At 60.5% G+C, this 115,343-nt stretch carries 96 protein-coding genes, 3 tRNA genes, 1 pseudogene and 2 riboswitches (2 of these 102 only partly in view); of the genes and pseudogenes, 41 read left to right on the top strand and 59 right to left on the bottom strand.

The genetic code is table 11. The annotated features are described in order from the left end of the window. A protein-coding gene (locus M0814_RS00865) for a DUF6543 domain-containing protein (protein ID WP_103484764.1) crosses the window boundary here: on the top strand, positions 1-2,007 show its end. 2,823 nt of this gene lie to the left of the window's left edge; only the last 2,007 of its 4,830 coding nucleotides appear in the window; its start codon lies beyond the left edge, outside the window; the stop codon is at positions 2,005-2,007. 57 nt (positions 2,008-2,064) lie between these two features. Here M0814_RS00865 and M0814_RS00860 read toward each other — a convergent pair whose 3' ends face one another. After that, a complete protein-coding gene (locus M0814_RS00860) occupies positions 2,065-2,559 on the bottom strand; it encodes a DUF934 domain-containing protein (protein WP_103484763.1) in 495 nt (164 codons plus the stop codon). Then, entirely contained in the window at positions 2,543-4,201 is a 1,659-nt protein-coding gene (locus M0814_RS00855) for a nitrite/sulfite reductase (RefSeq protein WP_103484762.1), read from the bottom strand. Before M0814_RS00855 ends, M0814_RS00860 begins: the two co-directional genes overlap by 17 nt. 524 nt (positions 4,202-4,725) lie before the next feature. Here M0814_RS00855 and M0814_RS00850 point away from each other — a divergent pair. Further along, on the top strand, positions 4,726-5,799 hold the full coding sequence (locus M0814_RS00850; RefSeq protein WP_103484761.1) for an ABC transporter substrate-binding protein: 1,074 nt from the start codon (positions 4,726-4,728) through the stop codon (positions 5,797-5,799). A 6-nt stretch (positions 5,800-5,805) separates the two neighbouring features. Here M0814_RS00850 and M0814_RS00845 read toward each other — a convergent pair whose 3' ends face one another. Further along, positions 5,806-6,024, bottom strand: coding sequence for a DUF2970 domain-containing protein (locus tag M0814_RS00845; protein WP_003225504.1), 219 nt, complete (start codon positions 6,022-6,024; stop codon positions 5,806-5,808). Between the two features lie 165 nt (positions 6,025-6,189). Between M0814_RS00845 and M0814_RS00840 the strand changes: the two genes are divergently transcribed. After that, the gene (locus M0814_RS00840; RefSeq protein WP_103484760.1) at positions 6,190-13,245 is read left to right on the top strand and encodes an NEL-type E3 ubiquitin ligase domain-containing protein; all 7,056 of its coding nucleotides are present in this window, start codon (positions 6,190-6,192) and stop codon (positions 13,243-13,245) included. Positions 13,246-13,292: 47 nt separating this feature from the next. Here M0814_RS00840 and metH read toward each other — a convergent pair whose 3' ends face one another. Further along, positions 13,293-17,003, bottom strand: coding sequence for a methionine synthase (gene metH / locus M0814_RS00835; protein WP_103484759.1), 3,711 nt, complete (start codon positions 17,001-17,003; stop codon positions 13,293-13,295). Positions 17,004-17,158: 155 nt separating this feature from the next. Here metH and M0814_RS00830 point away from each other — a divergent pair, with 155 nt between their 5' ends. The 3 genes from M0814_RS00830 (at position 17,159) to nfuA (ending at position 21,290) form a co-directional block, all read left to right on the top strand. Further along, complete coding sequence (locus M0814_RS00830; protein WP_103484779.1) at positions 17,159-19,441, top strand: fatty acid cis/trans isomerase; 2,283 nt, start codon at positions 17,159-17,161, stop codon at positions 19,439-19,441. A gap of 181 nt (positions 19,442-19,622) precedes the next feature. After that, positions 19,623-20,648, top strand: a complete 1,026-nt coding sequence (locus tag M0814_RS00825; protein WP_103484758.1) for an acyltransferase — start codon at positions 19,623-19,625, stop codon at positions 20,646-20,648. Positions 20,649-20,705: 57 nt separating this feature from the next. Continuing rightward, entirely contained in the window at positions 20,706-21,290 is a 585-nt protein-coding gene (gene nfuA / locus M0814_RS00820) for a Fe-S biogenesis protein NfuA (protein ID WP_003225494.1), read from the top strand. 201 nt (positions 21,291-21,491) lie between these two features. Here the strand turns inward: nfuA and cobM are convergent, their stop codons facing one another. The 4 genes from cobM to M0814_RS00800 form a co-directional block, all read right to left on the bottom strand. Next, positions 21,492-22,238 carry a precorrin-4 C(11)-methyltransferase gene (cobM, locus tag M0814_RS00815; RefSeq protein WP_103484757.1) on the bottom strand — a complete coding sequence of 249 codons (747 nt, stop codon included), beginning with the start codon at positions 22,236-22,238 and terminating at the stop codon, positions 21,492-21,494. 81 nt (positions 22,239-22,319) lie between these two features. Next, positions 22,320-22,733 (bottom strand): cobalamin biosynthesis protein, encoded by a 414-nt coding sequence (locus M0814_RS00810; protein ID WP_103484756.1) that lies wholly within the window; start codon positions 22,731-22,733, stop codon positions 22,320-22,322. Beyond that, positions 22,730-23,428: a CbtA family protein gene (locus M0814_RS00805; RefSeq protein ID WP_003225489.1), complete on the bottom strand. Its 699-nt coding sequence runs from the start codon at positions 23,426-23,428 to the stop codon at positions 22,730-22,732. The genes M0814_RS00810 and M0814_RS00805 overlap by 4 nt, the downstream gene beginning before the upstream one ends. Positions 23,429-23,439: 11 nt before the next feature. Next, positions 23,440-23,637 carry a CbtB domain-containing protein gene (locus M0814_RS00800; protein WP_003225486.1) on the bottom strand — a complete coding sequence of 66 codons (198 nt, stop codon included), beginning with the start codon at positions 23,635-23,637 and terminating at the stop codon, positions 23,440-23,442. 121 nt (positions 23,638-23,758) lie between these two features. Beyond that, positions 23,759-23,980, bottom strand: a riboswitch (cobalamin riboswitch). Positions 23,981-24,997: 1,017 nt separating this feature from the next. Further along, a riboswitch (cobalamin riboswitch) is annotated at positions 24,998-25,211 on the top strand. A 97-nt stretch (positions 25,212-25,308) separates the two neighbouring features. On the opposite strand from M0814_RS00800, the gene cobW reads away from it, so the two are divergent. From cobW to M0814_RS00770, 6 genes are all read left to right on the top strand, one after another. After that, entirely contained in the window at positions 25,309-26,379 is a 1,071-nt protein-coding gene (gene cobW / locus M0814_RS00795; protein WP_103485159.1) for a cobalamin biosynthesis protein CobW, read from the top strand. Positions 26,380-26,382: 3 nt separating this feature from the next. Next, the gene (gene cobN / locus M0814_RS00790) at positions 26,383-30,231 is read left to right on the top strand and encodes a cobaltochelatase subunit CobN (protein WP_103485158.1); all 3,849 of its coding nucleotides are present in this window, start codon (positions 26,383-26,385) and stop codon (positions 30,229-30,231) included. Positions 30,232-30,395: 164 nt separating this feature from the next. Then, positions 30,396-31,394 carry an AAA family ATPase gene (locus M0814_RS00785; RefSeq protein ID WP_003225480.1) on the top strand — a complete coding sequence of 333 codons (999 nt, stop codon included), beginning with the start codon at positions 30,396-30,398 and terminating at the stop codon, positions 31,392-31,394. Then, positions 31,322-32,053, top strand: coding sequence for a VWA domain-containing protein (locus M0814_RS00780; protein WP_177434751.1), 732 nt, complete (start codon positions 31,322-31,324; stop codon positions 32,051-32,053). Before M0814_RS00785 ends, M0814_RS00780 begins: the two co-directional genes overlap by 73 nt. Positions 32,054-32,225: 172 nt before the next feature. Continuing rightward, entirely contained in the window at positions 32,226-33,872 is a 1,647-nt protein-coding gene (locus M0814_RS00775; protein WP_103485156.1) for a phospholipase D-like domain-containing protein, read from the top strand. A gap of 415 nt (positions 33,873-34,287) precedes the next feature. Next, positions 34,288-35,847 (top strand): TerC family protein, encoded by a 1,560-nt coding sequence (locus tag M0814_RS00770; protein ID WP_103485155.1) that lies wholly within the window; start codon positions 34,288-34,290, stop codon positions 35,845-35,847. 103 nt (positions 35,848-35,950) lie between these two features. Here the strand turns inward: M0814_RS00770 and M0814_RS00765 are convergent, their stop codons facing one another. The 6 genes from M0814_RS00765 to M0814_RS00740 all read right to left on the bottom strand — a co-directional run bounded on the left by M0814_RS00765 (position 35,951) and on the right by M0814_RS00740 (position 44,980). After that, entirely contained in the window at positions 35,951-37,027 is a 1,077-nt protein-coding gene (locus M0814_RS00765; protein ID WP_103485154.1) for a GGDEF domain-containing protein, read from the bottom strand. After that, positions 37,011-37,889 (bottom strand): DUF4434 family protein, encoded by an 879-nt coding sequence (locus M0814_RS00760; protein ID WP_103485153.1) that lies wholly within the window; start codon positions 37,887-37,889, stop codon positions 37,011-37,013. The genes M0814_RS00765 and M0814_RS00760 overlap by 17 nt, the downstream gene beginning before the upstream one ends. Then, entirely contained in the window at positions 37,889-41,050 is a 3,162-nt protein-coding gene (locus tag M0814_RS00755; RefSeq protein WP_103485152.1) for a phage receptor, read from the bottom strand. The genes M0814_RS00760 and M0814_RS00755 overlap by 1 nt, the downstream gene beginning before the upstream one ends. Further along, positions 41,047-43,221, bottom strand: a complete 2,175-nt coding sequence (gene nrfB / locus M0814_RS00750; RefSeq protein WP_103485151.1) for a cyclic di-3',5'-guanylate-activated glycosyltransferase NrfB — start codon at positions 43,219-43,221, stop codon at positions 41,047-41,049. The genes M0814_RS00755 and nrfB overlap by 4 nt, the downstream gene beginning before the upstream one ends. Continuing rightward, positions 43,218-44,372 carry a UDP-N-acetylglucosamine 2-epimerase (non-hydrolyzing) gene (wecB, locus tag M0814_RS00745; protein WP_103485150.1) on the bottom strand — a complete coding sequence of 385 codons (1,155 nt, stop codon included), beginning with the start codon at positions 44,370-44,372 and terminating at the stop codon, positions 43,218-43,220. Before wecB ends, nrfB begins: the two co-directional genes overlap by 4 nt. A 176-nt stretch (positions 44,373-44,548) precedes the next feature. After that, the gene (locus M0814_RS00740) at positions 44,549-44,980 is read right to left on the bottom strand and encodes a thioredoxin family protein (protein WP_103485149.1); all 432 of its coding nucleotides are present in this window, start codon (positions 44,978-44,980) and stop codon (positions 44,549-44,551) included. A 275-nt stretch (positions 44,981-45,255) separates the two neighbouring features. Between M0814_RS00740 and M0814_RS00735 the strand changes: the two genes are divergently transcribed. From M0814_RS00735 to M0814_RS00690, 10 genes are all read left to right on the top strand, one after another. Next, positions 45,256-45,504 (top strand): type II toxin-antitoxin system Phd/YefM family antitoxin, encoded by a 249-nt coding sequence (locus M0814_RS00735; protein ID WP_003225462.1) that lies wholly within the window; start codon positions 45,256-45,258, stop codon positions 45,502-45,504. Continuing rightward, positions 45,494-45,775, top strand: a complete 282-nt coding sequence (locus M0814_RS00730) for a type II toxin-antitoxin system RelE/ParE family toxin (protein ID WP_103485148.1) — start codon at positions 45,494-45,496, stop codon at positions 45,773-45,775. The genes M0814_RS00735 and M0814_RS00730 overlap by 11 nt, the downstream gene beginning before the upstream one ends. Positions 45,776-46,063: 288 nt before the next feature. Continuing rightward, positions 46,064-46,912: a transporter substrate-binding domain-containing protein gene (locus M0814_RS00725; RefSeq protein ID WP_103485147.1), complete on the top strand. Its 849-nt coding sequence runs from the start codon at positions 46,064-46,066 to the stop codon at positions 46,910-46,912. Positions 46,913-46,962: 50 nt separating this feature from the next. After that, a complete protein-coding gene (locus M0814_RS00720; RefSeq protein WP_003225455.1) occupies positions 46,963-47,625 on the top strand; it encodes an amino acid ABC transporter permease in 663 nt (220 codons plus the stop codon). A 9-nt stretch (positions 47,626-47,634) separates the two neighbouring features. Then, the gene (locus tag M0814_RS00715) at positions 47,635-48,297 is read left to right on the top strand and encodes an amino acid ABC transporter permease (RefSeq protein ID WP_007965124.1); all 663 of its coding nucleotides are present in this window, start codon (positions 47,635-47,637) and stop codon (positions 48,295-48,297) included. Further along, positions 48,294-49,091, top strand: coding sequence for an amino acid ABC transporter ATP-binding protein (locus tag M0814_RS00710; protein WP_103485146.1), 798 nt, complete (start codon positions 48,294-48,296; stop codon positions 49,089-49,091). The genes M0814_RS00715 and M0814_RS00710 overlap by 4 nt, the downstream gene beginning before the upstream one ends. 31 nt (positions 49,092-49,122) lie before the next feature. After that, a complete protein-coding gene (locus tag M0814_RS00705) occupies positions 49,123-49,512 on the top strand; it encodes a RidA family protein (protein ID WP_103485145.1) in 390 nt (129 codons plus the stop codon). A gap of 144 nt (positions 49,513-49,656) precedes the next feature. Next, complete coding sequence (locus tag M0814_RS00700) at positions 49,657-50,421, top strand: IclR family transcriptional regulator (protein ID WP_027612656.1); 765 nt, start codon at positions 49,657-49,659, stop codon at positions 50,419-50,421. Between the two features lie 43 nt (positions 50,422-50,464). Next, on the top strand, positions 50,465-51,679 hold the full coding sequence (locus M0814_RS00695; RefSeq protein WP_103485144.1) for an amino acid deaminase: 1,215 nt from the start codon (positions 50,465-50,467) through the stop codon (positions 51,677-51,679). 129 nt (positions 51,680-51,808) lie between these two features. After that, positions 51,809-52,744 (top strand): sugar kinase, encoded by a 936-nt coding sequence (locus M0814_RS00690; protein WP_103485143.1) that lies wholly within the window; start codon positions 51,809-51,811, stop codon positions 52,742-52,744. Between the two features lie 123 nt (positions 52,745-52,867). On the opposite strand, the gene M0814_RS00685 is transcribed toward M0814_RS00690, so the two are convergent. Both M0814_RS00685 and M0814_RS00680 read right to left on the bottom strand, forming a co-directional pair. Next, a complete protein-coding gene (locus M0814_RS00685; RefSeq protein WP_003225447.1) occupies positions 52,868-53,143 on the bottom strand; it encodes a peptidylprolyl isomerase in 276 nt (91 codons plus the stop codon). Positions 53,144-53,182: 39 nt separating this feature from the next. Next, positions 53,183-55,732 carry a PAS domain-containing sensor histidine kinase gene (locus tag M0814_RS00680; RefSeq protein ID WP_103485142.1) on the bottom strand — a complete coding sequence of 850 codons (2,550 nt, stop codon included), beginning with the start codon at positions 55,730-55,732 and terminating at the stop codon, positions 53,183-53,185. 133 nt (positions 55,733-55,865) lie between these two features. Here M0814_RS00680 and M0814_RS00675 point away from each other — a divergent pair, with 133 nt between their 5' ends. Then, entirely contained in the window at positions 55,866-56,978 is a 1,113-nt protein-coding gene (locus tag M0814_RS00675; RefSeq protein WP_103485141.1) for a PilT/PilU family type 4a pilus ATPase, read from the top strand. Between the two features lie 495 nt (positions 56,979-57,473). Here M0814_RS00675 and M0814_RS00670 read toward each other — a convergent pair whose 3' ends face one another. The 10 genes and pseudogenes from M0814_RS00670 to M0814_RS00625 all read right to left on the bottom strand — a co-directional run bounded on the left by M0814_RS00670 (position 57,474) and on the right by M0814_RS00625 (position 70,552). Then, positions 57,474-59,429, bottom strand: a complete 1,956-nt coding sequence (locus M0814_RS00670) for an acetoacetate--CoA ligase (protein ID WP_103486471.1) — start codon at positions 59,427-59,429, stop codon at positions 57,474-57,476. A gap of 170 nt (positions 59,430-59,599) precedes the next feature. After that, positions 59,600-60,370, bottom strand: coding sequence for a 3-hydroxybutyrate dehydrogenase (gene hbdH / locus M0814_RS00665; protein WP_103486472.1), 771 nt, complete (start codon positions 60,368-60,370; stop codon positions 59,600-59,602). A gap of 7 nt (positions 60,371-60,377) precedes the next feature. Then, positions 60,378-61,770 (bottom strand): annotated as a pseudogene (locus M0814_RS00660) (GntP family permease). 278 nt (positions 61,771-62,048) lie between these two features. Continuing rightward, complete coding sequence (locus tag M0814_RS00655; protein WP_103486473.1) at positions 62,049-63,464, bottom strand: sigma 54-interacting transcriptional regulator; 1,416 nt, start codon at positions 63,462-63,464, stop codon at positions 62,049-62,051. A 169-nt stretch (positions 63,465-63,633) separates the two neighbouring features. Further along, positions 63,634-65,208: an ABC transporter ATP-binding protein gene (locus M0814_RS00650; protein ID WP_103486474.1), complete on the bottom strand. Its 1,575-nt coding sequence runs from the start codon at positions 65,206-65,208 to the stop codon at positions 63,634-63,636. 9 nt (positions 65,209-65,217) lie between these two features. After that, positions 65,218-66,240, bottom strand: a complete 1,023-nt coding sequence (locus tag M0814_RS00645) for an ABC transporter permease (protein ID WP_003225433.1) — start codon at positions 66,238-66,240, stop codon at positions 65,218-65,220. Then, entirely contained in the window at positions 66,240-67,301 is a 1,062-nt protein-coding gene (locus M0814_RS00640; RefSeq protein WP_003225430.1) for a microcin C ABC transporter permease YejB, read from the bottom strand. Before M0814_RS00640 ends, M0814_RS00645 begins: the two co-directional genes overlap by 1 nt. Beyond that, positions 67,301-69,169, bottom strand: coding sequence for an extracellular solute-binding protein (locus M0814_RS00635; RefSeq protein ID WP_103486475.1), 1,869 nt, complete (start codon positions 69,167-69,169; stop codon positions 67,301-67,303). The genes M0814_RS00640 and M0814_RS00635 overlap by 1 nt, the downstream gene beginning before the upstream one ends. Before the next feature lie 135 nt (positions 69,170-69,304). Then, positions 69,305-69,586 carry a peptidylprolyl isomerase gene (locus M0814_RS00630; protein WP_007912303.1) on the bottom strand — a complete coding sequence of 94 codons (282 nt, stop codon included), beginning with the start codon at positions 69,584-69,586 and terminating at the stop codon, positions 69,305-69,307. 96 nt (positions 69,587-69,682) lie between these two features. After that, the gene (locus M0814_RS00625; RefSeq protein ID WP_103486476.1) at positions 69,683-70,552 is read right to left on the bottom strand and encodes a triacylglycerol lipase; all 870 of its coding nucleotides are present in this window, start codon (positions 70,550-70,552) and stop codon (positions 69,683-69,685) included. 337 nt (positions 70,553-70,889) lie between these two features. Here M0814_RS00625 and M0814_RS00620 point away from each other — a divergent pair, with 337 nt between their 5' ends. Beyond that, positions 70,890-72,068: a hypothetical protein gene (locus M0814_RS00620; protein ID WP_103486477.1), complete on the top strand. Its 1,179-nt coding sequence runs from the start codon at positions 70,890-70,892 to the stop codon at positions 72,066-72,068. A gap of 72 nt (positions 72,069-72,140) precedes the next feature. On the opposite strand, the gene M0814_RS00615 is transcribed toward M0814_RS00620, so the two are convergent. After that, a complete protein-coding gene (locus tag M0814_RS00615) occupies positions 72,141-73,205 on the bottom strand; it encodes a 3-deoxy-7-phosphoheptulonate synthase (protein ID WP_103486478.1) in 1,065 nt (354 codons plus the stop codon). A gap of 617 nt (positions 73,206-73,822) precedes the next feature. On the opposite strand from M0814_RS00615, the gene M0814_RS00610 reads away from it, so the two are divergent. From M0814_RS00610 to M0814_RS00575, 8 genes are all read left to right on the top strand, one after another. Next, positions 73,823-74,584 (top strand): carbon-nitrogen hydrolase family protein, encoded by a 762-nt coding sequence (locus tag M0814_RS00610; RefSeq protein WP_103486479.1) that lies wholly within the window; start codon positions 73,823-73,825, stop codon positions 74,582-74,584. After that, the gene (locus tag M0814_RS00605; RefSeq protein ID WP_103486480.1) at positions 74,581-75,024 is read left to right on the top strand and encodes a GNAT family N-acetyltransferase; all 444 of its coding nucleotides are present in this window, start codon (positions 74,581-74,583) and stop codon (positions 75,022-75,024) included. The genes M0814_RS00610 and M0814_RS00605 overlap by 4 nt, the downstream gene beginning before the upstream one ends. Positions 75,025-75,151: 127 nt before the next feature. Continuing rightward, positions 75,152-75,793, top strand: a complete 642-nt coding sequence (gene uvrY, locus M0814_RS00600; protein ID WP_247868451.1) for a UvrY/SirA/GacA family response regulator transcription factor — start codon at positions 75,152-75,154, stop codon at positions 75,791-75,793. Between the two features lie 2 nt (positions 75,794-75,795). Further along, positions 75,796-77,619 carry an excinuclease ABC subunit UvrC gene (uvrC, locus tag M0814_RS00595; protein ID WP_103486481.1) on the top strand — a complete coding sequence of 608 codons (1,824 nt, stop codon included), beginning with the start codon at positions 75,796-75,798 and terminating at the stop codon, positions 77,617-77,619. Positions 77,620-77,651: 32 nt separating this feature from the next. Further along, positions 77,652-78,212 (top strand): CDP-diacylglycerol--glycerol-3-phosphate 3-phosphatidyltransferase, encoded by a 561-nt coding sequence (gene pgsA, locus M0814_RS00590; RefSeq protein WP_003225417.1) that lies wholly within the window; start codon positions 77,652-77,654, stop codon positions 78,210-78,212. A 60-nt stretch (positions 78,213-78,272) separates the two neighbouring features. Then, positions 78,273-78,348: transfer RNA gene (locus tag M0814_RS00585), tRNA-Gly, on the top strand. A 46-nt stretch (positions 78,349-78,394) separates the two neighbouring features. Then, a tRNA-Cys gene (locus M0814_RS00580) sits at positions 78,395-78,468 on the top strand. A gap of 194 nt (positions 78,469-78,662) precedes the next feature. After that, positions 78,663-78,749 (top strand) — tRNA-Leu (locus tag M0814_RS00575). 231 nt (positions 78,750-78,980) lie between these two features. Here the strand turns inward: M0814_RS00575 and M0814_RS00570 are convergent. From M0814_RS00570 to M0814_RS00505, 14 genes are all read right to left on the bottom strand, one after another. Next, on the bottom strand, positions 78,981-79,757 hold the full coding sequence (locus M0814_RS00570; RefSeq protein ID WP_247868450.1) for a hypothetical protein: 777 nt from the start codon (positions 79,755-79,757) through the stop codon (positions 78,981-78,983). Between the two features lie 97 nt (positions 79,758-79,854). Beyond that, positions 79,855-80,073, bottom strand: a complete 219-nt coding sequence (locus M0814_RS00565; protein WP_045122476.1) for a hypothetical protein — start codon at positions 80,071-80,073, stop codon at positions 79,855-79,857. A 781-nt stretch (positions 80,074-80,854) separates the two neighbouring features. Next, positions 80,855-81,361: a peptide-methionine (S)-S-oxide reductase MsrA gene (gene msrA / locus M0814_RS00560; RefSeq protein WP_103485138.1), complete on the bottom strand. Its 507-nt coding sequence runs from the start codon at positions 81,359-81,361 to the stop codon at positions 80,855-80,857. Between the two features lie 206 nt (positions 81,362-81,567). Then, positions 81,568-81,852 (bottom strand): hypothetical protein, encoded by a 285-nt coding sequence (locus M0814_RS00555; protein WP_103485137.1) that lies wholly within the window; start codon positions 81,850-81,852, stop codon positions 81,568-81,570. Positions 81,853-81,959: 107 nt separating this feature from the next. Then, positions 81,960-82,190 (bottom strand): hypothetical protein, encoded by a 231-nt coding sequence (locus tag M0814_RS00550; RefSeq protein WP_003225412.1) that lies wholly within the window; start codon positions 82,188-82,190, stop codon positions 81,960-81,962. Positions 82,191-82,312: 122 nt separating this feature from the next. Continuing rightward, positions 82,313-82,543 (bottom strand): hypothetical protein, encoded by a 231-nt coding sequence (locus tag M0814_RS00545; RefSeq protein ID WP_103485136.1) that lies wholly within the window; start codon positions 82,541-82,543, stop codon positions 82,313-82,315. Between the two features lie 70 nt (positions 82,544-82,613). Further along, positions 82,614-84,239, bottom strand: coding sequence for an ABC-F family ATP-binding cassette domain-containing protein (locus M0814_RS00540; protein WP_103485135.1), 1,626 nt, complete (start codon positions 84,237-84,239; stop codon positions 82,614-82,616). 146 nt (positions 84,240-84,385) lie between these two features. Further along, on the bottom strand, positions 84,386-85,414 hold the full coding sequence (locus tag M0814_RS00535; protein ID WP_103485134.1) for a DNA topoisomerase IB: 1,029 nt from the start codon (positions 85,412-85,414) through the stop codon (positions 84,386-84,388). A gap of 69 nt (positions 85,415-85,483) precedes the next feature. Beyond that, entirely contained in the window at positions 85,484-86,563 is a 1,080-nt protein-coding gene (modC, locus tag M0814_RS00530; protein WP_103485133.1) for a molybdenum ABC transporter ATP-binding protein, read from the bottom strand. A 3-nt stretch (positions 86,564-86,566) separates the two neighbouring features. After that, on the bottom strand, positions 86,567-87,247 hold the full coding sequence (modB, locus tag M0814_RS00525) for a molybdate ABC transporter permease subunit (protein ID WP_003225407.1): 681 nt from the start codon (positions 87,245-87,247) through the stop codon (positions 86,567-86,569). Beyond that, positions 87,248-88,015 (bottom strand): molybdate ABC transporter substrate-binding protein, encoded by a 768-nt coding sequence (gene modA / locus M0814_RS00520; RefSeq protein WP_003225406.1) that lies wholly within the window; start codon positions 88,013-88,015, stop codon positions 87,248-87,250. It abuts the gene before it with no gap. 169 nt (positions 88,016-88,184) lie between these two features. Beyond that, on the bottom strand, positions 88,185-89,249 hold the full coding sequence (locus M0814_RS00515) for a nitronate monooxygenase (RefSeq protein ID WP_103485132.1): 1,065 nt from the start codon (positions 89,247-89,249) through the stop codon (positions 88,185-88,187). Between the two features lie 114 nt (positions 89,250-89,363). Further along, positions 89,364-91,157, bottom strand: coding sequence for an autotransporter (locus tag M0814_RS00510; RefSeq protein ID WP_247868449.1), 1,794 nt, complete (start codon positions 91,155-91,157; stop codon positions 89,364-89,366). Then, on the bottom strand, positions 91,049-91,822 hold the full coding sequence (locus M0814_RS00505; protein WP_247868448.1) for a hypothetical protein: 774 nt from the start codon (positions 91,820-91,822) through the stop codon (positions 91,049-91,051). The genes M0814_RS00510 and M0814_RS00505 overlap by 109 nt, the downstream gene beginning before the upstream one ends. Before the next feature lie 190 nt (positions 91,823-92,012). Here M0814_RS00505 and M0814_RS00500 point away from each other — a divergent pair, with 190 nt between their 5' ends. Together M0814_RS00500 and M0814_RS00495 are read left to right on the top strand one after the other, a co-directional pair. After that, a complete protein-coding gene (locus tag M0814_RS00500) occupies positions 92,013-92,996 on the top strand; it encodes an MDR family oxidoreductase (RefSeq protein ID WP_103485131.1) in 984 nt (327 codons plus the stop codon). Positions 92,997-93,056: 60 nt separating this feature from the next. Beyond that, positions 93,057-93,515: a GyrI-like domain-containing protein gene (locus M0814_RS00495; protein WP_103485130.1), complete on the top strand. Its 459-nt coding sequence runs from the start codon at positions 93,057-93,059 to the stop codon at positions 93,513-93,515. Here the strand turns inward: M0814_RS00495 and ada are convergent. From ada to M0814_RS00470, 5 genes are all read right to left on the bottom strand, one after another. Next, positions 93,512-94,579, bottom strand: coding sequence for a bifunctional DNA-binding transcriptional regulator/O6-methylguanine-DNA methyltransferase Ada (ada, locus tag M0814_RS00490; protein ID WP_103485129.1), 1,068 nt, complete (start codon positions 94,577-94,579; stop codon positions 93,512-93,514). The two genes, M0814_RS00495 and ada, sit on opposite strands and share 4 nt — an antisense overlap. Before the next feature lie 87 nt (positions 94,580-94,666). Beyond that, complete coding sequence (gene alkB / locus M0814_RS00485) at positions 94,667-95,332, bottom strand: DNA oxidative demethylase AlkB (RefSeq protein ID WP_103485140.1); 666 nt, start codon at positions 95,330-95,332, stop codon at positions 94,667-94,669. Positions 95,333-95,337: 5 nt separating this feature from the next. Beyond that, a complete protein-coding gene (locus tag M0814_RS00480) occupies positions 95,338-96,048 on the bottom strand; it encodes a 2OG-Fe(II) oxygenase (protein ID WP_103485128.1) in 711 nt (236 codons plus the stop codon). A gap of 93 nt (positions 96,049-96,141) precedes the next feature. Next, the gene (locus tag M0814_RS00475) at positions 96,142-96,312 is read right to left on the bottom strand and encodes a hypothetical protein (RefSeq protein WP_177434752.1); all 171 of its coding nucleotides are present in this window, start codon (positions 96,310-96,312) and stop codon (positions 96,142-96,144) included. A 28-nt stretch (positions 96,313-96,340) separates the two neighbouring features. After that, positions 96,341-96,643 carry a DUF1883 domain-containing protein gene (locus M0814_RS00470; RefSeq protein ID WP_003225394.1) on the bottom strand — a complete coding sequence of 101 codons (303 nt, stop codon included), beginning with the start codon at positions 96,641-96,643 and terminating at the stop codon, positions 96,341-96,343. A 212-nt stretch (positions 96,644-96,855) separates the two neighbouring features. Between M0814_RS00470 and M0814_RS00465 the strand changes: the two genes are divergently transcribed. Then, a complete protein-coding gene (locus M0814_RS00465; RefSeq protein ID WP_003225393.1) occupies positions 96,856-97,212 on the top strand; it encodes a hypothetical protein in 357 nt (118 codons plus the stop codon). Positions 97,213-97,284: 72 nt separating this feature from the next. Then, the gene (locus M0814_RS00460; RefSeq protein WP_003225391.1) at positions 97,285-97,515 is read left to right on the top strand and encodes a hypothetical protein; all 231 of its coding nucleotides are present in this window, start codon (positions 97,285-97,287) and stop codon (positions 97,513-97,515) included. 3 nt (positions 97,516-97,518) lie between these two features. Here M0814_RS00460 and M0814_RS00455 read toward each other — a convergent pair whose 3' ends face one another. Together M0814_RS00455 and M0814_RS00450 are read right to left on the bottom strand one after the other, a co-directional pair. Continuing rightward, positions 97,519-97,806, bottom strand: coding sequence for a hypothetical protein (locus tag M0814_RS00455; protein WP_003225390.1), 288 nt, complete (start codon positions 97,804-97,806; stop codon positions 97,519-97,521). 151 nt (positions 97,807-97,957) lie between these two features. Beyond that, positions 97,958-98,143: a hypothetical protein gene (locus tag M0814_RS00450; RefSeq protein WP_003225388.1), complete on the bottom strand. Its 186-nt coding sequence runs from the start codon at positions 98,141-98,143 to the stop codon at positions 97,958-97,960. A gap of 259 nt (positions 98,144-98,402) precedes the next feature. Here M0814_RS00450 and galU point away from each other — a divergent pair, with 259 nt between their 5' ends. After that, entirely contained in the window at positions 98,403-99,242 is an 840-nt protein-coding gene (gene galU, locus M0814_RS00445) for a UTP--glucose-1-phosphate uridylyltransferase GalU (protein WP_007912230.1), read from the top strand. 341 nt (positions 99,243-99,583) lie between these two features. Here galU and M0814_RS00440 read toward each other — a convergent pair whose 3' ends face one another. Beyond that, positions 99,584-101,332 (bottom strand): phosphoethanolamine transferase CptA, encoded by a 1,749-nt coding sequence (locus tag M0814_RS00440; protein WP_103485127.1) that lies wholly within the window; start codon positions 101,330-101,332, stop codon positions 99,584-99,586. A 200-nt stretch (positions 101,333-101,532) separates the two neighbouring features. Then, positions 101,533-101,715, bottom strand: coding sequence for a DUF6026 family protein (locus M0814_RS00435; RefSeq protein WP_003225385.1), 183 nt, complete (start codon positions 101,713-101,715; stop codon positions 101,533-101,535). A gap of 250 nt (positions 101,716-101,965) precedes the next feature. Between M0814_RS00435 and gnd the strand changes: the two genes are divergently transcribed. The 3 genes from gnd to M0814_RS00420 are packed head-to-tail and all read left to right on the top strand — an operon-like array spanning position 101,966 to position 105,308. After that, on the top strand, positions 101,966-102,970 hold the full coding sequence (gene gnd, locus M0814_RS00430; protein WP_347359908.1) for a phosphogluconate dehydrogenase (NAD(+)-dependent, decarboxylating): 1,005 nt from the start codon (positions 101,966-101,968) through the stop codon (positions 102,968-102,970). Next, on the top strand, positions 102,967-104,490 hold the full coding sequence (gene zwf, locus M0814_RS00425) for a glucose-6-phosphate dehydrogenase (RefSeq protein WP_003225382.1): 1,524 nt from the start codon (positions 102,967-102,969) through the stop codon (positions 104,488-104,490). The genes gnd and zwf overlap by 4 nt, the downstream gene beginning before the upstream one ends. After that, complete coding sequence (locus M0814_RS00420) at positions 104,487-105,308, top strand: HAD family hydrolase (protein WP_103485125.1); 822 nt, start codon at positions 104,487-104,489, stop codon at positions 105,306-105,308. Before zwf ends, M0814_RS00420 begins: the two co-directional genes overlap by 4 nt. A 124-nt stretch (positions 105,309-105,432) precedes the next feature. On the opposite strand, the gene nhaB is transcribed toward M0814_RS00420, so the two are convergent. From nhaB to M0814_RS00405, 3 genes are all read right to left on the bottom strand, one after another. After that, a complete protein-coding gene (nhaB, locus tag M0814_RS00415; protein WP_103485124.1) occupies positions 105,433-106,935 on the bottom strand; it encodes a sodium/proton antiporter NhaB in 1,503 nt (500 codons plus the stop codon). Positions 106,936-107,003: 68 nt separating this feature from the next. Then, on the bottom strand, positions 107,004-108,290 hold the full coding sequence (locus M0814_RS00410) for a hypothetical protein (protein WP_103485123.1): 1,287 nt from the start codon (positions 108,288-108,290) through the stop codon (positions 107,004-107,006). A gap of 280 nt (positions 108,291-108,570) precedes the next feature. Further along, entirely contained in the window at positions 108,571-108,837 is a 267-nt protein-coding gene (locus M0814_RS00405) for a hypothetical protein (protein ID WP_003225374.1), read from the bottom strand. A gap of 345 nt (positions 108,838-109,182) precedes the next feature. Here M0814_RS00405 and M0814_RS00400 point away from each other — a divergent pair, with 345 nt between their 5' ends. Beyond that, positions 109,183-110,508 (top strand): sigma-54 dependent transcriptional regulator, encoded by a 1,326-nt coding sequence (locus M0814_RS00400; protein ID WP_003225372.1) that lies wholly within the window; start codon positions 109,183-109,185, stop codon positions 110,506-110,508. A gap of 83 nt (positions 110,509-110,591) precedes the next feature. On the opposite strand, the gene M0814_RS00395 is transcribed toward M0814_RS00400, so the two are convergent. The 6 genes from M0814_RS00395 to M0814_RS00370 all read right to left on the bottom strand — a co-directional run. Continuing rightward, on the bottom strand, positions 110,592-111,905 hold the full coding sequence (locus M0814_RS00395) for a hypothetical protein (protein ID WP_103485122.1): 1,314 nt from the start codon (positions 111,903-111,905) through the stop codon (positions 110,592-110,594). Between the two features lie 45 nt (positions 111,906-111,950). Further along, the gene (locus tag M0814_RS00390; RefSeq protein WP_045122475.1) at positions 111,951-112,700 is read right to left on the bottom strand and encodes a hypothetical protein; all 750 of its coding nucleotides are present in this window, start codon (positions 112,698-112,700) and stop codon (positions 111,951-111,953) included. A gap of 44 nt (positions 112,701-112,744) precedes the next feature. Continuing rightward, a complete protein-coding gene (locus M0814_RS00385) occupies positions 112,745-113,425 on the bottom strand; it encodes a C39 family peptidase (RefSeq protein ID WP_003225366.1) in 681 nt (226 codons plus the stop codon). A 64-nt stretch (positions 113,426-113,489) separates the two neighbouring features. Beyond that, positions 113,490-114,455 (bottom strand): hypothetical protein, encoded by a 966-nt coding sequence (locus M0814_RS00380; protein ID WP_003225365.1) that lies wholly within the window; start codon positions 114,453-114,455, stop codon positions 113,490-113,492. Between the two features lie 60 nt (positions 114,456-114,515). Continuing rightward, on the bottom strand, positions 114,516-115,094 hold the full coding sequence (locus M0814_RS00375; protein WP_003225363.1) for a hypothetical protein: 579 nt from the start codon (positions 115,092-115,094) through the stop codon (positions 114,516-114,518). Further along, on the bottom strand, positions 115,091-115,343 hold the 3' portion of the coding sequence (locus M0814_RS00370; RefSeq protein ID WP_003225361.1) for a hypothetical protein. It continues 206 nt past the right edge of the window; only the last 253 of its 459 coding nucleotides appear in the window; the start codon falls outside the window, past its right edge — the gene reads right to left on this strand; the stop codon is at positions 115,091-115,093. Before M0814_RS00370 ends, M0814_RS00375 begins: the two co-directional genes overlap by 4 nt.

Here is a 115,343-nt window from a genome sequence, read left to right as displayed (position 1 = left end):
GCGGATGCCGGGGCCGAGGTGCTGCGCGAGAATATTACCCGGCTTGCTCTCCAGCGACGCATGACCTTTGCCGTGGCCATGGGCGATCGGCCCGGCGATTTTTCGCCGATGGGCCTGGCAGACCGTTCGCCGGCAGGGCCGGGTGCTCGCTCAAGTGCCAACATTTCAATCGCGGCGCGGCGTGCGCAGGAACTCTATCCGGCGTACGCTCCCGAGCAGATCCAGGCACTGCTCGCCACCCTGGGCAGCGACGAGATCGCGATTCTGATGAAGCTGGAAAAGCTGCGCCTGGAGTTTATAGGGATCCGCGAAACCCTGAGTCGCTGGGTGAGCGGGCAAACCTGGAGTGCCGGTACCGATCGCGTATGGCAACTCGTGCCACAGTCAGCCAAGCTGCGCGCCATGCGCACCATCATCCGCAGTTGGCGCAAGGAGCCCGGACGGCCCGGTGACGGATTGCCCGACAGCTTGTGCCTGGCACCAGAGCCTCTGGGCGAGCTGCCGCTGATCGTCGGCGACTTCAACCACGTCACCCATCTGGTGATGGACGGCGTGGCGCCTACGCTGGGATTCAACGCTTTTTTGCAGAATTTCAGCCATCTGCGCAGCCTCTCGCTGCGGGAAAATCACCTGACGCAGCTGCCTCCGGCCCTGAACAACATGGCTTGGCTGACGGAGCTGGACCTGAGCAACAACCAGCTGCATTTGTCGTCCGTTTCAGCGTCTGCGCTGGAGCAACTGACCCGGTTGCGCGTACTTGACCTGGACTTGAATCCGCATCTTTCGCACGCCCCCGACGTCAGCTTGCTGGCTGATCTGGAAAGCCTGAAGTTGCGTGGCTGCGCCCTTGAACAATGGCCTCGGGGCATTGCCGGATTGGCGCGGTTGCGTCTGCTTGATCTGCGCGACAACCAGATCACCGCGCTGCCTGCGGCGGCGTTCGATGGGCCGGCAGCGCTCAGTCGCGCCACCCGGCTGCATGGCAATCCGCTGTCGGCGGAAACGCTGCAACAGATTGCGACGTATCAGCAGGCGAACGGCGTCAGTTTCGGCGTGACGATTCCGACCTATCAGCGCTTGTCGCAACTGAGCATGGCGTTTGATGGCCAGAGCGCGCGCTGGCTGGTGGGCAGCCCCGAGGCCGAAGCGGCACCGCGCCGCACCACTTGGGACGCGGTGCGGGCGGCGCCCGGCTCGCGGGATTTTTTCAATGTACTGGCGCACTTGGTTCATACGGCCGATTACACGCAGATTTACCCCTACTTCAGCCAGCGGGTATGGAATGTGGTAGAGGCGGCAGCCGAAGATGCGCGCTTGCGCACGGAGTTGTTTCGTACCGCGCGGGCCGGGGCCATCAGTGTCGATGGCTATTCGGCGGTGTTCAGCGAGATGGAGGTTCAGGTCTTGTGTTTTCGGGCCAGGCTGGCGGCAGGACTGGGCGGCGCGCCGCTGGAGTGGCAACTGACGCATCTGCTCAGGGGGTTGTTTCGCCTGCAGGAGCTGGAGGAGCGGGTCCTGGCCGATATCAACAGTCGCCACCAACCGGGTATTCACGAACAGGCGCTGGAATACAGCTTGGCCTACCGCGTGGGGTTGGCCGAGCGCCTGAATCTGCCGGGCCAGCCACACATGCTGAGCCGTCCCTTGCAGGTCGAAGTGTCGCCGGCGGATCTGGATGAGGTGTATCAGGCCGTCATGCGCGTCGAGCGCACTCGTGCATTCTCCGAATGGTGCAGCGGCCAGCGGTTCTGGATCGAGTTTCTCGAATCCACCCAGGCGCCGTCCTTCGCTGCCGTCAGGGAGCGCAGTGCGCAGGCATTGGCACAACTGGAGGGGCAGGCAGGGCTTTCCCGTGAAGCGGCGGCGGTACAGATGAATGCAATCCACGACAACTTCCGCAACGAACGTCAGGCATTGCTTCGCCGGCTCACCGAGGAGGCCCTGGCGCGCAATCCGGTCAATGAAGTTGCAGGGAGCCGCGATGTTGATGAAGAGGCGTCAGTCTGACTGAGCTTCGAAGGGCAGGGGAAGAACGCCTTGAGCAACGGCTCAAGGCGTTTTCGATCAGCGGCGACGGAACAGCGGCAGCGGTTCGTCAGTGGCGGCCTGGTAGGTCACCGAGAAGTCTTTCAGGCTTTCCAGCGCATCGTACGGGTCCTTGTCGGCGCGCAGGGCGAACGCATCGAAACCGCAACGGCGCATGTAGAACAGCTGATCGCGCAGCACATCGCCAATCGCCCGCAGTTCACCTTTGAAACCGTAGCGGTCACGCAGCAGGCGGGCGTTGGAGTAGTTGCGGCCGTCGGTGAAGGCCGGGAAGTTCAGGGCAATCACCTGGAACTGCGCGACGTCGGCACCGATTTCCTCGGCTTCTTCATCGGCATCCAGCCAAACGCCCAGCCCGCCGTCGCGGGCCTTGAGCGCGTGAGCATGATCACGCCACAGGGCCAGCGGCACGATCAGGTCGTCGCAGTTGGAGATACCGTCAAGGGTCGCGTCCTTGGGCAGCAAGTGCCAGGTTTCGTCGACCACCTCGTTGTTCTTAATGATTCGCTGCATAGACGCGTTCCTTGAAGAGGTCGATGCCAATACGCTGGTAGGTGTCGATGAAGCGCTCGTCTTCGGTGCGTTGTTCAACGTACACGTCGATCAGCTTCGAGATTACGTCCGGCATGTCGTCCTGGGCGAAGGACGGGCCGAGGATCTTGCCCAGGCTCGCGTCACGGCTGGCGCTGCCGCCGAGGGACACTTGGTAAAACTCTTCACCTTTCTTGTCCACCCCGAGGATGCCGATGTGGCCGACGTGGTGGTGACCGCAGGCGTTCATGCAACCGGAGATGTTCAGGTCCAGCTCACCGATGTCGAACAGGTAGTCCAGGTCGTCGAAACGACGCTGGATCGATTCGGCGATCGGGATCGACTTGGCGTTGGCCAGGGAGCAGAAATCGCCGCCCGGGCAGCAGATGATGTCGGTCAGCAGACCGATGTTCGGCGTGGCGAAACCGCTTTCACGCAACTCGCCCCACAGGGTGAACAATTGGCTCTGCTCGACGTCGGCCAGAATGATGTTCTGCTCGTGGGAAGTACGCAGTTGACCGAAGCTGTAGCGCTCGGCCAGATCGGCGACGGCGTCCAGTTGCTTGTCGGTGATGTCGCCCGGAGCAACGCCGGTCGGTTTCAGCGACAGGGTCACCGCGACATAACCCGGCTTCTTGTGCGCCAGGGTGTTGCGCGAGCGCCAGCGGGCGAAGCCCGGGTGTTCCTTGTCGAGTTCGGCCAGTTGGGCAGTCTGATTATCCAGAGCCTTGTAGTCCGGGTCGATGAAGTGCTTGGCAACGCGATGCAGTTCGGCTTCGGTCAGCGTGGTCTGACCACCGCGCAGGTGTTCCATCTCGGCATCGACTTTCTGCGCGAAGACTTCAGGGGTCAGCGCCTTGACGAGGATCTTGATCCGCGCCTTGTATTTGTTGTCGCGACGGCCATAGCGGTTGTACACACGCAGGATGGCGTCGAGGTAGCTCAACAGGTCCTGCCACGGCAGGAACTCGTTGATGAACGCGCCGACCACCGGGGTACGGCCCAGACCACCGCCGACCAATACGCGGAAGCCCAGCTCGCCGGCGGCGTTGTGTACCGGCTCAAGGCCGATGTCGTGGACTTCGATGGCCGCACGGTCAGCGGTCGAGCCGTTGACGGCGATCTTGAATTTGCGCGGCAGGTAGGCGAATTCCGGGTGGAACGTGGTCCACTGACGGACGATCTCGCACCACGGACGCGGGTCGATCAGTTCGTCTGCAGCGACACCGGCGAACTGGTCGGTGGTGACGTTGCGCAGGCAGTTGCCGCTGGTCTGGATCGCGTGCATCTGCACGGTGGCAAGTTCGGCGAGGATGTCCGGGATGTCTTCCACCGCCGGCCAGTTGAACTGCACGTTCTGCCGGGTACTGATGTGGGCGTAGCCCTTGTCGTAGTCACGGGCAATCTTGGCCATCATGCGCACCTGACGCGAGGTCAGTTGGCCGTAAGGCACTGCCACGCGCAACATCGGCGCGAAACGCTGGATGTACAGGCCATTTTGCAGGCGCAGGGGGCGGAATTCTTCTTCGCTCAGCTCACCTGCCAGATAGCGTCGGGTCTGATCACGGAACTGCTTGACGCGGTCCTCGATGATCCGCTGATCGTACTCGTCGTATACGTACATATAAGTCCTGTTCTCAGGCTTTGGGCTACTCGGAAAACGCTGCGTTTTCGCTTGCTGGAGTCCGATGGTGCCTCTGCAATTACGCGCGCACGGCCGCGCACTCCCTAACGGAGCCGGGGCAATATACCCGTTTGCAGTTATGCGCAAAAGTGATGTTTGAGTATATGTAAAGAACCAAATCGCCTAACGAGAATGGTTGTTGATTAACCCACATTTGTCGCGGGGACAATCATCGTCTTAACTGTGATCGAGTCTTTCTGCAATCACCGATAAAACCGACAAGAGGCGATGCAATGAGCAATCCGACCAAGGCAAAAAAAAGCGATAGCAGTGTCGATGCGTGGGCCATTCTGTTCCTGATCATTCTCGTAGTAGGGACGGCGGTATTCTGGGTCAGTCATCAGTAAACGACCGATTCGGGCCCGCTTCCGACGATTGTCGGACAAAAAACGGGATCAGGCGTCAGTAGCCGCTGATTCGGGGGCTATAATGCGCGGCCATTTTTCCCCGGGCCCGAATCATTCATGTTGAAGTTTTTCCACCTCAGTCTCCTGCTGCTCGGTGCGGTTTTCGGACCCGCGGCCCGGGCTGAGTCGGTGCTGTTCCTCAATCCGGGTACCACTCAGGAAGCGTTCTGGGTCAGCTATTCGCAATTCATGCAGGCGGCGGCCCGGGACCTGGGCGTCGACTTGCAGATTCTTTATTCCCAGCGCCAGCCCGAACTCACCGTGGCTCAGGCGCGAGTCGCCCTGCAGGGGCCGAACCGGCCCGACTATTTGATGTTCGTCAACGAACAGTACATTGCGCCCCAGATCCTGCGGCTGGCCGAAGGCAGCGGGGTCAAGCTGTTCATGGTCAACGCGGTGCTGACCGCCGATCAGCAGGCGCTGGTCGGGGAGCGGCCTGATCGCATCGGCAGCCTGGTGCCCAATGACGAGGAGGGCGGCTACCTGATGATGAAGGAGCTGATTCGCCTGCATCCGCCTGTGGCACGGGGTGCGTCGATCGAGGTGCTGGCATTCTCCGGCCTGAAGATCACCCCGTCGGCGCAATTGCGCGAACGGGGCATGCAGCGCGCCCTCGCCGAACATCCCCAGGTGCGGCTGCGGCAACTGGTCTACGGCGAGTGGACACAGCAGCGCGCCTACGAACAGGCACGGCAACTGGTCGGCCGTTATCCGAACGTATCGCTGGTGTGGTCGGCCAATGACGAAATGGCGTTCGGCGCAATGCGCGCGTTCGCCGAAGTGGGCAAGGTGGCGGGCAAGGATGTGCTGTTCAGTGCGGTCAATACCTCGCCCGAGGCGTTGCGCGCAGTGGTCGATGGACGCTTGAGCGCGCTGGTGGGCGGACACTTCACCCTCGGTGGCTGGGCGCTGGTGGAGTTGCACGACTATGAGCAGGGCGTCGATCTGGATATTCATGGCGGGCGTGACCGTCAATTGCCGCTGCTGCAACTGATCGACAAGCGTCAGGCTCGGCAAATACTGGCCATGGGCGCCTCGCCGGATTACGGTGTGAGTTTTCGCAAACTGTCCGCCAAGGGGCGCCCCGCGTCCTATCGCTACCCGTTCAACCTGCAGACCCTGATGCACTGAACCCTGTCACACCCCGGCAAAGTGCAGCACCAGCTTGACGATGGCAAACAGCGTCAAGGCAAACATCGCGGTAAACAGGATACCCAGCAGCACGAAATGGCTGGGTTTGCCATGAGTGAAGTCACGTGCCCGGTTTTTCCCGCTCTGCACGCCGAACGCCGCGGCCATGACGCTGTGCAGCATCTGCCAGAAGCTCGGTGGCTTGTTGTCGACTGGATCGTCCATAAATCCCCCGTCTCAAAGGCTGTTCCGACAGCATAGTCAATGCGCCGGTTTGTGCTGCGTCGGCGAAGTGTCCGGTAACAAACGGGTGTCGATGCGATAACTATGTACCGCACACCGGCTGCGGGGAAATGGTGTCCTGACGTCTCACTTTTCAGGAGAGACAGGATGTCCACTCAACTCCCGACGTTGCCCGTCGAAACACGCGCCCCGCGCAATCTGCCCGGTGCAAGTGCGCCGACTCGAACCGGCCCAAGCCTGCATGGTCCGTTGCTGGAACAGACGATTCCCGACTGGCTGGTCGACGCCACACCGGCCCGGCGTGCGGCCTTGAAACAAGCCCCCACGCGGATGCCGGCCTGGCATCAGGCGTTGTCCGCTGCACAGCAGCAGGGCTTGACCGAGCAGGTCACGGCCGGGTTTCGCGCCCAGACCCGACTGGACCAGACCATGGCGGGCCTGGAGGGCATCGAGGCTTTTGCCCAGGCGCTGCTGGTCAAGGCGCTCAAGGCGCAATTCAACGTCGAGGTCGACGTCAACAAGACATTGCTGTGCCTGCGGCGTCCGCTGGAACTCGGCGTGCTCGAAGTGGAAGTCTCCACTTTCGAGGTTCTCAAGCTGTCGCTGCTGCAGGCAGCGTTGCACAACTTCGAGGCCTGGGAGTGCGAGGAGGGGGCCTATCATCGCGCCTCGGGGTTCGTCGTCGAGACCGCGACTGCCGGCACATTCCAGGTGGTCACTCCCGGCATCACGGTGCGTGAGTTTCTGGCGCTGTGCCGCTCGCTGGACATCGGAGCGCTGTACCAGACCCGGGTGAACAGCTTTTTCAACGATACGCAGGCACTGCGCGAACAGTTCATCGACAGCCAGAAAGGCGCCTTGCGCGCCGCAGCCGAACTGGCCCTGCTGAAAAAGGACATCGAGGCCGACGACTACCGCATGCTCCTGTCGGTGGTCGCCGGCGAAATGCGTCCGCAATTACGCAACAAACCGGTGTGGTTCCGCGACCTGGGCCTGATGAAACGGCGGATGACCGGCTGCGTGGTGTTCAGCATCTGTGAGCGCTATCGCTACACCGATGATTTCATTGTCTACATCCCCCACGATCCGGAGCAGCCGCTCAAACGCTGCAACTTCACGCAGTTGAACGCTATGCTCAAACGCCGGTTCACGGCGCGGGATCCGGCGGCGGCGCCAGGCGATGCAACTGCCTACCAGCGGTTTTTCAGCCAGTTCGTGGCGTATGCCGATCGCCCATACTATTTCAGCCAGTTCACCCGCCCGGCCGCGACCACACCCGTGGATCCGCTGCATTCGGTGTGGGTGAAAGTCGCGCAGTTGATCCCGCCGTTTTCTGTTATCGCGCGGATCAAGGAACTGCCGCCCGAGCGTCAGGGCCAACGCGAGCCGCAGGAGGATCCTTACCTCAATCCGGTGGATGTCACGCACCAGGGCTCGGCCGGGCTCTGGGCGGAAAACAGCGATCTGTGGGCTTACCTGTACGAACAGCATCGCGCCCGATTCATCGCCGATGCTCGGGCGCATGCGGTGCCGACCGCCGATGCGGATGCCAAGGCCCGTGCGCGAAAGCTCAACCATCTGCTGGAGCTGGGCATGTTCGCCCTGAACATGGTGTCGATGTTCGTGCCGGTGCTGGGCGAGGTGATGATGACGGTGATGGCCGGGCAACTGCTCTACGAATCGCTTGAAGGCGTGGTCGAGTGGTCCGAAGGTGATCGTCAGGCCGCCAAGGCGCACCTGGTCGATGTGGCGCAGAACCTCGCGCTGATCGGGGTGATGGGCGGCGTGGGCAAAGCCTTCGGCAAATTGAATGCAGTCAAGCCCGAGCCGCTGATCGAGGCGCTAGAACCGGTCGAATGTCCCGACGGCAAGACCCGTCTGTGGCAGCCCGACCTGACGCCCTATGAGAGCCCGGTCAGTCTGGACGCGGCAACCGGCCCCGATGCGCAGGGCCTGTATCGCCTGAACGGCGAAACCTGGATTCGCCGGGAGGGCAAGGTGTACCGCACGCAGTACGACGAAAGCCTGCAGAAGTGGCGCATTCTGCACCCGAGCGATACGACCGCCTATCGACCGATCCTGCAGCACAACCGCCTCGGCGCGTGGCGACATACGCTGGAGCGCCCGCTGACCTGGGATCGACTGACGATGCTCAGGCGTCTCGGACACTCGACCGAGGCCTTTTCCGACCAGCAGTTGCTGGAGATTGCCGATGTCAGCGGCGTCAGCGACGACGCGCTGCGCCAGACACACCTGGAGCACCAGCCTGCGCCGCTGGCACTGGCCGACACGTTGCGCCTGTACGCAGCCGATCAGGCCACAGGGCGGATCATCGATCAGGTTGAGCAAGGCTTGCCACTCGACGAACAGTATCTGCTGACGCTGCCATTGCTGGGCGAGATGCCGCGCTGGCCGAGCGGACGGGTGCTCGAGGTTTTCGACGGACCCGGGCTGAGCGGGGCACATGTGCGGTATGGCGCGTCGCTGCTGCCGGGTGAACGTCTCAAGGCACCGATCCGCGTGTCGCGTGCCGATGTGCTTGAAGGGCAGTTGCCTGCGCGGATCCTGGCGGCGCTGGACGAGCCGGAGATCCAGTGGATGCTCGGAAGGGAGCCCGCCCGCGTCGTCGAATCGCGCCCGACCGAGTTGCGAAAACAGTTGGCCGAGCACTTGAAAAGCCGCCAGCCGGCGATGTTCGAACAGCTGTATGCCGAGCCGCAACTGCAGGATCCGCGCATCGCCAGGCTACAAGCCGCGACCCCCGGCCTGGGCAGCTCTGCCGCGGTCCGGGTGTTGCTCAACGCCAACGCCGAAGAACTGGGCCGCCTGCGAACCGGCAAACGCGTGCCGTTGCGGCTGCTGGAGGAGTCACGCGAGTACGCGCGCCAGCGCCGCTTCGATCACGCGGTGGCGGGTTTGCACATGGAAAACATGGCCGCCGGCGAACGCCAGTGGCTGGCCCTGCGCGCGCTGCAAAGGCTGCGCGGCTGGCGCGATGATGTGCGGCTGGAGGTGCGTGAGGGCAGTTTCCAGGGGCCGTTGCTCGACAGCATTGGCAGCGAAAGCGCCGGGCAGACCAAATACCTGATCAAGCGCGGGTCGGTCTATCAGGCGTTCGACGAGCGCGGCGAACCCCTCAACAGCGTGCCGCGTCACGGCGACAATTTCTTCGCTTCGATCATGCATGCATTGCCTGATCAATCCCGCCAGTCACTGGGGTTTGCCGATGTCTCCGCCAGCCTCGACCTGCGTCGAGCGGTGATCGAGCATGTCATGCAGCACCGCAGCGAACTGGTACGGCTGGCGGCCAAACGCCAAGGCGCCAGCAAAGTGTTCAAAGCGCCGGTGCGCGTGCCTCGGCATGGGCCGGGCTATTACGCCAGCGGTCGCGGACTGGGCGTCAATCCGCTGCTGGTGAGCCGGGTGCAGGACCTCTATCCGGCGCTGACCGATCAACAGGCCGGCGCTTTTATCCTCAAACAGTTGTCGCTGGGCAAGAGCGATGCGCAGATTTATGAGCTGTTGCAACGGCGCACGCGTGAATGGACTGAGCTTGAGTCAACGCTTGACCAATGGGAGGGCACGGAAGCGCTGATGGACGCGCCGGCAATCATGGGCGGAAAGTCCAGTGTCGTGCGCAATCTCAAGCAGAGCTGGCGCAACGCCCCCCTGGCGGACATCCAGTCGGGGGCCGGGCGACTCGACCTGGCCTGCGACGAGCAATTGCCCGCATTAACCGCAGATTTCTCCCACGTCCGTGACTTGAGTATTCGCGGGCGGTGCATCACCGATGGCAATGCCGATGCGCTGCTCGCCACCTTCACGCAGGTCAGAAGTCTGCGCATCAATGCCACCAGCGAAACGTTCAGCAACGTACCGGCTGCCTTGAGCGCAATGCCTGAACTGCGAGAATTGACCCTCTACAGCGCGATGCCGTTCGCCGCCGACATGCCGGTGCGGTTGAGCCAACTGACCCAGTTGCAGGCACTGACGGTGTGTGCGTCCAGCTATCAGGCGATTGCTTTTGACTTCAGCGCGCTGCGTAATTTGCGCCGATTGGAAATCAATACACACGGCTTGCTCGAGTGGCCCGCCGGCACCCTGCAGTTGCCCAATCTGGAGCGCCTGAATCTCAGCGACACGGGCATCAGCACGTTGCCAGCGGAGTTGCTTGAAGGGCACGAGAAACTCTGGTCGGGACTGTCCCTCGACTGGTCGAGGTTTTCCCGGGAAAACTTCAAGGTTGCGTACGAATACGTGAAAAGCCATCCCGAACACCTCATTGATCGAGAGGCGATGGTCAGGGATTACTGCAAAGGTGAACTGCGTCGTTTGGGCGAGGGTACGAGCACGTCGCCGGAGCAGGTGTTCAACCGTTTCTTTGAACGCTGGCCGGACGAACCGCAGCGTGTCAGCGCCATCGACGCCTTGAGCGAGCAATACGCAACGCTGGATCGCGGCCTCAATGACTGGCAACAGCAAGTGTTGGTATCGCAGGAATCACTCAAGGAAATCATCGGCCGTTCCAATGCGGCCCATGTCATCCGGACCAGTTGGCGCAAAGGTCTGTTCAAACGCTATGGCTCGACGGTTTCCGCCTCGACCCTGGATTTGTCGGGGCTGATGCTCAGCGATCTACCGCCGTTGCCTGCCGAGGCATTCAGCCATGTGCGCAGCTTGCTGTTGCAGGGCCAGCGTGTGGGCGCGGCGCAGATGCGCAGCTTCGTCAGCGCGTTCGACGAGCTCAAGACTCTCGACCTGAGTGACAACTCGCTGGAGGCGTTGCCATTGCAGCCGGAGCGGCTGGCCAGGCTGTCGCGGCTGGATTTCTCCGCAAACCGGTTGAGCGACACCTTGCAGGTGCAAAAAACACTGGAGGCCTTGCCCGCCCTCGAATACCTGGACCTGCACGACAACCCACTGACCGACTTGAACGTCGGTCGGTTGGGGCGCCTGAAGGCCCTGAGTCTGCGCGACACGAGGATACAAAACTGGCCGACGGGCGCCGAGGATTTGCCGCAGTTATCCTGGGTCGATCTGCGCAACAGTCAGATCGCCGCGCTGCCGCCGACCCTGCTCGAAAGTCATGCGTTGATCCATACCAATCTGACCGGTGCACCGTTGACGGCGCAAGCGTCCGAGGCGCTGCGAGCAGCGCAGCACCGCATCGAACTGGAAGTCGGTTTGCCGGAGGGCGCATTGGCGGCGTTTGCCAACGAGCCGGTGCCTGACGTCTTTCCCCCGGCCGAGGATGGTTTGTCGATCAGCCGCCATCTGCTGCCGCTGGCTCAGGCGTCTGTCAGTGAAGGGCAGGCCTGGATGATCGAAAGCCTGCAACGGATACAACCGGCCCTGACCGATGAGCAGGCCTTGCAGGCCATCGAAGAGTTGCGCGGCAGCGGGCTTGCGGATACGCAGATCAGCGCACGCATCGCCGGCTGGAGCGAGACTTACGATACCCTGGTGCGCACCCTCAATGGCTGGCTCTACACCCGGAATTTCCGCGGAGCCGACTGGTCCATCTCGTCGCAGACCCGCAACCTGGCGGCCTGGCGCATCCTCACCTGCTGGCGGGCACGATTGCCCGGCGCGCAGGCTCAGGCGGAGGTTGTGCTGCATCTCAACGGGCTGCAACTGGGCGATCTGCCCCGGCTCCCGCAGGACTTTGCCCACGTCGAGCGCCTGAACCTGACAGGTGTGATGCTCACGGCCGAGGGTTCCAACGATTTCCTTGCGGCGTTTAACCAAGTACGCAATCTGGTGCTCAATGGCAATGAGCTGACAACGTTGCCGGAAGCGGTCCGGCACATGAGTGCGCTGGAATGGCTGGAGCTTTCCAGCAATGGGTTCGACGACGCGGGGCCGCTGTACGAGGCGTTGTCCGGTCTTGAACATCTGCGCTGGCTGGATGTGAGCTACAACAATTTCGAGGCGTTTGACGTCAGTTTCCTGCCTCGCCTGGAGAGCCTTGATCTTGCCAGCAACAACCTGACCGAATGGCCGGCCGGTACGCTCGACGCGCAATACCTGCGAAGGCTGGTACTGAGTCGTAACGACATCACCACGATTCCTGAGTCAGCGCTCGAGGGAGACCATGATGACCTGATCGGCGGCACCGACCTGACCGACAACTACAACCTCTCGCCACAGACGCTGGAGCAGATCCGGGCGTATCAGACGCGCACCGGCTACCAGCAGGTCCTGGGTTTTTCGGTTACGGAGCTGGAGGAAATGGTCGATGATGCCACCGGCGGGCTGAGCGAAACCACCGACAGTTTCGAGTCCGACGAGACCCTGCCGCCGGAACCGGCGGATGTCCAGCAGAAGGCCCCGTGGCTGGCCAATCTGGCACCCGAACAGATGGTCACTCGCGGCCAGTTGTGGGACCAGTTGGCGGCCGAGCCGGACAGCGCGGCGTTCTTTCATTTGCTCGAACGTCTGCAGGACACCCGCGAATTCAGGATCGCCAATGCCGATCTGACCCGGAGGGTGTGGACGGTCATGGAGGCCGCTGCCAGCAATACGCAACTGCGCGAGGTCATCTTCGCCGGTTCCACCACCCATGGCACCTGCGTTGACGGACGGATCCTCACCTTCAGCGGCCTGGAGAGCAAAGTGTTCACCTATAACGCCTTGCTCGATTTGCCGGCCGGTCGTCCGGGTATCAGGGGGCAGGCCTTGTTGGCGTTGTCACGCCAGCTGTTTCGCCTGGACAAAGTCGATGAGCTGGCGCGCAGCGCGGCGGCGAGCAGCGGTTTTGACGAAGCGGAGGTGCGCCTGGGCTATCGCATCGGGCTGACCGGGGGCTGGGACGACGGGCTGGAATTGCCGGGACAACCGAAAAACATGACGTTCGCGTCCGGCGTTACCCCGCAGCAACTGGTCAACGCCCGGGCCGAGATACTCAACGCCGAACGCTCCGAGCGGTTTCTGGAGGACCTGATTCAGCGCGACTACTGGCTCGACTACCTGCGCGAGCAGCAGCCTGAAGCATTCAGCAAGCTCGATGAAGCGCAATGGCAGGAGGAGGGCGAAGATGAAGGGCTAAGTGTCGACGATCCACTGTATCTGAACAGGCTGTTCGACCAGGCGGCCGAGCGCAATGCCAGGCTTATCGAGTTATCGCGACAGGAGATCGAACAGATCGAATCGTCTGCCTCCGCACCGAGGCCCGGCTCGTCCAGGTCGTTGTCAGGCGCGTAAAGCGTGGTGACGGTCAATCCCCGGCACCCCGGGGATTGACCGGCCGATCACTCGTCGTAACCGAGGTTGGGCGCCAGCCAGCGCTCGGTCACGCTCAGTTCCTGACCTTTGCGCGAGGTGTAGCTCTGCACCTGGTCCTTGTCGACCTTGCCCACGGCGAAATATTGCGCCTGCGGATGGGCGAAGTACCAGCCGCTGACCGCGGCTGCCGGGAACATCGCGTAGTGTTCGGTGAGGAACACGCCGCTGCGCCCGGCACGCATTTCGCTGGCCTCGGGGTCGAGCAGGGTGAACAGCGTGGCCTTCTCGGTGTGATCCGGGCAGGCCGGATAACCCGGTGCCGGACGGATACCGGAGTACTGCTCTTTGATCAGCGCGTCGTTGTCCAGCACTTCGTCCTTGGCGTAACCCCAGTGCTCTTTGCGCACTTGCTGGTGCAGCCATTCGGCGCAGGCCTCGGCCAGACGGTCGGCCAGTGCCTTGACCATGATCGAGTTGTAGTCGTCGCCAGCGTCCTGATAGGCCTTGGCGACTTCTTCGGCGCCGATGCCGGCGGTGGTGATGAAACCACCGACGTAGTCGGTCACTTCGCTGTCTTTCGGGGCGACGAAGTCGGCCAGCGAGAAGTTCGGCTTGCCGTCGGTCTTGATGATCTGCTGACGCAGGTGATGCAGGCGTGCCATTGGCTTGCCGTCATCGCCGTACAGTTCGATGTCGTCGTCATGCACCTGATTGGCCGGCCAGAAACCGAATACCGCACGGGCGCTGATCAGCTTCTCGTCGATCAGCTTGGTGAGCATTTCCCGCGCATCCTTGTACAGCGCGGTGGCCGCTTCACCGACCACTTCGTCTTCGAGGATGCGCGGGAATTTGCCGGCCAGGTCCCAAGAGATGAAGAACGGCGTCCAGTCGATGTACTCGGCCAGAACATTGAGGTCGATGTTGTCCAGCACCCGGGTGCCGGTGAAAGTCGGTTTGACCGGCGAGTAGTTGGCCCAGTCGAACTGCGGCTTCTTGGCAATCGCCGCCGCGTAGCTCAGACGCTCGGTACGGGCGCTGCGGTTGGCGGTGCGCTCACGCACATCGACGTATTCCAGGCGGGTTTTCTCGACGAAACCGGCCTTGAGTTCCTTGGACAGCAACTGCGTCGCCACACCAACCGCACGCGAGGCGTCGGTGACGTAGACCACCGCGTCGTTGCTGTACTTCGGCTCGATCTTCACCGCGGTGTGCGCCTTGGAGGTGGTCGCGCCACCGATCATCAGCGGCAGATGGAAATCCTGACGCTGCATCTCGCGGGCCACGTGGACCATCTCGTCCAGCGACGGGGTGATCAGGCCGGACAGGCCGATGATGTCGCACTTTTCTTCCTTGGCGACCTGGAGGATCTTTTCCGCCGGGACCATTACTCCGAGGTCGACGATGTCATAGCCGTTACAGCCCAGTACCACGCCGACGATGTTCTTGCCGATATCGTGTACGTCGCCTTTGACCGTGGCCATCAGGATCTTGCCCTTGGCTTCCGGCTTGTCGCCTTTTTCCAGTTCGATGAACGGGATCAGATGCGCTACGGCCTGTTTCATCACGCGTGCGGATTTCACCACCTGCGGCAGGAACATTTTGCCGGCGCCGAACAGGTCGCCGACGATGTTCATGCCGGACATCAGCGGGCCTTCGATCACTTCGATCGGGCGGGCGAACGACTGGCGCGACTCTTCGGTGTCTTCGACGATATGGGTGGTGATGCCCTTGACCAGCGCATGCTCCAGACGCTTGTTGACGTCCCAGCTGCGCCACTCTTCGGTCTCGGCTTCCTTGACGCTGCCGTCGCCCTTGTACTTGTCGGCGATGGCGAGGAGGGCGTCGGTGCCTTCCGGCGTGCGGTTGAGGATCACGTCTTCGACAGCGTCACGCAGCTCCTGCGGGATCTGATCGTAGATCTCCAGCTGACCGGCGTTGACGATACCCATGGTCAGGCCGGCGCGGATCGCGTACAGCAGGAACACCGAGTGGATCGCCTCGCGCACCGGGTTGTTGCCACGGAACGAGAACGACACGTTGGACACGCCGCCGGAACTCAGCGCATATGGCAGCTCGTCGCGGATGTAGGCACAGGCGTTGATGAAGTCCACAGCGTAGTTGTTGTGTTCTTCGATGCCGGTGGCCACGGCGAAGATGTTCGGGTCGAAGATGATGTCTTCCGGCGGGAAGCCGACTTCGTTGACCAGAATGTCGTAGGAGCGTTTGCAGATTTCTTTCTTGCGCGCTTCGGTGTCGGCCTGGCCGGCTTCGTCGAACGCCATCACCACCACTGCAGCGCCGTAGCGCTTGCACAGTTTGGCGTGGTGGATGAACTGCTCGACGCCTTCTTTCATGCTGATCGAGTTGACGATGCCCTTGCCCTGAATGCACTTGAGGCCGGCTTCGATCACTTCCCATTTCGAGGAGTCGATCATGATTGGGACGCGCGAGATGTCCGGTTCACCGGCGATCAGATTGAGGAAGGTCACCATGGCCTTCTTCGAATCGAGCATGCCTTCGTCCATGTTGATGTCGATCACCTGGGCGCCGGCCTCGACCTGCTGCAGGGCGACTTCCAGGGCTTCGGTGTAGTTGTCTTCACGGATCAGACGGGCGAACTTGGCGGAACCGGTGATGTTGGTGCGCTCGCCGACGTTGACGAACAACGAACTGCGATCGATGGTGAACGGCTCCAGGCCCGAGAGGCGGCAGGCCTTGGGGATGTCCGGAATCTGCCGCGGTGCGTAACCGGCCACGGCCTTGGCGATGGCTTCGATGTGGCCCGGCGTGGTGCCGCAGCAACCGCCGACGATGTTGAGGAAACCGCTCTGGGCGAATTCTTCGATGACCTTGGCGGTGTCCACCGGCAACTCGTCGTACTCGCCGAATTCGTTCGGCAGACCGGCGTTCGGGTGCGCGGAAACGTGGGTGCTGGCCTTGTTCGACAGCTCTTCCAGGTACGGACGCAGTTCACTGGCGCCGAGGGCGCAGTTGAGGCCGACCGAAATTGGCTTGGCGTGGGCCACGGAGTTCCAGAACGCTTCGGTGGTCTGGCCGGACAGGGTGCGGCCGGACGCATCGGTGATGGTCCCGGAAATCATGATCGGCAGTTCGATGTGCAGCTCTTCGAACACGCCTTGCACAGCGAAGATCGCGGCTTTGGCGTTGAGGGTGTCGAAGATGGTTTCGATCAGGATCAGGTCGACGCCGCCCTCGATCAGGCCCTTGGTGGCCTCGGTGTAGTTCTCCACCAGTTCATCAAAGGTGACGTTGCGGTAGCCGGGGTTGTTCACGTCAGGCGACAGCGAGCAGGTGCGGCTGGTAGGGCCGAGCACGCCGGCGACGAAGCGCGGCTTGTCCGGGTTCTCGGCGGTCTTGGCGTCGGCCACCTTGCGCGCCAGTCGTGCGCCTTCTACGTTTAATTCGTACGCCAGCTCTTCCATGCCGTAGTCGGCCATGGAAATGCGCGTGGCGTTGAAGGTGTTGGTTTCCAGAATGTCGGCGCCGGCATCCAGATAAGCCTTTTCGATGCCGCCGATCACGTCCGGACGGGTGATCACCAACAGATCGTTGTTGCCCTTGACGTCACTCGGCCAGTCAGCGAAGCGTTTGCCGCGATAATCCTGTTCTTCGAGCTTGTAGCTCTGGATCATCGTGCCCATGCCGCCGTCGAGAATCAGGATGCGCTCTTTGAGGGCTTGCTTGAGAGCTTGAAGGCGGACGCTGCGATCGGACATTGGGACTACTCGAAAAGACCATGACGAAGGGCCGGGATCATAACAAACCTGTGTGGTTTTGGAGCGTGTGGTGGTTTTGCATGAATATCGCTCATGTTGGTACGGGCGTCATACTGTAGAATCGCGGCGTTTTTTTCACGATCGGGATCATGGGCATGTCGTACCGCGTCATCAGCATTTTCATGCTGTTCTTAAGCTGCGGCGCCGTTGCGCAAGAGCCCGCGATCTCTTATACCCGAGATATTCAGCCAATCTTCACCGAGAAATGCGTGGCCTGCCATGCCTGCTACGACTCTGCCTGCCAGCTCAATCTGGGCAGCGGCGAAGGTGCAGGGCGGGGCGCGAGCAAGATGCCGGTCTACGATGGCGAGCGTACTCAAGCCGCGCCGACCACTCGATTGTTCTACGACGCCTTCGGCAAACGTGCCTGGCAGCAGAAAGGCTTTTATTCGGTACTTGATGCCCAAGGCAGTCAGGCCGCATTGATGGCGCGGATGCTGGAACTGGGTCACAAAACCCCGCTGACGCCCAACGCCAAACTGCCGGAAGACATCGTCCTCGGCCTGCAACGGGAAAACATGTGTGCGATGCCCGCCGAGTTTGAAGGCTATGCCGGCGCCCACCCGAAAGAAGGCATGCCGCTGGCGGTGACCGGCCTGACCGATCAGCAATACCAGACCCTGCAACGCTGGCTGGCATCCGGTGCGCCGATCGACGAGCAAGGTCTGGCGCCGAGCGCCAAAGAAGCGCTGCAAATCGTCCAGTGGGAAAACCTGCTCAACCAGCCGGGGGCGCGGGAAAGCCTGGTTGGGCGTTGGTTGTTCGAACACTGGTTCCTCGCGCACCTCTATTTCAAGGACGGTGAGCCTGGGCACTATTTCCAGTGGGTGCGTTCGCGCACGCCGACTGGCCAGCCGATCGACCTGATCGCCACCCGTCGCCCGAATGACGACCCGGGCACTCAGGTTTACTACCGTTTGTGGCCGGTGCAAGGGGTGATCGTGCACAAGACCCACATCACCTATCCGCTGAGCGCGGCGAAGATGGCGCGGGTCAAGAGCCTGTTCTACAGCGGCAACTGGCAGGTCAGTGCGTTGCCGGGTTACGGCCCGCAGAGTCGGGCCAACCCGTTTGCGACCTTTGAGGCGATTCCGGCGCAGGCGCGCTACCAGTTCATGCTCGATAACGCCGAATACTTCGTACGCACCTTCATTCGTGGGCCGGTGTGCCGTGGGCAGATTGCGACGGACGTGATCCGCGACAACTTCTGGGCGCTGTTCCAGGCGCCGGAACACGACCTGTACATCACCGACCCGGTCTACCGCGGTCAGGCCACGCCGCTGCTGGCGATGCCAGGTCAGAACGATGACGTCGGCAGCGTCCTGAGTCTGTGGCACAACTACCGCGACAAACGAAACAAGTACGAAGCGCTGCGTCGCGACAGCTACGCCGATTTACCGGCGCCGAGCTGGTCGACGCTGTGGGCCGGCAACGACAACGCGCTGCTGAGCATTTTCCGTCACTTCGACAGCGCCTCGGTGACCAAAGGCCTGATCGGCGAAGTGCCACAGACGATGTGGCTGTTCGACTATCCGCTGCTGGAGCGCACCTATTACCAGTTGGCGGTCAACTTCGATGTGTTCGGCAACGTTTCCCATCAGGCGCAGACCCGCCTGTATTTCGACCTGATCCGCAACGGCGCCGAACAGAATTTCCTGCGCCTGATGCCGGCCGATTCCCGCGAGGACTACCTCGACGATTGGTATCAGAGCAGCGGCCAGTTCAAGATGTGGCTCGACTACGAAGCCATCGATGACGACAAGCCGACCGCGCTGAAACTCGATCCGAAGGACCCGAAATACGACTTCGCCATGCAGTTGCTGGCGCGTTACGGCGATCTGAATGCGCGGCCCGATCCGATCAATCGCTGTGACGGCGCCTACTGCTCGCGGCCGAATATCGACCCGGCCCTGCAAAATGCCGAGCAGGCGCTGAGTCGCCTGACGTCACGTCCGGCCGCCGGTTTGAAGGTCATCGACCAGTTGCCGGAAGCGACCATGCTGCGCATCGAAACCCGCAGCGGGAAACGCGAGATGTACAGCCTGCTGCGCAATCGCGCGCACAGTAACGTGGCGTTCCTGCTGGGGGAATCGCTGCGCTATCAACCGGGGCTGGACACCTTGACCCTCTATCCGGGCGTGCTCAGCAGCTATCCGAACTTCATCTTCAACATTCCGGCCGAGCAAGTACCGGAGTTTGTCGATGCCATGGAAACCGCCAAGGATGCCGAGCGCTTCGAGAAAATCGTCGAACGCTGGGGGATTCGTCGCAGTCATCCGCAGTTCTGGTTCTATTTCCACGATCTGAGCCAATACCTCCACGAAACCGATCCGGTGGAAGAGGGCGTGCTGGACATGAACCGCTACGAGAATCTTTGATCGTTTAATACAGGCCGACTGTCATAGCTACAGGTAACACACAATTCCCCTGTGGGAGCGAGCCCGCTCGCGAAGACGGAGTGACAGGCACCGAATACATTGAACGTGCCGTCGCTTTCGCGAGCAGGCTCGCTCCCACAGGGTGAAGTGGTGTTTTTGCAATTGTGATCGGGAGCGGCCGATGTTGATTTCAGTGCAGGCCCTGCGGGCGCTTGCCGCGTGGACCGTGGTCTGCCACCACTTCATGCAGATTTTCTTCGATTTCAAGGCGCGCGGCCCGGTCGGGCAGTTCTTCATCGACAAAGGCGCAGTCGGCGTCGATATCTTCTTCGTCATCAGCGGGCTGGTGATCTTCCTGTCTACCGAAGGCAAAGCGTTGCCCCCGGCGCGGTTTCTGCTCTATCGGCTGTTTCGCATTGTCCCGGCGTATTGGCTGTACACGCTGCTGATGGCGTTGCTGGTGGTGTTCGCCCGGCCGATGTTGCCGGATCAGACGGTGGATTGGGCGCATTTCCTCGCGTCGTTGTTATTCATTCCTGCGCAAAACCCCGGCGGCTACGGGATTTATCCGACGCTGAATGTCGGCTGGACGCTCAACTACGAAATGTTCTTTTATGTGTTGTTTGCATGCGCGCTGGTGTTCCGCTGGCAGCTGCGCTTGCTGGTGGTCGCCGCGTTGCTGTTTTCGGCGTGCCAGGCGTTCGGCTGGCTCAATGAGTTCTACCGTTCGGACATCGTTTACGAGTTTTTGCTGGGGATCGGCATTGGCGTGCTGTATCGCCGGGGCTGGATCGGCGCGGGGCTGTGGCTGCCGCTGGTGGCGATTGGCGCTGCGTCGTGGGCGGTCTATCACCTGGCGCCGGCGCCAAGGTTGTTGAATTGGGGCGTGCCGAGCGCGGTGCTGGTGATGTCCTGTATCGCACTGGAACGCTACGTCGAGCGCAGCCGGGTGATGAAATGGCTCGGTGACTGTTCCTATTCGGTGTACCTGATGCACGTACTGGTGCTGTCGGCGGGTGGTTTTATTGCGCGGCGCTACGGGATCAACCCGTATCTGATGTTCGTTATCTGTGCTCTGGCCATCGGTGTGGGCTCATGGTTGAGTTACGAATGGGTGGAAAAACGCAGCTATCAGTGGCTTAAAGCGCGGATTGATCGCGAACCCGTCGGTCAATCAGCTGCCGAGCTTTCCCGACAAAAATACTAGGACTTTGTGCCGCGCGATGATTGGCGTAAACTGCGCCCAAGCCTGCGAGGAGTTTCCATGACCGCTATTACCATTACCGACGCCGCCCACGATTACCTGGCCGATCTGCTCTCCAAGCAGAACACCCCGGGCATCGGCATCCGCGTCTTCATCACCCAGCCTGGCACCCAGTACGCCGAAACCTGCATTGCCTACTGCAAGCCGGGCGAAGAAAAACCTGAAGATACCGCGCTGGGGCTGAAAAGCTTCACCGCTTACATCGACTCGTTCAGCGAAGCGTTCCTCGACGATGCCGTCGTCGATTACGCCACCGACCGCATGGGCGGCCAGCTGACCATCAAAGCGCCAAACGCCAAAGTACCGATGGTCAACGCCGACAGCCCGGTCAACGAGCGCATCAACTACTACCTGCAAACCGAAATCAACCCGGGGCTGGCCAGCCACGGCGGTCAGGTCAGCCTGATCGATGTGGTTGAGGACGGCATCGCCGTGCTGCAGTTCGGCGGCGGCTGCCAAGGCTGCGGCCAGGCCGACGTGACCCTGAAGGAAGGCATCGAACGCACCTTGCTCGAGCGTATTCCAGAGCTCAAAGGTGTTCGCGACGTGACCGACCACACGCAGAAAGAAAACGCCTACTACTGAGTAAGGTGTTCACTGCGAACATGAAAAACGGCGCCCCGTGAGCGCCGTTTTTTTATGCACTTGATTAATGAGTGCCTGCTTATTGTGTGGCGAGGGGATTTATCCCCGATGGGTTGCGGAGCAGCCCCCGAAAAGGAACTGCTGCGCAGTTCATCGGGGATAAATCCCCTCGCCACAGGTTGGCACCCAATCCCATATGATTCAGGGCCTGTAGAGGTGCGCATGCCCCGCGCGATAAAGCGACGACTCGCCAAACACCTCACTCCCCAACACCCGTCCAACCAGAATCAACGCCGTACGCCGAAACCCCTTGGCCTCCACCTTCGCGGCAATATCCTCCAGCGTCCCCACCACCCAATCCTGATCCGGCCAAGTCGCCCGGTGAATCACCGCAATCGGGCAATCCGCGCCGTAATGTGGCAGCAGTTCGCCAATGATCTTCTGCAGATGATTGACCCCCAAGTGAATCGCCATGGTCGCGCCATGCTGCGCCAGACTGCTCAGTTCCTCACCCGCCGGCATCGCAGTCTTATCGGCGTAACGAGTCAGAATCACGCTCTGCGAAACGTCCGGCAGCGTCAGTTCCGCGCCTAGCAAAGCTGCGCAAGCAGCCGTAGCCGTCACGCCGGGAATGATCTCGAACGGAATCTGCAACTCGCGCAAATAACGAATCTGCTCGCCAATCGCGCCATACAGGCTTGGATCACCCGAATGCACCCGCGCCACATCCTGGCCCTTGGCATGGGCGGATTTGATCAATTCAATGATCTGCTCCAGATGCAATTCGGCGCTGTTGACCACGGTTTCGGCCTGATGCCCCTCCAGCACGGCGGCCGGAACCAGCGAACCTGCGTAGATGATCACCGGGCAACTGCGGATCAGCCGCTGGCCTTTGACAGTGATCAATTCCGGGTCGCCGGGGCCGGCGCCGATGAAGTAGACGGTCATGAAGAAATCCTGTGAAAAACGGGGCAGGGCAACGCTTCAGATGAAGATTGCTCATGATCAAACAGGGGGATTATCGGGATTTTACGCAGCGCCGGCCAATGCCAGTGTCGCCTGAGCGTATTTCTGCCGGGAAATCAGCAGTTTTGCCGGAGCCTGGATCAACTGCTCGGCGAGGGCCAGCGCGGCACTTTCCGCGACGCCATAGCAACCGGTGCGCTCGTAGGCGATCTGTGAATGATGGCTTAGCCGCTGCTGGTAACTGGCCAATTCGTCGCTACTGAAATACAACAGCGGCAAGGCCAGTTGCGTGGCCAGCTCCTGCAAACCGGGCTCATCGCGCTTCAAATCGATGCTGGCCAACGCCTTGACCGCTTCGAGTTCGATGCGATGCGCCTGTAATGCCTGATCGAGTAACGCGCGCAGCGTACTGGCCGGGCAGCCGCGCTGGCAGCCCAGGCCGACCACGAAGGTCGGCGCTGCGCGGTCATCGGTCATGCGTGGTATTGACCAGCGCTTTTGCGGCGGAACAACCAGGCGCTGATCAGGCCCAGGGCCAGCCAGAACGCCACGTTGGTCAACTGCGAAGCGATTTTGAACTGGGCTTCCAGTGCTTCCGGGGCGAGCATCGAGTGCACTTCCGGTTGCGGTGCGCCAATCACGTGCGGTACGGCCAGGATCGCCACGCCCAGCAGTTTCATCAGCCAGTGACGGCTGAACACGATCAGGGCCAGGCCGACAGCGGTGGAGGCGGCGGTGCCGATCCACCACGTTTGCCGCGAAGCCAGATCGGCCGCAGCGGTGCCTGGCAGTTCAGGCGGCAGGCCCAGAGTCGGCGCGAGGACGAAGGTCGCGTAACCGGCGAGGCCCCAGAGCAGGCCCTGCGAGGTTTTGGTCGGTGCGCGCAGGGTGTATAGACCCGCGAGCATCAGGGCGAAACCGACCGCCACCACCAGATTGCCGCCGGTGGTCGAGACCACACGCTGCCAGCCGTTTTCCGGCTCCCAGGCTTCGGCGTCGTGAGTGTGTGCGGCTGTGCCGGCGGCGTGTTCGTGAACGGCCACCGGTTCGGATTTCTCGAAGGTTTCGGCCTGCAGAATCAGTGGCGAGACCCAGAAGCTTTGCAGCAGGGTCAGCAGCAGGGCGGCCAGCAGACCGGTGAAGCCTGCGGTTTGCGCAATACGCTTGATCATGTCGACAGGTCTCAGTGGCACGGGAACGCGGCGCTGTGGCGGGTATCGTGAGCGGCGTTGTGCACCGCTTCGATGTGCGAGAAGCCGGCGAAGTACACGAGGCTGGCACCCAGGATCGACGCGAAAATGGCGGCGGTCAGGCGTTGGCTCAACGTGGCGGTGCTGGAGATTTTGTCGGTGTTGCTGCCGGTGCTGCTGATGATTGACATGGCGCTTCCCTCTGGAGTGTCAGCGGGTCGATAGAGCGCATGAAAACCCCTGCGAGTCGGGCACGCAGAGGTTCGAACAGCGCCCGCCCACCGCGGGTTTGTTATGTTCAGCGACGCAAAATGCGCACTGTGTGTTGCGGGCCGGTCTCCGGGCTCACGAGGGGTTGGCGTCAGGCCGACCTGCAAGCATCACCTTCCCATGCCGTACGGCACAGTGGATTCGACGCTTCGCTCGCTTACCGTTGCGGGGGCAGCACCGGACTGACATGGCTTTGAGTAAAGCACATGATTCACCGGTTTCCCGTTTCACCCTGTGAAGGGCACCCGTAACAAGTTGTGTAGGAGAGCATGGGTTGGGGATTTGAGTCAATTGAGTGGGGTGGGTATATCCGTTGCTGCGGTAACGGCCACTTAGGGTTCCGCCCTTACGGCGGGTCACTTTTGGCAAACGCCCCAAAAGTAACCAAAAGGTCTGTGCCCTGACGTTCGGCCCTCGCTTAGGCTCGGGTTCCTTCGCTCCGGGATTCATCCGGGGGGCAGCGCCTACGGTTTGCTTCGCTGCACCTCCTCTCGCTGTGTTTGGCTGCGCCAAACGGTCGCTGCGCTCCCACCCCCGGATAAACCCCTCCACTCAGCCTGCCGACGGGCCCTCAGATCAAAAGCTTTACTCGAGCTAACGCTCATTGTGTTGAGTGGGGCGGCTGCGCCGCATGCGGGGCACGCTCTCTGAACTGTAGGAGCCAGCCTGCTGGCGATGGCGGCCTGACAGCCGACCAATTTCTTGCGGATGCACCCGGCCCAACTGTGGGAGCGGGCTTGCTCGCGAAGGCGGCCTGTCAGCCGATCAATTTCTTAATGAATGTACCCAGTCCCATGTAGGAACTGCCGAAGGCTGTGATCTTTTGATCTGCTTTGGCTTTGGCTTTGGCTTTTGATGTGGCTGTTGATCTTCAGCCCCTTCGGCAGGCCGAGCGAAGGTGTCCATCCGGGGGGTAGGCGCGCAGCGCCATGCGGCGAAGCCGCATACATCGAGAGGAGGTGCAGCGAAGCAAACCGGAGGCGATGCCCCCGGATGGACACCGTAGCGAGGGAACACTGAGCCTCAGCGAAGTGCCGTACGCCGGGGCAAAGCCTTTTGGGTTACCTTTTCGGCGTCTGGAAAAGGTGACTCGCTGTAAGAGCGAAACCGCCAGCGGCAACACCCGAAGGAACGGATATGCCCCCAAACCCAAAACCCCAAACCCGGCGTTTGGAAAAAGTGACCGCCGTCAGGGCGAAACTCTAAGAGGCCGTCACCGCAGCAACGGATATGCCCCCAATCCTAAAATCCACCAACCATTGACCGGTCACCACCCGATGCGTAGCCTTGCGCTTTCGAGGTTCTTCGGCCCACGCCGAAGCTAAGAAGGGAACGCGGTCAAAGCCGCGGCTGCCCCCGCAACTGTGAACGGTGAAGTTCGTTGCCACGCCACTGCCAGCTCAATCCACAGAGCCCGCGGGAAGGCGCAGCGAATGCCGGGCCCAAGGCCTGAACACCGTCAGCCAGGAGACCTGCCTCGTGACAGATTTCTCACTACAACCGGGCGGGGTGATCCGGTGGCGAATTCTTCCGCGCGCACGTTCGCAGCGGATCTCGTCCCGTATGCCCGCCACCTTGCCAAAGGGCATCCGATGAAAACACTGGCCAAACTCCCCGTCACCATCGTCACCGGTTTTCTCGGCTCGGGCAAAACCACCTTGCTGCGGCACATGCTCGACAACGCTCAGGGCCGTCGCATCGCCGTGATCGTCAACGAGTTCGGCGAACTGGGCATCGACGGTGAAATCCTCAAGCAATGCACCATCGGCTGCACCGAAGAAGAAGCCACCGGCCGCGTCTACGAACTGGCCAACGGCTGCCTGTGCTGCACGGTGCAGGAAGAGTTTTTCCCGGTGATGCGCGAACTGGTTGCGCGTCGCGGCGACCTCGACCACATCCTGATCGAGACGTCCGGTCTGGCCCTGCCAAAACCACTGGTGCAGGCCTTCCAGTGGCCGGAAATCCGCAGTGCCTGCACCGTGGATGCGGTGATCACCGTGGTCGACAGCCCGGCCGTGGCCGCTGGCACTTTCGCCGCGTTCCCGGATCAGGTCGATGCCCAGCGCAAACTCGATCCGAACCTCGATCACGAATCGCCACTTCATGAGCTGTTCGCCGACCAACTGGCCAGCGCCGATCTGGTGATCCTGAACAAGGCCGACCAGACCAGCGCGGAAGATCTGGCTCGCGTTCGCGCTGAAGTCGCCGAAGAACTGCCGCCCGCAGTAAAAATCATCGAAGCCAGCAACGGTCGCCTGCCGCTGGACGTGCTGATCGGCCTCGGCGCCGGCTCTGAAGAGCACATCGACAGCCGCCACAGCCATCACGACCACCACCACGACGGTGATGACGATCACGATGACCACGATCACGACGCCTTCGATTCGATCTCGATCGAACTGCCGCAAGCCGACGAAAGCCTGCTGCTCGACGCGCTGACGCAACTGGTGGTCAAGCACGGCATCCTGCGCGTGAAGGGCTTCGCGGCGATTCCGAACAAGCCGATGCGCCTGTTGATTCAAGGCGTAGGCACGCGTTTCGACAAGCACTTCGACCGCCAGTGGGGCGCTGACGAAGCGCGCGTCACCCGTCTGGTGCTGATCGGTCAGGAACTCGACGCTGCGCAACTCGAAGCGCAACTGCGCGCCGCGCTCAGCGTTTAAGCCATGCACCTGCTCAGGACCCAGCCCGGCGGTTTCGTGTCGGATGACAACATTGCCGACGTTGGACAAACCCCCGCCGAGCTGGTGATCCTGTGCAGCGGCGATTCCAGTCTGGCGCTGCTCGCCGAAGCGGCGCAGCAACTGCCTGAGGATTACCCGAGCCTGCGCCTGGCCAATCCGATGCAGGTGCAGAATCACGCCTCGGTCGATCTGTATGTCGATGAGGTGTTGCGTCACGCCAAGGTCATCCTGATTTCGCTGCACGGCGGCATCGCCTATTGGCGTTACGGTGTCGAGCGTCTGGTGGAGTTGTCCGAGCGCGGCGTGCAGGTGATTCTGGTGCCCGGTGATGATCGTCCCGACCCGGAACTCAGCGATCTGAGCACCGTGCCCGCCGAAGATCGCGACCGCCTCTGGCAGTTCCTGCGCCAGGGCGGCATGGGCAATGCGCTGGATTTCTTTCGTTGTCTGGCCAACCGCTGGCTGGCGCGGGATTACGCCTGGGGCGAGCCGCAAGCGCTGCCGCGTACGGCGATTTACCACCCACAGAAAAACACCGCCGCACTGAGCGACTGGCAAGCCGATTGGCAGCCGGGTCGCCCGGTGACGGCGGTGTTGTTTTATCGCTCGCATTTGCAAGCGGCCAACACCGCGTTCATCGATGTGTTCTGCCAGCGCTTGCAGGCGGCGGGGCTTAATCCGTTGCCGATTGCCGTCGCCAGCCTGAAAGAGCCAGGCTGCCTGTCGGTGGTCGAGGACTGGCTGGATGAGGTCGAGGCGGCGGTGATTCTCAACACCACCGGCTTCGCGCAATCCAGCCCGGAAGCCCCGCATCTGCGGCCGTTCCGGCGCAATATTCCGGTGATTCAGGCGATCTGCGCTCAGGACAACGAACCGGGCTGGCGCGACAGCGAGCAGGGCCTCGGGCCACGGGATCTGGCGATGCACATCGCCTTGCCGGAACTTGATGGACGCATCATCAGCCGGCCGATCAGCTTCAAGGATCTGGCCTGGCGCAGTGAGCGCAGTCAGTCCGACGTGGTCTGCTACCGGGCGCAAGCCGAGCGCATGGATTTTGTCGCCGAACTGGCCCGGCGCTGGAGCGATCTGGCGCGGCTGCCGAACGCGGAAAAACGCATCGCGCTGATCCTCGCCAACTACCCGACCCGCGATGGTCGGATCGGCAATGGCGTCGGTCTGGACACGCCGGCGGCGGCATTGAATATCCTGCGCGCGTTGCAGGCGGAAGGCTTCCCGTTGACGGCTGAGTTGCCGGACAGCGGCACCGCGTTGATCCAGCAATTGCTCGGCGGCGTCAGCAACGATCTCGACAGCATCGACCTGCGTCCGTGCCAGCAAAGCCTGGCGATGGACGCCTATCTGGCGATGTTCAACGCGCTGCCGGAAGCCAATCGCGCGGCAGTGCTCGAACGCTGGGGCGCGCCGCAAAACGATCCGATGTGCCGTGACGGACGGATGATGATCGCCGGTCTGCGTTTTGGCCTGACCTTCGTCGGCATTCAACCGGCGCGCGGTTATCAGGTCGATCCGAGCGCGGTGTATCACGACCCGGATCTGGTGCCGCCCCACGGCTATCTGGCGTTCTATTTCTGGCTGCGCAACACCTACGGTGCCCACGCGGTGATTCACGTCGGCAAGCACGGCAACCTCGAATGGCTGCCGGGCAAGGGCGTGGGGCTTTCGGAGAACTGCTGGCCGGACGCGCTGCTCGGGCCGCTGCCGAACATCTATCCGTTTATCGTCAATGACCCGGGCGAGGGTGCCCAGGCCAAACGGCGCACGCAAGCGGTGATCATCGACCACCTGATGCCGCCGCTGACCCGTGCCGAAACCTACGGCCCGTTGCGCAATCTGGAGCTGCTGGCCGACGAATATTACGAGGCGCAACTGCTCGATCCGCGTCGCGCCCGCGAGCTGCAGCGCGACATTCTGCAACTGGTGCGCGAAACGCAGATCGACCGCGAACTGCAACTCGACGCCGGTCTGGACAGCGACGCCGACGCAGCGATCTGGCTGCCGCGTCTGGACACCTATTTATGTGACCTGAAGGAATCGCAGATTCGCGATGGCCTGCACATTTTCGGCGAGTCGCCGACCGGACGTTTGCGCATCGACACGCTACTGGCCTTGCTGCGCATTCCGCGTGGCGACGGCAAGGGCGCGCAGTCGAGTTTGCTGCGGGCGTTGGCCAAGGCGTTTGAATTGGGCTTTGATCCGCTGGATTGTGCGCTCGCTGATCCCTGGAACGGCCCACGTCCGATAGAGCTGCAAAACGTCAGCGACGAAGTCTGGCGCAGCGCCGGCGACACCCGCGAACGCCTCGAACTGTTCGCCACCCAACTGATCTCCGAAACACTACAAATCCCCTGTGGGAGCGAGCTTGCTCGCGAAAGCGGTGGGTCAGGTATATCAATGACGACTGACACGACGCTTTCGCGAGCAAGCTCGCTCCCACAAAGGGCGTGTTGGGCTGAAGTGAGGGCAATCATTGATAACCTGCGCGAAATCGTCGCCCCACGCCTCGACGCCTGCGGCCCCGCCGAAATGCGTGGTCTGCTCGACGCCCTCGGCGGTCGCTTCGTCCCCGCCGGCCCAAGCGGCGCACCCAGCCGTGGCCGTCTCGACGTGTTGCCCACCGGGCGCAACTTCTACTCGGTGGACGTGCGCAACCTGCCGACCACCACCGCGTGGCGCATCGGTTTCCAGTCCGCCACGTTGATTCTTGAGCGCCACTTGCAGGATCACGGTGATCACCTGCGTCAGCTCGGCCTGTCAGTGTGGGGCACCGCGACCATGCGCACTGGCGGTGACGACATCGCTCAGGCCATGGCGCTAATGGGCGTGCGTCCGGTGTGGGCCACCGGCAGTCAGCGCGTCGATGACTTCGAGATTCTGCCGCTGAGCCTGCTCGACCGGCCACGGGTCGATGTCACGCTGCGGGTCTCGGGCTTCTTCCGCGATGCCTTTGCCAACCTGATTCGCCTGTTCGACGCGGCCGTGCAAGCGGTGGCGGCGCTGGACGAACCGGATGACCTCAATCCGCTGGCGGCGAAAGTGCGCGCTGAGCGTGAAGCGCTGCTGCAATCCGGGCTGGATGCCGATGCGGCGCGGCGCCAGGCCGGCTGGCGGATCTTCGGCGCCAAGCCCGGGGCTTACGGCGCCGGTGTGCAAGGCGCGATCGACGGGCGCCTGTGGCAGACCCGCGAGGATCTGGCCGAGGTCTACCTGAACTGGGGCGCCTACGCTTACGGCGGTTCTGACGAAGGCACCGCCGCCCGCGAGCAGTTCGTCCAGCGTCTGAGCCAGGTGCAGGCGGTGCTACAGAACCAGGACAATCGCGAGCATGACCTGCTCGACTCCAACGACTATTACCAGTTTCAGGGCGGCATGCTCGCGGCGGTGGAAACCCTGCGCGGGGAAGCAGCTGCCAGTTATCACGGCGATCACAGCCAGCCGGATCTGCCGAAAATCCGCACCCTGAAAGAAGAACTGAACCGGGTGATCCGCTCGCGGGCGGCCAATCCAAAATGGATCGACGGGGTCAAACGCCACGGTTATAAAGGCGCGTTCGAGCTGGCGGCGACGGTCGATAACCTGTTCGCCTTTGATGCCACCACGCAGCTGATTGACGATCATCAGTACGCGTTGCTGGCCGACGCTTATTTGCTCGATCCGGCGACCCGGGATTTTGTTCGCGAACACAATCCGCATGCGCTGCGCGACATGACCGAGCGCATGCTGGAAGCGCAGCAGCGCGGGATGTGGCAGGAACCGGGCGCGTATAAAGACGCGTTGGAAAACCTGCTGCTGGATATAGAAGAAGACACCTGACACACCACCTCACTCTGTGGGAGCGAGCCTGCTCGCGAAGGCGTCGTGTCAGACAGTATTTTTGTAGCTGGCACACCGCTTTCGCGAGCAGGCTCGCTCCCACAGGGATCAACGTGGCTCCCAACGATTTTCGAAAGATCACCGACCATGACCGAGTATTGAAGATGACCGACACCCCGCATTTCCCGCTCTCCGCCGTGGTCGGCGCCGATGACCTGAAACTCGCGCTGTGCCTCACCGCCATCGACCCGAAAATCGGTGGCGTGCTGATCGAAGGCCCGCGCGGCATGGCCAAATCGACCCTGGCCCGTGGCCTCGCCGATCTGTTGGCGAGCGGGCAGTTCGTCACGCTGCCGCTGGGCGCCACCGAAGAGCGTCTGGTCGGCACCCTCGATCTCGACGCGGCGCTGAGCGCAGGCCGTGCGCAGTTTTCTCCCGGAGTATTGGCCAAGGCTGACGGCGGTGTGCTCTACGTCGATGAAGTGAACCTGCTGCCCGATCATCTGGTGGATCTGCTGCTTGATGTGGCGGCCAGCGGCACCAACCTGATCGAACGTGACGGCATCTCCCATCGGCATTCGGCGCGGTTCGTCTTGATCGGCACGATGAACCCGGAAGAGGGCGAATTGCGGCCACAGCTGCTTGACCGTTTCGGCCTGAACGTCGCCCTCAGCGGCCACACCGCGCCGACCGAACGCGGGCAGATTATCCGCCGCCGACTGGATTTCGACAGCGATCCACAGGCGTTCTGCGCGCAGTGGGAAGCACAGCAGCAAGCGCTGCGCGAACGCTGCGAACAGGCGCGCATCGCCTTGGCGAGCATTCCGCTGGACGACGATGCGTTGGCGAGCATCACCGAGCGTTGCTTTGCGGCCGGCGTCGATGGCTTGCGTGCCGATCTGGTCTGGCTGCGCGCCGCCCGTGCTCACGCGGCGTGGCGCGGCGCTGAAGCGATTGCCGAGCAGGATATCGACGCAGTAGCGGAATTCGCCCTGCGTCATCGCCGTAAAGAGTCCTCTTCTTCCAGTCCGCAGCCACCCGCGCAAACCTCGGCCAATACCCAAATCGACCCGAGCGAGGGGCAGGGGCAGTGGGGCGACATGCCGGCCCCGGCACTGGCCACGGGTGCCCGCCGCGAAGTGCCGAGCTGGCCAAAAAAGTAACCGGCATTCGTCCCCGATCCGACGCGGGGGCGAATGCCAGACCCCGCGCCGGACGCCTCGATCACGGACGCCAGGGCAAGCGTCACGCCGCGCGCAGCGGCCTGGTGAACTGGCCGGGAACGCTGCTCAACGGCCGCCCGCAAACCCGTGAGGACTTGCAGTTCCAGTTGCGCACTCGTTCGCCCCATGAGTTGTGGCTGGTGATTGTCGATGCGTCGGCTTCGACGCGTCGGCATCAGGCATTAAGTGATGCCAAAGGCCTGCTCGCACAATTGTTCGATGACGCTTATCGGCAACGGGCACGACTGGCACTGTTGACCGCCAGCGGTACCACGCCGAAATGGCAGGTTCAGGGTCTGAAGGCGTCGAGTGGCTTGCGCACCTGGCTGGAGGCGTTGGGCGCTGGCGGCGGCACGCCATTGGTGGCGGCCTTGGCGCAGGCGCAGCAGTGGCTGGTGCAGCGGCAAAAGCGTTTTCCGGCCGAGCAGCAGCGCTTGCTGGTGGTCACGGATGGGCGTTTGAAAGCCTTGCCGTCGATGCCGGCGCTGGAGTGTCCGGGATTGTTGATCGACATTGAGCGTGGGCCCATCCGTTTGGCACGGGCGCGGGAATTAGCGGCGGCGCTGAATGCGGATTATCGGCACATTGATGATCTGTGATGCCTGAGCGGGCCTCTTCGCGAGCAAGCCCGCTCCCACAAGGAATGTGAACGCTGCTTGACCTGTGGGAGCGGGCTTGCTCGCGAAGAGGTCACCTCGGTTCAAACGGATTTCATCAAAACTTGCAGCGCTGCTCTATGCTCCACCCCAGCCCAATCACAAGGAGTGAATCATGCGGGTACTGGTCGCCAATCCTCAGGACGATTTTCGCGTCAAAGCCTACGCCGGCACCAACGGCGTGTTGCTCGCCATGGACCTGGCCGAGCCCCGACGCAAAGGCCTGCTCGGCTTCGCCATCGAGAAGCAGCAGGGTGACAAGCCGTGGTTGTTTCTGTTCAACAGCCTGACGTTTCCCGGCAAGGCTCACACTTTCCCCCAGTATCACGCCACACCCAGCGATAAGGCCCCTTTGCAGAAATTCCGCTGGGCCGATTACGCGGTGGAACCGGGGACAACGATGCACTATCGCGTGCATCTGGCCTACGGCACAGCGGATGCACCGCAACTGGGCGAATCGCTGGAGCTGAGCATCACCAGTGACGATGATCATCCGGCCAATCAAAGCGTGATCTTCAACCGCGCCGTGGCCGCCAGTCAGGCCTTCCAGCGCAAGTTTCCCGACCTCGACGCGCAGATCAGCGCCAACAAGAACCTGCCCATCGAAGCCTGGCCCGATGCGGCACGACTGTGGCTGGAGAACGGTCTGCTGGAGCGTTTGCTTGGGTACATCGAGCGCGCTGTCGACGCCAATTGGGCGCTGGATATCGCGATCTACGAGTATCAGTTGCAGGCGATCATCGATGCGGTGAACGCAGCGTTCGCCCGCGGGGTTCTAGTGCGTGTGCTGTACCACGCTCGACCTGATGATTCCGATACCGTCCTGAACGAAGCGAACCTGGCGAAGTTGCCGGCGGCAAACAAGCGCGCCCGCGTCACTCATGAGATCTTCCACGATAAATTTATTGTCCTCAGCCGTGTCGATGGCAGCGGGCAGCGCCAACCGCAGGCGGTGCTGTGCGGCAGTACCAATTTCACTGCCAATGGCGTGTATCGCCAGGCCAACGTGGTGCATACGCTCGACGACGTGACGATTGCCACGCGTTATTTGCAAACCTTCGAAGAAGTCTGGGCCAACCCCACCGATGTCGGCGCGACGCGTACCTGGATTACTCAACATAACCCGATGGACCCAACGCAGCCGCTGTTTGCCGGGTTTTCGCCACGCAGCGGTGGTGGCGATTTGCGTGAGTTCGTCGAGATCATCGAGGCGGCCAAAAAGGACGTGTTGTTCGTTACGGCTTTTACCCTGCCGGACATGATTCTCAACGCGCTGCTCGGCAAACCGCATGACGACATCCTGCGTTACGGTCTGCAAAACACCGCGAGCAGCATCACCGGGTTTCATGCCGACCGCACAGCCGAATTCGCCGCCACGGCATTACTCAATACCGGGCTGGAAGGCTGGCTCAAGGAAAGCATGAAAGGTCAGAAGGGCAACCTGCTGGTACACACCAAAGCCGTGGTCACCGACTTCACCTCCGATGCGCCGACCATCATCAGCGGCAGTCACAACCTCAGTACGTCAGCCAGTAACGGCAATGACGAGAACTTCCTGATCATTCGTGGCGACACCGATCTGGCTGACCGCTATGGCCTGGAGTTGCTGCGTTTCTATGAGCATTACCGTTTTCGCTATTTCGCGAAAAAACTCGAGCTCAAGCAGGTGAGTCCGTTGGCGGTGGATGACAGCTGGACCAACGATTATTACGTGGAAGGGGATTTGCGGCAGTTGTCGCGGTTGCGTTTTGCCGGGCGATGATCTGGCGTGTTTGATGACCCCTTCGCGAGCAAGCCCGCTCCCACATTGGCCCCTCTTTGAACTCAGAACTTGCGTCCGACGAATAACCCCTGTGGGAGCGGGCTTGCTCGCGAAAGGGCCAACAGGAAAAACACATTTCTTGTGCTCTTACAGATTTTGAAATGATTTGCCGCTGTAGAAAATGTGCCCTGAGCCTGTACGCTCCAAGGCCATTTTTCATTCAGGATTTGCATGAACACCCTCTCGGAGCCTCCCAGTCGTACTTTCTCCTCGCGCCATGGCGCGGTCTTGACGCACTCGCAGCATCCGGTTTTCCGACTCCCGACTATCGTTGACAACGCGGCATCAGAGCCTTCGCGTTGCACTTTGCCGTGCCCGGCAGCCTGAATTCACTGAAGAGAGATCAAGACATTTTATGGAATGGTTAGCGGATCCCACGGCCTGGTTAGGCTTGTTGACTCTGATCGTGCTGGAACTGGTGCTGGGTATCGACAACCTGGTGTTCATCGCAATCCTGGCGGACAAACTGCCGCCGCATCAGCGCGATCGCGCGCGGATCATCGGCCTGTCGCTGGCGCTGATCATGCGTCTGGGCCTGTTGGCGAGTATTTCCTGGCTGGTCACCCTCACGCAGCCGTTGTTCGAAGTATTCGACAAGAGCTTCTCCGGCCGTGACCTGATCATGCTGTTCGGTGGTGTGTTCCTGCTGTTCAAGGCGACGATGGAGCTGCACGAACGACTCGAAGGCCACGTCGGCCAGCGCTCGAGCAACGCCGCTTACGCGCTGTTCTGGCCAATCGTCGCGCAGATCGTGGTGCTCGACGCGGTGTTCTCGCTGGACGCGGTAATCACCGCCGTCGGCATGGTGGATGAACTGGCGGTGATGATGATCGCGGTGATCATCTCCATCGGTCTGATGATCGTCGCCAGCAAGCCGTTGACCCGCTTCGTCAACGCGCACCCGACGGTGATCATGCTGTGTCTGGGCTTCCTGATGATGATCGGTTTTGCCCTGACGGCCGAAGGCCTGGGCTTCCACATCCCGAAAGGCTATCTGTACGCGGCGATTGGTTTCTCGATCCTGATCGAGGTGTTCAACCAGATTGCCCGGGCCCGGCGCAAACGTTTGATGCAAGGCCTGCGCCCCATACGTGAGCGTACGGCCCATGCGGTGATGCGTCTGCTGGGCGGGCGCAAGCTGGAAGTGGAGGAGGTCGGCGAGGAAATCTCTGACCTGCTGGATGACGGCGAAGCACCGAGTGCGGAGCTGTTCGACCGCCGTGAGCGGGTGATGATCAGTGGCGTGCTGCAACTGGCCGAGCGTCCGATTCGGAACTTGATGACCGTGCGCGCCGACGTCGACACCATCGATCTGGCCGACGACGCCGAGACGATTCGCACAAAATTGATGCACTCGTCGTATTCACGTCTGCCGCTGATTCGCAACGGCGCGGTGGATGAGCCCTTGGGCTTCGTGCACAAGAAGGAACTGCTCAAGGAATACCTGGCCGGTGCCGAGCCGAACCTGGAGCACTTGGCGCGCAAGACCATCAACCTGCTCGACAGCTATTCGATCCTTAATGCGCTGGAGCAGATGCGTGCGGCGTCGACCCACATTGCCTTCGTGGTCAACGAGTTCGGTGACTTCGTCGGCGTGTTGACCATGACCGATATCCTCGAATCGATTGCCGGCGAATTGCCCGATGCCAGCGAAATCGAAGGTCCGGATGTGATCGAAGAGCAGGGCGGGTTCATCGTCAACGGTGCGTTGAACCTGACTCGTGTTCGCCAACGTACCGGGTTTGGTGCGCAGCCAACAGAGGATTACCAAACGCTGGCCGGGTTGGTGATGAGCCTGCTGGACCGCTTGCCGATGATTGGCGATCGATTGCAGTGCGAGGGCTGGCAGATGACCGTGATGGCGGTGGAGGAGCGGCGGGTGACGCGGGTGTTGCTGGTGCGTGAAATCGAGTAATCCTTGGGCGCTCCTTTCGCGAGCAGGCTCGCTCCCACTCTGGAAAACATTCCACAGTGGGAGCGAGCCTGCTCGCGAATGCAATCTGTCCTGCGCCATAAAATCACTGATGAAAAGTAAAGCGATCCTTGCCCGAATGCTTTGACTCATACAACGCTTCATCCGCCTTGATCAGTGCCTGATTCAAGGTGTCGCCATCTTCCACCCGTGCCACACCCATGCTGATCGTGACCGGGTGCTGTGTCGGTTGCTCGCGAACCACCCGGCACAACTCGCCAGCCAGCGCCTCGACATCCTCGCGCCGCACATCCGCCAGATAAATCGCAAACTCCTCGCCACCCAGACGCGCGAAATCGTGCTGCGCCATCACCGTTTTGATATCGGCTGCCACGCGCTTCAGCACTTCATCACCAATGTCGTGACCGTACACATCATTTACTTTCTTGAAGTTGTCGATGTCGATCATCGCCAGGTAATGATCATGCTGGCGGGGAACTGTTTTCAGGTGGTTTTGCGCGACGGTCATGAACGATCGGCGATTGGGGATATCGGTTAGCGTGTCGTTGTAGGCCTGATCCAGCAGCAGCCTGGACATGATGTAGTTGTAGAGCTTGGCCTCACGCAGTTTGAGGAAGGTGTAGATGCTCAACGAGCAGAGAAACACGCTGTAGCAGGCGGTCATCACACCGCGGAGTTCAATCAGGGTGGTGGGGGTGTTGATGAACGGGTTGAGTACCAGCCAGATGATGGCTTGCGTCGCGAAAAATGCCCAGCGACTCAGTGGCAGCACCGATACGCTGTAGAGCATGCTCGCCGCGGCGAGTACCAGCCATGAGCTGTGAACCGCGAGTGGAACGCCGGTGATGATCAGCCGCACGCCCACAGTCAGGCCCAGTACGAACAGCAGCGTGATCACGTCGAAATGGCGAGCCTTGTGGGTGAACCCCATGACGACGGTCAACGTTGAAAAAAAAGTGATGAAGGCCATCGAGCGCCAGGTGAATCCCTGTTCGCCGAGGAAGCTGACGACCAGATCGAACACCAGCCAGATGGCGAAACTCGCGACGTAGATCAGCAGACTGAACGTGTGCAGCCGTTCGAATTCATGCTGGATGAACTCGGCCCGCAACTCGGCGGGCGCGGTTTTCTTCAGTACCTGCTCTTCAACGAGTCTGTACATTGCTGCCTTGCTGTTTGCGCTGGTTGTCGAGGATCACCCGAGCCCAAGGGCGGTAACGCAGGGAAAACACAGCGCTGACGTGACAGCCGGTGGATGCCGCATCGGGCAGCGCAGGTTCGGCACGAAACGGCTGGCCCTCGGCACTGACCTGACGGAATGCCTCGCGCACAATACCCACGGAGCAGGGCAGAGCGCTGGCATAGCCATTGCGCACCAGCGGTGACAATTTGCCTGTGCCTGCACCATCCTGCCACCACACCTGAATATCGGCGCCACTCAGCTCGCCCAGCCATTGCCCATTGACCGTCGGTGCGAGTTTGCCGGCGCTGAACGCACTGATGTGCAGCGGTGCGTCGAGCTTGCCGGCGAAAGCCTTGAGCTGTCGTTGTAACGTGGCTCGGCGATCGGCCGCCAGGAAGTGGAAGTCATCCAGTTCCATCGGCAAATACCAGCCACTGACAGGCAATTTCCAGTCCTTGCGCAGTGTTTGCTGTTGCGCCAGTGACTGACCCAACTGTGCCTGCCAGTAGGTGGCGAGCCCGGCGGTATCCAGTTCGTCGATACGCTGGTAGTAGGCCGGATCCATCTTCAGCCCGAGCACCAGTTGCAAACCCTGTTCTCGAGCCAGTTTCAGGCTGTTGGCGAGCCAGCCACTGGCGCCGCCAAAGTCCGAATCGCCATAAGCGGTCCACTGCACGATCACTGTGCTGATGCCTTGGCGGGCGGTGTCTCGCCAGATTTGTTGCCACTGCGCCTGACTGAGGCTGGCATCGACATTCAGCGGTTGATAAAACACGCGCTCGTCAGCACGCACGACCACTGCGCCCAGCATCAGGCAGAAAAACAGCATCCAGCGCGCCATCAGAAATTCCACTCCACGCCCAGCAGCACACCGTTGCCGCCGTCATACAGATTGCCGCCCAGCGATTGCTGGTACTCGGTGCGCACTGTCAGTTTCGAACGGTAAGCGTTGTAGCGGTCATCGTCATACCACCATTGCCAGCGCAGACCGACACCGGTGCGCAGGTCCTGACGCCAGTCGTTGCTCGGGTCCTGACTGGCAAATTCGAGGAAGCCATACGGCATGATCGTTTGCGCGGCGTTGGACGGCAGCTTCCACGCATGACCCTGTTGGAAACGCGACAACCACTGGTGATCGCCAGCCTTGGTCCACCATGCGGCATCAAGATAGAGAAAGCGCTCATCCCAGTCGCTTTCATCGACACGCCAATCGTTGCGGTACTGGCCCTGATCGAGGAACGAGGCTGTGGCGCGTAGCAGGTAATCGGTAGTGGTGTGGCCGTCCTGACGATGATCGTCGAGCTGATCCGAGAATTTATGCGGGTTGATCATCTGCCCGAGGCTCAGGCCATGATTGTCCTGGTCATCGAACTGGCTCTGCTTGTAGATCTCGGCGTAGAGGTTGATGTTCTGCGTGCCCCACGGTTTGTAGCGCAGGCCGACACCCGCTGCGGCGGACTCGGCGTAGCTGGAGCGACTCTGACCACCGAGCAAAACCCGCCCGTAGACCGACAGCGTGCTTCCCGCGCGGCTGGGTTCTTCACCCAGTGCGTGGTCCCACATCGCCACTTGCACGTTCTGTGAACTGGCGCTGCGGCGTGAGCCCTTGGTGTTGTCGTCACGCAGGAAATCGTTGGTCGAAACACCGGCAGGCGACCAGGTGCTGGCGAGGGTGAAACTGTCACGCCGTGAGAGCGTTTCGTGGGCGCGACGCTGGCGATAGCGCCGGGCTTCCATGCTGCCGTCTTCATCGTCGGCGGCTACCGGGTTTTGTTCCAGATCGATTATTCGGCGCAATTCCTTGCGCGCCGAGGCGCTGTCCTCGACTTCGTCATAGCGCCAGGCCAAAGTTTCGCCGAGACGATAATCCTCGGGGAAATCCCGGGTCGCCTGCTGCAGGTACGGAATCGCCCGGGCGCGTTCTTCGCGAGTCGGCGCGCCGGACAGGCGCATGCCGTAATCGGCGCGGTAACGCGGGTTGTTCGGATCGCGACGCACCGCTTCCGCCAGCCAGGCATTGCTTTGCGGCATGTCGCCAGCCTTTTGTGCAGTGACGGAAGCGGCATAGAAATGCCCGGCATCCGGCGCTTGCTGCAAAGCCTGACGTTGGCGCTGCAACGCCTGGGCGTGGTCGCCACGGGCATCGGCAATCGCTGCGCCGAGTGCCCATTCATTGGCGCCGCGGGTTGTGCTTTGCTGCCAGTAACCCTCGGCAGTCTGGCTATCACCGGCATTCAGCGCACTGCGGCTGGCGGTCAGACGTGCGTTGTCGCTGAGTTCGGCGGCGGGAATGCTGCGCCAGATCGCCAAGGCACCAGCGGAGTCACCTGCGGCCTCCAGCGCATAGGCCAGCGGCAGACGGCTGCCGCGGTCGCCGAGTTTTTCTGCCTGTTGGTAATAAACCACCGCTTCACCGGGGCGGTCCGGCATTGCACAGCGGCCGAGCGCACGATAATCGCCGGCGGCCTGCGGGTGGCTGCCAATTGCTTGCTGCACGGCATCGCACTGACCATTTTCCGCCAGTTGCGCAAGCAGTTGGCCACGGCTGGCGCCGTCGATCTGGCTGATCAACGATGCCATCCGCCGCTGTTGTGCGGGCGTGGTGTCTTTGGATGACGCGTAGATTCCGGCCAGACGCTGCAGGGCGGTGCCCGGCAGACGACCACCGAAGCGGTCATAGGCGTTTTCCAGCAGCTCCTGCGCGTGGGCACGATCACCGCTGCTGAGAGCGAGGAAACTGGCCTGATTCAGCGAAGCCAGATCGCCGGTCTGACGGTAGTGGTATTCCCACAGCGTTTGTTCTTCGGTACGGCGACCCATGGACTGGGCCAGTTGCGCGCGACGCTTGACCACCGCTGGAGTCTGCTCCTGCCCCGCAAGCCAGACCATGACTTTGCTGCTCTGCCCCTGTTCCTGCCAGACATCGAGCAGTTGTGCCTGTCGCCGGTTTTCCCATGGCTGCGGCAAGGTCGTGCTTTGCAACAGATCGGTGGCTTGCAGGCGCTGAGCGAGTACCAGCCATGCTTGGGGATCATCGGTTGGCTGGCAACTGCGTAACTGCGTCAGCGCTGCTTCAGGATCGTGGCGCGACAGCCAGTCGACGGTTTCCAGGCAGGGGCGCTGCAGGTCGTTGCTCAGGCGCTGGACGGTAGGCACATCGTCGGTCTGCCGGGCCAGTTCCCACAGCCGCTGGCGTTGTGTCGGATCCGCCAAATCCGCAGCGGGCAATGACTGCAACCAGCGCTGAGCCTGTTGATCGTGGCCCATGGCAATGGCGCGATCGACCATCGCCAGACGTACCTTGCGCGCGGCGTCAGGGCTTGGTGCCTGTTGCAGCAGTTGCTGCAACGGTTTTTCGTCCAGACGCTGCACGTAAGCGTTGGCCAGACGTTGCCAGCCTTCGGCATCCAGTTGCTTGCGTGCCGCGAGCGGGGCCAACTGATCGATGGTGCCGCTCCAGTCACGCAGTTGCTCAGACCAGTTGGCGCGGGCCAGACGCAGGATGTTGTCATCGCCCCTGGGCGCCAGTTGCGCCAGCCAGTCGTGGGCCTTGGCTGCGCCGCCGAATTTGGCCAGGCTCAAACTGTAGGCCTGCCACAGACGTACACGGTCGTTTAGATCGCTGGTTGCCATCCATTGCTCGACCTGGGTGCTGCTCGGCGGATCCTGTTCGATCCAGGTCAGGCGCAGGTCGAGAGTGGCTGCGCTGTCGCGTTCCGGCAACGCTTCGACGGCGTCCTTGTAGCGGCGTTGTTTGGCCAGGGCGTCCACCAGCAGCGCCCGAGCTTCATCATTTTTTGGAACCTTCTCCAGCAGGTGGCGCATCAGGCGTTCGACTTCTTTCCAGTTGCCTTTCTTCGCTTCCCGATAGCTGCGGTCCATGTAGGGATAGCTGCGAAACTGTTCGAAATCGCTCAGTGGCGCGGCTTGCAGCGGGTAGGCGCTGTTCAGGCCGAGCAGCAGGCTGCCCATCAATAAAGTGTGACGATGTACTGGTTTCATGCGACCTCCCGGACGATGCGGTAAGCCGCTTGTTGTTCACTGGCCTGATCGGCCAGGGCTTGATCGAGAACTTCCTGAGTGATCATGCCGCGGGAAATCAGGTGTTCGCCGAGGGACATGTGTTCCGCGTCGAAATCGATCAGCCCCTGATTGAACAGAGTCGGCGGAACCATGCCGCGCACCTGCAGCAGGTTGCCGAGCAGTACCTGATGGCGACTGACGCGTTCCAGCAGATCTTCATCGTCCTGATGGCGCTCAAGCACTTGCAGCATATGACGCACTTCCTCACTTTGCCGGGGGCTGGCGTACCAGTAGCGAATCCCCAGCGTCACGCGGCCCTGCGGTGCCAGTCGGCAGCGCACCGGGCGTTTCAATTGACGGCTGATCGCACCGAGCGATACCTGACTGACCGGGCCTTCGGAGGCGAGCACCAGAGTGTCGCCTTCCTCGGCGACCGGCAGTACGCCGTAGTGCGAAGCGACCCGGCGCGGCACGGCGTCGATCAGGCGCTGGTCGAGCTTGAACGGATTGAGCGGTGCCCATTCCAGTTCCAGCTGCTCGGCGAGTTCCTGTACCAGTTGGGTGCTGTTGATGTATTCACGCAACAGCAGCTCGCGGCCCAGACGCCGACGCACCGGGCTAGTGATCGCCGCTTCCAGTTGTTCCTCCGTTAGCAGGCCTTTTTCCACCAGACGATGACCCAGCGGTGTGCGTTGCGCCTTGGTCAATGCCGGGAATTCGTGGGTGGTCTTGTCCCACGCCACGCGTCGCGAGTCGCCCATTGCCATGACCTGACGCAGGGCCCGCACGTTGGCGAAGAAGTTGACGAAGTTGCTCCACATCATTCGTGGCGCCGAGAGCAGGCCTTCGACCAGCCCGTAATAGCGGGTGACGAACCAGCCACGCTGGAACAGGCGATTGAGCAGCATGAAGCCGTTGAGCCAAAGCAATGCCGAGAGCAGCGAACTGTCGGAGAGAATTGATGGATAACGCCACGATTCGGGGGAAATCACGGTGATCAGCCACATCGCGATCAGGACCACGAACAGCAGGTTGACCAGAAAACTCAACATATAGGCGATCAGCCCGCGACGGTCTCGCCACAGGAAGTAGTTGAGCAGGCCCTTGCGGCTCCAGCCGAGGTTCTTGGTGCCCTGGAACACGATGCCGACGATCCAGCGCGACTTCTGCCGGATCGCGTGTTGCAGATCGCGGGGAAAGTGCTCGCGCACGCAGATCACCTGGGAGAATTCGCGGTTCATGCCGAACACCCACGGTTGCTCCAGTGCCAGCTTCGGATCGCTGACCGAGTAACGGGCAAAAATGCACTTCATGCCTTTCTGCTTGAGGCGGAAGCCGATGTCGTAATCCTCGGTGAGACTCTGTACATCGAAAGCAATGCCGTCACCGTCTTCGAGCAGGGCGCTGATGGCTTTTCGACTGAAGCAAGTGCCGACCCCGGCGCTGGGTACCTGACCGGTCAGGGCTTCACGGACGATGACGTCCTTGCCGTGGTTCTCGGCGAATTCGTCGACATAGTGCCCGGCGGTAAAACCTTTCCACTCAGGCGCGTAGGGGTAGACCGGAATCTGGATCAGATCCTTGTTTGGCAGCAGGTAGTTGAAGAGGCGCAATTCCATCGGCGAAATCACGTCTTCGGCGTCATGCAGGATGAACCCGGCGAACTGGATTTTTGCCTCGCTTTCAAAACGCAGGATCGCGTCGATGATGTTGTTCAGGCAATCGGCCTTGCTGGTCGGGCCGGGGCGGGCGCAGACCACTTTGTGCACGTTGGGATAGTGTTGGCAGACCGCGTCGACGTCGGCCTGGGTTTCGGCGTCGTTGGGGTAGGTGCCGACGAAAATCTGATAATTTTCGTAATCGATGGTCGAGGCGGCCAGGCGCGCCATTTCGCCGACGACACCGACTTCGTTCCACGCCGGCACCATGATTGCCAGCGGTTTTTCGGGGATGGTGTAGAGACGTTGTTCGTCCGCGCGCTCGAATTTTTCGTAGATCCGCCAGCGCCGGATCAGCTTGCGAAACCAGTAGACAAGGTCGATGAACAGGTCATCCAGACCAAGGATGAACATCAACAGGGCGAGGGCGATCGCCACATATTTAAGACCAAACAGCACATACGCAAAGAAGTCGACCCAACCCAGACTCATACGTCGCTACCCACCGCCGAGCGAGCACTCAGCCAGGCATGAAGGCGGGTGGCAATGAGTTCGCTGGCGTGGCCGTCGCCGTACGGGAAGTGCACGCGGCTCATGCGGGTGTAGGTGTCCTGGTCGTCCAGCAACTGGCTGGCCTCTTTGACGATGCGGGACTTGTCGGTCCCCACCAGCAGCATGGTGCCGCTTTCCAGCACGGATGGCCGTTCGGTCACATCGCGCAGCACCAGTAGCGGTTTGCCGATGGCCGGGGCTTCCTCCTGCACGCCGCCGGAATCGGTGAGGATGAAATGCGCTCGGCCCATCAGCCACACGAAGTTCGGGTAGTCCTGCGGGGCGATCAGATAGATGTTGGGTTTGTCCGAGAGCGTGCCATACACCACTTCCTGCACCAGCGGGTTGAGGTGCACCGGGTAAACGAACTGAACGTCGGGATAACGCTCGGCCAGTTCTGCCAATGCCTGGCAGATATTGCGGAAACCATCGCCGATGTTTTCCCGGCGATGGCTGGTGATCAGGATCATCCGGCGCTGATCATCGAGGACAGCCAACGGCGAGTCGGCGGCTGGATGCCAGTTGGTTTGCTGCTGGTGATCGCGCATCCACAGCAAGGCATCGATCACGGTATTGCCGGTGATCTCGATGTTGTCCTCGGGCACACCTTCGCGAAGCAGGTTGGCGGCGGTCTTGGAGGTGGGCGGGAAATGCAGGTCGGCAATCACGCCGGTCAAGCGTCGATTCGCCTCTTCAGGCCATGGTGCGCGCAGGTTGCCGGTGCGTAAGCCTGCTTCGACGTGGCCGATGGGTAGCTGACGATTGAACGCAGCGAGGGCGGCGATGAAGCTGGTGGTGGTGTCGCCGTGTACCAGCACGATGTCCGGCTTGACGCGTTCGTAGGCTTGATCGAGTTGTCCGAGCAGGTTCTGCGAGAGGCCGTTGATAGTCTGGCCCTGGGTCATCACCTGCAGGTCTTCGTCGAGCGTCAGTTCAAAGGCGTCGAGCACCTGGGCGAGCATCTCGCGGTGCTGGCCGGTGGAGCAGATGTTCAGTTGGATGTCGGGCCACTGGCGCAGAACCCTGGCCAGGGGGGCCATTTTGATGGCCTCCGGACGAGTACCGAAAACCATCATGACGTTGAAAGACATTGATCCCTCCTGGGACATGGCAACGCCGGGCTAAATCACCTGACGCCTGTGTTCGCTTGCCGAGAAATAAAAGAAAAGCAGCCGGAATGGAGCTTGTCCAATCCGACCCGAGGCTTGTGTGTTACCGATAATTTGGAACGAAAGTGCCATCGGTTGATGGCTCTTAGGTGGCACTTTCAGGAAAAGTTCCATCGATGTGCGCGGGGGACGGTGCAGAGTGTGCGCAAGGTGCGCCGCAGCCAGGCCAGATCATGCCGAGGTGGGCGGATGACTGCTGGCGCTTTGGTTTTGCCGACGTGCCGGGCGAAATCTTCACTTAATGTTTCTTCAGTGCCGATGCCCTTGAGCTTCTTCATGAGTTTGCCGTTCTTGTAGAACAGCACGGTCGGCGTGCCGGTGACCAGCGGATGGCGCGGCGCTTCTCTGGTATTGAGCATGTAAATGTTCGCCCGGAGCCGATACGGCTCGGCCACCTCACGAAACACCGGCCCGGCCCATTCGCAGGCAGGACAGTGTTCGTTGGCGAAGTACAGGATCACCGGGCGCCAGGTTTTCAGGGCTTTGCGGTAAACCGGGGCCAGATTGGAAATGGTATTGGCAGCGCTCATTGAGAACTCCTTTTCAACGACCTCGAAGGTTCGATGACGTTAAAGGAGGGTGAAGACCAGGTCTACTGTCAGAAATTACAGGTGACCCTTGGAGTTGCGAGATTTTTCCCACTTTTATGGAGGATCGTCCTGACACGAAACCCGGAAATGTGGAATGTCGGGACGTGATACCTTTTTTCACTCAATAAAAGAGAAGGTGGAATAAGCGATAGACGTCGAAGCAGTCTTGGAGTGCTATTTTAAGCACCATTAACAGCACTCCAAGGAGCACCATCATGACTCACGTAGTCCTTTCTAATATCGTTGCGAGTATTTCTGAATTGAAAAGAAACCCCATGGGTACCGTGGCCGCCGGTGGCGGCCAATCTGTTGCAATCCTCAATCGAAATGAGCCAGCGTTTTATTGTGTTCCCGCAAAGGAGTATGAGGCGATGATGAATCGCCTTGAGGACCTGGAACTGATCGCACTATGCAAGGAGCGAGAAAACGATCCCACCATCAAGGTCTCTATAGATGACCTATGAGTTGGAGTTTTCCGAGAAAGCCTGGAGGGAATGGAAAAAGCTTGATTCAGCACTTCAGGATCAGTTCAAGAAAAAGCTCTCTACACGTCTGGTCCATCCTCACGTTCCTGCCGATCGACTTCGAGGGTTGGGAAACGCTTACAAAATCAAGCTTCGCAGTGCTGGATACAGGCTGGTCTATCGCGTAAAGAACGAGGTTTTGGTTGTTACCGTGATTGCGGTAGGGAGAAGAGAGCGCGGAGAGGTTTACGACAAAGCCGCTAGCCGATAGATATGGAGAGAGGGCACGTTCAAACGCCAAACACATTTGCACCGAAATAGTCGTCGATGCTCCCATCTGGGAACCAGCTACTCGCGATTTGTAGCCTAAGGTAGCGCAGCCCATCAGTACCTCCATGTAACACCATTCCTCGCATTTTCCGCATCCTGTTGATTCCAAAAACATTTCAATCTTATCAAGATCCTCCGCAATTCCTGTGGCACACTTTCTGCTGTCTATTCCGTAGTAACAAACCGTGTTCCGGTATAGCGGAATAAACATCATCCTGGAGTGCTTGCCATGCATCGCCGTCCTTCGTTGTTCAAAGCGTGTGTTTTTGTTCTTGCGGCTTCGTCCGCTGTCATGGGCATGGCCCAGGCAGCCGACAGCAAGCTCGACAGTGTTCTGGCCCGTGGCAAGTTGATTGTCGGCACCGGCAGCACCAACGCGCCGTGGCACTTTCAAGGTGCGGACGGCAAGTTGCAGGGCTTTGATATCGACATTGCCAGGATGGTGGCCAAGGGCTTGTTCAATGATCCGAACAAGGTCGAGTTTGTGGTGCAGTCGTCCGATGCGCGAATTCCCAATCTGCTGACCGACAAGGTCGACATGAGCTGCCAGTTCATCACCGTTACCGCCAGCCGCGCTCAGCAAGTGGCATTCACCCTGCCGTACTACCGCGAAGGTGTCGGTCTGCTGCTGCCGGCCAACAGCAAATACAAGGAAATCGAAGACCTGCAGGCTGCCGGTGATAGCGTTACCGTGGCTGTGCTGCAAAACGTCTATGCCGAAGAACTGGTGCATCAGGCACTGCCCAAGGCCAAGGTTGATCAGTACGACAGCGTCGACCTGATGTATCAGGCGGTGAACTCCGGTCGCGCCGACGCGGCAGCCACCGACCAGTCTTCGGTCAAATACCTGATGGTGCAGAACCCGGGCCGCTACCGCAGCCCGACCTACGCGTGGAGCCCGCAGACCTACGCTTGCGCCGTCAAACGTGGCGATCAGGACTGGCTGAATTTCGTTAACACCGCGCTGCACGAAGCCATGACCGGCGTCGAGTTCCCGACTTACGCGGCATCCTTCAAGCAATGGTTCGGTGTGGATCTGCCGTCGCCGGCCATCGGTTTCCCAGTCGAATTCAAATGACCCCGTGAGAGCGGGGCGCCTCAATCGCCCCGCTCAAGGTACTGCTGACCATGAACTATCAGTTGAACTTTGCCGCCGTGTGGCGCGATTTCGACACCTTGCTGGCGGGGCTCGGTCTGGGCCTTGAACTGGCGCTGGTGTCGATCGCCATCGGCTGCGTGATCGGCCTGCTGATGGCGTTTGCCTTGTTGTCGAAGCATCGCGCCTTGCGGGTGCTGGCCTCGGTGTACGTCACGGTGGTGCGTAACACGCCGATTCTGGTGTTGATTCTGTTGATCTACTTTGCCTTGCCGAGCCTGGGGATCCGCCTGGACAAGATCCCGTCGTTCATCATCACCTTGTCGCTGTATGCGGGCGCCTATCTGACCGAAGTGTTCCGTGGCGGCTTGCTGAGCATCCCCAAAGGCCAGCGCGAGGCGGGGCTGGCGATCGGTCTCGGTGAATGGCAGGTCAAGGCCTACGTCACGGTGCCGGTGATGCTGCGCAACGTGTTGCCGGCGCTGTCGAACAACTTTATCTCGCTGTTCAAGGACACCTCGTTGGCCGCCGCGATTGCGGTGCCGGAGCTGACCTATTACGCGCGCAAGATCAACGTCGAGAGCTACCGGGTGATCGAAACCTGGCTGGTGACCACGGCGTTGTATGTCGCGGCCTGTTACCTCATTGCCATGCTGCTGCGCTACCTCGAGCAGCGTCTGGCGATACGCCGATAGGAGGCTGCGATGTACGAATCTCCCAGTTGGTTGCATGAATTATGGGTAGCACGCGAGACGTTGCTGCAAGGGTTCCTGACCAGTGTGCAGGTGTCGGCGCTGGCGATTCTGTTCGGCACGCTGCTAGGGGTTGTCACCGGTCTGGTGCTGACCTACGGCAAGTTCTGGATGCGCGCGCCGTTCCGCTTTTATGTCGACATTATTCGCGGCACGCCGGTGTTTGTGCTGGTGCTGGCCTGCTTCTATATGGCGCCAGCGCTGGGCTGGCAGATCAGCGCGTTTCAGGCGGGTGCGTTGGGCCTGACGCTGTTTTGCGGTTCGCACGTTGCCGAGATTGTGCGCGGCGCCTTGCAGGCCTTGCCACGCGGGCAGATGGAAGCGAGCAAGGCGATCGGCCTGACGTTTTATCAATCCCTCGGTTACGTGCTGTTGCCCCAGGCGTTGCGGCAGATCCTGCCGACCTGGGTCAACTCGTCCACCGAAATCGTCAAGGCCTCGACCCTGCTCTCGGTGATCGGCGTCGCCGAATTGTTGCTCAGCACCCAACAGATCATCGCCAGGACCTTCATGACTCTGGAGTTCTACCTGTTCGCCGGTTTTCTGTTCTTCGTCATCAACTACGGCATCGAATTACTCGGCCGGCACATTGAAAAGCGGGTGGCCCTGCCATGACTCAAGCTCAAGTTTCCAAGGTTCAGAACGGTCAGCCGCTGCTGGACATCCGTGGCCTGCACAAGCAGTACGGTGCGGTCGAAGTGCTCAAGGGTGTCGATCTGAGCATGCAGCGCGGCAACGTCGTAACGCTGATCGGCTCCAGCGGTTCGGGCAAGACCACGTTGCTGCGCTGCGTGAACATGCTCGAAGAGTTTCAGGGCGGGCAGATCCTGCTCGACGGCGAGTCCATCGGCTATGACGAGGTCGGTGGCAAACGCGTGCGTCACGCGGAAAAAGTCATCGCCCGCCATCGCGCGATGACCGGCATGGCCTTCCAGCAATTCAACCTGTTCCCGCACCTGACGGCGTTGCAGAACGTCACCCTCGGTCTGCTCAAGGTTAAGAAAATGCACAAGGACGAAGCCGTGGTGCTGGCCGAAAAATGGCTGGAGCGGGTCGGCCTGCTGGAACGGCGCAATCACTTTCCCGGACAGTTGTCCGGCGGTCAGCAACAGCGCGTGGCGATTGCCCGGGCGATTGCGATGAACCCCAGCCTGATGCTGTTCGACGAAGTCACCTCGGCCCTCGATCCGGAGTTGGTCGGTGAAGTGTTGAACGTGATCAAGGGCCTGGCTGAAGACGGCATGACCATGTTGCTGGTGACCCACGAGATGCGTTTCGCCTTCGAGGTCTCGGACAAGATCGTTTTCATGAATCAGGGGCGGATCGAAGAGCAGGGGCCTCCCAAGGAACTGTTCGAACGCCCGCAATCGCCGCGTCTGGCCGAGTTTCTCAAGAGCACGCGGTTCTAATTTTTTTGTTTTGTCATCAGGAGAAGTACCCATGAGCATTACTCGATACGGCACCGGCAGCACCGCCGCTGGCGGTCAGCCACGTCCCTTCGCGCGCGCCGTTGAGGCGGATGGCTGGCTGCACGTATCCGGCCAGGTGCCGGCGGTGGATGGCGAGATCATCGTTGGCGGCATCGTCGAGCAGACCCACCAGACCATGAAGAACCTGATCGCGATTCTCGAAGAGGCCGGTTATAGCCTGGAAGATGTGGTGCGTGCCGGCGTATGGCTGGACGATCCGCGGGATTTCAGCAGTTTCAACAAGGTCTTCGGCGAGTACTTCAAACCGGAACACGCCCCGGCGCGGGCCTGTGTGCAGGCGAGCATGATGGTCGATTGCAAGGTCGAGATCGATTGCATCGCGTACAAGAAGAAACCCTGAACCGAGGTGCCCCTATCGCGAGCAGGCTCACTCCTACAGAAGGACGCGCTTCAACTGTAGGAGTGAGCCTGCTCGCGATGGCGATCTAACCGTCGACGCTGCACTCTCGGTACACTCCCGGCACTTTCATTGGGAACTGAAGACATGACCGAAGACACCATCAAACGCCGGGCCCGTGGTCTGGACCGGGCGTTCGATATCCTCGATTTCCTCAAGGAGATCGGCCAGCCGCTGCGTCCGAACGACATCGCCAACGGTATCGGCAGCCCGAAATCCACGGTCTACGAACTGGTGGCGTCACTGCTGGAGCGACGGATTCTGGAGCCGGTGGGCAAGGACGGTCACGTCTATCTGGGGCGCCAGTTGTACTTCCTCGGGCAGGCGCATTTGCGCCATTTCGACCTCAGTCGCGAAGCCGATCACGCCTTGCAGGAGATCGTCAGCCAGACCCGGGAAACCGCGCAGATGTGCCTGCTCAACGGGCGCAAATACACCGTGGCACTGATGAAGGAAGGCGAGCGGCATTTCCGCATTTCTTCCGACATTGGCGAAAACGCACCGATCCCGTGGACGGCTTCAGGACGCCTGTTGCTCGCGCATCTGAGCGACCAGCAAATCATCGACCTGATCGACGAAGACGATTACATCCTGCCCGACGGCGAACGCCTGCCGCTGGAGCGCTTTCTTGCGGAGATCCGCCAGGCCGGCATCGACGGCTTCTTCTCCTTCGACAGCGTTGCCGACACCTTCACCCATTGCTTTGCCGCGCCGGTCAAAGACCCCAGCGGCGTGGCCATCTGCACCCTGTGCATCGTCGCCCCACGGGCCGATGCGAAGAACAATTACGACGACTATCGCCGGGTGCTGATCGAGAGCGCGAACAGCCTCGCCCGGCGCATCAACGAATAACCGCGGCTGGCTGCGGCCGTGACTGAATGCGAGGAGTTTGACCATGACGACTGCCATCAATACCGCTGTGGAAAAGGGCGACGCTGCGATTGGCGCGCATCTTGTGCGTGACGTCAGCCTGCCGGCGCTGGTGCTGCACCGCGAGGCGCTGGAGCACAACATTCGCTGGATGCAGAAGTTCGTCAGCGACAGTGGCGCCGAACTCGCGCCCCACGGCAAGACCAGCATGACCCCGGCGCTGTTCCAGCGTCAGCTCGACGCCGGCGCCTGGGGCATCACCCTCGCCAGCGCCACCCAGACCCGCGCCGCTTATGCCCACGGTGTACGCCGGGTGCTGATGGCCAACCAACTGGTCGGCACGCCGAACATGGCACTGATTGCCGATCTGCTGGCCGATGCGGATTTCGATTTCTACTGCATGGTCGATCACCCGGACAACGTCGCCGATCTCGGCGCCTACTTCGCCTCGCGTGGAGTGAAGTTGAACGTGATGATCGAATACGGCGTGGTCGGTGGCCGTTGCGGTTGCCGCAGCGAGCAGGAAGTCATCGCGCTGGCTCAGGCGATCAACGCGCAACCGGCGCTGGCCCTGACCGGTATCGAAGGTTACGAAGGGGTGATCCACGGCGATCACGCGGTCAGCGGCATTCGCGAATTCGCCGCCTCGCTGGTGCGTCTGGCGGTGCAGTTGCAGGACAGCGGCGCGTTTGCCATCGCCAAGCCGATCATCACCGCCTCGGGTTCGGCGTGGTACGACCTGATTGCCGAGTCGTTCGAAACGCAGAACGCCGGCGGGCGCTTCCTGAGTGTGTTGCGTCCGGGCAGTTATGTCGCGCATGACCATGGCATCTATAAGGACGCGCAATGCTGCGTGCTGGATCGTCGCAGCGATCTGCACGAAGGCCTGCGTCCGGCGCTGGAGGTCTGGGCGCATGTACAGTCGATGCCGGAGCCGGGTTTTGCGGTGATCGCCCTCGGCAAGCGAGACGTGGCGTTCGATGCCGGCCTGCCGGTGCCGTTGCTGCGTTACAAGGCCGGTGTGTTGCCAGCGGTGGGCGACGATGTCGGCGCGTGCAAGGTGACGGCGGTGATGGACCAGCATGCGTTCATGAGCGTGGCGCCGGGGGTTGAGTTGCGGGTGGGCGACATCATTTCCTTCGGCACCTCGCACCCGTGTCTGACGTTCGACAAGTGGCGGGTGGGGTTGCTGGTGGATGAGCAGTTGGCGGTGGTCGAGAGCATGGAGACTTGTTTTTAAGGCTTGAGACCGAGTCGGGCCATTCGCGAGCAGGCTCGCTCCCACAGGGGAACGCATTCCAAATTGTGGGAGCGAGCCTGCTCGCGAAGGCGCCAGTCCAGACATCCGCGAATCCAGAGACAGCACAAGATGAGCACCCTCAGCCCCCTGGGCCCGAATACCCCGCGCATCGCCCTGATCGGCGAGTGCATGATCGAACTCCAGCACCGTGCCGACGGCAGCCTGCAGCAAAGCTTCGGCGGCGATACCTTGAACACGGCGGTGTACCTGTCCCGCGCGCTCGGCGATAAAGCCCAGGTCGACTACGTCACTGCGCTCGGCGACGACAGCTTCAGCGATGCCATGTGCCAGAGCTGGGCCGATGAAGGCATTGGCCTGGATCTCGTGCAGCGTCTGCCCGGTCGGCTGCCGGGCCTGTACTGCATCCAGACCGACGCCAACGGGGAGCGGCGTTTCCTCTACTGGCGCAATGAAGCGGCGGTGCGCGACTGCTTCACTACTCCAGCGGCCGAGCCGATTCTGGCGGCGCTGGCGGACTACGACGTGCTGTATTTCAGCGGCATCACCCTCGCGGTGTTAGGCGCGAAGGGCCGCGAACGCTTGATCCAGACCCTGATCGAAGCCCGGCAGCGCGATGCGCGGATCGTCTTCGACAACAACTATCGACCGCGGCTGTGGGCGTCACAGGAAGAGGCGCGGGCGGCCTATCGCAGCGTGTTGCCGCATGTCGATCTGGCGTTGCTGACCGTCGATGACGAACAGGCGCTGTTCCATTTTGCCGATTGCGACGCGGTGTTCGAGGCTTACGCACAGATCGGCACGCCGGAAGTGGTGCTCAAGCGTGGCGCTGAGGCGTGCCTGATTCGTTGTGAGGGCGAGGCGTTCGAAGTGCCGGCGCAGAAGGTCGCCAAAGTTGTGGATACCACGGCGGCAGGGGATTCGTTCAGTGCGGCGTATCTGGCGAGGCGCTTGCTGGGAGGCAGTCCGGTCGAGGCGGCGGAGGCGGGGCATTGGCTGGCGAGTCGGGTGATTCAGGTGCCGGGGGCGTTGATTCCGAAGGAATGAGTGTTCTTGTGGCGAGGGAGCTTGCTCCCGCTCGACTGCGCAGCAGGCGCAAGCCTTATTGGGGCGGCTCCGCCACCCAGCGGGAGCAAGCTCCCTCGCCACAAACGCCCGAAAGCAAAGCCTTCAATCGCGGAAAAACACCTGCACCAGGTGATAGCCAAACTTGCTCTTGATCGGCCCATGCACTGTACGCAGCGGCTTCTTGAAGATCACCGCATCAATCGCACCGACCATCTGCCCTGGCCGCACTTCACCCAGATCACCGCCGCGCTTGCCGGACGGGCAGGTCGAGTATTTTTTTGCCAGCACATCAAACGCTTCGCCCTTGGCGATACGCTGTTTGAGCTGTTCGGCCTCTTCGGCGGTTTTCACCAGAATGTGGCGGGCTTGGGCTTTCATCGTGCGATACCTGTAACGGGGTGACGGCGGGGCGCGGGATTATGCCTCAAGTGACGGCGTTTGGTTGATCATCTCGCGGATCTTGTTCGCCAGCACTTCAATCGAAAACGGCTTGGCCACCATGTCCATGCCATCCTCGAGAAAGCCCTGACGCTCGGCGGCTTTCTGCGCGTAACCGGTCATGAACAGCACTTTCAGGCCCGGGCGATGCTGACGGGCGATTTCCGCCAGTTGCCGGCCGTTCATTCCCGGCAGGCCGACGTCGGTCACCAGCAGATCCACCCGCAGCTCCGATTCCAGCAGCGGCAGGGCGGCGCTGGCGTCGGCGGCTTCGTGGGCGAGGTAGCCCAGCTCCTTGAGCAGATCGAGCACCAGCATGCGCACCGCCGGGTCATCTTCAACCACCACCACGGTTTCGCCACAGGTGGCGGTTGGCGCAGCGCCGGTCGGCTCCACCAGCGGATGTTCGGGCTCCAGCAGGTTCAGGCGCGGCAGGTACAAGCGCACGCAGGTGCCGTGATCCGGCAGGCTGTCGAGGCTGACATGGCCACCCGATTGCTGAGCGAAACCATAAATCATCGACAGTCCCAGCCCGGTGCCCTGACCGATCGGTTTGGTGGTGAAGAACGGATCGAACGCCTTGGCCCGTACCGACGGGGTCATGCCGGTGCCGTTGTCGCTGACCGCCAGCATCAGGTAGTCGCCGGCCTTGACCGGTTCGAGGGTGGTGATGTCGTTGCCGTCGAGGTAGACGTTAGCGGTTTCGATCAGCAGCTCGCCGCCGTCGGGCATCGCATCGCGGGCGTTGATCACCAGATTGAGCAGGGCGTTTTCCAGTTGACTGACGTCGGTACTGATCGGCCACACATCGTCGGCCAGCCGCAGCGTGAGTTCGATCGGGTCGCCCTTGGTGCGGCGGATCAAATCTTCCAGCGAATGAATCAATTCATTGACGTTGAGGGTTTTGCGGTCCAGCGACTGGCGGCGCGAGAACGCCAGCAAGCGATGGGTCAGCGCCGCCGCACGGTTGGCCGACGACACCGCCGCCTCGGTGAAACGCCCGATTTCATGGGCGCGGCCGTCGGCGATGTAGCGTTGCATCAGATCGAGGCTGCCGATGATTCCGGTGAGCATGTTGTTGAAGTCGTGGGCGATACCGCCGGTGAGCTGACCGACCGCTTCCATTTTCTGCGCATGGCGCAACGCATCTTCGGCGCGCTCGCGCTCGAACATCTCGTTTTGCAGGCGCTGATTGGCCTGGGCCAGTTGTTCGGTGCGGGCGCTGACCCGTTCCTCGAGGGTTTCATTGAGATTGCGCAGCGCTTCTTCGGTCTTCTTCCGTTCGCTTTCGTCGATCACAAAAATGTAGAAACCGTTGACCGCGCCATCGGCACCGTGGCGCGGCAGGTAGTTCATCAGCGCGTGACGGCTGCTGCCGTCACGGTGCGGGGTGTACAGGCTGAACGAGCAGGGCCGCCCGGCCAGCGCCTCGGCAATGTATGGCGCGCGCAGAAAGTAGGCCTCTTCGCCGATCACCTCGCGAATGGTGCGCCCATACAGTTCCTGCGGCGTGAGGCCGTACCAGTCCAGATAGGCGGCGTTGTTCAGACGGAAGCGTTCTTCGTGGTCGACATAACTGATGAGGATCGGCATCGCGTTGATGATCAGCTGCAATTCCGTCTGGCTCTGACGCAGCGCCTGTTCGGTGTGCTTGCGCTCGGTCAGGTCCAGCGCTGCGCCGAGGAAGCGTACGGGTCGCCCGTGGTGATCCTTGTAACAGCGGCCCCGGGCAAACACCCAACGCAGCTCGCCGTCGGCTTTCAGCAGGCGATATTCCTCGGCGTACTCGGTGCCGTGGGTGATGCAATGCTTGATGCTGCGGGCGATCAAGGCGCGGTCTTCGGGATGCACGCCTTGCAGGTAGTCGCTGATCGGCAATTGGCTGGCCAGCGCCGGATCGATGCCGTGCAACTGGGCGAAATGCGCGTCGGCGATGAAGCGGTCTTCGCCGATGTCCCAGTCCCAGGTGCCGACCGCATCGGTGGCGGCCAGCGCCAGTTGCAGGCGTTCTTCAGTGTCGCGCTGGGCCTTGAGGCTTTCTTCGGAACGGCGTTGCAGTTCGAGGGCGATGCGCCGACGTTCGTTGGTTTCGATGGCGGTTACCAGAATCCCCGCCACTTGCGCATTTTCATCGCGGATCGGACTGTAGGTCAGGTCCAGCCAGAAGTCAGACTCTATGCCTTCGCGTTGCAGGGTGAATCGCCGTTCGGTGTAGGTGCGCACTTGGCCTTGTAGGACGGCTCGATAAATCGGGTCGGTAAAGTCCTGAAGTTCTGGCCATATCAGGTGTGCAGGCTGTCCGAAAGCGTGCGGATGCTTACTGCCGGCGAGCATCGCAAAGCCATTGTTGTAGATCTGCGTGAGCTGCGGCCCCCACAACAGCAGCATCGGCATCGGCGAGTGAATCACGATGTCCACCGCGGTGCGCAGGCTTTGCGGCCAGGTGCCAGAAGCGCCCAACGGAGTGCGGCTCCAGTCGGTACGGGCGATCAGGGCTTGGGCGTCATCGGGGGAGGGTGCTGCGTTCATCACATCTATCCTGAGCGTCGGTCAGTGCGTTGGCATCTACTATTCTTGCACTTGCGGTAGACGCTGTATGACCCGTCACGTCACGACAGCGGGTCATTTCTGTTCATTGAAAGCTTCGCGGGTGCTTTTTGCCATGGAAATCGATGCACTGTTGCTCCGTCTGTCGAGCCAGCACGGCTCTGACCTGTTCCTGTCCACGGGAGCGCCACCCAGTGCGCGCATCGATGGCGTGCTGACGCCGTTCAGCGAGCGGCCGTTCAAGCCCGGTGAGGTCGAGGCCATCGCCAACTCCTTGATGGACGCCGAGCAGCGGCGCGAGTTCGATCGGGAACTGGAAATGAACCTGGCGATTTCCCGCACCGGTCTCGGGCGTTTTCGCCTGAACATCTTCAAGCAACGCAATGACGTGTCGATCGTGATCCGCAACGTCAAACTCGATATCCCGCGTTTCGAAGACCTCAAACTGCCGCCAGTGCTGCTGGAAACGGTGATGCTAAAGCAGGGGCTGATCCTGTTCGTCGGTGCCACCGACTCCGGCAAATCCACTTCGCTGGCCGCGCTGATCGATCACCGCAACCGCCACAGCAGCGGGCACATCATCACCATCGAAGACCCGGTGGAGTATATCCATCGACACCAGCGCTCGATCATCAATCAACGCGAAGTCGGCGTCGATACCCGCAGTTTCCATGCGGCGCTGAAAAATACCCTGCGTCAGGCCCCGGACGTGGTGCTGATCGGCGAAATTCGCGACCGCGAGACCATGGAACATGCGCTGACATTCGTCGACACCGGGCACCTGGTGCTGTCGACATTGCATGCGCACAACGCCAATCAGGCGCTGGACCGTATCGTCAATCTGTTCCCCGAAGAGCGCCGTCCGCAGTTGCTGCACGCGCTGGGCAACAATCTCAAAGCGTTTGTCTCGCAACGGCTGGTGCGCACTGTGGACGGCCAGCGCCGGGCGGCGGTCGAAGTGATGCTCGGCACGCCCACCATCGCCGACCTGATCCGCCGCAACGAATTGGGCGAACTCAAGGGCATCATGGAAAAGTCTGGCGAGGTCGGCATGCAGACCTTCGACGCGGCGCTGTACGGGCTGGTGGTGGAGGGCGTGATCAGCGAAGACGAAGCGCTCAAGCATGCGGATTCGCAGAACAACCTGCGCCTGCGCCTGAAACTGCATGCCGAGGCGGGGCCGGCACCCGCGCCCACTACATCAGGCGATTGGGGCCTGATGGATTAACACCCCACCCCTGTGGGAGCGGGCTTGCTCGCGAAAGCGGTGGGTCAGTCACATTGTTATCGACTGACAGATTGCCTTCGCGAGCAAGCCCGCTCCCACAAGGGGATGAGGGATCAGTCCGACAGCTCCGGGCGATTGCGCTGCCGCTGCCGGCGCCCATTACGTCAGGCGATTGGGGCCTGATGGATTAACACCCCACCCCTGTGGGAGCGGGCTTGCTCGCGAAAGCGGTGGGTCAGCCACATTGTTATCGACTTACAGATTGCTTTCGCGAGCAAGCCCGCTCCCGCAAGGGGATGAGGGATCAGTCCGACAGCTCCAGGCGATTGCGCGGCCGCTGCCGGCGCCCATTACGTCAGGCGATTGGGGCCTGATGGATTGACACCCCACCACTGTGGGAGCGGGCTTGCTCGCGAATGCAATCTATCAGTCGATATCAGCGGGACTGACACACCGCCTTCGCGAGCAAGCCCGCTCCCACAAGGGGATGGCGTGCTAATCCGACAGCTCCGGGCGATTGCGGAACTGCTCCAAGGCCTCGGGATTGGCCAGCGCATCGGTATTTTTCACCGGCTCGCCATGCACCACATTGCGCACCGCGAGTTCCACCACCTTGCCGCTGATGGTGCGCGGAATATCGGTCACCGCGACGATCTTCGCCGGCACATGGCGCGGTGTGGTGTTGGCGCGGATCACCTGGCGGATCTGCTGTTGCAGTTCGTCATCCAGCGCAACACCGTCCTGCAGGCGCACAAACAGCACCACCCGCACATCGTCCTGCCATTGCTGCCCGATCGCCACGCTGTCCAGCACCTGCGGGACTTTCTCGACCTGACGATAGATTTCCGCCGTGCCGATGCGCACGCCGCCGGGGTTGAGCACGGCGTCGGAGCGGCCATGGATCATCATCCCGCCGTGAGGCAGCTGCTCAGCGTAATCGCCCTGGGCCCAGACGCCCGGGAACAAGCTGAAATAGGATTTGCGCAGTTTTTCGCCGTCAGGGTCGTGCCACAGGCCGATGGGCATGGCCGGGAAGTGCCGGGTGCAGACCAGCTCGCCTTTTTCGCCGATCACGGTAACGCCGGCGTCGTTCCACACCTCAACCGCCATGCCCAGGCTCTTGCCCATGATTTCGCCCCGACGCACCGCCGACAGCGGGTTGCCGTTGACGAAGCACGACACCACATCGGTGCCGCCCGACATCGACGCCAGGCACACATCGCGCTTGACGTCGCGGTAGACGAAGTCATAACTCTGCGGCGACAGCGCGGAACCGGTACAGAGCAAGGTCTTCAGGCTACTCAGATCATGGCTGTGCGCAGGCTTCAAGCCGCTGCTTTCCAGTGTTGCGAGAAATTTCGGGCTGGTGCCGAACACGCTGATGCGCTCGTCGTCGATCAGATCCAGCAGGCGCTCATGGCCGGGATGAAACGGCGAGCCGTCATACAGCACCACCGCGCTGCCGACCGCCAGGGCCGAGACCAGCCAGTTCCACATCATCCAGCCGCAAGTGGTGTAGTAGAACAACCGGTCACCGGGGCCGAGATCGACGTGCAGTCCGTGCTCCTTGGCATGCTGTAGCAGCACGCCGCCAGTGCTGTGCACGATGCATTTCGGTACGCCGGTGGTGCCACTGGAATACAGAACGTACAACGGATGATTGAACGGTACCGGGACAAAACGCGGTTCGCCGCCGGGTTGGTAGAAATCGTCCCACAACGTCACGTTGGCGTGGCTGTGGTAATCCTCGACATGGGCCTGTTCGCGGGCATAGGGCACGATGATCAACTGCTGCAGCGACGGCAGTTGCGCGAGGATTTCGTTGACCTTGGTGGTCTGGTCGATGTCTTTGCCGGCGTAACGGTAGCCGGCGCAGGTGATTAACACCTTGGGTTCGATCTGGCTGAAACGGTCGATCACGCCGTGGGTGCCGAAGTCCGGCGACGAGCACGACCAGATCGCGCCGAGGCTGGTGGTCGCGAGCATCGCCACCAGGGTTTGCCAAGTGTTGGGCATGCACGCGGCCACCCGATCGCCGAGGCCGATTCCGCAGGCCATCAGGCTGGCCTGAAAACCGGCGACTTGCTCGGCCAGCTCGGCCCAGGTCAGTTGTTCGCGCTGGCCGTTTTCCGCCACGGCAATCACCGCGACTGCATCGTCACGACGGCGCAGCAGGTGCTCGGCAAAATTCAGGGTCGCACCGGGAAACCATTCGGCACTGGGCATTTGCGCGCCCTCACGCAGGACGGCGTTGGGCTGGGTGTGAAAGCGGATATCGAAGAAGTCGACGATCGCCTGCCAGAACGCCTCGCGCTGATCCACGCTCCAGCGGTGCAGGTCGGTGTAGCTGCTCAGGGCCAGGCCATGACGCTGATTGATAGCGCGGCGGAAATTGTCCATGCGCGATTGGGCGATACGCTCGGCATCGGGTTGCCAGAGGATGTCGGACATTGGTTTGCCTCTTGTTTTGTTGGTCAAGCACACAGGTCAGAGTGCAGCACTTACTTATGTGGCGAGGGAGCTTGCTCCCGATCGGCTGCGCAGCAGTCGTAAATTGCCGGGGGCGGCTTCGCCACCCAGCGGGAGCAAGCTCCCTCGCCACAGCGGTCCAGCGCTGCTTATTACGCCAACCACCCCCCATCAATGTTCCACGCCGCCCCCCGCACCTGACTCCCAGCCTCGCTACACAGAAACAACACCAATTCCCCCAGATGCTGCGGCGTGACGAACTCCAGCGACGGCTGCTTCTCCGCCAGCAGATCATGCTGTGCCTGCTGCGGGTCGCCCCCTTTGGCAGCACGATCATCGATCTGTTTCTGCACCAGCGGCGTCAGCACCCAGCCCGGACAGATCGCATTGCAGGTGACGTTGCTGGTAGCCGTTTCCAGGCCAACCACTTTGGTCAAACCAATCACCCCATGCTTGGCCGCAACATACGCGGCTTTGCCGGTCGAACCCACCTGACCATGCACCGAAGCAATGTTGACGATCCGCCCCCAGCCCTTGGCGCGCATCCCCGGCAGGCTCAGGCGGGTGCTGTGGAACACCGATGACAGATTGATCGCGATGATCGAATCCCAGCGCTCTACCGGGAACTCCTCAACGGCGGCGACATGCTGGATCCCGGCGTTGTTGACCAGAATGTCGACGCCACCAAATTCACGTTCGGCGTAAGCGATCATCTCGGCGATCTGCGCCGGATCGCTGACATCGGCTGGGTGGTGACCGACCTTGCCGCCGAACTGGCCGACTTCGGCGATCACGCTCGACGCATCGCCAAAACCGTTGAGAATCAGATTGGCGCCGGCCTTGGCCAGGCTCAGGGCGATGCCCAGACCGATGCCGCTGGTGGAGCCGGTGACCAGTGCGGTCTTGCCCGAAAGAGTCGTCATGAATACCTCACACAATGCCAGTGGCGTAGAAAGTGCCGATCACTACGAAGACCGCCAGGGTCTTGATCAGCGTAATACAGAAAAATGTCTTTATAGGCTTCGCGGTGGGTCAGGCCGGTAACCGCCAGCAGGGTGATCACCGCGCCGTTGTGCGGCAGAGTGTCCATGCCGCCGCTGGCCATCGCGGCCACGCGGTGCAGCACTTCCAGCGGAATGTTCGCCGCGTGCGCCGCCGCGATGAACTGCTCGGACATCGCCGCCAGCGCGATGCTCATGCCGCCCGACGCCGAACCGGTGATACCCGCCAGCAGGGTGACGGTAATCGCTTCGTTGACCAATGGATTGGGGATTTGCTTGAGCCAGTCGGCCAGCACCAGAAAGCCTGGCAACGAAGCGATTACCGCACCGAAACCATATTCCGAGGCGGTGTTCATCGCCGCCAGCAATGCACCGCTGACCGCGCTTTTGCTGCCTTCGGCGAGTTTGCTGCGGATCGCCTTGAAGCCGAACAACAGCACCATCAGGATGCCGATCAGCAATGCCGCCTGTACCGCCCAGATCGCCGTGAGCTTGGCGATTTCCGTGGTCACCGGCGTGGCCATCCCCGGCAGCGCCAGGCTGTGGGTCTTGCCATACCACTGCGGAATCCACTGGGTGAACAACAGGTTCATGATGCCCACCGCCAGCAGGGGCGACAGGGCGATCCATGGATTCGGCAGCTGCAGATCTTCGGCCGTCTCCGGCTCGTTACGCAGTTCGGTGCCGTAGCCTTCACCCGCGCGCTGCGCCTTGTTGCGCTGGCGCTGCAGGAACAGCATGCCGGCGCAGAACACGAAGATCGTGCCAATCACCCCCAGCCACGGCGCGGCCCACGCGGTGGTGTTGAAGAAGGTGCTGGGGATGATGTTCTGGATCTGCGGAGTGCCGGGCAGGGCGTCCATGGTGAAGGAGAACGCGCCGAGGGCGATGGTCGCCGGGATCAGGCGCTTGGGAATATTGCTCTGGCGGAACATCTCGGCGGCAAACGGATACACCGCAAACACCACCACGAACAACGATACGCCGCCGTAGGTGAGCAGGGCGCAAACCAGCACGATCACCAGCATCGCCTGTCGGGTGCCGAGCAAGCCAATCGCCGCAGCCACGATCGAACGGGAGAACCCCGACAATTCGATCAACTTGCCGAACACGGCGCCGAGCAGGAATACCGGAAAATACAGTTTGATGAAACCGACCATTTTCTCCATGAACACCCCGGTGAAGGCAGGGGCGACTGCGGATGGGTCAGTGAGCAGGACAGCGCCGAGGGCGGCAATCGGGGCGAAGAGGATAACGCTGTAGCCACGGTAGGCGGCGAGCATCAGCAGCGCGAGGGCTGCCAAGGCAATGATCACACTCATGGTGTGTCTCCAGGGATTGTTATTTTTGTGGGTGAAGCGGGTGTGGGGAGGGCTTTAGCGAGATCTGTGCCAGATATTCAAATCATTGAAATGTAAGGGTTTTATAGGTTTCAGCGTGTTGAGAGTTGAAGGGTTGTCTCTTTCTGGAGATTTTTGTTGAGAGGGCTGACGCCTTCGCGAGCAAGCCCGCTCCCACATTTGGAACGCGTATCCCCTGTGGGAGCGGGCTTGCTCGCGAAGCTCCTGTTGTTGTCTTTTTTTTGGAGACGTAAGTCTCTTTATGGAGACTCGACGATGCCCAAGGCCAGCATCTTCTTGTACAGCGTCGAGCGGCCCAGCCCCAGTCGAGCCGCCGCCTCCGGCACTTTGCCCGCACATTGCGCGAGGGCAGACTGGATCAACTGCCGGTCAAACCGCTGCCGTGCCTCGGCGAATGTCTCTTCGGCCAATGGTTCCAGCGTCGAAACCGACGGACGCTCAACCGGGGTGAACGTGCCGATGGCTGCACGAATATCCTCTTCAGTGAGGATCAGGTCATCGCTGAGCAGCGCCGCGCGCTCCAGCACGTTGCGCAATTCACGAATGTTTCCCGGCCAAGCATGTTGTCCGAGCAGTTCCAACGCCGCGCGGCTCAGTTCATGCTGGCTACGCAACTCTTCAAGAATCGCCTCGCTGAGCGCCGGCAAATCGTCGAGACGCTCGCGCAGCGGCGGAACCTGGATCGGCAGCACATTGAGGCGGTAATACAGGTCGGCGCGGAACTCACCGCGCTTGATCGCGGCTTGCAGATCGGTCGAAGTCGCCGCGATCACTCGCACATCGCTCTGAATCACGTCGTTGGAGCCAACCGGTTCGAACTCCTTTTCCTGCAGCACCCGCAGCAGTTTGCTCTGCAGCGGCAACGGCATGTCGCCGATCTCATCGAGAAACAGCGTGCCGCCCTGCGCGATCTGCAACTTGCCGGTCCGACCCTTGCGGTCAGCGCCGGTAAACGCACCGGGCGCGGTGCCGAAAAACTCGGCTTCCAGCAGCGCTTCGGGAATCGCCGCACTGTTGATGCTGACGAAGGCTTTGTGCGCCCGGGGCGAAGCGCTGTGAATCGCTTGGGCCAGCAACTCCTTGCCGGTGCCGGTTTCGCCGAGCAGCAACACGGGTGAATCGGTGCTCGCACTGCGGCGGGCGCGGCGTTTGACTTCGAGGCTGGCGCTGCTGGTACCGATGAAATGGGCAAAGTTGTATTTGGTCTGCCGCGCCCGCAGCAGCGAGCGGGTCGAGGCCAGTTCTTCCTGCATGCTCAGGTAGCGCTTGAGCATCGGTGACAGGCTGCGCAATTCGTCGAACAGGGCAAACCCGATGGCGCCGATCACCGCGCCGGCGTCGTCGTGGATCGGCAGACGCATCACCACCAGCGGCTCTTTCGGTGTGTCCTGCATGTCCAGCAGAATGGGGCGGCCGGTGCGCACCACTTCACGCAGCAGGCTACCGGGGATCACGCTTTCGCAGGGTTTGCCGATGGCTTTTTTCGCCGATTCAAGACCAAAACGCCGCGCATAGCGCTCGTTCATCCAGACGATGTTCGCGTCACGATCGACAATCACCGTGCCCTCGCTGGACTGCTCGATAATCTCGAACAGCGAGCGGATCGCCAGCGTGCGAACGCGTTGGTAGTCCTTGAGGCTTTCGGTGGTGTTCATGCGTGGGTTGATCCGGAGTTTGGGTTGTCTGTAAGGCCCTCTTCGCGAGCAAGCCCGCTCCCACAGGTTTCTCTGGGGTACCCAATATTTGGGTACAACCCGAATCCCTGTGGGAGCGGGCTTGCTCGCGAAGGCCGCGACTCGGTTTCAAGTCAAACAGTGATCATGCCTATCCCGGATGTGCCGCCGCCAACAGCTCCTTGGTGTAAGGATGCTGCGGCGAATCGAACACCTCATGGCTGGCACCGCGTTCAACCACTTTGCCGTCCTTGATCACGATCATGTCATGCGCCAGCGCCCGTACCACCGCCAGGTCGTGGCTGATGAACAGGTAGGTCAGGCCGTGTTTTTCCTGAAGGTCGCGGAGCAGGGCGACCACTTGTTTCTGCACGGTACGGTCAAGGGCCGAAGTCGGTTCGTCGAGCAGGATCAGCGCCGGTTTCAGCACCAGCGCCCGGGCGATGGCGATGCGCTGGCGCTGACCTCCGGAAAATTCGTGCGGGTAGCGATGACGACTCTCCGGGTCCAGGCCAACCTCCTTGAGCACGCGGATCACCTGTGCATCGCACTCTTCGGCGCTGGACTGGCAATGCACCTCCAGCCCTTCACTGATGATTTGCGCCACGGACATCCGTGGACTGAGACTGCCGAACGGGTCCTGAAACACCACCTGCATCTGCCGACGCCACGGCCGCAACTGCTTCTGATCGAGACCGTCGAGGGCCGCGCCCTGAAAGCGGATGCTGCCCTCGGAGTCGAGCAGCCGCAGAATCGCCTGGCCCAGGGTCGATTTACCCGAACCGGACTCGCCGACGATGCCCAGGGTTTTGCCGCGCTGGATATTCAGGCTGATGCCGTCCACCGCCCGCAAATATTGTTTGCGCTGGAACAGCCCGCCACCGACAACGAACTCGACCCGAAGATCATCCACCTCCAGCACGTTCTCGCGCTCGTCCCGGGGCAGGGCTTCGCCCTCCGGTTCGGCATTCAGCAGCACGCAGCTGTAAGGGTGCTTCGGTTCGGTAAACAGGGTTTCGCACGGCGCCTGCTCGACGATCTCGCCAGCCTTCATCACGCACACCCGTTGGGCGATGCTGCGCACCAGATTGAGGTCGTGACTGATCAGCAGCAGCGACATGCCCAGGCGTTGTTGCAAGGACTTGAGCAGCAGCAGGATCTTGCGCTGCACCGTCACATCCAGCGCCGTGGTCGGTTCATCGGCGATCAGCAGTTCCGGCTCGCAAGCCAGGGCCATGGCGATCATCACCCGTTGCCGCTGGCCGCCGGACAGTTGATGCGGATAGGCCTTGAGGCGTTCTTCGGGCTTTTGAATACCCACCAGTTCCAGCAGTTCAAGGATGCGCTGTTGCGCCGCTTTACCGCCCAGTCCTCGATGCACCAGCAGGGTTTCGCCAATCTGCTTTTCGATGGTGTGCAGCGGATTGAGCGAGGTCATCGGCTCCTGGAAGATCATCGCGATGCGGTTGCCACGCAGTTCACGCAGGACCTTGGGGTCGGCGCCGAGCAGTTCCTGACCGCGATAGCGAATGCTGCCACTGGTTTGCGCATCGCCTTCGGGGAGCAATTGCAGGATCGAATGCGCGGTTACCGACTTGCCCGAGCCCGACTCGCCGACCAGGGCCAGGCACTCGCCGGGGCGGATGTCCAGGCACAGGTTGCGCACCGCCGGCTGGCCATGGAAGGTGACATTCAGGTCACGGATTTCGATCAGGTTATCAGTCATGGTCACACTTCAGGATCGAGGGTCGAACGCGTCACGTAACGCTTCGCCGATGAACACCAGTAAAGAAAGAATCAGCGCCAAAGTGAAAAACGCCGTCAGCCCGAGCCATGGCGCTTGCAGGTTTTGTTTGCCTTGGCCGATCAGCTCGCCCAGCGAAGCACTGCCGGCGGGCATGCCGAAACCAAGAAAGTCGAGGGCGGTGAGAGTGGAAATCGCCCCGGTCAGAATGAACGGCAAGTAACTCAGCGTCGCGTTCATCGCATTGGGCAGGATGTGCCGGAAAATCACTTTGCGGTCAGTCAGGCCCAACGCGCGAGCCGCTTTGACGTATTCCAGGTTACGTCCGCGCAGAAACTCCGCGCGCACCACATCGACCAGTGCCAGCCATGAAAACAGCGCCATGATTCCCAGCAGCCACCAGAAATTCGGCTCGACGAAACCGGACAAAATGATCAGCAGGTACAGCACCGGCAATCCGCTCCAGACCTCCAGCAAACGCTGCCCGAGCAGATCGACCCAACCGCCGTAATAGCCTTGCAGGGCGCCGGCGGCGATGCCAATCAGCGCGCTGATAGCGGTCAGCATCAGGGCAAACAGGATCGACACCCGGGCGCCGAAAATCACCCGCGCCAACACGTCGCGCGCCTGATCGTCGGTGCCCAGCCAGTTGACCTTGGAGGGCGGGCTCGGCGCGGGTTGGTTGAGATCGTAGTTGGGGGTGTCCTCGCTGAACGGGATCGGCGGGAACAGCAGCCAGCCACCGTCCTTGCGGATCAGGTTCTGCACATACTCACTGCGGTAATCGGCCTGGAACGGCAGTTGCCCGCCAAACTCCTGCTCGGTGTAGCGCTTGAATACCGGGAAGTAGAGTTGGTTTTGATAGCTGACGACCAGCGGTTTGTCGTTGGCGATCAGTTCACCACCAAGGCTGAGCAGGAACAGGCCGATAAACAGCCACAACGACCACCAGCCACGGCGGTTTTTCTTGAATCGTGCAAAACGGCGACGGCCCAGAGGCGAGAGCTTGAACATCAGGCGTTCCTCGCGGCGAAGTCGATACGGGGGTCGACCAGGGTGTAGCACAAGTCGCCGATCAGTTTTATCAGCAGGCCGAACAGGGTGAAGATGAACAGCGAGCCGAACACCACCGGATAGTCCCGGGAAACCGCCGCTTCGTAGCTCATGCGGCCGAGGCCGTCGAGGGAAAAGATCACTTCGATCAGCAGCGAACCGGCAAAAAACACGCTGATAAACGCCTGCGGAATTCCCGAAACCACCAGCAGCATCGCGTTGCGGAACACGTGGCCGTAAAGCACACGGCGTTCGCTCAAGCCTTTGGCGCGTGCGGTGACCACATATTGTCGGGTGATTTCATTGAGGAACGAGTTCTTGGTGAGGATCGTCAGCGTGGCGAAACCACCGATGACCAGTGCCGTCACCGGCAACACCAGATGCCAGAAGTAATCGGCGATCTTGCCCAGGGTCGACAGCGATTCGAAGTTGTCGGAGACCAGCCCGCGCACCGGAAACCAGTTCAATGATGTGCCACCGGCAAACACCACGATCAGGAACATCGCGAACAGAAACGCCGGCATCGCGTAGCCAATGATGATCGCAGTGCTGCTCCAGATATCGAAATGGCTGCCGTGATGCACCGCCTTGCGGATGCCCAGCGGGATCGACACCAGATAGGTGATCAGCGTCGCCCACAGGCCGAGGGAAATGGTCACTGGCATTTTTTCCAGAATCAGATCGGTGACCGTCGCCCCGCGGAAAAAGCTTTTGCCAAAATCCAGCTGCGCGTAGTTCTTGAGCATCAGCCACAGGCGTTCATGCGCCGGTTTGTCGAAACCGTACTGTTTTTCGATGTCCTTGATCAGTTGCGGATCGAGGCCACGGCTGGCACGCGAGGTGCTGCTCATGGTCTCGCTGGAACTGCCGCCGACACTGGCACCGCCGATCCCTTGCAGATGAGCGATGGCCTGTTCGACCGGGCCGCCGGGTGCCGCCTGAATGATCACGAAATTGACCAGCAGAATGATCACCAGCGTCGGAATGATCAGCAGCAGGCGCCGCAGAATGTATGCCCACATCAGTGCGGTCCTCCGGGTCTGCCACGGCCGATTTTTGCGGCGGTCATCTGCTGGTTGGTCAGCGGCGTACTGCTGATTTCCCACCAGCTCTCGATCGCTTCGTCATTGCTGGCCTGTATCGCCGGCATGCCGAAACGGTTCCACCACACGGTGGAGGTGCCCGGCGGGTAATAATTGGGAATCCAGTAGTAATTCCATTGCAACACCCGGTCCAGGGCGTGGGCGTAGTGCAGCATGTCGCTTTGGGTCGAGGCGCGGATCAGGCCATTGATCAAGGTATCGACTGCCGGATTCTTCAGCACCATGTAATTGTTGGCGCCGGGGTCGTTGGCCGAAATCGAACCGAAGTAATTGAGCAGCTCGCCACCAGGAGACGTGGTGACCGGGTAGCCGGTGACGATCATGTCGTAGTCGCGGCTCATCAGGCGATTGACATATTGCGAGGAGTCGATGCGGCGGATATTCAGGTCGATGCCGATCTGTTTCAGCGTGCGCTTGTAAGGCAGAAGCAGACGGTCCATGCCGTTCTGGCTGACCAGGAAGGTGAAACTTAACGGCTCGCCCTCGGCGTTGACCAATTGGTCGCCATCAGGTTTCCAGCCGGCTTGTTCCAGCAATTGCAGGGCTTGCAGTTGCTTGTCGCGGATCAGGCCGCTGCCATCGGTTTTCGGCGCTTCGAAGACCTGGGTGAACACCTCATCGGGAATTTGCCCGCGCAACGGTTCGAGGATTTTCAGCTCGGCGGCATCTGGCAACTCGCGGGCTGCCAGTGCGGAGTTGGAGAAATAGCTCTGCTGGCGGATGTACATGTTGCGCATCATCTGCCGGTTGCTCCACTCGAAATCCCAGAGCATCGCCAGCGCCTGGCGTACCCGACGATCCTGAAACATCGGTTTCTGCAGGTTGAATACAAAGCCCTGGGCCGATTGCGGGGCTTCGGTGGCGAGGTGGGCTTTCTGCAAGCGGCCGTCACTCAGCGCGGGGCTGTCGTAGCCGATCGAATAGCCGGTCGCGGAAAACTCACGGTTGTAGTCATAGGCACCGCCGCGCAATACCTGGCGTGCGACATCGGTGTCGCCAAAATACTCGATGCTGAAGTGGTCGAAGTTATACAGGCCGCGACTGACCGGTAGATCCTTGCCCCACCAGTCAGGGTTGCGTTCAAAGGTGATGCTGCGCCCGGAGTCGACCTTGCCGACCCGATACGGGCCGCTGCCCAGTGGCGGTTCATAACCACCACCGCCGGCGAAGTCGCGGGTTTTCCACCAGTGCTCGGGGAATACCGGCAGGGTGGCGATGTCCAGCGGCAAGGTGCGGTTTTCATTGCTCTTGAAATCGAAACGCACGGTCAGCGGCGCTTCCACTTCCACGCCTTTGACGTCGGCGAACTGCGTGCGATAACGCAGGCTGCCCTGGGTCATCAACAGGTCATAGGTGTAACGCACATCTTCGGCAGTGATCGGCTTGCCGTCGGCGAAGCGTGCCTTGGGATTGATGAAGAAGCGCAGCGACAGGCCATCCTCCGAGCGCTCCATCTTTTGCGCCACCAGGCCGTAGACCGTGTAAGGCTCATCCATCGAGCGCTGGGCCAGAGGCGAGTACAGCATGCCGTCGATCTGGGTGACGCCGATGCCTTTGTCTATATAAGGCAGGATGTGATCGAAATGCCCGATCTCTATCGCCGAGCGGCGCATGGTGCCGCCCTTGGGGGCCTGCGGGTTGGTGTAGTCGAAATGGCTGAAACCGGCCGGGTATTTGGCGGGTTCGCCATAGACGGTCAAAGCGTGTTGCGGGGTGGCGTCCACACCAGCGGCGCCCAACAACAGGGCCACGGCAGTGAACAGCAAAGTCGGGAAAGCCAGTCGCATTGTCAGCCTTAAAGCCGGGTGATCGATAAGCGCAATTTGTACGCGAGCGGCGCGTCAGTCGCCAGCCGTATCCTGTAACCAAAACACAACGGCCCACCAAAAGGCGGGCCGTGGCACAGCAAACCGGACGCGGGATCAGTCCTGGCGGCTGGTGACTTCGAGCAGGTGATAACCGAACTGGGTCTTCACCGGGCCTTGCACGACGTTGATCGGCGCGCTGAAGACCACGGTGTCGAATTCCTTGACCATCTGGCCAGGACCGAACGAACCCAGGTCGCCGCCCTGACGGCTGGACGGGCAGGTAGAGTTGGCCTTGGCGACTTCGGCGAAATCAGCACCGCCTTCGATCTGGGCCTTGAGTTCGTTGCACTTGTCTTCGCTGGAAACCAGGATGTGGCGGGCAGTGGCTTTAGCCATGGGGAAACTCTCCAATCTATTTCAGTAAAGTGTGGAGCCTACCGGATTCAGTAAGCGATTTCTCGGCAAAGTTCCACTCGGCTTATTGGCGTATGTCTACAGTTGTGCGGCTTTCAGGCGCAGAGCGTGCTCGACGTAGAGTTCGACGGGATCAGGGGCGGGGTTTAGTAAACCGTCTGGTCGCCGCAGGGTGGCGAGGTGGTTGAAGGGGTAGTCGGAGCGGATGACCGAGCCCAAATGCGAGCTGTAGCGGCCCACGTAACCATCGTTCTGTCCGGCTTCCGCGACGAAATGGCCGGACAACGCCCGGCAGACGGCATTTACCGGATCAAGCGGCGCAAGCCATCCTTCCTGCAGCGTGCCGCTCCAGGAGTAGTAGTGAACGTCATTGACCCGTTCCGCGCCTTGGCCGCCCCAGGTAGAAGGCAGGCCTTGAGGATACTTCTTGTTGAATTGGCTGACCGCCTGTGTGGTCAGGGCGTTCAGCGCTGCCACGGCATTCTGCGGCAGGGTCGGTTGACCACTGAGTAGCGAGAGGAAATCAGCGAACCGGGTCGCCACTTGCTCTGCCACCTGCTCCGGCAGGCTCCCCGGAATCAGTGCCTGGCGCAACGTGTCCGCCAGTTCCGAACCGTGGTTGGGCCCACTGACCGACGTGACCGAGGCGACCTTGTGCGGTGCCACTGCTGCGGCGAAACGGCTGGCCAGCGCACCTTGGCTATGTCCAATCAGGTTGACCCTGGCGGCCCCGGTGCCCTGCAGGACCCGTTCAATCTGCAGCAGCAGTTGCTGGCCACGAACTTCGTTGTCATGGGCCGCGGAGAGTTGCGGGACAAACACTTGTCCACCTGCCTCCCTCAGTGCTTGCTTGACATCATGAAAAAGCTCGAAACGGCCGATACGGTCAAACCCGAACAGGCCATGGACCAAAAGGATGGGGTAGCGGGTTGTCGCATTCCGTTGCATGTTCCTGCCTCTTTTGCAGATGCTTGTCAGTGGTTGGTGCGTGCCACTGTAAAACAGGCCTACGGGTTGGCGATGTCTGAAAAATCCTCGGAGTGAAGGGGAATCTGGACTAAAAATGGTGCGAATTTTCGTTTCTGCTTGAGGGGCTAGTCGGAACATTTGGCAATCTTTTGCCGCGTATCGACAGATTCGTCGCTGTCTGCCTACGTCAGACGGTGTGTTTGCCTCGGGGGTGCGGGGCTTTGGGCTGACTTCGCCGATTCGCTGGATGAGGTTCAATGGATTTCGTTCGACGCTGCCTTGATGGCAGCGTTCTATCCAAGGAATGGAGCTGCGAATGTCTATCTACGAAGTCACTAGCGAGTCTTGTGCAATGCCGCCGGCAAACATTGTCCCCTTGTCGGTTGCCACCGAAGGAGGCGGCCATCTGAGCTTGAAGGTGGACGGTGAAAATTTCGAATTCAGCTATCGACCGGCGTCTGCACCCGCTTCATCGCCGGCCTTGGACCTGTCCGCCCCGACGGTCGAGGTGTTGGAGGGTGGGATGCTTGATCCTTCTCTGAGCCATGCATTCGTCAGGATTGCGCCTTACCCGGACATGATGTGCGGCGACAAGCTGGTGCTGAGCTGGCGAGGGCTCGATGACGAAGGGTTGGCTTATAGCCATGAGGCCACCCGCTCGGTCAGTGAAGGCCAGGTGGGCGAGGAAATCGTGTTTGTCATAAAAGGTCTGCACATTGCGCCGCTGGAGCGCGGTTCGCTGGAGCTTTACTGGACGCTGCATAGCGTTGCACTGCCTCAGCCGGTGTCATCCCGTCGCCTGCAACTGGATGTGGGCGATCCAGAGCCTGAGCTGCTTGCACCGATCATTGAAGAAACAGTGGGCGGGACGCTCGATCCGTCCCGTGTTCCACAGGGTACAAGTGTCACTGTGCGCCCCTATGCCCGGATGGCGGCCGGTGACCGGATCAGCCTGTCCTGGCAAGGCGTCGAGGGAGCGCCGGCATTCAATGATGTGTTGACCGTGGAGCCGTTTGCCGTTGGTGAAGCGTTGTCTTTCTGGATAAACGCCGATTGCATCGCTGCCCATTCCACACAAGAGGTGAACGTCAGTTACCGGGTCGAATCAGCAGCGGCGCAGGTGAGGAAGTCTGCGAACTCGCGAATTCTGATCGCACCGTTGATTCGGGGGGATCTCGCGGCTCCACGAGTGCTGGAAGCGCAAGACGGTGAGCTGGAAGCGGCAGCTGCGGTAGACGGGGTTACTGTGGTGATCGGCGATGCCCAGGCCGAGGAGGGAGAGCTGGTGTACCTGAAATGCGATGGCGAGTATTTCAGTCATCGCGATGACCGGGACATCACTCGGGAGAACGCTGGGCAACCTTTGGTGTTCATCGTGCCGTACCGCTTCTGGCGCGAGCATCGGGAAACCGTGGTGCAGGTGTCGTATTCGGTGGAGCGACTGGATGATGCCAGTCAGGCTTCCGGCGTTGCCCGGGTCCGAGTGCGGGCGTAACTCTGGATTGAGCTGAGCGATGGTCCGACCTTTGCGGGTTACTGATTCAACCCGCAAAGGCTGTTCTGAGCGTCAGCCTTTCAGTCGTTTGGCTGCGTTCGACAGCAACTGCTCCGTCGCGCCGAACCCCAGGCAACCATCGGTGACGGATACGCCATAACGCAGGGCGGGGCTCAAAGGCTGGCAGCCCTCGAACAGATGGGACTCGATCATCATGCCGATCAAGGAGCGATCACCTTGCAGCCGTTGCTCGAGTACCTCGTTGAACACGTCGGGCTGGCGCAGTGGATCCTTACCGCTGTTGGCGTGGCTGCAATCGACCATGATTCGGCTCGGAATCTTCAAGCGATTCAGGTCGGCATGTACCCGGGCGACGCTTTCGCGATCGTAGTTCGGGCCTTGATGACCACCGCGCAGTACCAGATGAGTGTCGGGGTTGCCCGGTGTCTGAATGATCGCCGGGTGCCCTTGGCTGTCGACGCCGAAGTGTCGATGTGGATGGGCTGCCGAACGCATGGCATCGACGGCTACGGTTACGCCACCGTCGGTACCGTTCTTGAAACCGACGGGCATGCTCAGGCCGCTGGCCATTTCCCGGTGGATCTGCGACTCGGTGGTGCGTGCGCCGATGGCAACCCAACTGAGCAGGTCGTCGAAGTAGCCGGCAGCCATTGGCTGCAGCAACTCGGTAGCGATAGGCAGTCCCAGACGGATCATTTCAAGCATCAATTCACGCGACAGGGTCAGGCCGGCGGCCATGTCATCGCTGCCGTTCAGGTGTGGGTCGTAGGCAAGACCTTTCCAGCCAACGGTGGTGCGTGGTTTTTCGACGTAGGCGCGCATCACCAGCAGCATTTCGTTGCTGACTTCATGGGCCAGGCGGGAAAGCTTTTCCGCGTATTCGAGTGCGGAGCGTGGATCGTGAATCGAGCAAGGGCCGACGACGACCAGCAGGCGATGGTCTTCGCCATTGAGAATCGCGCGGACCGCCTGGCGGTGGGCTGCGACTTGCTGGGCGAGGGCATTGCTCAGGGGCAATTGCTGTTTGAGCTGCAACGAGCTGGGCAGACGCAGGGTCAGTGCTTCGTTGGCAGAGTTCAGGGTGGTCAGTGGCAGAGCAGAAACAGACGAGTTCATATTCGGAATTCCTGGGCTGGCGGCGGGTGCTTCCCGCTCACTCGGCCCTACTGGGGTGTTCGACAATTGGCCGGATTGGCTGCGTGTGTGTGCTTGCCACCTGTGGGTGACCGATCGGAGGCGGCAGGCTGTCCCGAGCGGAGGCTGCTAAATCGCCAGGCGGTAAAAGTGTCGTGACGGTAATAAGTGGCGTAGTTCATGTCGTGATTCCTCAAGTGTCTGGTGTGTTGCTGAAAAAGTTATGGGCCTGAAAAAACAAAACCCCCGGTCGGGAGGCCGACCGGGGGTTGAGAATTCTCTGGTAGGCGACCCGTTTTTATGGGCGCCGTGTGGGTATCAGGCGCGCCAGTGGCTAAACCAATACCCAAAATAAAAGCTCGCTGGAGCGCAAACGTCATTCGCCCGGGCAGCCGCAACCGAGCGCAGGGCGCTAGCGGAACGAAGCTGTGAGAGGGCGTTGAACATGGTCTGTCTCCGATGAATGCGCCGAGCTTACTAGAGGCCCATATGCCTGAGCAATCAGAAATTGCTATTGCTCATTCAAGGCGTTACCTATCGCTTGAGTGCCACGGACGTTGTGACACACTGCGTGTTTTGCATCACTCAAGGGATGAATAATGTCGACGTTCACCATCGCTGCCGCCCAATCGTTTTCCGTTGCTGGTGATCTGGCGGCAAACATCACCCGCCATTTGCGTTTCATGGCCACGGCGGCGGAGCAGGGCGTCGAGCTGCTGGTGTTCCCGGAGTTGTCGTTGACAGGCTACGAAGGCCAGATGGCCGCAGACCTGGCAATCGATCCGCAGGATCCGGTGCTGCAACCCTTGCGCGATTGCGCTCGCGAGCTTGGGCTGAGCGCCGTCGTCGGCATGCCGATTCGCCAGAAGGGTAGTACGCAGGTATTGATCGGCGCTCTGACGTTAGGCAGAGACGGCTCTCTAGAGGTTTACAGCAAACAACATTTGCACAGCGGCGAAGAGCTTTTCTATGCCCCAGGGACTGGTGGTTCGACCTTGCGCATAGGTCGCGACACCGTCGCGCTCGCGGTCTGCGCTGATTTTTCCCACTCCAGCCACGCGGCAGCGGCCGCCGGTGTTGGCGCCGACCTGTACGCAGCAGGCGTGCTGATTGGCGAAAAAGGCTATGGCGTGGATAGCGCAATACTGCAGGGCTATGCCCAAAGCCACTCAATGGCGGTGCTGATGGCCAATTACGCCGGGTTAACAGGTGGATGGCAGTCGGCGGGGCGCAGCGCGGTCTGGTCTGAAAACGGGGCGCTGGTCATCGCCGCGCCAGGCCCAGGTGAACTTCTGGTGATCGCTCGACGTGATGCTGGCGAATGGATCGGGCGGACAGTCCCTGTGACGGTGGGGCAATGACCTGCCATTTGCGTCGCGCTGAGCCGGATGATCGGGAATTTGCCCGCGAACTGACGTGCCGGAACATGCTGCGCTATTACATTGAGCGCGATTTGCTGTGGCAGGACGAAGCGTTCGATGTTGCCTGGAATGGTCGGGACAACTGGCTGATCATTCTTGATGAAGTTCTCTTGGGTTTTTTCAGCCTCAGTCGGGATCGTCGGGCGTTGTACATCCGCGAGCTGCAAATAACCGAGGCCTTTCGCAGGCAGGGCGCAGGATCCTGGGCGATTGATCAGGTTATCGCCATGGCCCGCACCGAAGGACTTCCGGCGCTGCGTCTGACAGTATTCAAAAATAATCCGGCACAAAGCCTGTATAAGAGAAAGGGCTTGATCAGGTGTGGCGAGGACGAGTGTTTCCTGAGGATGCAGCTCGATTTCGGTACACCTGTGCTCTGAAACCCACGGCCGGCAAGCCCTCGATGATGAATTGAAACTTTTTAAATGATGCTTGCCGCTAGGTCTGTCTGGCACTTTTTGCTAAGGTGTCCGGCATCCCAATAAGACCATATCGCGAGGTGTCTGCTTGATTAGGGTGCTAGTGGTCGATGACCATGATCTCGTTCGTACAGGCATTACACGTATGCTGGCCGATATCGATGGCTTGCAGGTGGTTGGACAGGCCGAGTCCGGGGAAGAATCCCTGATCAAGGCCCGTGAGTTGAAACCCGATGTATTCCTGATGGACGTCAAGATGCCCGGTATCGGCGGTCTTGAGGCCACGCGCAAGCTGCTGCGCAGTCATCCGGACATCAAGGTCGTCGCTGTCACTGTGTGCGAGGAAGATCCATTTCCTACGCGTCTGCTGCAGGCGGGCGCCGCCGGCTACCTGACCAAGGGCGCTGGATTGCCGGAGATGGTCCAGGCCATCCGGCTGGTGTTTGCCGGGCAGCGTTACATCAGTCCGCAGATTGCCCAGCAACTGGCGATCAAGTCGTTCCAGCCAACCAACGATTCACCTTTTGACGCCTTGTCCGAACGGGAAATCCAGATCGCGTTGATGATTGTCGGCTGCCAGAAGGTGCAGATCATCTCCGACAAACTCTGCCTGTCGCCGAAAACGGTGAACACCTATCGCTACCGGATCTTCGAAAAGCTGTCGATCAGCAGCGACGTTGAGCTGACGCTGTTGGCAGTACGCCACGGCATGGTCGATGCCAGCGCCTGATCATGACTGAAGCATTTGATCCCGGCGCCTTTCTGGCGACTGTCAGTGGGCGTCCCGGCGTCTATCGCATGTTCGACAGCGAGGCGCGCCTGCTGTACGTAGGCAAGGCCAAGAACCTGAAGAAGCGCCTTGCCAGCTATTTTCGCAAGACCGGGCTGGCGCCGAAAACCGCTGCGCTGGTCGGGCGTATCGCGCAGGTCGAAACCACCATCACCGCCAACGAAACCGAGGCGTTGCTGCTTGAGCAGACCCTGATCAAGGAGTGGCGGCCGCCGTATAACATTCTGTTGCGCGATGATAAGTCCTACCCTTATGTGTTTCTGTCTGACGGCCAGTTTCCACGCCTGAGCATCCACCGTGGTGCGAAGAAGGCCAAGGGCAAGTATTTCGGCCCGTATCCGAGCGCCGGGGCCATTCGCGAAAGCCTCAGCCTGCTGCAAAAGACCTTTTTCGTCCGCCAGTGCGAAGACAGTTACTACAAGAATCGCACTCGCCCGTGCCTTCAATATCAGATCAAGCGCTGCAAGGCGCCTTGTGTCGGCCTTGTCGAACCAGAGGTCTACGCCGAGGATGTGCGCCATTCGGTGATGTTTCTCGAGGGGCGCAGTCATGCGCTGACCAATGAACTGTCCACGGCAATGGAAGAGGCGGCGATCAATCTTGAATTCGAGCGCGCCGCCGAGTTGCGTGACCAGATTGCCTTGCTGCGGCGGGTCCAGGATCAACAAAGCATGGAAGGCGGCACGGGCGACATCGATGTCATCGCAGCGTTCGTCAATCCAGGTGGCGCCTGTGTTCATCTGATCAGCGTGCGCGGCGGACGAGTGCTGGGCAGCAAGAACTTCTTTCCTCAGGTCGGTATCGAGGAGGAGGTTGCCGAAGTCATGGCGGCGTTCCTCGGTCAATATTTCATCAGCAGTCCGGAACGCGACCTGCCGAGCGAGTTGATCGTCAACGTGGTTCCTGAAGACGCCACCGCCCTGATCGAAGCGATCCATGAGCTACGTGGTCGTGAACTGACCATCAGTCACCGGGTGCGTGGCACCCGGGCTCGCTGGCAGCAGTTGGCAGTCACCAATGCCGAACAGGCGCTGGGTGCACGCCTGGCCAATCGTCAACACACGGCTGCACGCTTCGATGCGCTGGCTGAAGTGCTGAATCTGGATGAGCCACCGCAGCGACTTGAGTGCTATGACATCAGTCACTCCAGTGGTGAGGCTACTGTCGCTTCCTGTGTGGTGTTCGGCCCGGAAGGCGCGATCAAATCCGACTATCGTCGTTACAACATTGAGGGCGTCACGGCGGGCGATGACTATGCGGCTATGCATCAGGCCTTGACTCGCCGCTTCAGCAAACTGAAGGACGGGGAGGGCAAGCTGCCGGACATCCTGCTGGTGGACGGCGGCAAAGGTCAGTTGTCGATGGCCCGTGATGTGCTCAACGAATTGGCGGTGCCGGATCTGATCCTGCTGGGTGTGGCCAAGGGCGCAACACGCAAGGCGGGTTTCGAAACTTTGTATCTTAATGATGCAGCGCATGAGTTCACCTTGCGCGGAGATTCGCCGGCACTGCATCTGATACAGCAGATTCGCGACGAAGCTCACCGCTTCGCGATTACCGGCCACCGTGCGCGGCGGGGCAAGACCCGCCGCACGTCAACGCTGGAAGGCGTTGCGGGCGTCGGGCCAACTCGTCGTCGGGACTTGTTGAAACATTTTGGTGGATTGCAGGAGCTGTCTCGTGCAAGCATCGAAGAGATCGCCAAAGCACCGGGGATCAGTAAAAAGCTCGCAGAGTCGATTTATGCAAACCTGCATAGCGAGTAGAATGCCAACTCACCTCGTAGCCAGTTGTGCCGATGAATATCCCTAATCTGATTACCGTTCTCCGCGTCCTGCTCATACCGATCTTCATTTTGTTGTTTTACCTGCCTTACCAGTGGAGCTATATGGCTTCCGCCTCGGTATTCGCTTTTGCCGCAGCAACTGACTGGCTGGATGGCTACCTGGCCCGCCGCCTGGAACAAAGCACGCCGTTCGGTGCGTTTCTCGATCCGGTTGCCGACAAGTTGATGGTGGCGGTCGCACTGGTACTTCTGGTGCAGGAACACGGCAACTTGTGGCTGACACTTCCCGCTGCCGTGATCATTGGCCGTGAGATCGTCGTATCGGCCTTGCGCGAATGGATGGCCGAACTCGGCGCTCGCGCGCATGTAGCGGTGTCCAATCTCGGCAAGTGGAAAACCGCGGCGCAGATGCTGGCGCTGGTGATCCTGCTGGCCAATCCGCGTGACTTCAGCTTCTGGGTCTTGCTGGGTTATGCCCTGCTGATGATCTCGGCGGGCCTGACATTGTGGTCGATGGTTCAATACCTGCGGGCCGCTTGGCCGCATCTGAAAACCGACGTTGAAAAGAAATAAAACTTTTTTGAATCAAAGGGTTGACGGGGCTTCTGAAATCTATAGAATGCGCCACACCAAGCGGGAATAGCTCAGTTGGTAGAGCACGACCTTGCCAAGGTCGGGGTCGCGAGTTCGAGTCTCGTTTCCCGCTCCAAGTTTGTACGCGGTTGTTGTTGTGCTACTAAACAGCGATCGTTTGAGGCCGAGTAGCAAAATGGTTATGCAGCGGATTGCAAATCCGCCTACGCCGGTTCGATTCCGACCTCGGCCTCCACTATAAACAAGCTCCGTAGATCCATGATTTACGGAGCTTTTTTATTTCCAGTGCGCTGCAAGATTTAGTCTTGAAATCAGCTACTGTGAACTTGCTTCACCGGGACGTGATGTATATATTTCCCGCTCTGCTTCACAAGGCTCAACATTGTCAGGTGTGCTGGTCGACTGACATGAGCACTACACCGCGCTACCGCCCGAATGGCGAAACTGGTAGACGCATGGGACTTAAAATCCCCCGCTCGTAAGGGCGTGCCGGTTCGATTCCGGCTTCGGGCACCATCTATATCAAGGGTTTGCGGGCGAAAGCTGAGGCAAACCCTTGTTTGTTTCCGGTCCGCAATTTTGGACTTGGTCCGCAATTCACTTGGTAGGCATGACCTTTTTGCCCTTGTGATTCAGCTGCTTCAACTCATTTGCCCTCAGGCCATGTCAAATCTCCTGCGCAGACTTCCGCGCCATGATTTGATCAAGATGGCATTTAGAGCGGGTTCGGCCAGCGCACGACGTTCTTCAGGCTGTGGGTTTGACACGGAAGGCCAAGTACACGGGCCCGAATGGGAAGGTACTGACTTCCAACTCGTCTAGAGGGGCGAGCGTACGGGTGCGGGTTCCGGCGTTGCTGTAGATCATGTGGCTGTTCGACGCTGCAATGTTGATCTTTCCGGCGGCAGCCTGAATTAGTGTCGCCTTGAACCCTTCAATCACATCGTCACCAATCGTCAGCGTGACGTCTGTGTCGCTAATGACCAGGATCGACTTACCTGAATCCGCCATGGTCAGGGGCCTGCTGCCGGTGATCGAGACATTGGTGTGAACGTGGCCGCCGGCGTGGTAGCTGACCATCCTCGGGTCGGCGAAGACGCGTGCGAAGGAGCCGACATAATTCACACTGGCGCGCATGTCATCGAATTGCTCGACCACATAGGTGCCGATGCTGCCCGAGACTTCGCCATTGGGGTCCAGAACCCACTTTCGCCCTACCATCAGCCCGATCTGGGTGTTGGCGCGTACTCCAGCGCGCATTTCTTCGAGAAAAAGTTGGCTGATCTGACCGCCACCGTTGCCCTGAACATAGGTAAATCGTGCAATGGAGTGGCTGTCTCCAGTCGGGCTGCCTTGGGTGGTATCGACTCGATAGTCGACAAAGTCTGCCGATACAGTGGTAGTCGTCGTGTTGGTGTTAGGCGCCCAGGTGAAATCCAAGGCTCTTCCGGTTTTCACCTGCTCCAGCGAGGTGGTGGTCTGTGTGGTAGTAGTCGAGCCTGACTGCTTCAAATCATCGTTCATGATGCTCATCCTTAAGTGAAGTGCGGTATGCCTGCTACTGAGCGGGGTTTTCATTCATCTGACAGGGGCAGGTGGAAGATTCGGCCTGCGCCGGGGACTAAATGCGCAGGCTGTACCAAGCCAGGCAGACGGTCTCCAGTTCTTCTGTAAGACATGTCAATTCGTCGTGAGTGATCATTCCGGATATTTGTAGTGCCTGGTTAAAGCTGATCGAACTGCTCTTCAGCGCAAGAAGCTGAATTTCATCTCGGGCCTCGCTGAGATACCCGAAGTTTGAGCGTGCCATTGCCATGACGGTAATTGCTTCAGTGGGCATAGCCTATTCGATCAATCATTAAAAATGAGAGGTTGCCAGCTATGGTCGCTGTTTAGCCATCAACCAATTGGCAGGGTGTCAATAGCGTGACCCCGATGCTTCTCGTCCAGGATGTTGCAATGCGTCTGCTGGAGCTACATTTCGACGATGTCGAGACCAGCATTGGTCATGCCCGTTGCGGACTCGACTGCTGAAGAGATTCTCCAGCAGGTGGATGGGAGGGTACTTAATCAGGTCGAGGTGATTACGTGAGCAAGGCCGCTTCACCCTCTTGAAAAATATTGTGCTGATTGGCAGGAAACAAAAAGCCCGGACGTATCCGGGCCTGTCGGAGGAATCACTCAGCGCGAATTTACTTCTTCCCGAGTCCGGGCAGACGCTCTTTCCCTACGCCGGCGAACCCAGCTGAAGAAAGCGTGAACCGGGTGTAAAAACGCTGCAAGCACGCACAGCAGCATGATGATGAAAATGGCGATCAGCGGGAGGCTTTCGTGCGAGAACATGGTGGGGTACTCCTGTAGGCACTATGTTGGAACCCGCAGGCTAGACGCATTGAGCCATGCTTGCGATGAACGTATGTTCATCCTCGGGCGCTTGAACTGTGCTAAGGAAGGACTCGCCAAAATGATCGATTCTGGAGGTGCGCAAACAGTCGTTGCGCAATCATCCATCGATCTTTTTCAATGCAGTAAGGTTTCGTAACGCGGTAAGCCGGCGACGTTCGGCGCCGGCCTTGGTTAAGGCCAACGCCGTGCGTGGAATGGATTAAGCAGGTGTCTTGTCAGCCGCGCTTGGGCAGTTTCCAGTTCGGGCGGATGAAGTGGCAGGTGTAGCCATTCGGTATCCGCTCCAGGTAGTCCTGATGCTCCGGTTCCGCTTCCCAGAACGGTCCGGCAGGTTCGATTTCGGTGACCACTCGGCCCGGCCAGAGACCAGAAGCGTCGACGTCGGCGGCGGTGTCCTCGGCGATGTCGCGTTGCTCGTCGCTGAGGTAATAAATCGCCGAACGATAGCTGGGACCGAGATCGTTGCCTTGGCGGTTGGGCGTGCTGGGGTCGTGGATCTGGAAGAAGAACTCGAGGATCTGCCGGTAGCTGATCAGGGCAGGGTCGAAGATGATTTCGATGGCCTCGGCGTGGTTGCCGTGGTTGCGGTAGGTGGCATTCGGCACCTCGCCGCCGGTGTAACCGACGCGGGTTTTCAGCACGCCAGGATAACGCCGCAGCAGGTCCTGCATGCCCCAGAAGCAGCCGCCGGCGAGAATCGCGGTTTCGGTTTGTCCGGTCATGATCTTTTTTGCCTCTCGGTGACTGTAGATACGGTTCTGGTTATGCGGGCGTGTTAGCTATTTGCAAGCCTGATTCAGGGTTACGAGCTGCTTGATCCGGTGTTTTCAACAAAAAGCCCTGACGATAAGGCCAGGGCATTGATGGGTTCGAGCTGAATTCGGGCAGTTCACATCGAGTGATGTACTACAAACACCACATCAAGCGGTTATACAAACGCTTGCCCGAAAAAGCCCCGTGGCAGGCGCTGTGGCCCGGCCAGCGCGGTCAGTCGTTCGATCCACTCCGTACGCCAGTTCGACGCACCGTGATCAGTCCCGGCATGGCGAGCCGCGCGCCGTGCTGCATTGCGCTGGGTTTTGCGCGCTTCCTTGTAGGCATCGGTGTTGCGGCAGCTGCGGCATTTGACGCGATTGAGTTCCAGGCTCGAGGCAAGGTTGTTGCCCTTGTGACCACAAGCCAGATGTCCGTCTGTTTTGAAATGGATAACCATGAACAGTCTCCTGGGTGACGTGTACAGGTTATGACCCCTCACGGCAGCAGGCGTTCGCTGTATCGGCCAAGCGGTAGGCCAGGAGACTGTCGTTTATCGCTGTGCAATCATCTGAAGCGAGGCAACGGCCGTTCGACGGGTTCTAGCGAAGACAGAGTGCGGCGGATCAGCGGCGTGTCTTTTTCGATGTCGTTAAGGCGATCACGGATGCGCAGGGCGGTCGGGTGCCCGCCTTGATGATCGACCCAGTCGGCGATTTCCTTGCAGGCCGCGGCAAGGCGCGCCTGACGGGAGTCGAGCAGGGTGAGGAGGGTGGTGATGGACTCTTTTTCGGACATGGAACACCTCCGTTCAGACAAACCGTTGAGAGGCAGCAAAAAGCTCGCGGGTTGCGAGCTGTCTGCCGTTGGGGCGCTGGTCCGTCAGCTGCCTTGAGTATAGACCCCGCCTGTCAATTGCATCAGCCGGCTGTTTGGCGCGCCAGCATTGGCGAGCTGGCCGCATTGAGCCGTCGGCATTCGTGTCGGGCCTCTTCCTCAAGGTCGTAGCCATCACCGATGAAGCCGCCGGTGCGGGTATCGTTGATCCGAAACCAGCTGCTGGACTCGGCGGGTTCATGCTGGCTTTCCCCGGCGCGCCGGCCGTGAATGATGATCTTGTTGCAGCGCTTCACGACAAATATGTCTTCCATGGCGTCACCACAGCAAATGGGTGTCAGATCAACTATAGAAGCCGTGGCTGATCGTGCAAAAAATAGACAGTCAGTTCGTCGGTTGCAGCCGCCATCCCTCGCGGTACCCATCCAGGCGATGCGTCGGCCTCAAGGCTTGCAGAAAGTCAGGATCGTGGGAAACCGCGACAATTGCACCGGGAAACGTCTGCAATGCCTGTTCGAAAGCTTGCACCGACGCCAGATCCAGATGATTGCTCGGTTCGTCGAGCAACAACAGTTGCGCGGGCGTCTTGCCCCACAATGCCACCGCCAGTGCGGCTTTCAGGCGTTCTCCACCGCTCAGTGAAACGCTCGGTCGGGTCACCCGTTGCGCGTCCAGTTGCAGATGAGCCAAGTGGCTGCGCAGTGCGCTTTCACTCAACGGGCTCTGCAGCGCGATCAGTTGCTCGATGACGCTGAGACCGTCGTCCAGCAACTTCAGATGCTGGTCCAGATAAGCCACGGGAACATGGGTGATGCATTCGCCGCTGGCGGGATGCAGTTGGCCCGCGAGCAACCTGAGCAACGTCGATTTGCCGCAGCCGTTCGGACCATTGACGGCGACGCGCACAGGACCACTCAGCGTGAGATTGAACGGTTGCGTCGGAAGCCATGGCACACACGCATCAATCAGCGTACAGACCCTACGCGCGGCAGGTATTGCGCTGCCGGGCAGGTTCATCATCACCACATCGTCCGGGAGCACGTTGGCGTAGGCATCACGCACCTGAGCGTCGAGCTCCGATTTGCGCTGCTGATGTCCATGCCGCACCTGGCCCATGATCTGCCTCGCGGCACCTTTGAGGCCTGCGCGCTCGAAACCCGAGACATTGGCGGTTCTGGCATTGCGCAGTGAGCGGGCAGCATGGCGCTGGATGGTGTCGTGTTCGTTTTGCAAGCGCTGCTGCTCGCGCCGGCGCTCGGTTCTGCTTTGATCCAGCGTCGCTTGCGCCGCCGCCTGATGGATCTGTCGTTGCTGCTGGTAAGTGGAAAAATTGCCGCCGTACACCGTGGCACCCCGCGGCGTCAGCTCGACGATACGCTGCATGCGCTCAAGCAATTGGCGGTCGTGGCTGATGACGATCAATCCGCCGCGCCAATGCTCCAGCCTGTTCATCAGCCAGTCGCGGCCGGGGCCGTCGAGATGGTTGGTCGGCTCATCCAGCACCAACAGGCGCGGCGGATTCAAAAATGCCCCGATCAACGCCAATCGCGCTTGCTGGCCGCCGCTCAGCGGTTGGGTCAAATCCGTGGGGGCGACGTCCGGCAGACCGGCGTCATCCAGCCATTGGCGCAGGCGTTCGGGCAGATCCCAGCGTTCGCCGAGGATGTCGAAATCTTCCGGCGACGCCTCGCCGCACTGCAACCGTTGCAATGCGCGAAGGGCGGCAGCGGTGCCCGTGGCGTCGGCCACGGTCTGTCCCGCGTCGGCGGTGAATGTTTGCGCCACATAGGCCAGGGGAACCGAGCAAGTCACGCTGCCGGCAGTCGGTTGCAAGTGTCCGGCAATCAGCTTGGCCAGCACGCTTTTACCGACGCCGTTGCGCCCGACGATTGCGGTGTGGGTGTGATCGAATTGCAGATTCAGCTCGTTGAAAATCGTCTCGCCATTAGCGAACTGAAAAGTCGTTTGATTCAGGGAGACGAGGGCAGGCGTACGCGAGACGTGAGTCATCGGCACCTCCGAAAAATGTCGTGAACACTGACAGGCGCTATTCAGCGCTTATCGCGATTACATTTTCAGAAGGCTTGATTGTTCACTTTCTGCGGTCGTCCTGAAGGGGGATAGGTGGCTAGCCTAGACCACCCATCCAGCGCAGATCAAGGCGCATCCATCATTTGCTCAAGAAACATCGCCAGCGCCACTTCCTCGGAGCGCAAGCCCTTGCGGACTCTCGGGCGTGGTAATTCGGCCAGCGCACCGAGCAGGAAACGCTCGACCACGGCCGGATGGATGTAGCACTTACGGCACACCGCCGGGGTGTTGCCCAATTGTTTGGAGACGCTCTTCACCATCTCCACCACATGCCGTTTCGCCTCGGTTTCCGACTCCCATTGCAGCTCGCGCAATACCGCCAGGGCCAGCGCACTGCCGGCCCAGGTTCGGTAATCCTTGGCAGTGAAGTCGGCGCCGGTGAGGGTTTTCAGATAGGTGTTGACGTCGTGCGAGCTTACGGTGTGTCGCTCGCCGTTTTCGTCCAGGTACTGGAACAGATTCTGTCCGGGGATTTCCAGGCAACGCTTGATGATGCGCGCCAGGCGCCGGTCTTTCACGGTGATCTGGTGTTCGATGCCGCTTTTGCCGCGAAACTGGAACAGAATCGCGCTGCCGTTGACCTCGACATGCCGGCTGCGCAGGGTGGTCAGCCCATAGGAGCGGTTGTCCCGTGCGTACTGGGTATTGCCGACGCGAATCAGCGTGGCGTCGAGCAGCGTGATGACGGTGGCCATCACCTTGTCGCGACTGAAGCCGGGAGCATCCAGCAGCGTTTCAAGCTGTTTGCGCAGTTTTGGCAGCGCCAGGCCGAATTCACGCAAGCGCGAGTACTTGTCTGCATCGCGCACCTCGCGCCAACGTGGGTGATAGCGATACTGCTTGCGGCCCCGGGCATCACGGCCAGTGGCCTGCAAATGACCACGCGGATCGGCGCAGATCCACACGTCGGTGTAGGCCGGCGGCACTGCCAGCGAATTGATCCGTTTGATCTCGTCGGGGTCGCTGATGCGCTGCCCGGTCGGATCGAAATAGACGAACTTGCCGCGCAGTTTTTTGCGGGTCAGGCCGGGTTGGGTATCGTCGACGTAATGCAGGTCGGGTGGGAGCACGTCGGCTGGCGCGGTGTCGGGCATGGCAGTGTCCTTGGCGAATCACTCTGTTACAGCGATTGACCGCGCGCCATGGCCGTCGTGCCAACGAATTCAGGCCAGCACGGCGACGGCCTTGATCTGCGCCCACAAATGCTGGCCCGGGTGTATGCCGAGCTGATCCCGGGAAAACCGCGTGATCCGCGCCAGCAGCGGCGTGCCGCCGGCATCGAGACGAATCAGCACATGCGCGGCATTGTCCGCCGCCAGCTCGCTGACCACGGTCACCGGCAAGCGATTGAGGATGCTGCTGGCCTCGCTGTTGTGCAGGGCCAGACTGATGTCCCGCGCATGCACCTTGCAGCGCAGGGCTTGGCCGACTGCCATGGGCGTGTGAGTCACGCGGATGTTCATGGCGGTGGCCGGCAATTGCAGGCTGAGCAACTGGTACTCGGCATCGTAGGCGCTGACCTGGCCTTCGATGATCACCCCGGCGTCATCGCCCATCGCCATTGGCAGATCCAGCCGGGCGAGGGTTTCGCCAATCGGGCCGCTGGCCAGGGCCTTGCCGTCGCTGAGCAACACCAGATGATCGGCCAGGCGAGCCACTTCATCTTGCGCGTGGCTGACGTAGAGCACTGGAATCTCCAGCTCATCGTGCAGACGTTGCAGGTACGGCAGGATTTCGTTTTTGCGCTGGCTGTCGAGGGCGGCCAGCGGCTCATCCATCAGCAACAGTTTCGGGCTGGTCAACAGTGCGCGGGCGATGCCGACACGCTGGCGTTCGCCGCCGGACAGGTGCTGCGGATGGCGCTCCAGCAAATGGCCGATGCCCAGCAGTTCGGTGGCCTGCGCCATGTCGACCCGACGCTGGGCCTTGGCGATGCGTTTGAGGCCGAACTGTAGGTTGGCCAGTACCGACAGGTGCGGAAACAGACTCGCTTCCTGGAACACATAACCGATTGAACGTTTGTGCGGCGGGACAAAAATTCGTCGCTCGCTGTCCTGCCAGACTTCGTCGTTGACCTTGATAAAACCCTGTTCGGCCCGCTCAAGACCGGCGATACAACGCAGGCAGGTGGTCTTGCCTGAGCCGGAATGACCGTAGAGCGCGGTCACGCCACGCCCTGGCAAATGCAGATCGACATCCAGGCTGAAACCCGAATAAGCGATTTTCAGACGTGCATCAATCATTGATCAGCTCCAGCCCGCGCGGGTCTTGCGGCTGGAGTAGAGCGCCAGCAACACCAGAAACGAAAACACCAGCATCGCCCCGGCCAGCCAATGGGCCTGGGCATATTCCATGGCCTCGACATGGTCGTAGATTTGCACCGAGACCACTCGGGTCTTGTCGGGAATGTTGCCGCCGATCATCAGCACGACGCCGAATTCACCGACGGTGTGCGCGAAGCCGAGGATCGCCGCGGTCACGAAACCGGGGCGGGCCAGAGGCAGGATCACGCTGAAAAAAGTGTCCCATGGATTGGCGCGCAACGTTGCGGCCACTTCCAGTGGGCGGGTGCCGATCGCCGAGAACGCGTTTTGCAACGGTTGCACCACAAACGGCATGGAATAGATCACCGAACCGATCACCAGCCCGGTGAAGCTGAAAGTCAGGGTGCCCAGGCCCAGCCACTGAGTGAAATGGCCGAGAAAGCCGTTGGGACCCATCGCCAGCAGTAGATAGAAGCCGATCACGGTCGGCGGCAGTACGAGGGGCAGGGCGACGATTGCGCCGATGGGGCCGCGCAGCCAGGAACGGCTGCGCGACAACCACAGGGCAATCGGAGTGCCGACGACCAGCAGGATAGCGGTGGTCAGGGACGCCAGTTTCAGGGTCAGCCAGATCGCCGCGAAGTCGGCACTCGTCAGCGACATTTAGAGCTGGTAACCGTAGGACTTGATCACCGCAGCGGCTTTCGGGCCTTTGAGGTATTCAACCAAGGCTTTGGCGGCGGCGCTGTCCTTGCCTTTGTTCAGAATCACCGCGTCCTGTTTGATCGGGTCATGCATGCTGGCCGGAACGATCCACGCCGAACCGCTGGTGACCTTGCCGTCCTTATAGATCTGCGACAGCGCCACGAAGCCCAGTTCAGCGTTGCCGGTGGACACGAACTGATAGGCCTGAGTGATGTTCTGGCCTTCGACGATCTTGGCTTTGGTCGCCTCAGTCAGCTTGAGTTTTTCCAGCACCTGAGTGGCGGCCAGGCCATATGGCGCGGCTTTCGGATTGGCGATGGACAGGTGCTGGTACTCGTTTTTCTTCAGGACTTCACCCTTCGAATCGACGTAACCTTCTTTCGCCGACCACAGTGCCAGGGTGCCGATGGCGTAGGTGAAGCGCGAGCCTTTGACGGTGTCGCCTTCTGTTTCCAGTTTTGCCGGAGTGGTGTCGTCAGCCGAGAGGAACACTTCGAACGGTGCGCCGTTCTTGATCTGGGTATAGAACTGACCGGTGGCACCGTAGGCGGCGACCAGTTTGTGCCCGGTGTCTTTTTCGAAATCGGCAGCAATTGCCTGGATCGGTGCTGTGAAGTTGGCGGCAACCGCCACCTGCACTTCATCAGCCTGAGCGGCGCCGAAAGCGAATACCGCCAGCAGGGAAGCCAGGCAGGTTGGGGCAAAACGTGAGGCACGAATGGTCATGTAACAGCTCCGTTATGGGCGAGTGCAGAGGGCAGTTATTGTTGTGGGTGGACTGCACCGATGCGAGGGGGTGAAACGCTATATAGCGAAATATATAGCGAAATGCCGCTAAACAGGAAGTGCTGTTGTATACAGGATGAAGCTGTGCCGCGCCTCACCCTGGATCGGATCAGCGACGGACCAATTTTTCCAGCGCGCCTTGCGCCAGTTCCTGGGTCAGTTCGGCGCTGCTCAGCTCCTTGCCCAGCGGGAATGCCTGACCGGCCCAGAGGTTACTGAATTGCGCTTCACTTTTGGCGCGCAATGGCATCAGCGCCCCGCCAGCCAGCGGGAACGCCGGGGCGATGGGCGACATCGGCCCGATTTCGCGCATCACCCGGTTGAGAATGCCGCGAGCCGGACGGCCGGTGAACAGGTTGGTCATCGCGGTTTCGCTCTCCTTGGCGGTACGCAGCGCCTGGTGATGCGAGGCACTGACTTTCGCTTCCGGGGTGAACAGATACGCGGTGCCCACCTGTACCGCTGACGCGCCGAGCAGCAACGCCGCGGCCACACCGCGCGCATCGGCGATGGCCCCGGCAGCGATCACCGGCACCTTCACCGCATCGACGATCTGCGGAACCAGAGCAAAGGTGCCGACCTGACTACTCAGGTCATCGCTGAGAAACATCCCGCGATGCCCGCCAGCCTCGTAACCCATGGCGATGATCGCGTCGCAACCGTTTTGCTCAAGCCACACCGCTTCATCGACAGTGGTGGCGGACGAAAGGATTTTCGCACCCGTGGCCTTGACCCGATCCAGCAAGGATTTCTCCGGCAGACCAAAATGAAAACTCACCACTTCCGGGCGAAACTCTTCCAGCACTTCGCACGCTCCCGCATCGAATGGCGCCCGGTTGGAAACCGGTGTCGGTGCGTCGAAATCGACACCCAGTTCGCGGTAGTACGGCTCCAGCAGGTTTTTCCAGTCTTGCGCGCGCTGTTCATTGGCGGCCGGTGGCTGGTGGCAGAAGAAATTGACGTTGAACGGCTTGCGAGTGTGCTCGCGAATGGTCTTCAGCTCTTCGCGCAACTGCTCGACGCTCAGCATCGCGGCCGGCATCGAACCCAAGCCGCCGGCGTTGCACACGGCGATCACCATGGACGAGTTCGTGGCACCGGCCATCGGGGCCTGGATGATCGGCAGCTCGATGCCGAGCAGGTCAAGGATGCGGGTGTCAGGCCATTGGCTCATGGAAGCGGTTCTCCGAACGATGAAGCGGGGCAGGGACGGCAGAACCGGTTTTTTAACAGCTAAACCGGCCCCAGGGCCAGTCCGATTTTTTCGCACACGGACAGTCGCGCGCCGTCAGCGTCGATGAAAACCGCCGCCACCGCCGCCTCCAAATGACCGGTTCATGACTTGCGAGGAATTGTGAAAGTTGTTGGTTCGCTGGTTGCCGAAGTTACGTGCGGCCGACTCGCGATTGAGGTTTTGCAACTGGGCATTGTTGTTGACCGGTGCCGTGCGAGTCGGGCTGCCCTTGACCATCGATTGCCAACCGTTGTCGGTTTTCTTGTAGACGTTGCCGTCGTGCCCGGCATAGACGTTGTCGCCCACTCGCGCGGCGCCGCCGTTACGTCCTTTCACGCCGCCATATTGTGTGGTCTTGTCGGTGTTGGGGTTGTACACCGCGCCACGATTGGCGGTGACCTGGGTGCCATTGCGAGCGTTGCCTGCGGTCACTTTTCCACCGGCGATGGCGCCGCCGTTCGGCCCGACCACCTCACCACTGCGCCCGGCCGCGTAATTGCCGTTGTAGACATTGTGTACGGCTCCGCGCTGGCCTGCGGCCGCAATGCCGGTGCGCGAGTTGTAGGAGGAACCGACCTGACCGGCCCAGCGATTGCCGGTCCAGGCGTTGTACCCGGCGCCATAGCGACTCACCGTCGCGCGGTCGCCCCACTGCCGATAAATGTTGCCGGTGGTGCCGGCCCAGCCACCTGGACCCCAGGCCACGGCGCCCCCGCGATAGCCGTAAGCGGCGCCGCCCCAGGCCAGCGGCGCGGGGTAGAGGCGCGGTCCCCAGGCGTAACCCCAGCCGTAATTGCCCCACCATGGATAAGCACCCCAGCCCCAACCCATCGCCACGGTGTTGCCGCCCCAGCTCCAGCCGAAGCCGAAACCGAAGGTCCAGCCAGTCCACGGCGTGTAGCGCATGGCGACGCCGAAACCGTAGGTCACCGGCGGCCCGTACCAGACGCTGCCGACCCACGGCGTGTAGGGATAACCGGTGCCGTAGACCACTACACCCGTGGCCGGATCCAGATTCGATCCTTGATAGCCGGGGGTGTAGCCCACCACCACGGTATCGCCGCTGGATTCATAGACTTTGACGTAGGTGAGGTAATGCATCGGTGAACTCGGCGGGATCGAATAGATCACCGCCGGTACGGAGCTGGCCACGGCCCAAGGCCCGTTAACCGAGGTAGCGGTGAACCAGATACCGTTTTCGACCGCATAGCAGCTGTCGCTGTCGACCCGAATGATCGGCGTCGCGCTGTTGACCACGTATTGCAGTGGCGCGCTGTTGATCGCCTTCAACTGCGGCTCGCCATCGAACTGCGGCGCGGTCATTTTCACTGCGCTTTTCTTGATCGCCGAGGTTTGTGGAATGGTTGCAGCGATCGCGGCTTCCCTGGCCTGTGGCGTGCCGGCGACCGACGCCTTGACGTTCTCTTTCGGGCTGTCATCCGGGATATTGGCGAAGTCTGCCGGCAGTTTGTCAGCCGGGGTGAAGGTCCATGGGCCTTGCATGTCAGCGGCGCGGAACCAGCGGCCGGAGATCAGCACGTAACTGTTCTGGTCGCCGATTTCCTTGAAGATATGCCCGGTGGTATTGCTCACATACAGCAGACGGGTGCCCTGTATCGGCAGCCACTGCGGCGCGCCGTCGGTGACGATCAGTTCAGTGGGCGTAGTGGCGATTAAGATTTTCGGTTGCGGTGATTTGGCCAGACTCGGAACCTTGTCTTTCGGATCGCTCTGGCCGGTCAGCAGATCGACCTGACGACTCTGAATCGCCGCCTGTTTGGCCTTCTCCAGATCGGCCGGTGGTGTGGCCAGGCGGGTGTATTCGCCGCTAAGGCTGTCAGCGGCCATCCAGCCATCCAGCCATCGAACACGTGCAGGTAGTGTTTGCCCTCGGCGTCCTTGAGCAATAGCGGACGGGTGTTGATCACCCGTTGCAGCCCGGTGCTCTCGACCGCCCGGTAGACGGCGTCGCCATCGATGTAGACGAGCAGGGCAGGGACGTCGGAACTGATGATCGCGGGCGGGGTATTTTCCAGTGGCGCGCTGTCGGCTTTCTGCTCTGCCGACAGCACGCTGACCGCGGCTTCGAGTTGATCGAGGGATATGGTTTTCTTGCGGCTTTCGGCATCTTTTTGCAGGGCTCCAAGCCAGACGTCGGCCTGACTGGCATCGGCGGGGAAGTCGGCCTTGATGATCTTGTATTGATCCAGCGCGACCCAGCGCGTGGCCTTGTCGACCAGCGTGTGCGCGCTGAACTGGACAATGCCGAAAGTGGGTTTGCCATCGGCTCCGGTGGCTTCGACGGCAGCGCGGGCATTGAGGGTGTAGCCATCCCAACTGTCGAGTTGCGGCTGATACACGGTGAGTCTGGCCTTGCCGCTGGTAATCACTTGCGGCCATGTCGGCGCGCTGCCCGCAGTGTCTTTCGTCGCAGGGGGGGAGGCTGCCCAAGTGTTGCCAATGATCAGCAGGCACAGCATCAGCATCGCTAGCAATGAGCGCGGGTAAGGCATTGTCAGCTCCATCGACAGGGGCCGCTTTCAGCAGGGATGACAGCGAAAGCACGACCGTCGAAAAAGCATAGCCGCCCGCTTCACAATTACTTGGCGGATTTGCGAATTGGCGCAAAGTCGGGTGGGGCAATGTGTTGCTTTGTGTTATTTCAGGGCACGAGGAATTGAATTCATTGATTGAGAGGCAGCCATGTTCAACGGCATTTTGATCGACAAACACGACAGCGGTTACCGCGCCAGCCTGCAGCAGATCAGCGAAGCGCAGTTGCCTGAAGGCAACGTGACGGTGAAGGTTGCGTACAGCACGCTGAACTTCAAGGACGGTCTGGCGATTACCGGCAGCAGTCCGGTGGTGCGCAAGTTTCCGATGGTGCCGGGGATCGATCTGGCGGGCACGGTGGAAGTCAGTTCGCATCCCGACTACCAGGCCGGTGATCAGGTGCTGCTCAATGGTTGGGGGGTGGGCGAAAGTCACTGGGGCGGGCTGGCGCAGAAGGCGCGGCTCAATGGCGACTGGCTGATTCCGTTGCCCAAAGCCTTTACCGCCGCGCAAGCCATGGCCATCGGTACCGCCGGCTACACGGCGATGCTGTGCATTCTGGCGCTGGAGCGTAACGGCGTGACCCCGGATCAGGGCGAAGTGCTGGTGACCGGCGCCAATGGCGGGGTGGGCAGTTTCGCCATCGCCTTGCTCAGCAAGCTCGGTTATCGCGTGGTGGCGTCCACGGGCCGGGTGTCCGAGCATGAGTACCTGAAACAACTGGGCGCCAGCGAGATCATCGACCGCGCAACCTTGTCGGAGCCGGGCAGACCGCTGGCCAAGGAACGTTGGGCCGGGGTGATCGATTCGGTCGGCAGTCACACCTTGGCCAACGCTTGCGCCAGTACCCGCGCCGAAGGCACGGTGGCGGCCTGCGGTTTGGCTCAGGGCATGGATTTTCCGGCGTCGGTGGCGCCGTTCATTTTGCGCGGCGTGACGCTGGCGGGGATCAACAGCGTAACTCAGCCCAAAGCGCGGCGGATCGAGGCCTGGGCGCGTCTGGCCAAGGATCTGGACTTCGCCCTGTTGCCATTGATCAGTCACGAAATCGCCCTGAGCGAGGCCATCGACGCGGCACCTGAGCTGCTTGCCGGACAGCTTCGCGGCAGGGTTGTGGTCGACGTCAATCGCTGACAAAGTAGGCGTCATTGCGGCCCGTGTGGCCGCATTTCTATTCAGGGAGCGGTAATTTCGATGGACTTGAAACGACAGCAAATCGACGCCTTCACCGTTGCCGGCCTGCGCGTGCGTACCACCAACGCCACAGAGCACCAAGCCGAAACCGCGAAAATCGGCCCGATGTGGGGCCGGTTTTTCGGCGAGGAGTTGGCCGAAACCATCCCGGGCAAGTCAGCCAACTCAGCCATTTATGGCGTGTATTCGGCTTACGAGTCGGATGCCTCGGGCGAGTTCGATGTCACTGCCGGCGTCGCCGTGAATGCCCCGACCAAAGACTTCGAGTCGGTCCTGATCGAGTCGGGCGAGTATCTGGTGTTCGAAGCGCAGGGCACGTTGCCCGACGCGGTCATCTCGACCTGGGGAAAGATCTGGAAGTTCTTTGAGGAGAATCCGCAGATCCAGCGCCGTTACGCTACCGACTTCGAGGCCTATACCGGCCCCGAGTCCGTGTCGGTCTGCATCGGCGTGCGCTAAGGCTGCGTTTCGCGCTCCAGCAGTTGGCGCTTGCGCTCTACGCCCCAGCGATACCCCGAGAGATTGCCATCGCTGCGCACCACGCGGTGGCAGGGGATTGCTACGGCAAGACGGTTGGCGCCACACGCCTGCGCCACGGCGCGCATGGAGGTCGGCGCACCAATGCGTTGAGCGATCTCGGCGTAACTGGCGGTGCGGCCCGCCGGGATTTCCCGCAGTGCCTGCCACACCCGTTCCTGAAACGCCGTACCGCGTACGTCCAGTGGCAAGTCGAGGCCCAGTGCCGGGGCTTCGATGAAACCCACTACTTTGGCGATCAACTGCTCGAATCCGGCATCGGCGCCAATCAGGTTGGCCTGACGGAACTGATCCTGCAGGTCGCAGACCAGTTGATGTGGATCATCGCCCAAGAGAATCGCGCACACGCCGCGTTCGCTTTGCGCCACCAGAATCGCCCCGAGCGAGCATTGGCCGACGGCAAAATGAATGTCGTTGTTGCGCCCGGCAGCGCGATAGTCTCCGGGCTTCATGCCCAGGACCTTGTCGGCTGATTCGTAAAAGCGACTGTTGGAGTTGAAACCAGCGTCGTACAGCGCATCCGTCACTGAGCCGCCACCCGCGAGCCGTTCCCGCACCCTGCGCGAGCGATGCGCCGCTGCGTAACCCTTGGGCGTCAGGCCGGTAGCGGCCTTGAACACCCGGTGAAAATGGAAAGGACTGAGGTCGGCAGCTTCGGCGAGCTCGCTGAGCGCGGGCGCCGTTTCGCAAGACTCGATCTGGCGGCAGGCCATCGCCACGGTCGCGGCGTGCTGGCTGGCGACGTCAGTCTGATCCTTGCTGGTGCGCTTGCTCGGGCGGTAACCCGCCGCCTCGGCGGCTTCGGCGTTGTCGAAGAATTCGACATTCTGCGGCTTGGGCAACCGCGACAGGCTGCTCGGGCGGCAATAGATGCCGGTGGTCTTCACCGCGTAGACAAACTGCCCGTCAGCCCGAGGATCCCGCGCAACGACGGCAGCCCAGCGTGGATCGGTTTCAACGTTGATGATTGGCGACAGCTTTTTCATGGCGAGTAGTCCGTTGACCTGTTTGATTCAGGTTAACCAGCGGCGATGTTCGTAACACTCCGGGCCTTGCGGTCAAACTTTTCAGGATCATCCGGCAACACGGAAAGTCAGGTTGATCCGCCGTTCGCCCAGACGCGGATGCTGGCCGGGCTTGATCGGCAGCACCCCGTGAAAACGCAGGCGATCAACGCCGCCCCAGATCACCATGTCGCCGTGCAGCAGAGGAATGCGCTGGCTCTTGTCGCTGCGGGCAAAACCACCGAACAGGAACATGGCCGGCAAGCCCAAGGACAGTGAGACGATCGGCGCGGCGTAGGCATTTTCGTCTTTGTCCTGATGCAAAGACATCTTGGCCCCGGGGATATATTGGTTGATCAGGCAGGAATCTGCGCGGAAGTCGGCAAATCCTGCATGCTGCGCCGCTGTCTGTGCCAGCTCGGACAGCACTTGAGGCATCGCAGGCCAGGGCTTGCCGGTCAACGGGTCCACCGCGCTGTAGCGATAACCGCTGCGGTCGGTGATCCAGCCCAGTGCGCCGCAACTGCTGGTGCCCACCGACATGCTGAAACCACCCGGCGTCATCATGTGACGCAACGGCGCTGCGGCGAGAACGGCATCCAGCGCCGGCAGCAGTTGATCGAGCACCGGCAGGGCGAAGCCGCGCAACACCCATGATTGTTCGCCGATCTGCTCGGCGCGGGGTTGTTGCTCGGGTTCGTGGTTGGCGAACAGGTCGAAGGTGGTCGGTTGCATGGTGTTCATGATGCGTCGTGAAAGATGATGCCCAGAGTATGCCGATTTCCGCTGTGCAGGCGACTGACGCCGTGACGCATGGTCACTCGATAATCGCCGCGTGTGCCGCTGACCGGGCGCTGGTTGACCGCGAATATAACCGCGTCACCCTTGTGCAGATCCACGACGTGTGGACGCGACTGCATGCGCGGGCGTTGCTCGGTCATGACGAACTCGCCGCCGGTAAAGTCTTGCCCCGGCGCTGACAGAAGAATCGCCACCTGCAGAGGGAAAACCAGTTCTCCATACAGATCCTGATGCAGGCAGTTGTAGTCCTGCGGGCCGTATTGCAACAGCAGTGGCGTCGGTCGCAACTGGCCGGCGGCGTGGCATTGCTGCAAAAACTCGGCAAGGGTTGCGGGAAATCGGACGGGCAAACTCATGCGTTCGTACCAGCGATTAGCCAACGGCATCAGGCGCGGGTATAGCGCGTTGCGCAGACGCTCGAGGGTGGTCGGAAGGGGATATCGAAAGTATTTGTACTCCCCGCGACCGAAACCGTGGCGGGCCATGATGACCTGCGAGCGAAACGGTCCGGTCTGTGAATACAGGGCGCTCAAGCGCTCACAGGCTGGCGCCGACAGCAGCGAACGGATGATGGCGTAGCCGTATTGATCCAGTTGCTGCTCCAGGCTGGGCCAATCGAGCGCATCCAGCCGTGACGGGGACATTGACATGCTGACTCCTGAACACTTGGTCTAGGCTGTCAGTCTGGGCAAGTCCCTGCGGCAGAACACCCCGCCGCTTGCGGTTGAATTCGACGGACTGCGTTACAGGGCTTTGCTGACGGCGATATCGCTGATCACGTCATCGGTCTGGCCGTGGATGGCATCCAGTGCAGCCTTGGCTTCTTCCACGGTGCCGTGCTCCAGTTGCGCGAACTCGAAGCGGCGTTCACCGTTGAGCTTGTATTTGATGACGTATTTGGTCGTTTGGGCCACGGTCGTACTTACCTTGTGTTAGGGCGACTCAGCTGAGTTTGGTGCTGGAGCGGCGGATGATCTTGATCGAGTGGGTCAGGTTCGGTTTGCGCGTGACGCTGATGGCGCGACGGCTGACGGTGTCGATGGTGATATTCCAGAAACCGGTGCTCGGCGCGGTGATGCGCGCAGGAAACTTGTCGAAAGCGCCGCCGTGGTAGGTGTGGCGTCCGCCATTCTTGAACGCGCGGAAGTTGGCGTCGTTCATCAAACGGATGTTGCAGGTTTGCGAGCATTGGATGACGACAATGTCGTCTTCGTTGAGGTGCTCGCGCTGGTGAATGAATTTCATGGGCGCCTCCAGAAGGGCTTTTTCTACTAAATCAAAACGATAGCATGTGCGATTGGCGCAGTTTATCAGCCCGAACGGGTTATTATCCCGCCGTCGAGCGCTGCTTTGACAATTAAAAACAGTTATTCGCGATTCGATGCGGGTTTAATGGAGTAAGCCTCGGAGAAAAATGGCATTACTGCTGTCCGAGGGTCTTTATGGGAGGTATTTGTATGAAGTGGGGTGTGGTGTGTCTGCCGTTGATGTTGGTCATGGGTGGTTGCGCGAGTGTTTCCGAAATCAATGAAACCTTGCCGACCATGAGCGTGATTTCCGGCAAGAAACCCCATGAGTATGCTCAGTGCCTTGCGGACAAGCTGGCCAACAGTCGTGGCGCGCTGCAGATGCAGCCGCACAAGGATGGCGTGCGAGTGATTGTCCCCGGGAAATTTTCCACTGGCGCGGCAGCGGTGTTTGATATCGACGACCGCTCCGGCGGCAGCAGCATCAAGCTGCATGAGCGCATGTCCAATGTGCCGATTCGCCCTCGTGACGTGCAAAACGCCGCCAATGCCTGTATTTCCGGCTGATAGAATAGCGGCCATCAGCACCGATGCCGTCACAGTCATGCTGTGACGGCATTTTCATTTCTGGAGTCGCGCATGAAGCGAGAGCAAGTACGGGAACGGCATGCAGAGGGCCTTATCTCTGCCACGCATGTCATTCAAAATCCGGCGAACCCGGGTGAGTGGATCGTTTTTTTCAAGAAGAGCGCCGGTCGCAGCTATTTCCTGGTGGACGATAACGACGAAGTCGAATCCTTTGCCCGGCTCGACGACTTGATCGAGATCGTGCGTGGGCTCGGGATCAAATTCGCCGAGATTCACATGTAGGGTCTATTTGCAGACCACCACCACGCTACGGTTTTTGTAGTTGCCGACATCGACCCCCAAAGTCTTGTCGCTTTCTTTGGGGGCCGGCGTGCCATCGGTCCCGACAATGCGATAACCGGTGCCGGCACAGGAGGCATCGGCCTTCTCATAGCAGGTGGCCCAGGAGTTGGCCTCGCCCGAGCAATCGATGGTCAGGCCCTGTTCGCCGTTGTTCAGGTAAGTGGTTTGCGAGGTGGCACAGCCACCCAGGGCCAATACCGCGATCAGCGGCAGCAATCTGTTCATGTTCATAGGTGTGTCGTCTTCAGCGATGGAGGGGCTAAACGCTCTGACAGCGCCGGAGTGAAAAGGTTATAGCGATTGGCCACTTGTTTGCGCTGGTGTGCCCGGCAGTCACAAAAAGCCCTGCACAAGGGCAGGGCTCGGGACGTGTCGCAACCGATCAGTCCTGATCTTTGCCACGGCGTTTGGACGACGCTGGGGTGTCGGTGAACACCGACGCCACATCAGTTGCCAACTGCTCGCTGTCGAAAGGCCCGGCGATGTGTTCGCCATTGGTAGTGGTCAGCGTCCACTTGCCGTCTTTCTTGTCGATCACATACCCGTTGATGATTTTTACCGCGGCCATCTATCTGTCTCGTTCGCTGGTTTCAAAGGCGCCATGATACCGACAAATCCTCACATTGGGGGATGATGAGCGTATGGTGATGCAGCGCATTTGCGTGTTTGAGCTACTCTGTTTTCGCGGGTCGAAGACGCCAACGGAACTATCGGAGAGAATATTTCTCTATGTTGGCATCGGTTAGTCAGTGCGGGGCATTGTAAGGTGCACGCCGCCTGATTAGACTGCGCCGAAACTCGTACACACAGCCCTTTCAAGGACTTATATGATCAAGAAATGCTTGTTCCCAGCAGCCGGTTACGGTACTCGCTTCCTGCCAGCGACTAAAGCCATGCCCAAAGAAATGCTGCCGGTGGTAAACAAGCCACTGATCCAGTACGGCGTTGAAGAAGCTCTGGATGCTGGCCTGACTGAAATCTCGATCGTGACCGGTCGTGGCAAGCGTGCTCTGGAAGACCACTTCGACATCAGCTATGAGCTGGAAAACCAGATCAAAGGCACCGACAAGGAAAAATACCTGGTCGGCATCCGCAAGCTGCTCGACGAGTGCTCGTTCTCCTACACCCGTCAGACCGAAATGAAAGGCCTGGGCCACGCGATTCTGACCGGTCGCCCACTGATCGGTGACGAGCCGTTCGCCGTGGTACTGGCGGACGACCTGTGCGTCAACCTCGAAGGCGACGGCGTACTGACCCAGATGGTCAAGCTGTACAAGCAGTTCCGCTGCTCGATCATCGCCATTCAGGAAGTCGATCCGCAGGAAACCAGCAAATACGGCGTGATTGCTGGCGAGATGATCCGCGACGACATCTACCGCGTACACAGCATGGTCGAGAAGCCAAAGCCGGAAGACGCTCCGTCGAACCTGGCGATCATCGGTCGTTACATCCTGACCCCGGACATCTTCGATCTGATCGAACAGACCGAGCCAGGCAAGGGTGGCGAAATCCAGATCACCGACGCCCTGATGAAGCAGGCCCAGAACGGCTGCGTAATGGCTTACAAGTTCAAGGGCAAGCGTTTTGACTGCGGTGGCGCCGAAGGCTACATCGAAGCCACCAACTTCTGCTTCGAGAACTTCTACAAGACCGGCAAGGCTTACTGATAGCGCCGGATCTGCATCGCGACGGGTGTTAAAGCACCCAAGTGAATGTACCCACAAACGCCCCGACCTGTTCGGGGCGTTTGTTTTTGTGCTGGAAAACCCCTTGAGTCCAGCAGTGCGGTTCACTGGTGCTCTCTGAGCGCGCTGGCTGCTTTTTCAAGGGGAGGGCACGTTCGAGCATGCTGGCTGTGCCGATTCGCTTCAAACGGCACAGCAGAGCCCTGCACAAGCGAGCAACCTGTCCGCCCGAAACGAAAAAAGCTCCGTATCTTGCGATACGGAGCTTTTTCTTTATTCGTTGCGCCGATTGCGATCTCTCGAAACCGGCGCCTTCCAGGCCGTTACTGCTGCACGACATTCGCTGCGGCAGGCTCGACCTTTTTCGGCTTCATCAGGCTGAAGTCGATCAGCGCGCGCTGCTCACGCTCGTACGGGTTGCCGATCATCAGCGGACGCGGCTTGAAGCTGTCGCTGACCAGGCTCTTGCTGCGGTCCAGTTCATCGAAACTCAAGCCGGCCATGTCTGCCCAAGTGTGGATCAGGTGCGAGCTGCTGTAAGGCCGCCCCAGGTCTGCGGCGAAGTTCCAGTCATGGTTCTCGCGCCATTTCGGCGAAGCCCAGGCCATGAACGGAATGGTGTACATCGGCGCCGTCGGTTTGTTCTCGTTACGGCCCAAGGTGTTGTGGCCGGCCGAGTCGAATACGTCTTCACCGTGGTCGGAGAGGTACAGCAGGAAACCGTTCGGATCGGACTTGGCGTAGTCCTTGATCAGGCTCGACACCACGAAATCGTTGTACAGCACGGCGTTGTCATAGCTGTTGTAGGTCGGCACCTGGTCATCACGCACGCCGGCCGGCACGCCGGTACGGTCCTGGAACTTGTCGAAGGTCGGCGGATAGCGGTACTGGTAGCTCATGTGAGTGCCGAGCAGATGCACGACGATCAGCTTGCGTTGAGCCGGATCAGTCAGCGCCTTGTTGAACGGCTCGATCACGTCACCATCGTACTGCGCGGCGTTCTGATTACGGTTGTTGTTCAGGTACACCTGCTCGTCGGCCTGTTCGGAGAAGGTCGTGAGCATGGTGTTGCGCTTGGTCATGGTCTGCTGGTTGGTGATCCAGAACGTCTTGTAGCCGGCCTGTTTCATCATGCTGACCAGCGAAGGCGTCGACAGGTACAGATCCGGGTTTTCTTCGTCAGCGAAGGTCAGGACCTGTTGCAATGCTTCAATGGTGTAAGGGCGCGGAGTGATGACGTTGTCGAACACCGCGAGCTGATCCTTGAGCTTGTCCAGCTCCGGCGTGGTCTTGCGCGGATAGCCGTACAGGCTCATGCGCTGACGGTTGGTCGATTCGCCGATCACCAGCACCAGGGTCGAAGGTTTATCGGCGTCTGCAACCTTGAGGTTATGCAGCGGCGGGACCTTGCTGGTGCTGTGCAGCATCTCTTCCATGCCGGCCAGCGTATCGAGGTAGCGGTGGTAAGCCACCGCCATTTGCCAAGGCACGGCTGGCTCGATGCGGTCTTCGAACTTCTCGAAACCACCGGCGAAACTGCCGGTGCGCTGGGTTTGTTTGATCAGCGGGTAGCCAACCACGGCAATCAGGATCGCCAACGCGGCGACGAAAGCGCGGCCACGGGGCATGTACACCGGGCGCAGGCGCGTCCACAGGAAGTAGGCGAAAGCGGTATGGGCGAGGAACGCCGGGATCATCCACCACGCGAAGTACTGGGTCATGTACTCGCCTGCCTCAGACACGTTCGACTCGAACATGATGAAGATGACGCTTTGCGAGAATTCCTGCTGATAGATGAAGAAGTAACCCAGGCTGGCCATGGAGCAGGCCCACAGGACCACGCCGATCAACGCGGCGAGCAGTTTGGTGCGCTTGGGGAACGCCAGCATCGGGGCGAGCCAGAGCGCACTCATCACGAAGGCTTGACGGAAACCGCTGAAACCGGAGGTGCCGGTCAGCTGGATCAGCAGTTGGGTGATTCCCGAGAAATACCAGAAGAACGCGAACAGCCAGAGAACCCCGGCCCAATCGAAACCTGTCGCAGTCGTTTTGCTGCGTTTGAACAATGCCATTCAGCACTCCAGCTCATCGTCACTAACCACCGTCGGAGCGCTACATCAAAACCGACGAACGGAAGCCGCGCGCAAACGCACGGCCAGAATGGGCCGGAGTATCACCAAGGCAGTGTGAAAACTTTGTTAGTTGCTGATCAGGGGCGGGGGAGCATCATGTCGGGAACGACAGGCGCCGTTCCCGAAGCTGGCGAGACAGGTCAGGCGTGCGGATTACGCTGGACAACCGGCAGAGGTTTGGGCTGAGCGCCCTGGGTCAGCGAGCGCAGCTGCGCCAGCTCCTGCTTCAACTGGTCGCGCTCGTCTTTCAACTGGCGCAATTCATCGCGACGGATCGTGACGTACAGGGTTTGTGGCGGCATTGCTGTGTGTACTGTGCCCATTGCTCACCTCGCAAATGGCGTGTCTCAACTGTAAATTGCCCCCGAATCGGGGTGCAGACTTACTATCGGCGCCAATTTTGGTTTCTTTTGCGTGTGAAGGGAACTTTTTTATTTTTCATGGTCGGTGTGTCTTCGGCACGTTTCCCGACGTTATCAGTCTGGATCGGGCACAATGCCCGGAAACTTCCCACCCGACGCTCTGGACTAACCTCCATGGATCACGTTGGGCTATAACCTTTGACACACATTTATTTGCAGTAAGGAGCATCAGCACATGCAACTCGGGATTATTGGACTGGGCCGCATGGGCGGCAATATTGCGCGACGTCTGATGCTCAACGGTCACACCACCGTTGTTTACGACCGCAATACCGCTTTTGTCGACACCCTGGCCGCCGAGGGCGCTACGGGCGTTGCCGATCTGCCGGCCCTGGTGGCAGGCCTGGCCAAGCCACGCGCCGTGTGGGTCATGCTGCCGGCCGGCGCACCGACCGAAGACACCATCAACACCCTGCGCGACTTGCTGGAAGCCGGTGACACCATCATCGACGGCGGCAACACCAACTATAAGGATGACATCCGCCGGGCCAAGACGCTGTCCGAGAAAGGCCTGCACTACATCGACGTCGGCACCTCCGGCGGCGTCTGGGGCCTGGAGCGCGGCTATTGCATGATGATCGGTGGCGATGCCGAGACCGTCAGCCGTCTTGACCCGCTGTTCGCTGCGCTGGCACCGGGCATGGGCGAGATTCCGCGCACCAAGGACCGCAAGTCCGATGATCACCGTGCCGAGCACGGCTACATTCACGCCGGTCCTGCCGGTGCCGGGCACTTCGTGAAGATGATTCACAACGGCATCGAGTACGGCATGATGGCCGCGTTCGCCGAAGGCTTCGACATCCTCAAGACCAAGTCCAGCGAGCGTCTGCCGGAAGACCAGCGTTTCGACCTGAATGTTGCCGACATCGCCGAAGTCTGGCGTCGTGGCAGCGTGGTTTCGTCCTGGCTGCTCGACCTGACCGCCGACGCACTGGCCAGCGACCCGAAACTCGACGGGTTCTCAGGTTCGGTGGCTGACAGCGGCGAAGGCCAATGGACCATCGAGGCGGCCATGGAACAGGCAGTGCCGGTACCGGTGCTGTCGAACTCGTTGTTCTCGCGCTACCGCTCCCGCGGTCAGGGCACCTTTGGCGACAAGATCCTTTCGGCCCAACGCTTCGGCTTCGGCGGCCATGTGGAGACACCGAAAAAATGACCCATACGATCCGCAGGAAATCCAAGGCAGAACCCGCTCCACCGACCACGCTGTTTCTGTTCGGTGCCCACGGTGACCTGGTCAAGCGCTTGCTGATGCCGGCGCTGTACAACCTGAGTCGCGACGGCCTGCTGAATGATGGCCTGCGGATCGTCGGCGTTGACCACAACGCCATTAGCGATGAAGCCTTCGCGCAAAAACTCGAAGACTTCATCCGTACCGAAGTGGCGGCGAAGGTCGGCAAGGGCGATCAGATGCTTGATCCGGCCTTGTGGGCCAAGCTCGCCAAAGGTATCAGCTACGTCCAGGGTGACTTCCTGGACGACAGCACCTATTCAGCGCTGGCGGCGAAAATAGCCGACAGCGGCACTGGCAATGCGGTGTTCTACTTGGCCACCGCGCCACGTTTCTTCAGTGAAGTGGTGCGCCGTCTCGGCGCGGCCAAGCTGCTTGAGGAAACCCCCGAGGCGTTCAGAAGGGTGGTAATCGAGAAGCCGTTCGGCTCCGATCTGCAAACCGCCGAAGCCTTGAACGCCTGCCTGCTCAAGGTCATGTCCGAGAAACAGATCTATCGGATCGACCATTATCTGGGCAAGGAAACCGTGCAGAACATTCTGGTCAGCCGGTTCTCCAACAGCCTGTTCGAGGCGTTCTGGAACAACCATTACATCGACCACGTGCAGATCACCGCCGCGGAAACTGTCGGTGTTGAAACCCGTGGCAGTTTTTACGAACACACCGGCGCGTTGCGGGACATGGTGCCCAATCACCTGTTCCAGTTGCTGGCGATGGTCGCCATGGAACCACCGGCCGCGTTCGGCGCTGACGCCGTGCGTGGCGAGAAGGCCAAAGTGGTCGGCGCGATCCGCCCATGGACGGTCGAGGAGGCGCGAGCCAATTCGGTACGCGGTCAATACAGCGCCGGTGAAGTCGATGGCAAAGCGTTGAACGGTTACCGTCAGGAGCCGAACGTTTCGCCCGACAGCAGCACCGAAACCTACGTCGCGCTGAAAGTCATGATCGACAATTGGCGTTGGGTCGGTGTGCCGTTCTATTTGCGCACCGGCAAGCGCATGAGCGTACGCGACACCGAGATCGTCATCTGCTTCAAACCGGCGCCGTACGCGCAGTTCCGTGACACCGAGGTCGACGAGCTTCAGCCAACCTATCTGCGTATCCAGATCCAGCCCAATGAGGGCATGTGGTTCGACCTGCTGGCCAAACGGCCGGGGCCGGCGTTGAACATGGCCAACATCGAGCTGGGGTTCGCGTACAAGGACTTCTTCGAGATGCAGCCGTCCACCGGTTACGAAACGCTGATCTATGACTGCCTGACCGGCGATCAGACGCTGTTCCAGCGTGCTGACAACATCGAGAACGGCTGGCGTGCGGTGCAACCGTTCCTCGACGCCTGGCAGCAGGATTCCAGCGTGCAGAGCTACGCTGCCGGTGAAGATGGTCCACAAGCCGCCAATGATCTGCTGACTCGCGATGGTCGCGTCTGGCATGGTCTGGGATGAGTAACGCAACGCAACACTCCATCCGTTTTCTGCTCAGTGACATGGACGGCACACTGTTGCTGCCCGATCACAGTCTGAGCCAGCGCACCCTCGACGCGGTTCGCTCGTTGCGCGAGGCGGGCGTGTTCTTCAGCCTGGCCACCGGGCGTCCGCCCAAAGCCATGTTGCAGCAGATCGAAGCCTTGGGTATCGACGTGCCGACAGCGGCGTTCAACGGCGGCACCATCGTCAAGCCTGACGGCACGCTGCTGGCTGCGCACTATCTGCCGGTAACGGTGGCGCTGACGGCTTTGGCGACGTTCATCGATCAGCCAGGTGTGGAAATCTGGGTGTTCAGTGGCGGTGACTGGCTGCTCAAAGACCCCAACGGGCCAATGGTGCCGCGTGAACAGCACGGTCTTGGCTATCCGCCGGTGGTGGTGGAGAGTTTCGAGCCATACTTGCAAAGGATCGACAAGATCGTCGCCACCAGTCAGAACACGGATCTGCTGGTTGAACTGGAAGCCCGTTTATTGACCAAGGTTGAGGGACAGGCGCAGGTTTCACGTTCGCAACCGGTGTATCTGGACGTCACGGCGCTGGAGGCTAACAAGGGCACCGCGCTGTCGACGATTGCCGAGTACCTGAACGTGCCGCTGGAGCACACCGCCGCAATTGGCGATGGCGGTAATGACCCGGCGATGTTCCATCGTGCCGGGTTCTCGATCGCCATGGGGCAGGCGGAAGAAGCGGTGCGACGGCAGGCCGATGCAGTGACCGCGCCAAACACCGACGACGGCGTGGCGCAGGCGATCGAAAAGTACATCCTCGGTCGCTGATTCACTCGGAAACAAACTGTGGGAGCGGGCTTGCTCGCGAATGCGGTGTGTCAGTCAACACATCAAGTGCCTGATACTCCGTCTTCGCGAGCAAGCCCGCTCCCACAGTTTTAATCGCGTGTTGTCAGAGCCAGTAACTCACCGCATACCACCCCAGCAACCCCATCACCACGGTGTACGGCAACGCCATCCACACCATCCGCCCGTACGACAGGCGCACCAGCGGCGCAATCGCCGAGGTCAGCAGGAACAGGAACGCCGCCTGACCATTCGGCGTCGCCACGCTCGGCAGGTTGGTGCCGGTGTTGATCGCGATCGCCAGTGTCTCGAAATGCTCGCGGCTCATGTGCCCGGACAGGAACGCCTGTTTCACTTCGGTGATGTAGATGGTGGCGACGAACACGTTGTCGCTGATCGCCGAGAGCAGGCCGTTGGCAATGAACAGCATGCCCGGTTGTTGCTCCGCCGGCAGGGCCAGCACCCACTGGATCAACGGGGCAAACAGTTGTTGATCGTGAATCACCGCGACCACGGCAAAGAACACCACCAGCAATGCAGTGAACGGCATGGCGTCTTTGAAGGCGCTGCCCAGGCGATGCTCGTCGGTGATGCCAGTGAACGCTGTGATCAACACGATCACCATCAAACCGATCAGGCCGACCTCGGCGACATGAAACGCCAGGCAACCTATCAGGATCAACGCAGCAGCGCCTTGCACCAGCAGGGCGGCACGCTGGCGCGGTGTGCGTTCGGCGTTGTCTTCGGCGGCGTAATTGGCTAGCACGGCACGCACGTTGTCCGGCAGCAGGGTGCCGTAGCCAAACCAGCGCAACTTTTCCAGCAGCATGCAGGTCAGCAGGCCCGCCACCAGTACCGGCAGCGACACCGGCGCGACCTTCTGGAAGAATTCTGCGAAGTGCCAGCCCATCTCATGGCCGATCAGCAGATTCTGCGGCTCGCCCACCAACGTACAGACCCCGCCGAGTGCGGTGCCCACCGCGCCGTGCATCAGCAGGCTGCGCAGGAATGCGCGAAACTGTTCGAGATCGTCATGGTGCAGGGCTGGCAGGTGCCGGTCGTCGCTGAATTCGCTGTCCTGGCGCGGATCGTTGCCCGAGGCTACGCGGTGGTAAACCGAATAGAAACCGACCGCCGCGCTGATGATCACCGCCGTCACGGTCAGCGCATCAAGAAACGCCGACAGAAACGCCGAGAGAAAGCAGAACATCAGCGCCAGCAGCGCCTTGGAACGCACGCCCAACAGCAGGCGCGAGAACAGAAACAGCAGCAGGTCTTTCATGAAGTAGATGCCTGCGACCATGAACATCAGCAGCAGGATCACCGGAAAGTTGTGCACCAACTCATCGTACAGCGCCTGCGGCGTGGTCATCTTCAGCAGCAGGGCTTCGATCAGCAACAACCCGCCGGGCATCAACGGATAGCACTTGAGGGCCATGGCCAGGGTGAAAATGAACTCGATCACCAGCAGCCAGCCGGCGGCGACCGGGCCGACGGTGAACAGAATTACAGCGTTGAGGACCAGGAACCCGACGATGCACGCCTTGTACCAGCGGGGCGAATGCCCGAGGAAATTGTGCGCGAACGCCTGGGCCAGTGAACCGGACATCGGTTGCTCCTTGTATTAAGAAGCGCGCAAGTTGCCGCAAGTGTCTGGCAAGTTCAAGTCCGCGGGAGTTATTGATTCAGATAGCGCGCGACCATGGCGCGGTAGTTGCCGTCCAGTGAATAGCCGCCAACCAGGATGCGTCCGTCTACCTGCACGGCGAGCGAATTGGCGGTGTCCAGGCTGTGCCCCAGACGGGTGCGTAGCCAGCCGCCGTTGCCGAACTGCGCGTCGAGTCGTCCGTCGAGCAGATAGCGCGCCACGATGAAATCCGCTTCGATCCCGCCAATCGTTGCACCCACCGCGATGATTCGGCCATCAGCCATGCATTGGGCTGCGCTCCACTGGCAACCGCTGGGACCGATTTCCAGCAGATGCGGGAGGCCTGAGTTGTTGCGCAATTCCGGACGACCATTGCCGTGCAGGCTCAGCGCCAGGCAGCGGATCGGATCACGACTGCTGCCAAAGCAGTGCAGATGCTCCTGCGACTCGATGACCTGACTGACCATCGCGCTTTGGCCGTGGGCCTTGAAGGCGAGGAAACCATCCACCGCGAAACGTTCATCAAGGCGCCCGTCAGGCAAATAGCGCGCGACCAGCCCCTCTTGGGGGAAGTCAATTGAGCCAGCGACGAGGATCCGCCCATCTTCCTGCAATACAAGGCTGCTGAGCCAGGTGTTGAGCAGCAGATGGCGGATCATCACGAAGCCGCGGCCATTGAAGCTTGTATCGAGCTCGCCGTCTGGCATCAGGCGGATCAGCATGCCGGCATGGTCGGCAAGTTCGAAGTGGTGATTGGCGATCAGCAGAATGTGCCCGTCGTCTTGCACGGCGATGTCGCAGGCTTCGGCGCCTGGCACACCGGGCGGTAGCCAGGTATCGCGGGAACCGATGGACAGGTCTCCGGGCAGGCGCACTACTTTGCAGCCATTTTCGCCAAAACCCGGGTCGGGAATTCCGTCGGCGCTGAACAGGGCAAGGGCGGGCAGGGTGCGATGGGTGTTTTGATAATGCAGTCCGGCCAGCAGGATTCGCCCGTCGGGCAGCACCTGGACCTTGCCACCCGTGGCTTCAAAACCGCGTTCAAATTCACCGATCACACTGCCTTGCTGTCCAAACGCGAGGTCGGCCGAACCGTCAGCGAGTATTCGCGCCAGACCAAAACGGCTGCCTTGGGCAGTGCCGATCTTGGCGGCGACCAACACGCGTCCCTGTCGGTCCAGCGCAACATCCTGGGTCATGCTGGAAACACTGCCGGCGAAATAGACTTGAGCAACGCCAGTGTTGGCAAATTGTTTGTCCAGTTGTCCGCAGGTATTGAGTAGTGCCGGGCGCGCAAAGGCGTTCTCGGAGGACATGCATGCTTCTCCTTGCAAGTTGACCAGGCCCGAATCGGGTGGGTAACTGCATGAGCGGAACATTCAATCCCTGAATACACGCAAGTTCAACTGACAGAACTAACAGGTGGAGGGTCGCACTGTGCCATAACAGTGTCTTTTTGAACCAAAAGAAAGCCTGCCAAGCAGTGGCGCCTGACGCTTGAAGAAAAGTTGTACAAAAGTACTGGAGATAAACAGCAGTTTGTAACTAACGAAACACAAGGCGGATGACCTGAATGTCACCCGCATGCCCCTCTGATCAATGCGGCATCGACCACGATTGCAGCAGGTAACCTTCTTTGCTCAATTCAGCACGGGCCTGTTGCAACAGCAATTCCAGCTGCGCCGGGTCGGAGTAGGCGCTGCTTGGGATCTGCTGGCGGCCGATATGCGAGTTGGTGCGATCGATGACGGTCAGGTTCAGTTCACCGTTGCCGTCTTGTGGGGCCCAGGCCACGCACTGGAAGGGTTTGAACGCGTGGTTGGCAATCAAAAGAGCTTCGTTGATACGGAGCGGGGCGGTCATGGGGTCTTCTCTCTGTCGTGCCCAATCAAATGATCTGCCGTCGGTTGGGCTTACCGTTCGGCTGGTTACTTGTACTGATGCACGCAACCCCGTGGCAGGTCACACACGACACAAAGAAATTTCAACTTTGTTGCTGAGGCCGGACATTTCGAGCGTTTTTGAAAGCTTGCTGAAAGATAGCAACTCGGTAGCTAACTAATAAACTCGCTTCTTATAACTCGTTAGCTTGTATACCTATAAGCAATCGATACAAGGCCCTGTCAATTTCTTGCTAATGTTACAGTCGGGTCTGCCAAATGACTGTTTTTACAATAATTTCCTTAAATTTGGCGCCAAGGAACAGTCATGATCGAAGCGCCAGCGTTACGACGTTTATTGGTAGTCGACCCCTGTGACGACTGCCATCGCCTGTTACCCGGATTGCGCGCGGTGGGCTGGGATGTTGACAGTTGTACCCTGGAAAATGCCGCCGATCGGACATGTGATGTCGGGCTGCTGAGACTGCAACCTTTTCACCTCGAACGCCCCGAAGCGGTCAAGGAACTGATCAGTCGCAGTGGCACCGAGTGGATCGCGGTGTTGAATCAGGAAGTCCTGCGATTACAGAACGTCGGTGACTTCGTCTGCGAATGGTTTTTCGATTTCCATACCTTGCCGTTCGATGTCTCACGCGTACAGGTGACTCTGGGCCGCGCATTCGGCATGGCGCGTTTGCGCGGGCAAGGCACGATTCACGTCGACCAGCCTGAACACGAGTTACTCGGCGACAGCAAGCCGATCCGTGAGCTGCGCAAGTTACTGAGCAAACTGGCGCCGACCGAATCCCCGGTATTGATCCGGGGCGAAAGCGGCACCGGTAAAGAACTGGTCGCACGCACGCTGCACCGCCAGTCCCAACGCCACAGCAAGCCGTTTGTGGCGATCAATTGCGGGGCGATTCCCGAACATTTGATTCAGTCCGAACTGTTTGGCCACGAGAAAGGTGCCTTTACCGGTGCGCATCAGCGCAAGGTCGGGCGCATCGAGGCCGCCAATGGTGGCACGTTGTTTCTCGATGAAATCGGCGATCTGCCACTTGAATTGCAGGCTAACCTGTTGCGTTTTCTCCAGGAAAAACACATCGAGCGCGTCGGCGGCAGTCAGCCGATCCCGGTCGATGTTCGTGTGCTGGCGGCCACCCACGTCGACCTGGAAGCGGCCATCGAGAAAAAGCGTTTTCGCGAAGACCTCTATTACCGCCTCAATGTGCTGCAAGTGGTAACCGCGCCATTGCGCGAACGCCACGGTGATCTGTCGATGCTGGCCAACCATTTTTCTCACTTTTACAGCCACGAGACCGGGCGCCGTCCGCGCAGCTTCAGTGAGGATGCGTTGATCGCCATGGGCAAACACGATTGGCCAGGCAACGTGCGGGAACTGGCCAACCGCGTGCGACGTGGTCTGGTGCTGGCGGAAGGAAGGCAGATCGAAGCCCGGGACCTGGGATTACTCAGTCAGCACTCGATTTCGGCGCCGATGGGGACGCTGGAAGACTACAAGACCCGCGCCGAACGCCAGGCGCTGTGCGATGTGTTGAACCGGCACAGCGACAACCTCAGTGTCGCGGCGAAGGTGCTGGGCGTGTCGCGGCCGACGTTTTATCGTCTGCTGCACAAACACCAGATCCGCTAGAGACCAAAGATCAAAAAGATCGCAGCCTGTGCAGCTCCTGGATGGGGAATCCGTGGAGCTGCCGCAGGCTGCGATCTTTTGCTTTAGAAGTAGTACGGGAATTTCAGGCTGAAGGTGAAGTCCGGCGCATCCGGAGTCATCCCCAGTGACAGGTTGGGCACAATCGTCAGGTTAGGCGTGGCGGCGATGGTCATGCCGATGTTGAAGTAACCGGCGTTGGCATCACTGGAAATCACCGACTGCCAGTCCTGGCCATCAGGCTTGAGGCTGCTGCGGCGCTGAACGAGGTCAGACATCGAGAACGACATACTCATCTTCTCGTTCAGGGCAAATGCTACGCCCATGCCGACCTGGAAGCTGTCGCCGATCCTGACCTTGCCCGGGGTTTTCTGATTGACCGTCGAGCTGATATCGCCGAACGACTCCTCCAGGTTGTGGGTGTAGGAGAGGGTGCCGAACAGCACTGCCGGGTCGAAGGTCTTGACCAGCGAGATACCCGGCGTAACCGACCAGACGCCGTTACCGGTCGGCAGGCTTTCAGGTACATAGAGGTTGGTGTTGCTTTGCGACTGGATCAGCTTGATGCCAAACGGATCCTTGCCGGTTGGGGCCTTGACGCGCAAGGTGAATACCGCGTCCGGCAGGTTGGCCGATTCGTCGAGGAACTTGTAGGCAATCCCGGCGTTGATGTCGCCAATCGTCGGATCCTGATCAACGTCGCCCTGGGTTGTGACGTTCGCACCGCCGTTGTTGCCACCACCGGACTGGTAAGTCGAGGCGCGATAGACCACGGGCACGTTCAGGTCGAACTGCCAGCGGTTGTTGTAGTTGTAGCGGCCGGTGAGATCCAGTGTGTAGGTGTCAGCCTTGATCCGGTCCAGGTTGATGTTGCCCAGAAAGATCGAGTCCAGTGCGAGGAAGCCGTTGAGTGTCAGTTGGCGAGTGTCGTAGTGGGAATACGTCAGACCGGTCTCGAAACTGAACTTGCCGCCGCCGAAGAAGCCGCTGGCCTCGTCATACAGGTTGGTCACACTTTGCGCCGGTTGCGAATCGTCTGCCAGCGACTGTCCGTAGGACGCACCACTTCCTCCCGCCGCGCCCCCCGACGCTGCTGCTGCACCCGTACCGGTCGCAGCGACCGATTGATTGTTCTTTCTCAGCTCTGCAGGGGATTTGACCAGACGCTTGGGCTGCGGGGTCGCAGGCTGGTCTTCAACCTGCCGAACCCGCTGCTCAAGTACCGCCAATGCCTTTTGCTGCGTCTCGTATCGCTGTTTAAGCTCAAGGAGCTCCTGCTTGAGTGTTTCAACATCCGGATCCGTCGCAGCCTGTAACGCTGCGGCCGGAAAAAGTGTGCTCAAACATACGACTGCGCGCAGTGATGCCGATCGATACATGAAAAAGCCGTCCCTTTAAGCCCAATGATCGAAAATCAGCGTAGTTCAATATCCTGAATTGCGTAGTCCCTTGAGTTGATTAAGATTCTGCGCGGCGCTCGCGGCCGGATTCAGGTTGTTGTTGATCACGACATTGAGCAGGGTCTGGTTGTTGACCAGATTGCTGTTACCCAGCAGGGTGGTGTTTTGCAGCAAGCCGGCCTGAGCCACTTGTTGCAGTGCCGAACCCTGGTTGTTGCTGGCCTGGATGGCCATCTGCACGCCGCCGCTGATGGCCGATACGGCGACGCTGCCGGCGGCGTTGCTGGCGCCGATGGTCTGGCCACTCATCAGGGCCTGACCGGAGGCCGGAGCCATGGTCGGTGCGGTAGTCGATTGCGTCACGTTGATCGCGACGTTGTTGTTGGCACTGTTGCTGTCGCCAGCGGCGCGTACGCTTTGCGTCACGCCTTGCGTATTGCTCAGTCCTGCGCCGCCAATCACGTTGCCGGTGCCTTGGGTATTGTTCGTGGAACCGTTGCCGAGCTGGCTGATGGTGGAGACATAGAATTGGGGTTTTACGGTGGAGGCCTGAATCTGCATCGAGCTGGTTGCCCCTATCAGGTCGCCACTGGCGTTGCGCCAGGTACTGCTCATGACGACGCCGAAGCTGATGATGCGCCCCGGCATGACAAAACGACCGCGTAGCTGGCTGAGTTCCTGGTCGTTGACTTCTATCGGTTTGAATACTTCATTGGCAAAGCTTGACGTACTTGCCGCCAGGCAAGCGGCCGCCAGCCAGTATGAGGCTTTCATCTGCTGCTCCCGGAGCATCCTGCCCCTCTTATCATTATTGGACGCTAAAAGAAGTCGCTCTGAATGAAACCGAATTCCATCAGTTCGGCGTCTCTGACAGGGGCGAACTCATCGAGTTTGTTCTTTGCTGTCAGTGGTGCCGGAGGGTCGCGTAATACGTTGGCTTTGTCGTAACCGGGGCCTACGATGGCAAATACGATGCCGTTCCAGCCGTTGACGAAGTCAGCGTGGCTGTAGCGTTTGTGGCCCAGTACGGGATCGCCGATGTACACCCAGTCCTTGTCTGCCCGCTGCAATACGACGAAGTGTTTGTAGCCGCGGATGTCCATCAGGACTACGACCGGTATCGAAACTGCATCAAGCTTTTCAGGCGGAATCTTGTAGCCCCTGGCGCGCATGCCGATGCTTTCTATGTAGCGTTTCATGTCCAGCATGGAGAAACCCTGTGTACGCACAAGATCCTGGTCTGCGTTGACCAGCATGCCTTTTATGATGTGATCCTCATCGACGTCGAGCCAATAAGCCTGGCGCAACACGGTTGCCAGTGCGGCGGCGCCGCAACTGAAATCGGTTTTTTGCTCGACAATGTCGCTGAACTTTCGCTCACGAATACTTTGTACCTGCTTGTAGACCAGGATGCCGCCAGGAAGGGCGGCTACGGGCATCTGTGCAGCTTGAGTGGCGCCGCACAGGCACAGCAGGACGGTGAGGGCAGTCATACGCATGATCGATACGCCTTGTCGGAGTGTGGAAAAGCCCCGTTGCCGGGGCTTTTGCAGACGGTCGCGATTAATGGCCGGCCGACGAGATGGAAGTTGCGTTGACCTGCATGTTGCCAACGCCTGCCGCACTGTTGAAGCCGACGTTGCCGGACGAGCCGTTCGCTACGTTGGCAACATTGGAGGTGTTGTACACCGGTGCGGCCCAGCCGGTTGGAACCAGCACTTGTTGGGTGGTGGTGCCGGCCAGTGCCAGTTCGCCTACTGCTACGAAGCCAGAAGTGCTGCTGCCACCTTTGCCGCCTTTGTCGCCCCAGCCGCCGTGGCCACCATGATCGTCGCCTTCGGTTTTTGCCACGCCGGCTGCCACGAAGCCACCGGTTGCGCTGAAGGTGCCTTTGAGGGTGTCTTTGGAGTAGGTCTGCACGCCTTGGTTTTCAACAACCAGGTTGGTGGAGGACTGGCTAGCTGCAGAGGCAGCCTGGGCTACACGGCCACCCGACGAAGCGATTGCCAGGTCGTTTTTCTGTTGGTTGAAGTTGCCGGCAGCGGAGTTGGCGTTGATGTTACCCGAGCTGCTGTTGGCGACATTGTTGAGGGTCGACGAGTTGACGGTCGACTGGTTGTTCACATAGTTATTGTTGTTGTATTGGGTGGCACTGGCGGCGGCGGTCGAGGTGCCGAAGATGAAGCTTTCGTCAGACGAAGCGATCGCTGCCAGGTTGGCTTGCTGGTTGCCATCACCGGCCGCCGAGTTACCGTTGATGTTGCCGCTGGAACTGTTCATCGCATTGGACATCGACGAATTGTTCTGGGTGCCTTCGTTGTTCACAACGTTGGTGTCGCTGTTTTGGGTATCCACCGAAACGGCGCTGGCGCCTGCACCGATCTGCAGCAGTTGTTCCAGAGTCGGGCCTTTTGGTGGAGGAGGGTTGTGGCCGTGACCGCCTTCATTGCCGCCGCCTGCTTGTGCTGCCATTGCCATCACTGCTGCCAGAGCGAAAACCAGTGGTTTGAGGGCCATTGTAGATTTCATTTTGTTTCCCCTTGCTCATGTGTTGGTTAAGTGTTGGTACTTTCTTGCACTGCAATTGGGTCAGTTAGCGACCCGGATGCTCAGGGTGTTTGAAACCTGATTCCCCACCCCGGCACTCTGGTTCACCTGAATCACTCCCCGGCTGCCGGTGAAGGCCTGGTCGCTGGTAATGACCTGGCGGCTGCCTTTCGAAGTGTCAGTTGCTCCTGAGCTGATTGACGGCGTCACGTTCTGTTGGGAAAGCACGCTGTCGTCGATACTTTGCGGCCCGGTACTGGTGCTGATTCGCACCACGTTGGCCATCTGGTTGCCGGCGCCGGCCGACTGGTTCACGCCCAGTACGCCACTGCCGTTACTGAAAGAGTTGCCGCCAATGGTGGCTGTCGCGTTCATCCGCGGATCGCTGGCCGTGTTGATGTTCTGGTTGATGGTGGTCGTCGCCGAGGCGCTGGGGCCGTTGGCAATCGCCCGGACGTTGGCCTGTTGCGACTGGTCGCCAGCCGCCTGGTTGACGCCGAAGTTGCCGTTGTACTGGGCACCGGAATCCTGGATGTTGGCGCTGTTCTGCACCGGCACGCTGGAGTCGGCCATGGCGCTGGTGCTGGCCAGCAGGGCGAGGAAGATCAGGGAGCGGTTCATTTCATGGCTCCGCCGAGAGCGCCCAGTGGGGCCAGGCCATTACTGACGGCGCGGTTCACGGTGTTGGAAATGGATGAGCCCATGCCTCCGCCGTTGCCGCTGCCACCGCCCGCACCCGGCATACCGTTGTTGATGCCATTGAGTGTGTTGACGGCGGAGCCGCCGAACGCGTTGTTCACCGAGTTGGCAATTGAAGAACCGCTGGCGATGCCGGCGAATTCGTTATCGCTCAGTTCGGCATGCGCAGTG

The sequence above is a fragment of the Pseudomonas sp. MWU12-2020 genome (assembly GCF_023100605.1).
GTDB lineage: Bacteria > Pseudomonadota > Gammaproteobacteria > Pseudomonadales > Pseudomonadaceae > Aquipseudomonas > Aquipseudomonas fluorescens_H.
This window is presented reverse-complemented; position numbering and strand designations above follow the sequence as displayed.

What these genes read in the sequence shown, in the direction of transcription:
- M0814_RS00860 (WP_103484763.1), bottom strand. Translation starts at nt 2,559, where the DNA reads ATGCAGCGAATCATTAAGAACAACGAGGTGGTCGACGAAACCTGGCAC.
- M0814_RS00855 (WP_103484762.1), bottom strand. Translation starts at nt 4,201, where the DNA reads ATGTACGTATACGACGAGTACGATCAGCGGATCATCGAGGACCGCGTC.
- M0814_RS00850 (WP_103484761.1), top strand. Translation starts at nt 4,726, where the DNA reads ATGTTGAAGTTTTTCCACCTCAGTCTCCTGCTGCTCGGTGCGGTTTTC.
- M0814_RS00845 (WP_003225504.1), bottom strand. Translation starts at nt 6,024, where the DNA reads ATGGACGATCCAGTCGACAACAAGCCACCGAGCTTCTGGCAGATGCTG.
- M0814_RS00840 (WP_103484760.1), top strand. Translation starts at nt 6,190, where the DNA reads ATGTCCACTCAACTCCCGACGTTGCCCGTCGAAACACGCGCCCCGCGC.
- metH (WP_103484759.1), bottom strand. Translation starts at nt 17,003, where the DNA reads ATGTCCGATCGCAGCGTCCGCCTTCAAGCTCTCAAGCAAGCCCTCAAA.
- M0814_RS00830 (WP_103484779.1), top strand. Translation starts at nt 17,159, where the DNA reads ATGTCGTACCGCGTCATCAGCATTTTCATGCTGTTCTTAAGCTGCGGC.
- M0814_RS00825 (WP_103484758.1), top strand. Translation starts at nt 19,623, where the DNA reads ATGTTGATTTCAGTGCAGGCCCTGCGGGCGCTTGCCGCGTGGACCGTG.
- nfuA (WP_003225494.1), top strand. Translation starts at nt 20,706, where the DNA reads ATGACCGCTATTACCATTACCGACGCCGCCCACGATTACCTGGCCGAT.
- cobM (WP_103484757.1), bottom strand. Translation starts at nt 22,238, where the DNA reads ATGACCGTCTACTTCATCGGCGCCGGCCCCGGCGACCCGGAATTGATC.
- M0814_RS00810 (WP_103484756.1), bottom strand. Translation starts at nt 22,733, where the DNA reads ATGACCGATGACCGCGCAGCGCCGACCTTCGTGGTCGGCCTGGGCTGC.
- M0814_RS00805 (WP_003225489.1), bottom strand. Translation starts at nt 23,428, where the DNA reads ATGATCAAGCGTATTGCGCAAACCGCAGGCTTCACCGGTCTGCTGGCC.
- M0814_RS00800 (WP_003225486.1), bottom strand. Translation starts at nt 23,637, where the DNA reads ATGTCAATCATCAGCAGCACCGGCAGCAACACCGACAAAATCTCCAGC.
- cobW (WP_103485159.1), top strand. Translation starts at nt 25,309, where the DNA reads ATGAAAACACTGGCCAAACTCCCCGTCACCATCGTCACCGGTTTTCTC.
- cobN (WP_103485158.1), top strand. Translation starts at nt 26,383, where the DNA reads ATGCACCTGCTCAGGACCCAGCCCGGCGGTTTCGTGTCGGATGACAAC.
- M0814_RS00785 (WP_003225480.1), top strand. Translation starts at nt 30,396, where the DNA reads ATGACCGACACCCCGCATTTCCCGCTCTCCGCCGTGGTCGGCGCCGAT.
- M0814_RS00775 (WP_103485156.1), top strand. Translation starts at nt 32,226, where the DNA reads ATGCGGGTACTGGTCGCCAATCCTCAGGACGATTTTCGCGTCAAAGCC.
- M0814_RS00770 (WP_103485155.1), top strand. Translation starts at nt 34,288, where the DNA reads ATGGAATGGTTAGCGGATCCCACGGCCTGGTTAGGCTTGTTGACTCTG.
- M0814_RS00765 (WP_103485154.1), bottom strand. Translation starts at nt 37,027, where the DNA reads ATGTACAGACTCGTTGAAGAGCAGGTACTGAAGAAAACCGCGCCCGCC.
- M0814_RS00760 (WP_103485153.1), bottom strand. Translation starts at nt 37,889, where the DNA reads ATGGCGCGCTGGATGCTGTTTTTCTGCCTGATGCTGGGCGCAGTGGTC.
- M0814_RS00755 (WP_103485152.1), bottom strand. Translation starts at nt 41,050, where the DNA reads ATGAAACCAGTACATCGTCACACTTTATTGATGGGCAGCCTGCTGCTC.
- nrfB (WP_103485151.1), bottom strand. Translation starts at nt 43,221, where the DNA reads ATGAGTCTGGGTTGGGTCGACTTCTTTGCGTATGTGCTGTTTGGTCTT.
- wecB (WP_103485150.1), bottom strand. Translation starts at nt 44,372, where the DNA reads ATGTCTTTCAACGTCATGATGGTTTTCGGTACTCGTCCGGAGGCCATC.
- M0814_RS00740 (WP_103485149.1), bottom strand. Translation starts at nt 44,980, where the DNA reads ATGAGCGCTGCCAATACCATTTCCAATCTGGCCCCGGTTTACCGCAAA.
- M0814_RS00735 (WP_003225462.1), top strand. Translation starts at nt 45,256, where the DNA reads ATGACTCACGTAGTCCTTTCTAATATCGTTGCGAGTATTTCTGAATTG.
- M0814_RS00730 (WP_103485148.1), top strand. Translation starts at nt 45,494, where the DNA reads ATGACCTATGAGTTGGAGTTTTCCGAGAAAGCCTGGAGGGAATGGAAA.
- M0814_RS00725 (WP_103485147.1), top strand. Translation starts at nt 46,064, where the DNA reads ATGCATCGCCGTCCTTCGTTGTTCAAAGCGTGTGTTTTTGTTCTTGCG.
- M0814_RS00720 (WP_003225455.1), top strand. Translation starts at nt 46,963, where the DNA reads ATGAACTATCAGTTGAACTTTGCCGCCGTGTGGCGCGATTTCGACACC.
- M0814_RS00715 (WP_007965124.1), top strand. Translation starts at nt 47,635, where the DNA reads ATGTACGAATCTCCCAGTTGGTTGCATGAATTATGGGTAGCACGCGAG.
- M0814_RS00710 (WP_103485146.1), top strand. Translation starts at nt 48,294, where the DNA reads ATGACTCAAGCTCAAGTTTCCAAGGTTCAGAACGGTCAGCCGCTGCTG.
- M0814_RS00705 (WP_103485145.1), top strand. Translation starts at nt 49,123, where the DNA reads ATGAGCATTACTCGATACGGCACCGGCAGCACCGCCGCTGGCGGTCAG.
- M0814_RS00700 (WP_027612656.1), top strand. Translation starts at nt 49,657, where the DNA reads ATGACCGAAGACACCATCAAACGCCGGGCCCGTGGTCTGGACCGGGCG.
- M0814_RS00695 (WP_103485144.1), top strand. Translation starts at nt 50,465, where the DNA reads ATGACGACTGCCATCAATACCGCTGTGGAAAAGGGCGACGCTGCGATT.
- M0814_RS00690 (WP_103485143.1), top strand. Translation starts at nt 51,809, where the DNA reads ATGAGCACCCTCAGCCCCCTGGGCCCGAATACCCCGCGCATCGCCCTG.
- M0814_RS00685 (WP_003225447.1), bottom strand. Translation starts at nt 53,143, where the DNA reads ATGAAAGCCCAAGCCCGCCACATTCTGGTGAAAACCGCCGAAGAGGCC.
- M0814_RS00680 (WP_103485142.1), bottom strand. Translation starts at nt 55,732, where the DNA reads ATGAACGCAGCACCCTCCCCCGATGACGCCCAAGCCCTGATCGCCCGT.
- M0814_RS00675 (WP_103485141.1), top strand. Translation starts at nt 55,866, where the DNA reads ATGGAAATCGATGCACTGTTGCTCCGTCTGTCGAGCCAGCACGGCTCT.
- M0814_RS00670 (WP_103486471.1), bottom strand. Translation starts at nt 59,429, where the DNA reads ATGTCCGACATCCTCTGGCAACCCGATGCCGAGCGTATCGCCCAATCG.
- hbdH (WP_103486472.1), bottom strand. Translation starts at nt 60,370, where the DNA reads ATGACGACTCTTTCGGGCAAGACCGCACTGGTCACCGGCTCCACCAGC.
- M0814_RS00655 (WP_103486473.1), bottom strand. Translation starts at nt 63,464, where the DNA reads ATGAACACCACCGAAAGCCTCAAGGACTACCAACGCGTTCGCACGCTG.
- M0814_RS00650 (WP_103486474.1), bottom strand. Translation starts at nt 65,208, where the DNA reads ATGACTGATAACCTGATCGAAATCCGTGACCTGAATGTCACCTTCCAT.
- M0814_RS00645 (WP_003225433.1), bottom strand. Translation starts at nt 66,240, where the DNA reads ATGTTCAAGCTCTCGCCTCTGGGCCGTCGCCGTTTTGCACGATTCAAG.
- M0814_RS00640 (WP_003225430.1), bottom strand. Translation starts at nt 67,301, where the DNA reads ATGTGGGCATACATTCTGCGGCGCCTGCTGCTGATCATTCCGACGCTG.
- M0814_RS00635 (WP_103486475.1), bottom strand. Translation starts at nt 69,169, where the DNA reads ATGCGACTGGCTTTCCCGACTTTGCTGTTCACTGCCGTGGCCCTGTTG.
- M0814_RS00630 (WP_007912303.1), bottom strand. Translation starts at nt 69,586, where the DNA reads ATGGCTAAAGCCACTGCCCGCCACATCCTGGTTTCCAGCGAAGACAAG.
- M0814_RS00625 (WP_103486476.1), bottom strand. Translation starts at nt 70,552, where the DNA reads ATGCAACGGAATGCGACAACCCGCTACCCCATCCTTTTGGTCCATGGC.
- M0814_RS00620 (WP_103486477.1), top strand. Translation starts at nt 70,890, where the DNA reads ATGTCTATCTACGAAGTCACTAGCGAGTCTTGTGCAATGCCGCCGGCA.
- M0814_RS00615 (WP_103486478.1), bottom strand. Translation starts at nt 73,205, where the DNA reads ATGAACTCGTCTGTTTCTGCTCTGCCACTGACCACCCTGAACTCTGCC.
- M0814_RS00610 (WP_103486479.1), top strand. Translation starts at nt 73,823, where the DNA reads ATGTCGACGTTCACCATCGCTGCCGCCCAATCGTTTTCCGTTGCTGGT.
- M0814_RS00605 (WP_103486480.1), top strand. Translation starts at nt 74,581, where the DNA reads ATGACCTGCCATTTGCGTCGCGCTGAGCCGGATGATCGGGAATTTGCC.
- uvrC (WP_103486481.1), top strand. Translation starts at nt 75,796, where the DNA reads ATGACTGAAGCATTTGATCCCGGCGCCTTTCTGGCGACTGTCAGTGGG.
- pgsA (WP_003225417.1), top strand. Translation starts at nt 77,652, where the DNA reads ATGAATATCCCTAATCTGATTACCGTTCTCCGCGTCCTGCTCATACCG.
- M0814_RS00570 (WP_247868450.1), bottom strand. Translation starts at nt 79,757, where the DNA reads ATGAACGATGATTTGAAGCAGTCAGGCTCGACTACTACCACACAGACC.
- M0814_RS00565 (WP_045122476.1), bottom strand. Translation starts at nt 80,073, where the DNA reads ATGCCCACTGAAGCAATTACCGTCATGGCAATGGCACGCTCAAACTTC.
- msrA (WP_103485138.1), bottom strand. Translation starts at nt 81,361, where the DNA reads ATGACCGGACAAACCGAAACCGCGATTCTCGCCGGCGGCTGCTTCTGG.
- M0814_RS00555 (WP_103485137.1), bottom strand. Translation starts at nt 81,852, where the DNA reads ATGGTTATCCATTTCAAAACAGACGGACATCTGGCTTGTGGTCACAAG.
- M0814_RS00550 (WP_003225412.1), bottom strand. Translation starts at nt 82,190, where the DNA reads ATGTCCGAAAAAGAGTCCATCACCACCCTCCTCACCCTGCTCGACTCC.
- M0814_RS00545 (WP_103485136.1), bottom strand. Translation starts at nt 82,543, where the DNA reads ATGGAAGACATATTTGTCGTGAAGCGCTGCAACAAGATCATCATTCAC.
- M0814_RS00540 (WP_103485135.1), bottom strand. Translation starts at nt 84,239, where the DNA reads ATGACTCACGTCTCGCGTACGCCTGCCCTCGTCTCCCTGAATCAAACG.
- M0814_RS00535 (WP_103485134.1), bottom strand. Translation starts at nt 85,414, where the DNA reads ATGCCCGACACCGCGCCAGCCGACGTGCTCCCACCCGACCTGCATTAC.
- modC (WP_103485133.1), bottom strand. Translation starts at nt 86,563, where the DNA reads ATGATTGATGCACGTCTGAAAATCGCTTATTCGGGTTTCAGCCTGGAT.
- modB (WP_003225407.1), bottom strand. Translation starts at nt 87,247, where the DNA reads ATGTCGCTGACGAGTGCCGACTTCGCGGCGATCTGGCTGACCCTGAAA.
- modA (WP_003225406.1), bottom strand. Translation starts at nt 88,015, where the DNA reads ATGACCATTCGTGCCTCACGTTTTGCCCCAACCTGCCTGGCTTCCCTG.
- M0814_RS00515 (WP_103485132.1), bottom strand. Translation starts at nt 89,249, where the DNA reads ATGAGCCAATGGCCTGACACCCGCATCCTTGACCTGCTCGGCATCGAG.
- M0814_RS00510 (WP_247868449.1), bottom strand. Translation starts at nt 91,157, where the DNA reads ATGGCCGCTGACAGCCTTAGCGGCGAATACACCCGCCTGGCCACACCA.
- M0814_RS00505 (WP_247868448.1), bottom strand. Translation starts at nt 91,822, where the DNA reads ATGCCTTACCCGCGCTCATTGCTAGCGATGCTGATGCTGTGCCTGCTG.
- M0814_RS00500 (WP_103485131.1), top strand. Translation starts at nt 92,013, where the DNA reads ATGTTCAACGGCATTTTGATCGACAAACACGACAGCGGTTACCGCGCC.
- M0814_RS00495 (WP_103485130.1), top strand. Translation starts at nt 93,057, where the DNA reads ATGGACTTGAAACGACAGCAAATCGACGCCTTCACCGTTGCCGGCCTG.
- ada (WP_103485129.1), bottom strand. Translation starts at nt 94,579, where the DNA reads ATGAAAAAGCTGTCGCCAATCATCAACGTTGAAACCGATCCACGCTGG.
- alkB (WP_103485140.1), bottom strand. Translation starts at nt 95,332, where the DNA reads ATGCAACCGACCACCTTCGACCTGTTCGCCAACCACGAACCCGAGCAA.
- M0814_RS00480 (WP_103485128.1), bottom strand. Translation starts at nt 96,048, where the DNA reads ATGTCAATGTCCCCGTCACGGCTGGATGCGCTCGATTGGCCCAGCCTG.
- M0814_RS00470 (WP_003225394.1), bottom strand. Translation starts at nt 96,643, where the DNA reads ATGAAATTCATTCACCAGCGCGAGCACCTCAACGAAGACGACATTGTC.
- M0814_RS00465 (WP_003225393.1), top strand. Translation starts at nt 96,856, where the DNA reads ATGAAGTGGGGTGTGGTGTGTCTGCCGTTGATGTTGGTCATGGGTGGT.
- M0814_RS00460 (WP_003225391.1), top strand. Translation starts at nt 97,285, where the DNA reads ATGAAGCGAGAGCAAGTACGGGAACGGCATGCAGAGGGCCTTATCTCT.
- M0814_RS00455 (WP_003225390.1), bottom strand. Translation starts at nt 97,806, where the DNA reads ATGAACATGAACAGATTGCTGCCGCTGATCGCGGTATTGGCCCTGGGT.
- M0814_RS00450 (WP_003225388.1), bottom strand. Translation starts at nt 98,143, where the DNA reads ATGGCCGCGGTAAAAATCATCAACGGGTATGTGATCGACAAGAAAGAC.
- galU (WP_007912230.1), top strand. Translation starts at nt 98,403, where the DNA reads ATGATCAAGAAATGCTTGTTCCCAGCAGCCGGTTACGGTACTCGCTTC.
- M0814_RS00440 (WP_103485127.1), bottom strand. Translation starts at nt 101,332, where the DNA reads ATGGCATTGTTCAAACGCAGCAAAACGACTGCGACAGGTTTCGATTGG.
- M0814_RS00435 (WP_003225385.1), bottom strand. Translation starts at nt 101,715, where the DNA reads ATGGGCACAGTACACACAGCAATGCCGCCACAAACCCTGTACGTCACG.
- zwf (WP_003225382.1), top strand. Translation starts at nt 102,967, where the DNA reads ATGACCCATACGATCCGCAGGAAATCCAAGGCAGAACCCGCTCCACCG.
- M0814_RS00420 (WP_103485125.1), top strand. Translation starts at nt 104,487, where the DNA reads ATGAGTAACGCAACGCAACACTCCATCCGTTTTCTGCTCAGTGACATG.
- nhaB (WP_103485124.1), bottom strand. Translation starts at nt 106,935, where the DNA reads ATGTCCGGTTCACTGGCCCAGGCGTTCGCGCACAATTTCCTCGGGCAT.
- M0814_RS00410 (WP_103485123.1), bottom strand. Translation starts at nt 108,290, where the DNA reads ATGTCCTCCGAGAACGCCTTTGCGCGCCCGGCACTACTCAATACCTGC.
- M0814_RS00405 (WP_003225374.1), bottom strand. Translation starts at nt 108,837, where the DNA reads ATGACCGCCCCGCTCCGTATCAACGAAGCTCTTTTGATTGCCAACCAC.
- M0814_RS00400 (WP_003225372.1), top strand. Translation starts at nt 109,183, where the DNA reads ATGATCGAAGCGCCAGCGTTACGACGTTTATTGGTAGTCGACCCCTGT.
- M0814_RS00395 (WP_103485122.1), bottom strand. Translation starts at nt 111,905, where the DNA reads ATGTATCGATCGGCATCACTGCGCGCAGTCGTATGTTTGAGCACACTT.
- M0814_RS00390 (WP_045122475.1), bottom strand. Translation starts at nt 112,700, where the DNA reads ATGAAAGCCTCATACTGGCTGGCGGCCGCTTGCCTGGCGGCAAGTACG.
- M0814_RS00385 (WP_003225366.1), bottom strand. Translation starts at nt 113,425, where the DNA reads ATGCGTATGACTGCCCTCACCGTCCTGCTGTGCCTGTGCGGCGCCACT.
- M0814_RS00380 (WP_003225365.1), bottom strand. Translation starts at nt 114,455, where the DNA reads ATGAAATCTACAATGGCCCTCAAACCACTGGTTTTCGCTCTGGCAGCA.
- M0814_RS00375 (WP_003225363.1), bottom strand. Translation starts at nt 115,094, where the DNA reads ATGAACCGCTCCCTGATCTTCCTCGCCCTGCTGGCCAGCACCAGCGCC.